This is a genomic window from Paenibacillus macquariensis (assembly GCF_900156375.1).
In the GTDB taxonomy this organism is placed as follows: Bacteria; Bacillota; Bacilli; order Paenibacillales; family Paenibacillaceae; genus Paenibacillus_AQ; species Paenibacillus_AQ macquariensis.
The window spans coordinates 115,344-216,890 of sequence record NZ_FTNK01000010.1 but is presented as its reverse complement, the minus strand read 5'-3'; the positions used below and the strand labels follow the sequence as shown (position 1 = coordinate 216,890).

Sequence of the window (101,547 nt, the reverse complement as noted above, 5' to 3'; positions counted from 1 at the left end):
GAAATCTACTCACTCGTTGTTCAGTTTTCAAAGACCAATTATTTCGTTTTGTTGTTACCAGTGTGTCCCGGTGACAACTTTTATATCATATCATGTCCGGTTCGTTTGTGCAAGCTTTTTTTCGATTTAAGTTTCATTCGATATTGGCTTGCCGATTCAATAAATGTGTTATTTACTGGCCGGAATAAGAATATATCATGTCTAGTACTATAATAACAAGTTGTAATAATTGACAAATATCCGGTCACATCCACTCTATTATCCCTACTAAGTAGTTAGCGGTTAATTATTAACTCATCCTATTTGAGGCTTCTCACTGAAATAACTGTCCATCAACCTTGTAATAGCCCTATTATAGATGCCTCTATGAATTATTACTTCATTATAGTGGACTTCACCCGAACTAAATAAGTTGTTGATGTACTATTTTTGAGGTCTAGGGCAAGACTGTTTCTCTAGACCCACACATGTCGTTTCCAGTATGATCAGTAGACCATAAAATTCGGAGGTCACGCTAATTTGGATGCTTACAACGAAATTAGAGAAGGCGAAAAAGGTGCATGGGTCAGTATCATTGCCTATGTATGTCTCTCTGCTCTTAAATTATTCATTGGTTTCACTGCTGGATCGGAAGCATTACTTGCCGATGGTCTAAACAATACAACCGACATCATTGCCTCATTCGCCGTTCTGATTGGTCTAAAGATTTCTCGCAGACCACCCGATCATGATCATAAGTATGGACATTTCCGTGCTGAGACAGTGGCTGCATTAGTAGCATCCTTCATTATGATCGCTGTTGGAGCGCAAGTATTATATCAAGCGGTACAGAAATTCTTCGAACCTACTATAAGTACTCCAAATATGATTGCAGCATGGACGGCATTGTTCAGTGCTCTCGTTATGATGTTTGTGTATCGATATAATATTCGTCTTGCAAGAAGAATTAACAGCCACGCCATTACAGCAGCAGCACAGGATAACCGCTCAGATGCCCTTGTCAGTATAGGTGCTTTCATTGGAATCGTTGGGTCTCAGTTCGGATTACCTTGGTTAGATCCATTGACTGCCACTCTCGTAGGACTGATTATTGTTAAAACGGCTTGGGATATTTTCAAGGATGCCTCTCATGCTTTAACTGATGGTTTTGATGAGAAAGAGCTTGTTAAAATAAAACAGACGGTCGCTGACACCCCAGGTGTGGAGTCTATAAAAGATATTAAAGCTCGAATACTAGGGAACAATGTGTTGGTTGATGTAACTATTCAGGTAAATGGTTACTTAAATGTCGTGGAAAGTCATGATATATCAGAAGAAATCGAGGACCGTATGCTGACTGAACATAAGATTTCACATATTCATGTTCATATTGAACCTATAGAAACATTAGACTGAAATGATACTTTCACAATAAATTGAATATAATGTTTGAAACCTTCATAAGATGGTTAACTATATAAAGTGAAATAAAGATAAATCCTCGTATCTTGAGGACAAACAAAACTTTAGTTCAATTTATACATAGGTTACATCTTGAGAAGGTTTTTCTTATTTTAACGTATCTTAAACCAAATTTAAGCTGCTACTAAGGTAAGAGCTTTATAATTACGATATCACGATGGATTAAAGAAGAACTGACCGCACCACAACATTAAATATTTATATCAGAATTACATATATAGAAATGAGGTACTTATGAAGAAAATCATTATTGTCGGCAGCATGGTATTTGCTATAACCGTCGGTGGAATTTCTTGGAACAGCCATGTAAGTGCAAGTCCAATTATGTTAGACCTTAATACAACCGCTCCAGTCAAAGAAGACTTACTTCACGTTCTTAAGCTTTCTTCTAATGAAGAATTATATAATGCACTATATGATGGAAGTACACTTGCTGATCTTGCAAAAGATAATAATGTTGATGTTCAAAAGGTGATTAGCTTACAGGTTGCTGAATTAACAGCTCAAATAGACTCGCGTTATGCTAGTGGTAACCTTACGGATCAACAATATAACGAACAGAAATCTGAAGTCAGAGATCTAATTACACAAAGTGTGCATGGTCTATAATATGACATCGTACAATAGGGGGCACTGTCCGTGTTAACGGGGTGCCTTAAGAGATAGGATTAACGAAAAGTGAGATACAAACTGGCCACAGTTTGTATCTCACTTTTTTCACATTTAAGAGACTTTACTTCTATTATCTTATACCATTATTTATTTCCTACCATAATCGGCTTTGATTTCTCCCCATTCTTTCGTCTCCCACTTACGTACCTGATTATCATAGTGATTCGTTTGTAACCAATGTAGCGCGCGATCCACTAGACCCCATACTTCCTTCGTTGATTCATCACGTTCTAACGTTGTCGCAACTTGCTTTTCTCTCACCCATTTCAAAGCAGTTCGAGAGTCGCTATATACCGTCTTTGTACTACCTTCCTTTTTCAAATACGCTAAGGAATGTACAATAGCTAGGAACTCCCCGAGATTATTCGTACCTTTGAGAATAGGCCCTTGAGAGAATATAACTTCTCCCGTCTGCGTATTAACACCTCGATATTCGATAGGCCCAGGATTCCCCCTAGTTCCTACATCAACTGAAATGCTGTTATAGTCAATTTCTTCGATCGACTTCTCGGCTGCAGGCTTACTTGTCCTACTTCTCGTAGGAGTGCTACCTTCTGACTTCTTCTGTCCCCAATGCTGTTTCCAGCCCTCTCGATAGGCTTGTTCCGCTTCTGATTTCGATTCATATGACTTATATTTGGCATCTTTAAATTGCGCTACTTGGGATTGGCACTCAGGCCAATTCGTGTAGATTCCAGGCGTATTTCCAACCCATACTACATAATATTTTTGTTTAGCCATGACTAATCGTCCCTTCCTCAGTCCATTCAAACCCATATATAATTATAAACGGCTAACACGCTAAGTGATAGATAGACCTTCTTTAAGTGTAGCCCTTTCCAAGTAATTTATGGATGACATTTCACGACAGGGATATAAATATTCATTACGGCACCTATTTGGCTATGGCATCTTTCATCATAGAACTCAAAATCCACTTTGTCTGGTGCAAATTCATAGCCCGAATTCGGAAACCATTCTTCAAAAATATATCTCCATGTCCCCGCAATCGCTTGTGCGAATCCATGATCTTCATAGTTCGCAGGGGGCGTGGTGAATACCGCATATGTTGCCTCCGGAACGAAGCTGGTGAACATATCTTGCGTAGCTTTTTCAAAATATTCATCTTTAACACCTATGACATATGTGAAACTACCGGCCTCCAAGTCTTTTGGTGGATAACATAAACAATACTCCCCGTGTTCCTTCGGCTTGATCTGTTCATATAAGTTCGCTTCAAGTCCTTCTACATTAAAGTAATCCCATAATGCTGGAATTCCTCGCTTCTGATAATCCTCTTCGACGGTGGTGTGCAATGGATACCCTATAATGCTAAAAGATGGTTTGGTACTAAAGGTAGGGTCTAGAATAATTCCTCCTACGTTTAGAAATTTATGATACGCCCTAAGGTTAACGTTACTCGGGATTCGTTCACTTGCATGCATACGATATTGCTCGGGGGAGCAGCCATACACTTTTCGGAATGCTTTACCGAAGCCCGCATGTGTCTCGAAGCCATAATCCATTGCAATATCGATGATACGTTTTCCTTGGAATAATTCTGCTACTGCATAGGCAAGACGCCTTTTTCTCACATAGTCCATAGGAGGCATACCTACGTATATATAGAATAAACGATAGAAGTGATATGTTGAGAATCCTGAGATTCGAGCTAACTCTTCCACAGTAATTTTTTCTTTGAGGTGTTCTTCGATATAATCAATACTCCTCTGAAAGCACATCATGTAGCTCACTCATCTTCTCCCTCCCTCACAATAAACTGTACATCCATTGTATCCCTTTCTAAAGGTACTGACTGTTCCTAAATGAACATCTTTTGCGAGCATTCAAATCAACTACAAAAAGAGCATCCGACCTTATTAGCAGCCGTTGCTCTATTGTCTTCGTTCCACTTCACTTAACAGCTAGATCTACTTGATCGGTAGTAAGATAGCAATGGTTGTCCCCTTACCTACCTCGCTTGTAATATTCACACGTCCATGATGTGAAGCAATAATATTATTCACGATCATCATACCAAGTCCATTACCATCACTTTTAGTTGTGTAAAAAGGATTGCCGATTCTACTCAATACTTCAGGGGTCATGCCCTCTCCATTATCTGTAATCCTTATCCGTTGGAAAGAACCTTCTATGTCTAATGAGATGTGGATCTCTCCCCCAAAGGGTAACGCCTCCATTGCATTTCGAAGGATGTTTAAGAATACTTGCTTCAACTGATTACGATCACACTTAACTTGTACATCTTCTATAGTTTCACTTACGATCGAAATATCACTTATATCCGCATGAATTTGAAAGATACTCAGCACTTCTTGGAGAATTGTACTACTATACTCTTCTAAGAACTGAACTTCTTTAGGTTTACCCAAAATCATAAAGTCATTAATGATAACATTCATTCGCTCTAGCTCAGACATAATAAGGTCATAATGAAGCAACTTCGAATCTTTTCCCGACAATTGAATCATACCTTTAACGGTTGTGAGGGGATTTCTAATCTCATGGGCAATACTTACGGCCACTTCACCTGCATACACTAATTTTTCCGTATTTCGCAATAATACTTCTGTTTGTTTCATCTCCGTAATATTACGTAAGGTACCGACGATACGAATTAGCTTTTGTTGATCGTAAATAGGAACGACATCCAACATGTAATAGCGAATAGCCCCCGTCACTTGCAGAGCTAACTCTACCCCAACATATGCCTTACCCTTGTCGATGACATCTTGAAAAAAATCACCTATTAGATTTACTTCAAATATAGAGCTATAGAGGTATCGCTCTTTGTCCTGATTATCCCAGTTAAGCATTTTAAGGATATTCTCATTTAATTCGACGACGCGTCCCAATGCATCTGTTACAACAACACCATAATAATTCGTCTCTAATAATACCTGATTCAAAATATGATGTTCTGTATTCTGCCTACGTAATAGAATCTCACGTTCAATAGAATCCGCCAACGTACTTATCAATGCAAGTAAACTAGGATGGGCATAGTTGGTCACTGTCATTAATGATAATGTACCTACTATTCGATTACCTCCCTCGCCATAGATAGGCGCGGTACAACACACCAACTCTTTCAATACATGGTGATAATGATCCTCGCCTACGACCTCAATAGGCTGACCATAACGAAGACTTAAAGCAATGGCATTCGTTCCCATATCTTCACTAAATTGTACTCCCGCTTTAATACCTAACTGGCTAGCCGATTCAATTATCGAAGAATCCCCACTAAATGAAATAATGTACCCCTCATGATTTGAGATTGAAATGAGATATGGATACCCCGATGTGGAGGAAAGAAACTTATCAACGAAGTAGTTTATTACCTCTAATACTTCGCTATAATTATATTTTTCTGTCTCTAACTCCTCATCAGTGAAACACCGCTTAAATACGGGTGGTATATCTGGTCTGAGACCTTGCTCTATACATCGTTGGTTAGATCTCCTAATCATTTCGTCAACCTTCATTATATCGACCTTCATTCTTTACTATTACTTCATTCTTGATTCATATGTATGCGCTATCTTCATTCTAACTCGCTAGTCCTACTTACACTATCTAAATCTTAGTGAATAGAGACATTTTGTTACATTAACTGCGAAATTATTTATTGAAAAGTAAAAATGATACACTAATATCAGACTAGAAAATAAATAATATCAGGAGGACCCAATGCAACCATTTACGCAACAAGTCATTGATATCATACAAGCGATTCCTAAAGGCAAGGTTATGACATATGGTCAGATTGCTGCATCTGCTGGAAGTCCACGGGGAGCCAGACAAGTTGTTCGAATTCTACACACGATGAGTGATAAGTATGATCTCCCTTGGCACAGAGTGATCAACGCCAAGGGTGAAATAGCTATTACGGAAGATGAGTCACGTTTTCTTCAAAAGGTATTACTTGAGGAAGAAGGTATTAAGACCAACGAGGACAGACGGATCGACCTATCCATCTATCGTTATGATGGATAGGTTCTGTAGAACCATAACGATCATTCCATCTTGTTAATAATAACTACGGTTAACGGATCTAGGCTAATCGAATGAGCTGAAAGTTCAAAACCTACTTTCTTAGACACCTCTACGGTCCCCGCTTCATCCTGATCCACTAACACTACTCCCGCCGTCAAGTCCTCTTGCAGGGTTAATTCCCTTGTTCTACTGTCTGCATTCACAAATACGTAGTAGTTCCCGGTGCCATCCGTTGCCTTATTCTTATAACCGATCACAAGGTCGCATGCTTTCATTTCAGGTGCCTCGATACGTGTAACGCTAGCATTAATTAATTCCTGATTACCCAATCGAAATGCATTTGTTGATCTCCTCAGTGACACCAATCCTGCGGTATACTCCCTAGTTATATGGTTCACAGGATACCGAAGCGCATCTGTCGCCTTCGCCCAATCAAATCTATTGATAGCATCCGATGAATCGAAGGAATCATGAATGAAATATCCGAACACCTGACCCTCTTCATCCTCAAAAGCATAGTACTTCTGTTCCGGTATACCATCCGCCATCCACTGTTTCGTTCGACCATATTCCTGTCCGCCATGGAGAAAGGCAGTTCCTTGCGAAGTTAAAATCAATGCATTACCCAGTCTGACTCGTCTATGTATTTCTATGTCGTGAGCCGGTATGGCTGGATCCTTCTTGGTCGTTTGTACAATTACATCATATAGGGTGAGATTATCATGCGCTTCTATATACTGCACGATGTCCCCCGGATTGTCCGTTGGTATATTCGAAGGTTGTGCTTTTATATTATTAAAAATGACTGATATATCTCGGGCTCCACCTGTAAGGAACCTCTGTTCACCTTCAAGACCAAATCCCGATTTCAATTCATTTCTAATCTCATCAGAGAATACGCCAACATCATTGGTCTTATCCATCCAGTCTTGGGTTGCACCTTTAGCTGCAAGCGTTGGCTCTGATAAATGTCCCTGAAAACTTCTCCAGCCTTCCCCAATGAACAATGCGTTAGCATTGAGTTCCGCTGCTGCATTATAGGCTTCTTGCACAGCCTCATAAGTTAAATCGCCCATCATATCCCAGCGCATGTCATCAATTTTGTACTCATCGAACCAGTACTTCACAGAATCAACCATCAGCTTCTTAGCCATCTTACGATTACTTGCCAGATTATTTCCAAAGCCACCAATAAACTGTCCCTCTGCATTCTGCCATGCATAATAGTTCGGAACGATATCATTCAGAAAGTCTGCTAGCGCCACATGTGTGTACACAACGTCTAATATGACGCCCATTCCCGCTTCATGAATGGCATGAATCAATGCTTTTAACTCTTTAATTCTCAGTTGCGGATCGGTAGGGTCCTCTGAATATGCACCATCGGGGGAGAAATAATGGTGTGGATCGTATCCCCAGCTATAGGTATTATCCTTAGCCGAGTATTCGAGTTGTCTCTCCTCCATTGCAGCCTCGTCTCCAAAATACCACGCCATCACAGGAAGTAGTTGCACATGTGTAACACCAAGGGATTGGATATAATCAATCTTGTCTTTAAATGCACTGAAGGTTCCCCACCTTGCATTCAAATCGCCTTCAATTGAAGGATCTGATGTAAAATCTCGTATATGTACTTCCCAGATGATTGCATCGCATCGATTGTTGTACCCTTCAATACTTGCAAAATCATACTGGTCAGGATTAGTTTCACTCAAATCAACAATCGCTGCTTTTCCAACCCTATCCCCATCAAGACCTGGCTGTCCCTTTGTATCCACTCTGCATATAGCCATTGATTTCGCATAAGGATCGAGAACTTTCCTAGTTTCCCCATTATTGGTTACTTCATATTGATAGAAATATCCCCGAAGATCGGTAACGCCCAGATCCATGGGTACTACCTCCGTTGACCATACACCCTGATCTCCGAGGTTCAAGTTAACACGGCCAATAAACTGTGATGCATCTCGTTTGTCATAGAAATTCGCTGTGACACTACTTGCAACTGGAGCCCAAATTTTAAACGTTACTCTATTTTCCCTGTATGTTGCTCCGAGGTCATCCCCCTCGTAATAGTACAATTCATCGAGTACTTTCCAATCCATAGAGATCGCTCCATTCCATCTATCACGAGTATATACTTCAATTATGAGATAGATATGAATATTCTATTCTTGGAATTAGGAGAAACATGATTCAGCTCATTACTCAATCATCAGAATTTCACGAATTTCCTGCTCCGACAGCACTGACAAATCCTGTTGACCCGGCTGAATCACTTCGTCGATCAAATTTCTCTTCTTCTGCTGTAATTCATACATCTTTTCTTCAACCGTGCCTTGTGCAACAAGGCGTATGACTTGTACAACTTTCTTTTGTCCGATGCGATGTGCACGATCAGCCGCTTGTTCCTCTACTGCAGGGTTCCACCAAAGATCATAGAGAATAACGGTATCTGCTCCCGTAAGGTTTAGTCCCGTACCTCCCGCCTTTAGGGAGATGAGGAACAAGTCGTGCTCTCCTTCATTAAATCGATTACACAACTCCACTCGATCTGACGCAGGTGTTTGTCCATCCAAGTAGAAATATGGCACGCCTTGCCGACCCATTTCTCTTCTGATCAAGCCGAGCATCTCTGTAAATTGTGAGAATACCAACATTCGCTTACCCGCACTCCGACATTCTTCAATGATCTCCATGAGTTGCTCGAATTTAGCCGAACTACCCGTATACTCTGGTACGAACAGCGCAGGATGGCAACACAACTGGCGGAGTCTCGTCAAACCAGCTAGTATCTTGATTCGATTCTTCTGAAAGCTCTTCTCCTTCAAATGTTTCACCGTTTCATGCTTCAGTTCTGCCAAATAGGCCACATAGAACTTCTTCTGCTCTGGTAGCAATTCGGATACCTGTATCGACTCAATCTTGTCCGGTAGCTCCTTCAGCACATCACTCTTAAGACGCCGCAGTAAGAACGGACGGATTCGCTTAGCCACGTTATCTCGGGATAAGTTCGCAAAGACTTTTCTACTTGTAAATAACTCTGGGAATACCACGTCGAAAATAGACCATAGCTCGTCGATCGAATTCTCCACGGGTGTTCCCGTGAGGGCAAATCGATGTCGTGCCCTAATTCTTCTCACCGTCTGTGCAGTCTGTGTCGTATGGTTCTTGAAAGTCTGTGCCTCATCCAAAATCAGTGTATGGAACGTTGATCCAGCATAATATTCGAAATCTCTACGTATCAACGGATACGAGGTAATCAGGACATCCACTCCTGATACGTTCTTCACCATACGACTGCGTTCTTCTTGCGTACCGTCAACGATATTCACGATCACTTCAGGTGCAAATTTCTTCAGCTCATTGCGCCAATTGTATACAAGAGAGGCAGGTGCAACGATTAAAGTTGGCATCTTCTCACGTCTTATCTCAGGTAATACGGAGACAATGAAGGCAATGCTTTGTAGTGTTTTACCAAGCCCCATATCATCTGCCAGAATCCCACCAAATCGATAGTTGGCAAGTGTCTTCATCCATTGATAACCGTATTGCTGATAATCGCGAAGTATCGAAGCAAGACTTTCCGGCATCGGGTAGTCCATCAGATCAGGATTACGCATGTTCTCAAGAAGACGACGAAATGATTTACTCAACCGAATCGTTTTACCTGTGTCTTGATAGTCCAGTAGCTTAAGCCCATGAATAACCGGTACACGGATGTCTGGTCCTGTCATCTTACCTGTTCCAATACCCGCTTCATTCATGAAACGCAACATCTCCTGAAACTTCTCACCCTCTAGGGGTACTAAGGCACCACTTGATAATCGATAGTACTTACTTTTCTCCTCAAGAGACTTCAATAGATGACGGATTTCTTGTTCTGGAATTCCATCGATATCGAACTTGAATTCTAGCCAATCATGTCTGGAATCCATATCTACCGTTATCTTTGGACTGGTAAGTCCATAATGGATTCTTGCTTTCACTGCTGTAGTTGCATAGACCTCGACCATCTTTTGCAATTTTGGAACGATTCGGTATAAGAAATCATACTCTGCATCTTCATCCGCTAGAAAATAGCCTGTTTCCGACTTCGCAAATGTGCTTTGTTCCATAAGATCGAGTATTCTCATTTCCAGATCGCCATCACGCATCAGAATGCGATCATCTCCACGTTGCTGGTTATTCTCTTCATCTAGAGGATTGATAATGACTCCCCCGTAGTGGAATTCGAGTCCAGCTAACAATCGATCCTTTACACGGTCCAAGTACAACTTAGCCTTCAAAGGTGTTTGCACCATACGCTCAGATACAGCCATTGCGATATGGACGTTCCCAATCTTCATCAAGCCTGGAATGACCTTTTCCATAAAAATATCAAGTTGCTCCTGTGCGATTCGGATCTGCTGTTTGTGGGAAGTCTCTACCATATGCTTCAACTCTGCAAGACGTTTGATTTCCTCATCAGGTAACTTCACAAGCTTCGCTCCGAATAAGACGATGCCATATGACTCCATGATTGTAATCGCATCTAACCCTTTGATGTCTAAATAATAGCCTTGTCCTGGATTATGATCGAACTCAAATTGAATGGGGATCGTCTCATCGGATACTGAAATTCCATCTTGTACAAAATCCCCTTGAGTCAACTTAACGACTGGTGCCTTCATTAACAATAATAGTAGATCATTCCAGTAGATCGGAGGAATCATTAACAAACGGTTCCTCTGACTCGCTTCCATGATGGCAAGTTCTTGGTATATCTCTTCACTATTATTGATCGCAATCAGATGGCGAATGACCGCATCATTTTCTTTAGAGAAGCAATGTATTTCTGGGTCATATGTGAAAAGATTGGAGAATACATATGTCTCCTCTCGGTCAATGACATCAAGGAGTTCACTTACGTTCTTCACGACGTATAACCGAGATGGACCGATTTTCATTTCTATACCGAACATGTACTTTCGATACCCGTTATATATTGGTTTGCAGGTGAACTCCATATCAAGCGGAGTTCTTGAATCGAAGTATTTGCGCTTATGAGTTGTACGAATCGTCTTCTCAGCAAATAACTCCAACATAAAGTTGGTCAATTGCGTCTCTCCTGCTGATACGCTAAGAGGTTCTTCTTCCTTATCATTTCGCTGCTGTATGTCATGAATATTTAGAAGCACCGCAGCGATATGTTGGCAGTACAGATCATACGAAGATAATGTCGGGCACGTACACTCTGCAAACACATCACCTTCGGAGTCTACCTTCACCGTAACTTGCTCGGTGCTTTTGCCTTTGACAGTCGCTGTATAGAATCCAGTATCCGAATCTGTATATGTAAAAGTTACTTTTCCCGTTTGGTAGTAAGACTCTCCTTTAACATAGGAGTTCTTTCCGCACCACAATCTAATGCTGCTTGGGGTCAACTGAACATCCATTACCTTGTATCCTCCTAATGAAAGGGCATTGTATATTTCCTATAATAACAGATAATCTCCTACTCTTCTGCCAGCCCCTTTTAGCGCGAATGATTAGAGCATTCTTCTCAACGAAAATACGGCCCTCAAGAGAGAGCCGGACTGTAGTAGCTATTAAACAAATTGTGTTAATAATTGATTGAACTTCTCGCGTTCTTCCCAGAAGCCACCGTGACCGCTGTATTGAAATGGGACAAGTTGTGAATTTCGTATTTTGGCTTTCAATACCTGAGCACTTGCAAATGGAATCACTTTGTCATGGATACCATGGATAATTAACGTTGGTACATTTATTTTATCAAAGTCATTATTCACATTCTCATCTCTGAGCATCACTATAATGGCCGCGGTCGACCAACTCGCTGCTTCTAACCCCATTTGAAAGAACCAATCGGAGAAACGGCTGGTTACATATTGAAAGAAAAACATATCCGTTACTTTTTGAAGCATGTTAGGTCGATCATTATACGTTAGTTCTAAAAACTGATTCGCTGTATCTGCCGTAAACCCAGTAGGCGCTGCAGCATCGATTAGGACAAGTTTAGATACGCCGTATCCTTGATACCGGCCCATATAACGAATGGCGATAGCTCCACCCGTCGAGTGAGCCGCTATTGTGAAGTTCTCTAATTGAAGTGCAGAGACGACAGCCCGAATATCATCCGCCAAACGGTCATAATTGTACCCATCAAAAGGTTTATCCGACTTCCCAAACCCTCTCCAGTCAATCCCAATACAGCGATATCCCATGGCAGGAAGAACATTAAATTGATACTCAAACTGCTTATGGCTTAAAGGCCAACCATGTATAAACAATATCGTCTTTTTCCCCGCCGGATTTATATCTTCAACATAATATTTCACACCCGGTTCCACATTCACATAATAGCCCATCTTGATTCCCCCGATTCGTAAAAATCTCATCAGAATCAAGATACTCATTTCGAAAGGAATAGGTGAATACCTATTTAATATTCATTTAAATGTCGAACCAATATGCCTTCTCTGTCGGGATGGTAACTTTGCAGGAGCCAGGTTTCAACAGACGGTCATCATCAACAAACATCGACTGTCCCTGAATCTCAACCATGTATCGATAATATGACCCCATGAACAAGTGATGGCGAATCTCTCCTTCCATCACCCAGCTTCCGTCTTCCTCAATTACTTCTTCATGTGCTATCGACCGCTCCAGTGTCTCAGCATTTGTTCCCCATTCATCTACAACAGGTGTCACTAAGGCGTCTCCAGAACGTAGCACAAGACGCTGCGGCTTCCCTTGATACTTAAGCGTAAGCGTATGGCTCTCCCCGAGAAACTGGGCAGTAAAGTAAGTAGACGGCTTACGGTATATTTCTTCCGGGGTTCCGGCCTGCTCTACTTTGCCATCATTCATCAGAATGACATAGTCAGCCATGGACAACGCTTCTTCTTGGTCATGCGTGACATACACCGCTGTAATCCCAAACGATTGCTGAATCGATCGAATTCCAATTCGAAGTCGTTGCCGCACCTTTGCATCTAGGTTCGAAAGCGGCTCATCAAGTAAGAGTACTTCAGGTTGAACGACGAGCGCTCGAGCTAATGCGATTCGTTGCTGCTGACCTCCAGAATAATGCTGAGGATAACGCGCTCCGATGTCTGACGTATCAATCTCAACACGCTCCAACACTTCGCGAACCCGTCTTTCTCGTTCTTTGGCGGGCACCTTCTGAAGCCTAAGGCCATAACCTACATTGTCAGCTACTGTCATGTGCGGCCAAAGTGCATAGTGCTGAAACACCATCGCGGCCTTCCGCCCTTGTGGCGATATACGTGTAACATCCCGAGACCCGAACAATATACGTCCTTCATCTGCTGTATGAAATCCAGCTAACGTTCGTAGCAATGTGGTTTTCCCGCAGCCACTCGGGCCAACTATGGCTGTCAATCCGCCCTCAGGCAGATGAATATTGATGTCTGTAATACCTCTTTTCTTACCATAGGCCTTCGTTAATCCTTCAATATAAATCCCCATGATTACACCCTCCCAAAAGCAGCCAAATATTCTGAACGCATATACTTCTGTAATAAGAACAACAGAAGAATACCCGGGATCATCAAGAGCACTGACGTGACCGAAGCTACTTGCATTTCGTAACCCCCAGCGGCATTATACATAAACACAGGCATCGTAATATGGTACGGAGCACCGATGAGCAAACTACCTGTGAATTCATCCAAAGAGTACAGAAATACTAGAAGCGTGCTAGCGATAATACCAGGCAGTGCTATCGGCAGCACCACATGAAAAAAAGTATATATTCGACTTCCCCCCAACATATATGAGGCTTCCTCCAATGGTTCGGCAATCGATTGGAACACAGATACTAACGTCCATAAAGAAAATACGAGTGCACCCACGAGATGAATCAAGATCAATCCCGTAAGTGTACCTACCAGATCCCAACGATACATAAGAACCATCACATTACTGAACACAGGAAGCTGCGGGAACGCCTGTGGTAATAGAAAGATAAGCAACACGATATGCTTCAGCGGAATCCGATTGCGCGCAATCACATATGCCAAGGGTACCGTGATAACAAGACAGATGATTGACACGACAATCGCGATACCAAAGCTTAGTCCCAGAGAAGACAACATTTTCCCTTCAAAGGCCTGTTGCCAATATTTAAATCCCCATTGTGTTGGGAATGGGTTCGGCCAGAACCACTTCTCTGCCACCGACCAGAGTAGCAAGCTCGAAAGTGGCCCAAAAATCATAAAAATGGATATTGCATAAATCGCAAAGCGTCGAGTTAAACGAAGAGTAGAAAACCAAGGTCCACGCTCTGACATCGGGGCTGATAGCAAGGCAACTTCTAGAGGTTTGCTCATTTCTTCGTTACCCCCTTCAAATAATAGATCGCAGCTCCAAGCGAAGCGATGTAAGTTAAGACCCCGATGGCGTTCGCGACCCCATAATTCTGCTGATACACAATCTGATGATACAAATCCATCATTATCATTTGCGAGCCTCCGGCATTTCCAATCATCGCTGGAATAGAGAAGGAACCTAGCATAGATGTAAAGGTTAGGACTGCCATGACTCCAACGCTTCCCTTATTCATGGGCACAAGAAAATGCCAAATGAGCTTCATCTTGCCTGCCCCCATCCCACGTGCTGCCTCTAGCATACTTTCATTCACCGAGCGGAAAGCACCTAGCATGAGAAGAAGTCCTATTCCAAGGTTCTTCCAGACAAGTGCCGCAACTAAGCCCAGTGAAGAGAAGGCAAAGGAAGGTAGTATATCGGGATTAAACATCCCGGTTATAGACAACGCCGAATTCAACGTACCGTGGGGTGCAAGGAACACCCGCATAGCGTGACCCACCACAACGAACGGAACGAAGAGAGGAATTTTAAATATAAATTCAAGCAACGGGTACACACCGAGCCGTAGCAATCCACCGATAATAGCTGTAATGATGATAAGCGCCACTAGACTTACTCCACAGATCCACAGGGTGTATAGATAGTCGCCTCCGTATATTGAAAGTGCCTCACTATAGTTATCTAACGTCCATACCCCTTCTTGCGAACGAAAGCTAGATTGCAAGGAGCGCAGAAATGGATATACAAAAAGCAGCGTAACAATAGCAAGCGCAGGGGCGGCAATCGCCGCTCCTGCGAGTTGTTGCTTTAACGTTAGTGAGAATGCATTAATTCTTCTCATAGGCACTCTTTAGGTTGCCAAAAAATTCGCTGATTGGGAAAGACTGCGATCTCTTGCTTAGATCCTCAGCCGTGATATCCTTATACAGTTTGGCTTTCACTTCTTCGCTAACCATTGGAAACACAACGCTAGCGTCGATGCCCGGATTCCAGCTATATTGGCCCACGATGATATTCGCTTGAACCTCTGGTGAACTTAAGAGATCCGCATATTGCATCGCAGCTTCTTTGTTCTTAGCATTCTTAGGAATGACAATGTACATCGGCTGTCCTGGTATACCAGGCTCAATTAATTTCATGCTGAACTTAGGGTTCATCCGGCCTTCATTAACCCATGAATTGAACATATCCACCCATACAGGGCCCATATCAATTTCACCGCGGTTAAGCATATCCAGTGTGCCGTTATTACCATTCGTATAGGTGACAGGCAATGATTTGAGTTCCTTCATAACCGCAGGCCACTTTTGCTCCAGAGCAGCATCGTATGGACCTTCACTCAACGCTTTGTAGTCACCTGTTTTCCAGTATGTATATGCTGTGGCGAAGGAAACGCCGCTCGCTCCATTCTGGATACCGTTATAGCCGAAGCGCTTCGGATTAGCTTTCATCCATGTCACCAGTGCTTCGAAGTTTTGTGGAAAATCAGTAACCTTCTCAGGATTATAAGCGAGTGCAACTTGGCTGTGGAACAACGGAACAACATACCCCGCCACATTTGTTCCCAAACTGTTCTTACTGTCGTCTGAGACAATATATTGTTTATTGGCAGACTGTTCAGTCCATTGTTCCAATAAATCGTTGTCTATCAATTGCTTCATTGCACTTTGATGTACGATGGCAAGGTCAATATCCCACTCTGTCTTCCCCGCATCTTTCTGTGCCTTTAATTTCTCAAATATCTTCTGAGATCCCGCATCCCCTGCACCCGTGTTTACCACACGTACTTCCGAGTCTGGGAACTTCCCTTGAAATTCACCCACAATATATTTTTCCTGAAGATCTGTCATGTTCGTGTCACCAGCGGTAGCCAAGTTCAGCTCGTATTTCTTAGTGGGTACTACCTTAGCAGTTGTATCGGTTGTAGTAGGCGTAGTTGCTTTGTTACTCACTGAAGTTTCTGTATTTCCTGATGACCCACATCCAGATAACACAGTCATGGTTAACGTTAAAGCGCATAATAAGTTAGTTACCTTCCTCATCTTCTCCACCCTCTATTATAAGATTTGACAATGCTGTCTAGACACCTTCAAAACCTATTATAGATATGATTTATTAACAGACTATCATTCGAGTGTTAAATTTATAAATTGCAGGTTACTAATTCCTTTCGCGATTCACCCAGAACTGAAATATATCATTTCGATAATAATCATAGGAGAACAGGATTGGTAGCTGATGCTGGTCAAAATGAGTTTGTTTCATCAAGAGGACGGTCGTATCCGGCTTAACCCGTAGCTTAAGGTATGCTGGGTCCGTATGTAGGGGTACAACAATTTCAGTGGTAGTTCCGCTAAGGCGTATCCCGCATTCATCCTCCAGAAATTGAAGGAGCGATCCATTCAGCGGTGTCCGGTTGAACGCCTCTTGTACAAGTACTAATGGCATAATATTGATGTTATAAGCAACCGGTTCTTGATTAGCAGTCCGTATTCTTTCATTTACTAATACTAACGTGCCGGGTTCGATCATCAGTCGCTCAGCCCATTCCGGTTGACACAACTCCGTTCGAATCGACTGTTCCAATTGCCCTTCCTTCAACCCGGCGGAACGTATAACTTCCCCTGTCGACATGAATTGGGTCATACTGCTTGGAATCGCAGCCAACGGACGCCGCACAAATCTTCCGATCCCAATTCTCACTTCAAGCTTTCCTTCCTGCTCGAGTTGTTTAATTGCAGCTCGCACCGTCTCCCTACTTACTTGGAAATAACGGGCCAGTTCAGGCTCGGATGGCAATTTATCATCAACCTTTAACTCCCCACTTTCCATTCTTCGAACTAACTCTTCTTTGATTCTCGTATATTGACTTACCCTTGTTTTATTGCTCATAAGTGGACTCATCCCATCCTTAACTATAGATTTGCACTCGGCTAACAAATCCTAAACACACGAACCCTATTAATGTAAGAGCATCGCAGTGTCTAGACAGCCGCAAGTCCTATTCTAGAAGAAAAACAGGAAGGACACAATCAAGAAACAGACTCCCTACCAAGCAGGAGTCTTCTCATTTAGGATCCATTATGTTTTCTGACAAACATAAATCATCTCATAACTTTCATTGGTTATAGCATTCTTATTCCAATCCTTATATATATGTATAATCTCAAATCCGTTGTTAGACAATACACGTTCCATTTCTTTCGGATATACATATCTCAGACTTATATTCGTTCGATTCCCGCTCACTAATTGCCCATCTTCGTTCTTATACTTTCTTATCGTTGTGTAGTGTTGGATCTGTTGCAGTGCGTCATACTTGCTAATGGAATCGTGACCCTTCCTGTTCCACATGCCAAATCAATGATAATACCATCAGGCTTTCTTGAAGCCCATTCGGATAGGAAAGGAACTTCCCCTATGTACGCATCATTCTCCAGGTCGTACAGAATAGGATTATCGTATTCATCTGCATTGTCTAAGATCCTTTTATCCGTCATAGAAGTCTCCTTTTTCTTCCTCTTTATATCGATTCTATCATCCCTACGATCTTCATAAATGACAATCTTTCACCTTTATTCTAGCAACCCCATCCACCCAACTCTTTAATCAAACATTCAACTACCATTCAGTTTCAATTCAGTTGACACATGTAAGATGGTTCGTAGATGTAAATCTCCCATTGATAACAACAAATGGATTGAAGAAATGGATGGAGAGTGGCGCTTATGGAGATGAACAAGAAGAAAAGGAAACGAACGTTATTTATTGTTGTAACCGTCATTGTTGTTGGCATCGGAAGCATCCTATATGCCCTTGCGAACCGATATTTGATCGAACATGTTGAAGTTGTCGTGCCGCATGAGAATAGGACATCCAGTAATGCAGGCGAGAATACGGCTAGCAACGCTAGTGATACAACTAACATCAGCACTCCTAGCAACGCCAAATATGACGACTCTAGTTATACTAGTGACGATATCCAAATCAAGATTAATGAGGTACAGACGGGTTCTGGAAATGATCAAATCACCTACTATGTCGCGGATGTCGTCCTTAAGGATACAAACACCCTACAATCAGCATTTGCTAATGATAGCTTTGGACGCAATATTATTGAGAAAACCTCTGCCATAGCTGCCAATAACGATGCGATATTTGCCATTAACGGCGATTATTACGGGTTCCGTGACGATGGTGTGATTATCCGAAATGGAACTGTTTATCGGGATACCCCCGTAAGGACTGCCCTTGCGTTATTCAAAGACGGTACGATGAAATCTTTTGATGAAAAAGAGCTTTCTTCCACCTCGTTACTCGCAAGTGGTGTAACCAACACATACTCCTTTGGACCGACGCTGATTAAAGACGGCACAGTTATCGATAATTTCGATCATTTGAAGATAGATACTAACTTTGGAAACCGCTCCATCCAGAATTCGAACCCAAGAACAGGCATCGGAATGATTGCACCTAATCATTATGTATTCATCGTCGTTGATGGTCGTATGACGGGTTACAGTAAAGGCATGACCTTATCTGAATTTGCAAAGGTGTTCGCAAACCTCGGTTGTACCGAAGCTTATAATCTAGACGGTGGTGGCTCGTCGACGATGTACTTCATGGGTCGTGTCGTGAATAGTCCCTTGGGTAAAAACAAAGAGCGTGGTGTCAGCGACATCCTTTACATCAGAGAGGCGAATTAATATGACTATACTTATTCCTTCTTATGAACCGGATGAACGACTACTACACTTGGTCGATCGCATCATGGAACTATCCGATGTAGACATCGTCGTTGTGGATGACGGTAGTGGAGAATCATACCACTATATTTTCAACGTGTTAGAAACATCTGGTTGTACCGTCTTGCATCATGACATTAATCGAGGTAAGGGCGGTGCTCTCAAAACTGGATTTCAGTATTTAAAAGATATCGGTGAGCAAGGTAACATCGTATGTGCCGATAGCGATGGGCAACATCTACCCGAGGATATTATGAGAATATCCCAAGCGCTAGACGAACCGGGGCGTCATCTTGTCCTCGGAAGTCGACAATTCAGCGGTAAAGTTCCCTTACGTAGCCGCTTTGGGAATACGCTCACACGAATGGTGTACTCCTTCACGACTGGCATCAAGATCCATGATACGCAGACCGGACTTCGTGGATTTCCCGCTCATATGCTGGACTGGTTGTGTCAGATTCCAGGAGAACGGTTCGAATATGAGATGAACATGCTGTTGAGAGCACACAAAGATGGATATGTCATCGATGAACTTTTTATCAACACCATCTATTTGGAGCATAATAAGTCCTCTCATTTCCGGCCACTCACGGATTCTATCAGTGTATATCTACCGATCCTTCTATTCAGTGCTTCATCTTTCTTGTCTGGCATCTTGGATTTCGTTCTACTTCTCCTGATCCAGTATTTCATAGGCAATCTGTTTATAGCTGTACTGTTATCAAGAATTTGTAGCTCCACCTTTAACTTTACAATGAACAGAAGGTATGTTTTTTCAACAAGTCAGGATTCAACACTCAGCACTTCATTGACCAAATACTTCACCCTTGCCCTCGTCGTGCTTCTATTAAATTATGGCGTATTATTTATGTATCATGAACAAATAGGCATGCCCCTAATTCTTGCAAAGCTACTAACCGAAGGGTCCATCTTCCTTATCAGCTATTGGGCTCAGCGCAGATATGTGTATTAAATACAGCAAAAAGGCCCCCTAATGTGCGGAGGCGAGACATGATAATTATTCACTAAATAAAGAAAGATCGCCCTCTTTCATCATAGTGATTAAAAGGATGATGAAAGAGAGCGATCATTTAATTGCCATTCACTTTGTTATCCAAACACACGCTTAATTCCTTTGGCTACTTCGTTCATGCAATCTTCCGCTTGTGGGTAAAATCCGATTTTATCCATGAACGCATGATCCATTCCATTATAGCGGATATACTGTGTATTAACGCCTGAACGTTGTAGTTTTCTAGCGTAAGCTTCACACTCAAGTGTCAGATAATCATACTGTGCGGTAATAATTAAGGTGTCAGGCATGCCGCTTAAATCTTCTACTAGTAAGGGAGAAGTATAAGCGCTTGTTGCAGGAACCTTGCCTTGCAAATAAATGTTGTCCAGCATAGCGGTCATATCACCCATACCCATTAATAGTCCCTTGATCAGCTCGTGATGATTGTTAATCGTATACTCTTCGATATTCCATTCGAAATCATCCGTTGCTGTCCCCGCCATGTTCACCGTTGGATAAAGCAATGCTTGGAATTTAATCATACCCGTTCCTAGATCTCTATCCTTCATCGCGCATACCGTTGATAAGTTCCCACCTGCGCTATCCCCACATACTGCGATTTGATTCGGATTTACATTCAGTTCTGCTGCATGCTCATATACCCAGCGAACAGCATCGAAGCAATCGTTAAATCCTGCAGGGAACGGATGCTCAGGTGCTAGGCGATAATCCACCGAAACAACAACTGCATTTGCTTTCTCTGCAATTGCTTTACAAGGATTCTCCACTACATCCAAATTGCCTCCCAAGAAACCACCACCATGGAAGAAGACTACCGCTGGGACATTCGATCCTTGAGCTGGAGAATAGATCCGAACTGGGATCGAGCCCTCTGAACCTTCTATATCTCTCGATTCTGTACGAATATCCGTTGTTGTTACATCTGTATTCGGCCAGCCCATCATTGCACGCATCCCCTGAACCATTACCATTGCGTCAAGCTCTCCCTCAGGTGGCTTGCCCATCGCAGCCATCTTCTCAGCCATTTCCATTGTTGTTTGCAAAACGCGAGCATCCATTTCTCCCTCAGCATCTGAATCTGGAAGCTTTTTAATCATGATATCGAGCCCTTTGACGTTCTTAATCACTGTTTGTTCCTCTAGTACCGTTATCAACTTCATATAGTCTTCATTCATCTTATCCTTCATCTCCCTACTAATTTTCTTAAGATTTATCAATTATAAGTTTGCTTCGCCAATCGCAGCGACCTACATATGAATCTCAGAACCACCTCTGCGAGTTGTCAAGTCATTATTCATTTGATGCTCAACTCTATCTAACTTATAGAACATCAATAATACGAGAACAATTGCATTCGATATAAGAGTTAGCCATATAAAGTTGAACTCAATCGCTAGCAATGCTGATGGCCCTTGTTTCTGATTCGGTACATAGTTCCCTATCGATAGAACCCAAGCTGCAATCGCTCCCCCGAGCCCCATTCCAAATTTAGCACCAACAGTACTTGCTGCAGATAGTAACCCTGGTGCCCGTACTCCTGATTTCCACTCTCCATAATCAATTGTGTCTGCAATCATCGCGAACATAAGACCAAATGCAATACCTCCACCGAAATTACCGATGATAACACCCGTTAACACTGTAGGAATAGACATCATCTGTGCACCTAGATAGGTAATAAGTTGACCCACCATACCAATGACCATACCCGTTAACATTGTATTGCGTTTGCCTAATTTTTTGCTTAAGAAAGGGACAAACACTATCGCAAGCAACATTATAATACCTAGACCGTTTACAAGTGGAATCAAATCTTCTCTACCCAGGTTATATTTAAAAAAGTAAATCGTTGCAGGGCCTTTCGCTGTAACTCCGATAAACACGAACAGGCCAGTAGCCAAAAGAATCCACCATGGTGTGTTCCCTTTAATTGCCTTGATTCCTTCTTTAAAAGGAACTGGGCGATTGCCGTTAACCTGAACACGTTCCCTTACATTTTTAAATGTAATCAGGAACAATACGAGCGCTACAACAGCATAGATCATCATCGTTAACATAAAACCTTTTTTTTGATCGCCATTTCCTAGCGCTTCTACAAGCGGCAATGTCGCAATGCTGACAAATAAAGCTCCTACTTGCGCCAGAATCATACGAATCGATGCCACTACCGTTCTTTCCTGTGAATCACTTGATAAGCTCGGTAAAATGGATGATAACGGTACATTAATACCTGCGTATAAAACATTCAGTAGAATATAGGTAAGATACGCGTACGCTAGTTTTCCTGTATCCCCGAAATCTGGTGATAGGAAGGCTAGGATAGCAATTATGGCGAACGGAAACGATAACCAAAGAAACCAGGGTCTAGATTTACCCCATTTGGAAGTCGTACGGTCTATCAAAACCCCAAATATCGGTCCGTCGAACGCATCAATAATCCTTGCAACAAGGAATAACGTACCTACAGCTGCGATATTCAGTCCAAATACATCCGTGTAGTAAAACATTAAATACATGGTGACCGTCTGGAAAATAAGATTGGAAGCTGTATCCCCGAGACCATAACTAATTCGTTCTTTCCATGGAACCTGATTCTTCATAACATGTCCCCCCCAGTAATGTCATATGAGTAAGATTCGATGCTGTCTGTTTATTGTAAGCACTTACATTGTTGATTATAGACACTTATTCTCTACTTAACTTTCCGTTTTTTAATGAAAAGTAGACCTAATTTTATGTTTTTTACTATTCACAAGTTAAGCACTCCTATAAAAACAGTAAAAAATAACATCTCGCCTTTACGCGGATGTTATTTTCAAGAATACTATATTTGGTACACTGGCCATAGCTCGTACAATCGAACTTCGTGCGGACTTAAATTGCATATAAAATCTAATGACCCTTGGATTTCAATCGTTTTTCGTGATTGATGTGGTACAGCCTTGCGATTCAGATAGGCCACTTCCTCTGCATCAATCGAGCTTGGAGCTCCCATCTCAAGCCACGTATCATATGCACTACCGTGTTCCTGGTTTACCTTAGTTTCCCTAACCTCGTATGAGCCACTTGGTATCCCTTGAACCACAAAACTCATCTCTAGATTATTCGTATCTCGGAATACATGATATCGATTCAACGCATCGATTCCTAGCGAATCATTCAAGCCATACAATCGATCGAAATGACAATAATGATACACGATCATTTGATAGCTTCCTTGCGACGATTGTGTGAGACAATACCCTGTGCCTTTCTCCAATAGACGATCACCGAGTTTGCCTAACAATTCATAAACATAAAAGCCTGGCTTTTGGACTCCACTACTCGTTATTAGACCTAATCCACCATGAAATGTCTCCTCTGCTGGTGGTAACTCCTCTAGTAAGTCCGTCAAGGACCAGTAAGCTAAACTCTGCACTTCATCTATATTCTCTAGCACATTCTTCGCAATGTAGGCTGCTTTATAGCAGGTATCATTCGTCAAATCGCGATGAATTGGTGTTGAATTCCATTCCGTTACATGAACATCTGGCAGTTGTGGAAGCTTTGCACTCAGTTTATCTTTTAGCAAATGAATCGTTTGCCCTAAATAATTATCGTTACTACTATGCACCAATGAAATTAACTTGTCTTTCGGATTCTGAACCGTTTGTACCGGATAACTGTGAAATGAGATGAAGTCGGGAATACAGTGATTTGTCATACAGAAATCTAAATAATGATCTAACCAAGACTCTTGATATACCGTCTCAGAAAATAGATCTGGTCCACCAATTTGGAAATTTGGGCAACTCGCTTTAACAGCTTGATACGTCTGAATATACATCTCACCGTAATCTTCCAACGTATCCTCCCAGAAAGCCAGCAAATCAGGCTCATTCCAACAAGCAAAATACCATCGCTTCATCTCTTCTTCTCCATACCGATTTTTGCAGAACAAGAGCAACTGCTCCACGAGCTTTCTCCACTTGTCTAAATCCTTCGGTTTGCTCAGATTACTCTTCTTATGGAAGAAAGAAAACTCACTACTCGCTAAATCTTTTGGCATGAACCCAAACTCAATATAAGGGCGAAGACCAATACTTCGAATGAAATCTATCAATTGTCCGACATAGAGAAAATTGAATATTGGATTGCCTTGTGCATCCTCTCGATAGACCATCATCTCATCATCAAATATCCCATGAAACCGTATATATCGAAACTTTATCTTATCCTGAGCCAGCTTCAAATGTGATTGCACTTCACTGTGTAGAATTTCCTTCGCCTTACTGATCGTACACATCTCTCTCCAATAAGGTTTGATCACTTTGCTCTTCCCAGAAAGCTGCAACCTAATTTCTTTCGTAACTGTGCCTTTAGCAAGCTTCTTACCCTGAGTTAAATGATCAGCCGAAGGCAAATACTTGAACAATGCCTTATAGGCATACTCACGATCAAAATCCAAGTAAGTCGCATAATGATTCAAAGGCTTTTGTTCATGCTCTTCATGCGTCTGCAAATCCTTGCGATATTGATTCGGTGTTACCTTATAGACATCCTTAAACACCTTATGAAATGACTTTGGACTCGAAAATCCATGGTCCATAGCGATCTGGGTAATGGAATGATCCGTGTATGTAATATCTCTGAGCGCATGCTTCAATCGAAGCTGATTGACATACTCACTGAAGGACTTCCCCATACTTTTCTGAAAAAAACTAGATAAATACGGCAACGACAAATGCTCCTGCTCTGCAATCTCGTGCAAGCTCAGTGACTTCATATAGTTACCTTGAATATAATTCACAATACTTAACATCCTATCTTTATATTTGGAACCAATCCTACTGCTGTTCTCTGTGCGACTCTCTCTAAATTTCCAGAGCAATACATAAATCAACTGAAATAGTAACGACTTTATTTTTAGCTCATAGCTAAAATTTTCTTTGTTGTATACCCACATCATTTCCGCTAGCAAAGATCGAACTTCATTGAATTTCTCTTGTTCCTCTGGTTTATATAGAAAGGATTTACAGAGGAACTTAACTTCGTCGATGTCTGCAAATTGGGTTTTAATGAAAGAAATCGGAATCTGTAAGGCTAGCAACAAATTATTCTCATCCGATTGAATCCTATGAATTTCATTGCTGTTAATAATCAGGACATCTTCTTCTTGTAGGGTAAACCTCTTCTTTTCAATATAGACATCAACTTTCCCTTTGAGAACGAACAGTAATTCAATGCTATCATGCCAATGATCCTCCACAAATTGTGCATTATGTAGAAAAATATTAATGGGTAGATCATTGTTCATTTGGATGCTTTCATAAATATAATCCACAACCATTCACCTCTTATTATCCATTCATTATGTTATTTTATTTATTATAAGCACGAATAAGGAACCCTACTATAGAAAATACCAAATAGGGTAATATTTTTAATCTAGATCCATAAATAGATTTCATATTCATACGGAACACAAGAAAATTAGCCCTAATATCGCTTAACAAACGGATATTTTTATAGATTAAATTCTAGTTATAATCTAGATGATACCGCTTTCAAAATATATAGTAAAGGGGATTTGTAAATGAAAAAGAGTGTGTCTAGACTATTTTCAGTCATGATGGCCTTCTTTGTTCTAAGTTCATTTAGTGCAGGTAGCGCATTAGGAGCAGGTGCAGAAAGCAAAGCTAAAAAGGAAGATCAGGGAATTACCTTCTATCTGGTACGCCATGGAGAAACATTATTTAATGTTCAAAAACGTATGCAAGGCTTTTCGGATGCTCCGCTCACGGAAGAAGGAATCAAGGTTGCCGAGAACCTGGGCAGAGGCTTGAAGAACATTCCGTTCGTTGCCGCGTACAGCAGTACGAGCGAACGGGCAAGCGACACGGCCGATGCCGTTCTGGAAGGCCGCGATCTCAAGCTGATCAAAGACAAGCGTTTGAGAGAAATCAATTTCGGTGACTTGGAAGGCGCTTATCAAGCAGATATTATGAAGGATAAAAACGTTGCTTCGTTCCAGAAACTCGATTACACCTCGGTGCACGGCGAGAATATGCAAGGCGTGTTCGAGCGGGCTAAAGCATCGCTGGATCAAATTGTTGAAGCAAACAAAACAAAAGGCGGGAATGTGCTTGTCGTTTCGCATGGCATCACCATTCTTGATTTGGTCATGGGTCTCGACCCGAAAGCCTGGGATATGAGCAAGGGCGGCTTGCCGAATTCGAGCGTAACGACGATTCAGTGGAAAGACGGCAAATATACGGTGCAAAAAGTCGGCGATCAGAGCTATGCGGAAAACGGCCAAAACAAGCTCACGTTCTACTTCGTTCGTCACGGCGAAACGCTGTTTAACGTGCAAAAACGGATGCAGGGCCTCTCGGATGCTCCGCTCACGGAAGAAGGCATCAAGGTTGCCGAGGACCTGGCACGAGGCTTGCATGACATTCCGTTCAGCGCAGCATACAGCAGCTCAAGCGGACGTGCGGTAGGTACGGCCGATACCATTCTGGAAGGCCGAAACATGATTCTGAAAACGGATAAGCGCTTGAGAGAATTGAACTTCGGTGACTTGGAAGGCGCTTATCAAGCAGATATTATGAAGGATAAAAACGTTGCTTCGTTCCAGAAACTCGATTACACCTCGGTGAACGGAGAAAACATGGATCAGGTTTTTGCCCGGACGAAAGCGGCAGTAGACCAGATCATTGCCGATAACCAAGAGTCGAAAAAGAATATCATTGTCGTTTCCCACGGCATCACCATTTTGGATTTGGTCATGGGGCTTGATCCTAAAGCTTGGGATATGAGCAAAGGCGGTTTGCCGAATTCCAGCGTGACGATCGTGGAATGGGAGAACGGCAAGTTTACGGTAGGAAAAGTCGGCGACACCAGCTATGTGGAAAAGGGCAAGGCACTTTCACATTAAGAAGTAGAACTTGTGCACACCTGTCTGCACAAGTGGAAACGGCTATGCCGTCTTTTTCAAAGACGGTACCCGTTTCAGCGGAAATATAAGGAATAGAGTATCAAGTGAAACTTATACTTTCTTATATTTTAAGACAGGTGTGCACCAAATTAAAGGGAGGGGGCAGCAAGACCGCCCCCTCCCTTTAACCCTTACCCACTAAATTGACTATCATACCACCCACACTAGAACCCTTGCCTCTTCAGCAAAGACTCATGGGAGATGTCCTATCATGAACCTACTGTTCGCACTTCACTTCGATGTTCCTGTCGATACTCTGTAGGTGTGACATTGAATTTCTTACGAAATAGTTGTGTAAAATGCTTCACATCTTGATAGCCTACTCGTTCCGATATATCAGCAAGCTTCAGTTGTGGATTGAGTAGTAATTGCTTCGCTTGCTCCATACGTAATTGAATCACGTATTCTTTGAATCCATAACCTGTCTTTTGTTTGAACACTTGGCTGAAATAAACCGGATTCAGATAGACAATCGAAGCTACTTTTTCTAAGGTCAAGTCCGAATTGTAATAAGTCTTTATATATTGCAACGCTACCTCAATGACTTGACTCCCACCTGTAGCATAATACTCAAATTCATGAGAGATAGAATCCTGACGCATCCGCTGGACTTCAATAGGAATAGCATTGAAATCAGACAACACATTGGTGTGAAAGATTTGAAAGGGGACCTTAACATACCTTTTCAAATAAATACGGAGCTTCTCCAACATGTCCTTCATATTACTCTCTTCATCCATCGTGACAAGACCCAACACACATTTAGCATCAAAACTTGACGCGAATCCCTGACCATACTGATCAATCAATTCGGTGAGAATATTATCAATAATAAAATGCTCTAAATGGACCACTTTGTCACTTTCCATTTTTACCATTACAATTTGAAACTCCGGATGATTAGCAATAACAGATGCCATATCCATGCCTCCAATATCTAGACCAGAAGCCCACCGCTGAAATACTGCTTCACGCAGAAATTTCAAATTCGTATTTACCAATTTAGACACTTTGACAATCTCTGCTTCACAGCCTATTTTTAGCTCAAGCCTACCCATCATCTCCAGCAATAAATCCTTACCTATCGGCTTAAGCAAATAATCCACTGCGCCTAGACGAACAGCCTCCTTCGCGTAGGCAAATTCTGAATAAGCCGAAATAATCACCCAGTGGATATGCGGATAACTTGCTTTAGTCAATTTCATCAACTCTAGACCGGTCATACCTGGCATAAGAATGTCTGTCAATACGATCTCAATCGGACGACTTCGTAGCATCTGTACAGCCTCTTCTGGATTGGCGGCCAAATAAATGCTGGACTGCGGATACGACCTTTGAATCGTTCGCTTAATACCTTCTCGAATGACAGATTCATCATCTACGATGAGGATGTTCATCTGCATGCCTCCTTTGTAACGGAATTGGTATCACAACGGTCACGGTTGTTCCTTGTCCCCTGAGACTCTCAACACGAATACCATAGGCTTCTCCAAACATCATGTTGATTCGAGCGTGAACATTATGTAATCCGATCCCTCTTCTTGGTTGATTTATGGGTTCAATTGCTATTGTTGCGTTCATTGCAAGCGATTCCCTAACCTGACGCAACGTTTCTTCTTCCATGCCCAGTCCATGGTCTGTAATACTAATATGGAGCTCATGATTGTGCTGTTGCGCAAATACTTGTAACTTGCAAGGCGTACCCAGCGGTTCCAGGCCATATTTCACTGCATTTTCGATAATCGGCTGAATGGTTACTTTCGGTAAAATCACATCCAGCCACTCTTCAGGAACGTTGATCTCCGTCTCCAGTCGGCCATCCAAACGTATCTCAATAATCGTCAGATAATGACGGATCTGCTCCAACTCTTGACCTAGTGTTGTTTGCGAAGCCTCTCCCCAATTACTGCTATACCGAAACATTTGGGATAGCGAGAGAATGACACGACTTAACCTTTCATTTTCTTTCTCATCCAACATCCAATAAATCATATCTAATGTGTTATATAAAAAATGTGGATTTACTTGCGATTGAAGCGCCTGTAACTGGGCGTTCTTCTCGCTGACCGAAGATAGAGTCATCCGTTCGATCAGTTCATCCATCCGATGCACCATTCGATTAAAGGAAGAGACTAGACTATTGATCTCATCAAATGAATTCACATTCACAGAGCCACTGAAATTCCCCAATTCAACTTTCTTCATTTCTCGAATCAATAACTTCAATGGAGATGCAATCGTCCTAGATACGATAGAAGCCAACACCGTAGATACAATAATTAATGCAATAACGACAATCACCAAATACAATCGGGTCTGGTTGATCTCAGCATTAAGATCACTCTTTGGTGTTATTCCGTAAATGGTCCAATCTGCAAGTGAGGTTTTCGCAGCCACGATTAATTGATCCGATTCATCGTCCACGATAATGTCGTGTGCCTGCGCAGGCTTCGGAAGGTTAGTAAACAGTGGTAATTCAGTCTCCTGTTGCCCCTTGGCTATCACATGATCATCTTTTCCGGTAATAAACGCTCGGGTATTGGGACTAATACTTACATTGGAAAGTGCCTCTGTAATCGGCGCCGGATCCGTCTCGATGATCATCATACCTATTGATTTGTAAGCTGTGAGATCATAGAGCTGCCTACCAAATACGAATACCTCATCTTGTTGCAGCCTGTTAACGGGTGATCCGGAATAAAACCCAAGCCAGACCATATTTCCTGAGGACGCTTTCAATTTGAGATACCATTCTTTTTTCTCGTAATTGATGTCAATGACACCGCCAAATTGTCTCTCATAACTATAGACCTTCCCCGCATTCGTAATGATATGTATCCCTACAATCTCTTTACGGGAAAAGAACGTCGCACCAATGATATTCGTAATCGATCGTTCATTAATAACCGAAACAGAAGGATTACTAGTAGTCTCTTGAAGTAGCCGCGTTAATTCATAGTTACCATTCAACGATTTCGTGACACTGTTATAACCCTCAAGCATGAGATCAAACAAACCTGCAGTTTGGGAAATATTCTTCTGAGCAATATCGCTAATCTTAGAATGAATGATATCTAGCGAACGTGAATAGTAAAGGAAACTAACGATAATAAGGATAGTGGTCATACACGTTAAAAAAAGCAGAAAAAGCCGGCTATGAATAGAACGGAATCTTCGAGCCAATCCTGTTGTCCCCCTCCACTCGATTTAATTCCATTTTATCACATCACCCGCTTACTGATCATTACTATCCTTTAACTGCGCCCGCTACCATGCCCTGCGTAATTTTATCTGCTAATAAGAAATAGACCACAATGACAGGAAGTGCACCTAGCACTAAGAATGCACCAATGGCTCCATAATTCACGGAATATTGGCCGACGAAACTATTCACACCAAATGGCAGTGTCTTTAAACTATTTGACGATATGAATATCGATGCCAGAATGTATTCGTTCCAAATGTTAATAAACGTTAGGATACATACCGTCATAATAGGTGGAACAGAAATAGGTAACATAATATTCCAATAAACTCGAAGTATACTCGCACCGTCCATGATCGCCGACTCTTCAATCTCACCTGGAATCGACTTCATAAATCCATTCAGAATAAATATAGCAATCGGCATTGAGAATGCTATATACGGCAAAATAATCGATAAATGTGTGTTCAAGATGTGCATATTCTTAAAGATAATCATTAAAGGTAACAACGTCGCTTGCATTGGAATCATCATGCCGATTAGAAAAAGCAACAGCACAACTTGCCCATAACGCCAGCGGAACCGACTTATTGCAAAGGCAGCAAGAGAGCTCAATATGATGACACACGTCATCGTCACCGTTGTAACGAAAATACTGTTCCATAAATACCGAAGGTAATCCCCGCCTGAAAATGCAGAGACGTAATTGCTCCATTGTGGAGATTGCGGTAGTGCGAAGAAGTTCCCTGAGAGAATCTCCTCATTTGTTTTGAAAGAGTACAGGAACAACCACAGCAATGGATAGACTTGCGTCACGACTAACACTGATAAGAATAGAAGAACGATTCCCTTCGTCAAAGAAAATCGTCTGCGATTGGGTACCGTCTTTACATGTCGTAAAGTCGTGACCTGTGATGTATTCATATCGATTTTCCTCCTTTAGGTGAATCGTTTCTCTAATTTATTAAAAACATAATTAATAACGACCGTGGCAATTAGACATACAACAACCAGGAATGAAGCAATCGAGCTACCATATCCATATTGCATGGACTTGAACGACATATTATACATGTGTGTGGAAATCACGTCCGTAGCATTAGCCGGTCCTCCGCCCGTCATGACCATGACCATATCGAAGGCCTGAAGTGAGCCGATAAATGCCAACACAATGGATATTTTAAAAATTGGGATAATCATAGGAAATGTAATGTAACGGTCTGCTTTGAATCCTTCCGCCCCGTCAATTCTTGCTGCTTCGTAAACTTCAGCCGGCACATTCGAAATCCCTGTAAACTGGATCAGTGTATGATAGCCTAAGTACTGCCACAATGCCACGAAGTATAAAGAATACATCGCTACCGCAGGTTCGGTTAACCATGATCTTGACCAAGACTCAAGTCCAATAGCAATCAATATTTGATTCAACATCCCACCCATAGATGCAGGGTTGTAAATCGTTTTCCATAACTGACCGATGATAACAACAGATAAAATAACAGGCAAGAAATAACTCGAAACCAAAAAGTTTGGCTTGCGAACATATCTTCGAAGTAAGATCGCTACGAACAACGCTAGCGGAATTTCAGCCATCGAGAAAACAGAAAACATTAATGTCCTCTTTACAGAAGGCCAAAAGATCGGATCATGAAAAAACAAATTTTTAAAATTGTCCAATCCTACAAATGTCGATGTACCTATACCGTTCCAATCTAATAGACCACTATATAATGATACGACAATAGGAACGAATACAATTCCGAAATAAATAAGTAAGCAAGGCAGCACAAACGCAGTAATGGTAAGGCGGGAAACCTTAAGAACGTTCACACCTTATCTCCTCCTTCTGTCTATTAAGATAAGTATGAAGGGAACAGCAAGTGTCCCCTTCATATACATAGATTGAACTAAAGAAAAACGCCCCATGTTCATAACTAACTGATTGAGCTTGGGGCGCAGTCTTTAGTTCAAACTAATATAATGATTTAACTATTTATTGTTGGCTTCAAATGCCGCTTGGTGTTCTTTGGCTACTGCAGAGGAATCTACCTTCTGCACGAACAAGTTTTGAATGCTGTTTAAATGGACTTGCGCTGTCCCAGGATTCATCGTGTTGTCAAACGCTAAATCTCCGCCTTTAACTTGTTTGAATAGTCCAAGTACTTCCATCGCCATATCAGAATAACCCGCTGCCTTAAAGTCTCCATCTACGATCTGTCCAATACCAACGGCTCCCTTAGCTGTAAAAGCTTCTTTAGGGAAGTTCAACATGAACCAATTCAAGAAATCTTTTGTTTCTTGCAAATGCTCACTATTCGCAGAAATTGCAAATGCACTACCTGGTGCTAGCATGAATTCATTCGGATCACCTTTACCAGCGATCGTTGGGAATTTAAATACTCCAACTTTTCCATTTACAGAAGATGTTTCAATACCGCCTGTTGCCCACGTTCCCATGAAGTACATCGCTGACTTCCCTGTTTTGAATAGGTTCTCCCCAGCATTATAGTCAAAGGAAGTAGCTCCTTCTTGGAATGCTCCCGCTGCGACTAAACTTTGGAATGCATCAACTGCTTCTTTAAACGCAGGATCTTCAAATGTCTTCTTCTTATCTACAACATCTTGTAAGAATCCTGGTCCATTTGTCCGAAGTAACATATTCATGAACAAGAAGGACCCTGTCCACGAATCTTTTTCACCAAGTGCCAACGGTGTAATCCCTTTTTCTTTGAGCTTAGCAACCACTTTAAGCATATCTTCAAACGTTGTTGGCACTTCTACGCCAGCTTTTTCGAAAAGCTCTTTATTATAGTAAACGACAGCGATGTTATTACCGTCTGGAAGAGCATATGTTTTGTCATCAAAGCTATACCAATTCAAAAGCCCTTCTTGAAAAGTATCTTTCAAGCCATTTTGGTCTAACATATCATTCAATGGCGCAAATAAACCGGCTTCTACGAAAGGTTTCATTTGTGCTGCAGGGTTCACAATTGTAATATCAGGAACCTCTTTCGATGCAGCCTGTGTCTTCAACTTCAATTTCTGTTGATCCGTGTTAAGTGAGTCCAGTTCAATCTTGATGTTAGGATGCTCTGTTTGGTATTGATTCACAAGCTTCTTCATCAGTATATTCTTAGGATCAGTCGTATCAGGATAGATGTTCTGGAAAGTAATTTTAACTTCTTTCTCAACAACCTTTTCTGCAACCTTCTCCGTTGGCTTTGCACCCTCCGTACTTGCAGTATCGCCTTTTTTGTCGTTCGTGCTATTTCCACACGCCGCCAAACCAAATACCATCGTCGATGCAAGAATAAAACTTAACACCTTTGAAACCTTTGCCATTTTATTCACCCCTTCTAAGTGTATAGGCTCATTATGCAGGTATTTTTTCCCTTTGGGGAGGTGCGAAATTTAGGAAAGAGGGTTAGTTTTTTCAGATTAGGTGGTTTGAGGGGTGTTTATTACTGAAGAAAAAAACCGTGCAAACAGCTAATTAGCTGTTTACACGGCATGATCCTGTATTGCGATTTAATTAAACGATTTATGTATTGATCTGAAAGAAACCTTGTGCGTTATTCGGGGTTCAATAAATGCGAATATTAAAGTTTTCCTATACCACCCTCACCAAGAGTAGTAATTTCACCCCCATTTATCAAAACTACTTGATTCGTTAGGCCTACTACAATAATAAATGCAATCAGCATACCAACCATTTTCTTTTTCATTTCAAGTTTTCACCTCTTTCACTATTCTTGAATACTCTATTTGTGCATTTGCGGATGCAACATGCCTAAATTCCTCGAATATCCTAACACATTTAATAAAACCCGTATCACTTTTTACTTTAATCGATTTATTCAAACTATGCAGGATCCATTCGAATCCAGTTTCATACCGTTGCCTCCGCAAATGATAAACAGCTAATTCAATGAGAAACCTAAGACTATAATCCATACCAAATTGCTTAGAGTAATAATCAGGAAGCCAGTTCAATTCAATATACGAGGAAATCTGCTCTTTAAATTGAGTAAATACCCAATCCACATCCACATCAGCGCTATTTGCTACTTCGGTAAGTGTAAACAGCCCCTGTAGCACTTCTTCTTCATTCTCGCTCATATAAGATACGCATTGAGGCAACACATTCCATTCGCCTTGTCGTAATCTATAGAAGTAAGTGTTAGATTCACCCCATGCCTGAAACTTAGCGATGTACGTATTCACATCTTTTTCTCGTTCTTCTGACCAATCCATATTCATATATAGTAGCGTATATTTATACGCCTTATCATAATCTTTGAATCTACCATAAGCTCCAGCTCTCATCAAATATGCATAGGCTTTATACACCACAACAGGGTACTTTATCCTTCTTTCCGTCCGTTTTACATTCTGCTTGTTTATAGCATGTTGGCAATCTGCTCTAAATACTAGTTTTTCGGAAATTTCTATGACCTTATCCATGTTGTCTAAAGGGAAATAGACATTCATAAATTCACATAGAGCATCCAACTGAATATCTTCCGGTAGACGGTCTATATAAGATTCAAATCGAACTGCTGCGCGAAGATTCTCTTGCTGGTCTTCTCCTATAGAAAGGGAAAATAATCTAAACTGACAAATAGCTAACCTCTCGGAATGTTGAAATCTTTCTCCTTCAGCTACACATTTGTACAGTAGGACCGCCGCTTTATTCAAACCTTGATTATAAAGTAATTCTGCCGTCTCGAATAATCCAGGAATAAATGAAAGATCTTCGGCAAGCCGATGCAAAATACTTTCAATACACTCATACTTCTCAAGCTCCGCACACCGTTGAATGAAAGGTCTTAACCTTCGCCAATTTGGGGGATTGGTAATGAAACATTCATCTACATATAACTCGTATAATTCCCCCTCTGGAAGTGCCATCCCAGATGTAATTAGATCCAATTGTCTGACTGCAATGGGTTTGGGTGGATTCCGATTAATAACCGCACTTAAAATCCCTTTGTTCATACCCGCAGCTTGTGACAAATCTTGAAGGTTCATACCGTTTCTTCTTATGTAATCTTCAATTTCTGAGCGAATCGTGGTGTTAGGCTTCAACTAGATCACCCCTATAATATAACAATTATCAACGAAAATCCATATATTAGCATTTTTAAATTATATATGTAATTTATACGGTGGTCAATAAACAACCTTTATTTAAAATCCATTATTTTACTATATATCAACTTGTCGGACTGGAATTACATAGATATGTTTTTACCTTCTATCTTATTTATTTCGTATAAAATGCTATGATAGATTAGAATTAAATCTATACTATACTCTCTCAGGAGACTTATCAATAATGAAACCAACCTATACTATGGATGATATGCAATGGCATATGCTTATCCAGAATGTCGCACAACATTTCAATGATCTGACGATAAAACGTGGATTCCAATATTTCAAACAAGGGTTTGTCCATCAGTTAACGATGCCTGCAGATGGGCGTATTGAGGCTGTCGTTGAAGGAAATGAGTACTACTCCGTAAGACTCAATCTAGAATCCTTTTCTGACAATCATTGCAATTGCCCTGTTCCATCTAACTGTAAGCATATGATTGCTACGTTACTTGAATATGCCAACTTACAAGAGCGGTCCGTTCATGCACTCGTGAATGCTAGCTCTGCAGCTACGTTCAAGCAAGTAGTGAAACCTTCACCACACGCCGCTTCGAGTCGCTTGGCGGTTCAGAACGCAGATATACAAAAGGCTGAAGCTTCTGCCAAGTTAAAAGCGCAAGCAAGTCAACTGACCACGTTAACCATATCGGAGTGGTATGACCTATTTGAGGAATGTATCGCTCCATTAGGTATGAAGATCCCCAATGCTCCATATGCTCAAAGTGCTTTAGCATCTATATTTACGATAAAACCTCAGCTTTCCCCAGTGATGGAGCAGCTGTTTGGATTTCATGCGCACCTATTTGTGCTCACAAAACTGGTAAAGCCATTACAACAAGGGCATCAGACCAATTTCTATATGGGTTTTCAGACACAAATCGCTGCTGACGATATCCAAGAATTGATGATTCTCAGCCTAACAAAAGAACTTCCTCTGAAGGCTGAGCCAGAACGTTTACCACATGTTACAGAGACTTTAGCCCAATTGCGTACACATATGTTGAGAGAACCGCAGAATCTCAATTATTTCTTAGATGTCTATATCCAAATTTGGCTACATTGGGTTCGACCCAATCTTACAGATACCGAGATATACAAGACGGAATTGCAATATTTACAATCAGCAAAAGATGAACTTGGCGCTTCATTGTCACGACTGTCATGGATGTTAGCTCAGAGCTGGATGCACTTCTATCTATCGGAAGATCAGCAGGCATGGGCCATGTTACACGCTGCCGATGCTGCGTTCATTGTACATGCCGATCATGTGCTTCCTTTTTTAAAGATTCTACAGAGTACGGGACAATGGTCTCGAATGAGCCCTTGGTTATACGAAATTGGCCCATTACTTAGTAGCCATCGGAACAATAACTTGCATGATTATTGGATGTACTGGGAGGAGAGCCTTCAACATCTCCCTGAAGCCGAAGTATCCATGTGGGCAACACTTGTCCGCATGCTACCTTATACTGAGAAAATTTATGAAGAGAAATTACTCGCACATAACAAGTGGCAACAGTGGATGGATTATCAGTTAAGTAGAGGTAGGGAACCGCTAGATTATCGTGTTGGTGTATTCCAACCCATTGAGAAAAATGCTCCAGAGTTGATGTTACCCTTTTATCATCAGGCTGTCGAAAGATATATTGTACAGAAAAATAGAGACAGCTATAAACAAGCCGTAAAATTACTGAAGCGTCTATCCAAGCTATATAAAAAACTGAAGCAAGAAGCACGCTTTGAACAGTTCATAACCGTATTTAGCAACCGTTATAGCCGACTGCGCGCACTCCAAGAGGAGCTTCGGAAAGGAAAGCTAATTCCATGAGCCAATATACAGAGACCATCACGCTCCACATCAGCTTAAGCGCTTATGGAGATGCCCTTATCTATGGATCCACCAATACCTATAATTACGTATCCGGACAATACTTGAAGCACCGCTTGTTCGCATGGCATGAAGATTCCTTCTATGGTACTGAACTCGAGACTCAGACCATTCAAGATATCGAACTTGTCGTTCTGCCGTCCGAGCAAGTTATTCCCTTCTTTGCAGAACAAAAGCTTCTTAAGCATATCGAGTGGACATGGGGCGAGGATGCGGTACAGTGGATTGAACTAACGCCTATATTAGCTGCTTCTATAGAAGAGAAGAAATATATCCCAAGCTATGCTGCCTTCCAGTCAGGTAAACTAGCGTGGAGCTGGGATCAAGAGACCTTTACGCCACAAGAACTAGCGCTTATAGAGCAGTTAGGCATCGATACGGATGTAGCGGATGGGTTACGTGCAGCCTTCTCAAGTACCGTGTTCCAACGCTACTATGCAACGGAGATGACCGCTTCCGATTTACGTAGAGAATACCCCTTGCTCTTTACGAGCGGCGGCACGACTGCTCCTGGTTTAGATGAACAGACCTGGTTGATTGCCATGGGTTGGAAAGCAGATACGGCTCCATTCCGACCTCTTCTCCAATTGCTGGAACCTGATGATAATGAACCCACTTGGCGTCTTCAACTCGTTCTGCAAGACAAGTTAGATCCAGCGGTTCTAGCGCCTGTTCGTCTTGCCGATGATGGTCAAGTATCTGGTGTGTGGCCTGATATATGGTCGAGTCATGTACACGAACGCTCTGCTAGTTGGCTTGAACGTTTGCGTGCAGGTCTTCCTAATGACCGATTAGTTCTTAGCGGTGAAGATGTACTGAAGAAGCCACTGACCGATGCAACGGCTTGGGAATTCTTAACGACAGACAGTCATCGTCTGCTTGAATCCGGATGGCAAGTCCTTCTTCCTGCTTGGTGGGAAGCTGCAAGCAGGAAGAAACCCAAACTACGAGCTAAAGTTCGCTCCAGTGAAGGCAGCTCAGGTGGCTCCTTATTCGGACTTGACTCGCTAGTCAACTTCGATTGGCGTATTGCCATAGGGGAGACCCAACTCACAGAGCTTGAATTTGCAGAATTAGTCGCTCGCAATGAACGATTAGTGCGATTCCGAGGACATTGGATCCCACTTGATCCGGCCTTGTTGGCGCAAATTCGTCAAGCTATGGCAGGTGTTGATAATATGCAAGGGCTCACCTTTCAAGATATACTCCAGCTACATTTACTGGGGAACGGGAGTGATTCTGATCGTCCGACATCCGAACAACCTGAGACTTCAGCACGAATCCAACTGGAAGTTGAGCTTAATGAACATCTAATGACCATTATGAATCAGCTTAGACAACAGACAGATTGGCCAACACTTGCCGTGCCCGAGGGTCTACAAGCCAACTTACGTTCTTATCAACAAGATGGATATGCTTGGCTTGCCTTCTTAAGGCAGTTTGGACTAGGTGCCTGTCTGGCGGATGACATGGGGCTCGGTAAAACGGTCCAGTTCATCGCCTATTTACTACATCTTAAAGTAAACACGGTAGAATCGAATGACAGGTTCCCATCTCTCCTCATCTGTCCAACATCGGTTCTAGGCAATTGGCAGAAAGAGATTACCCGCTTTGCACCTTCATTACGGGTTATGCTCCATTATGGAACCAAACGTTATAGCAGTGAGGAGTTTCTTGCTGAGGCGATACAAGCAGATGTCATTCTTACATCCTATGCTACTGCAACGCTGGATCAGGACATGCTTAAAGAGTTCACATGGGCATCCATTTGTTTAGACGAAGCGCAGAACATTAAGAATGCCCAGACCAAACAATCCACTGCCGTTCGTAGCTTCCCTGCGAAGCATCGTATTGCGCTTACCGGAACGCCTATCGAGAATCGACTATCAGAGCTCTGGTCTCTCTACGACTTCATCAACCCAGGATATCTTGGTAGTTCGCGCGCCTTCAATAATCGGTTCATCAATGCGATCGAGAAGGATCACAATGAACAGCGAACGAAGGATTTACAGCAGTTAGTGAAGCCATTTATGCTTCGTCGCAAGAAGAAAGATCCGGCCATCCAACTCGATCTACCTGACAAGAATGAGATGAAGACATATATTCATCTCACGACAGAGCAGGGTGCACTTTATGATCATACCGTTACCCATCTCATGGAACGTATGCAGAAGCTAGAAGGTATTGAACGAAAAGGAGCTATTCTGGCCGCTCTTACACATCTTAAACAACTCTGTGACCATCCGATGCTCTTGACGAAAGAACCGATTCCAGAGGTCTCTAATGGTAAGGATGGGACACTTGAGACCGAAACCTTGATCAGCCGGTCAGCTAAGCTTGAACGTCTTCTCGCGATGGTGAAAGAACTACGAGAAGAGGGAGAACGTTGTCTTATCTTTACGCAGTATATTGGCATGGGGCACATGCTACAGCAGGTTCTACAGCAAGAACTTCAAGAGCCTGTACTGTACTTAAATGGGAGTACATCTAAGTCTGCTCGTGATCGCATGATTGATCAGTTCCAATCTCAGACATTACCACCTGAAGAGCAACCTTCTGTGTTCATTCTTTCGATCAAAGCAGGAGGCGTAGGGCTTAATCTTACAGCCGCCAACCATGTCTTCCACTTCGATCGCTGGTGGAATCCTGCCGTTGAGAATCAGGCAACGGACCGGGCCTACCGTATCGGTCAGACCAAAGATGTACAAGTGCACAAGTTCATCTCTCTAGGCACATTGGAAGAACGTATTGATGAGATGCTTACGAATAAACAACAACTTAGCGATAATGTCATCTCAAGCACTGAAGGATGGATTACCGAACTATCGACCGATGAACTACAAGATCTCTTCTCGCTACGACGCGATTGGACCGGTTGAACCCAGTGTTAAGCATACGCGTAAATGACTTGTAATCACCTTAAAGGACACCCTCGGTGTCCTTTTTGTTATATGACAATATTCATCACCCTCGTGAAATGGGTATCATTTCAATTCCTGTATGAATAGGCTATATCATCTAATCTATATTGGAGGTTTACCCTATGTCCAATGGAAGTGAATATCCGAACAGCCAAGATCGAAATCCCATTTATACTTATAACCCCGATTCCCAGCAACCCGCTGATTCATACTACTCTTCCTATCCTTTCCGTTCTGATCAACCTTACCCTTACTCTCATTACTACCATCTTTCCTCTTCCCGACCTGAGCTTCACTCTCATCAAGCTGACAACGAACTTGGAAGAAAACAGAGTGTGAATGGTTATATCAACGGGTCTATAGAACATGGAAAAGGCCTTGTCCTTGATACTGGAGGAGAATTAGGAGGCAAACATGGTGTGGGCTTCAACGCTGACGGACATGTAGCCTACAATAGTGTCGGTACTCATGCAACTGCTCACCTTGGAGAACAATATGGCATTAACGCACATGGCGGAGCCGACCTCAACACCAGCCAAGGACTCCAGTTTAATACCGGTGGACAGGTCGGTGGTAAGCATGTACTAAATGCGCAAGCCGACGGTCATCTCGGTCTCAGCCAAGGGGTTGGGTTTAATACTGAAGCACAACTTGGCGGTAAATACGGACTCGGTGCTCAGGCTAATGGTCAGATTGGCGCCGGTCAAGGGCTTGGGTTTAATACCGGAGCACAACTCGGCGGTGAGTACGGTCTCGGTGCCCATGCCAAAGGTCAGATTGGTGGCGGCCAAGAAACTGGGTTCAGTACGGTAGCGCAATTTGGGGGCGAGCATGGTCTTAACGCGCATGCCAACAGTCACCTAGGTATCAGTCAGGGAGCCGGATTTAAGTCCGGTGCACAACTCGGGGGTGAGAACGGTCTCGGTGCTCATGCCAACGTTCACCTAGGCATCAGCCAAGGAGCCGGGTTTAATACTGGTGCGAAGCTCGGAGGCGAGAACGGTCTCGGTGCTCATGCCAAGGGCCAGTTAGGCGGGGGCCAAGGGGTGGACTTAGGGATTGGTGGTCATGTAGGCGGACATAACGGCCAGCTCGGTCTTAAGTTTGGCGGCAAGGATAAGGAATTGACCGAATTGAAGGAATCCAAGGAAGTGACAGATTTAAAAGAATGAAATAATCAAAATGGTTCCACAATTAATAGGCTATCAACCAACGGTAGCCTGTTTTAACTTATGTGATGGACACCCGCCCTAATATTTCAACAATCAGCATAGTCAATGTACGCTTCATTCGAATCCATCCGATCTTTTCTAACATCATAACTATCACACCAGCATAATCTATTGAAGTGGGAAACTTGGGTTTCAAAGGAGAATGAATCATGGGACCTTTTGCCAAAGATTTATTGAAAGACAAAGTCGTCCTCATCACAGGTGGAGCTACTGGATTGGGACGAGCCATGGGAGAACAATTCCTCGAACTTGGGGCAAAGCTAGCCATTGCTAGTCGACGTGAAGAGACATTAAGAACAGCAGCTGAAGAGTTAAGCATTCATGGGGGAGAAGTATTCTACCAAGCCACCGACGTTCGTGATCCTGTCCAAATTCATGCCCTTGTAGAAGCCGTGGAGCAACGATTCGGGCGAATTGATGTGTTGGTCAATAATGCTGCAGGCAATTTCATAAGTCCAACCGAGCGCCTCTCCCCTCGAGCGGTAGATACCGTGTTAAATATTGTACTTCATGGAACCATGTACACCACGTTGGAAGTCGGAAAAAGGTGGATCAATCAAGGCCATCAGGGTACGATGCTGAATATCGTAACCACCTATGCTTCCACCGGTTCAGCCTTTGTTGTACCCTCTGCTGCGGCTAAGGCTGGCGTATTAGCGTTAACTCGCTCCCTTGCGGTGGAATGGGCGAGATACGGGATACGACAAGTTGCCATTGCTCCGGGCCCTTTCCCCACAGAAGGCGCAACGTCTCGCCTCATGCCAACACCTGAGATAGAAGAACAGATGCTCCGTCGTATTCCCTCTCGCCGCGTAGGAAATAAAGAAGAACTCGCCCATTTGGCAGCTTACTTGATCTCAGATTATGCCGGCTATATCAATGGAGAAGTCGTTACTATCGACGGAGGAGAGTGGCTTCAAGGTGCAGGAGAATTTAATGATCTACTTAACATTACGGAAGAGCAGTGGGACGCCCTTGCTGAGAAAACACGAAAGGGCAAATAGCCCTGTCCGTAAGATTCAACCTAGGAAGAGCTATAATTGGAGACCTTAAAGGGTCTCCTTTTTGCTAGTTATAGTGCTGTGGATACCCTAACTCTTATGAAAACCCATCAATTGCTGTAAAGGGTATACATATGCGCTCCGATCCTAGCAACAATGGTGTCTTCCGTATGATGATTTCCTGGTAGCAGATGCCGACTTGTTGATAGGTTCCGTAGATATTCAAAGTCCGGATGAACAACTTCATCTGTAAGATATGCAGATGTTGTACTTCCTGGAATTCTCCTTCTATTCAGAGATGCAATGCTACCCTCCGCTGGTTTTATCCCCATTCCATGCCCATAATATAAGCCATTCCCCAAAAAGACGGCATTCTCACCTTGCCACTCTGGGGTTGCTGGATTATGATCAGGGTTTTTGAAATACACAATATCTCCAGGGAACACTTCATTGTTATGTTCTATTATTTTCAACTGTAAGTCACTGTCATAATTCCAATCTCTTAAGTACAAATCTTGAAAATACACATCAAATATATCCTTTTTCAATACTGTCAGAGTTGCTTTATACAAGGTAATAATCATGGCAGTTGCACATTCAAAAGAATATAATTGCCCATTTTTAAAAATATCATTAATCCCAATCGAAGGTCGCATACCACTAATTAATCTGAAACCTCCACTGTCTGTTCGCGTCCATAATTGTTCATTGCATCGTGAGTTTTTGAAGACGGCAAAGGTTGCATCACTAGCTTTTAAAGCTTTGCCTGCATTTATAATTGCCGATCTCATTTTCAACTCAAATTCTAAAGCCTCAAGCGATACATATCGATAGACAATTTCGCTTTTTTTCTTCTGATTCACAATATCTCGTTCGATATCCGTTAGTTGTAACGTATTAATCTGCTCTACATCCACACCCGTGATCATGATCATCGTACTTCCTCCTATGCAGTATTGAATATAGGTTATTGTACGTGTCGGGTGGAATGTTTGTGCACAGCAAATTGGCCCTTTATAAGGAAAGACCATCTGAGATTTAGTTCGTGTGGTTAGAAATTGCAAGCGCCACTCCTTATCTACTTATTATTACTCTCGAAGTGTTTGCAGATATTTTCATAAACAAGACATTTCATTTGATATAATTACTCTGAATTGCTAGAGTTAGATAAAATAATGTCGATTTAAGGGAGACTCATATGAATTATTTAGGAAATGTTTGGAATTGGTTGATATCTATACCCTATTTAGGGGGATTTCTACTTACAGTTGCGATGATTGTAGGACTAAATGAGATAATAGACAAAATATCAGGTCACAATCTCTTGAAACTTCTTACTACCTATTTGACTAAGTTATTTTATTCCAGGACTGATGTCGAACGAAGAAAGTATTATACTGAGTTGGCCTCTGTAGAATTTCAATCGTGGCAAATGAGTGTACTAAGAAAAATATACGGTGAACAAAATATTATCGATCTCTTTGGTGTTTCCTATGCATCTACTGTCTATTATGCAAGTGAAAATTTGTCCTATCCCTATAAGGATTTGGGTGAACTGGAGAGTCCTGAAATTACAGAAAATATGATACTAAGAGGTATTAGTAAAAAGTATTACAAACTAATGGGAAAAACAATCAGAAGACCAAATTTAGCTGGATTTGTTTTAGAATCTTTAAACCTTAATGAATCTGGTCAAATCAGTGGGTTTAAAGCCAAAATAGCTACATATAAACTTAATGTTGCGACAAGTCACGTTTTGGAATATGAATTATATCTTGTCTATAAAAAATATAAAAATGAATTTTTAAGCTGTTCAAAAGATCAAATGATTAAGCAATTGAAATTAAGGAATAACATACATAACGATCAGCTCGAGGAGGAGGTTTTAATAACTGGTAAAGGGAGGTATTCCTTATTAGGCGTTCAAATGTTAGTAATATTTATCACCGAAGATAATGAATACCGTGCATTGGTTATTAAACGATCGGAAGATGTTGCGGTCAGACCAGGTTATTATCAGTTTGTACCTTCAGGAGGATTTGAATTTTATGAAAAAGAAATTAATGAAATAAACACACAAAAGAATTTCGATGTAGAACTAGCTTTATACAGAGAAATGGTTGAGGAAATATTTGGAGAAGTTGAGTTTGAACATAATGATAAGGGAAATCCTGTTGATAATATTTATAAGCATGAAAAGGTTGTTAGTGTGCGTTCATGGCTGAAAGAGGGTCAGGCAAAAATGGAGTTTTTGGGCACAACCATTGATCTCGTAAGTTTAAGACATGAGTTATCTTTCTTATTGCTTATTAATGATAAGCAATTCTCTATGAACAATTTTTATCGTAATCATGAGGCTGATATTATGGAAGAGATAGATATTAGGGAACTAGAGAATCACTTCAAATTAGGAAAGGAACACCTTAACCCCACAAGCGCGAGTTTATTGAAGCTTGCATTGGCTAGTCAAACCTTCAAAGAAATAAACAATACTTCTTCAGTAAGTAATACAGGCTAAGATATTCTCATATGGAACTGTTCAGGTAACATTAAACCTGTAGTACATCAATATAATCCTGATTTGACAATACTTTCTGCCGAGGTTCACTACGTAGCCTTTGTTCTCTTAGAGTCATTTGATAGTTAGAGACATTAATATTAATTAGTACATAATTAAAAATATAAAAGGAGTTATCCTCTTTGGTTAACTCCTTTTGTATAGAAACGATGGGAGTCACCCCTCCTGCAATAAATGGTGCAACTCCATCTCTATTACATGGTGGAGGCCACCCGTATTAATAATCTATCAGTTGTCATTTTATTGTTGGCCGTTGATCTAAGTCTGTTCCCTATAGAGAACTCCAAGACATCGACTTATTCTAACCCAAGCCCACTCTCAACTCTTCGTCCAACCGTTCAAATGCGTTCTTCACCTTATCTTTAGGCACTTCCGCATACAGATCTCCAATACTCACTTCGCTATAACAGGTTGATTCGCTAGTGTTATTCAAATATGGAACTAACCCTACACCTGTTGTCTCATAAATACGGGTCAATATAGGTTCAAGTTGGTCCTTAGGCATCTCAAAATGAACATGAAACATATTAGATACCGGCTCTGCTGGTATTGTTTTAACACCATGGCACTTGTTATATAACGTTGCTAATTCCTTCGCTTCTTCATAATACTGTCCCATCTTATTCACGCGTTGCTTGAAATAATACTCAGAACTAATGATATAAGGATACAGACTAATTAGATCTCCGCCGTGACGTCTTTTCCATACCTTGGATTCTTCCGTGAAATCCTTGTCCCCTACGAGGATCGCTCCTGCAATCCCACCAATCCCCTTGTAAAAGGATACATAAACACTATCAAAGAGTGCACAAATTTCCGCTGCAGTCTTTTGATAAAAGGGTAGAATTTCAAAAAGTCTCGCTCCATCCAGATGCAACTTGATCCCTTGTTCACGGCAATAAGCAGAAATCGCTTCAAGTTCAGCGTAATCCGGTAATTGACCACCAATCTCACGTTGAGGTAATTCAAGTAATAAACAAGCGATATCCTTTGGCATGTTCTGAACATCTTCAAGATTAATTAACCTGTTCTTGTCCGCGAGTAAGGTGGGTTCGATGTGATGCAATTCTTTCAGACCATCTTGTTCATGGATCTCCAAATGGCATAAAGGATGGTAGGCGACGCGCTTCACTCCCTTACGATCACACCATATTCTTAAAGCAATCTGTTGTGCCATCGTTCCACTGGGGAAAAATACCGCGGTTTCCTTCCCTAAATAATCCGCCATTTGATCTTGGAAATCTTCGATTAATTTACCCCTACCATAGATATCACTTGCAAGATTTCCATCAATATTTGCTAAAGCTTCTATTAATACTTGAATGTTTCGTTTGCCATTGCCTCCAAGTTTATAAGCTGTGTCATTAAATGCTTCTACTAAAGACTTCGTGTTCATCCTAAATACAACTCCTTTTCGTATCAACCCTTTATATAAAAAGTATATCCTTTTCTACTTGAGCTGGCGACACTATCCTAAAAAAGCCGACCTCAGGTGGTCGGCTTGGAATTGGCGGAGCAATAAGTGGTGTAAGTTCACCGCCATCTACATATGATGATCAAGGAAATCTATAGTCTTTGAGCATTCAAATCCCCACGACTTCCCACCATGTCTTTTCTTCGATAAATGCCTAATACCATACCCATCACAGCCATTTCAATCATAAGATGACTACCTCCGAAACTCAGGAATGGAAATGGCATTCCCACCATAGGGACAAGCCCAAGTGACATCAACAAACTATATCCCAGCTGGAAGCTAATCATTCCTGCCAACCCCATTCCAAGCGCTCTACCATAAGGCTCCCTTACAGCTCGATTCGACTGAAGAAGCCGCCCAACAAAATACACTAAGCTAAGTAAAATAACAATCCCAAATGCCCAACCAAAACTAGAAATTAGAAAGACAGCAATATTATCGGTCGGAATTTTTGGAATTGCCCTCGTTATTTCTTCCGATATCCCATGACCCCACCAACCTGCCGAGCGAATACTCTCTTCCGCTACACGATACAAATAGCCTGACCCTTGAGGGTCCCTCTCGGGATTTAAAAATGCAAATAAAGCTTCCATTGGATAATCCTTTTTTATTATACCTAGAAACATTAATAGTCCCATCCCTATGCCATGTATCCCTATTACCCACCAATTTCTTGTCATGAACAAGAGAAGTAGAAGGTAACCCGCTAAATATAGCATCAAATTACTCAACGTTGAAAAAGATAGAAATAGAACCGCGGGGACAACTAACAAGGTAGTGGTCGTTAGCAACCAGAACCACTTATGATTCTTCCAATTCATGATCATGCCCGGTGCTGCAACCATCAACAAATAGGGGCTACTACCAAACCAGTCAATGGAGATGAAGTAAAACCGCCAATAACTGCTTCCGTTCACAGTAATCCCTAACAGTTCGGTTAATATCATGCCTACGATAATGACAGCGTATAAAGCAAAGGAAACAGATCTTATCTTCAGGTAATTAAAAAAATAGAAGAAACCCATGAGTACCATACCCAAACATATGGCCACTAATTTTGAATTAGCATACTGCCAACCACTGCCTCCTATCATGGCTTGTCCTACCGCAAACATCGCAATAATCCCTAATATCACAAACATCAAGACACCCACTAACAATCCCCAATGCATCCTTGGACGATGTACTGAATGCAGTCCATCTCCCACTTCTGTAGGACTTCCCATCTGGCGAATAGCCCAAAGTACGGCTTCATCTCGTTCCATTCCATCTTCTTCTCGTTCCAACACAAGCTCTTCTAGGTGATTCTCCAACTCATGCCGAATATCCCGATGGGCTGCTTGTGAACGGACTCGGGAGCATACGTCATTGAGGTATGCTCGAATCGCTTCATGTTTGCGAATCATAGGGTTCCCTCCCCGATCACGTTATCGACAGCATTTCGGAATAATGCCCACTCTGCCTTCTTCTTACTTAACTGTCCTCTGCCCGTCTCGGTAAGACGATAATATTTACGTTTGCGGCCTTCAACTTGAGACCAATAAGCCTCTACCCAATTTTCTGTCTCCATCGCGTGTAGAATCGGGTATAACGTTCCTTCTTTAAGTACAAATACGCCATCAGAACAACGTTCTAATTCCTTAATTAACTCATAGCCATATAGATCTTGACGCGCTAGTAGCGTAAGCACTAAGGTGCCTGTACTACCTTTCAGCATTTCTTTTGGAACACTCATTCTTATGAACTCCTCCCGCCACTCCATACCTTGGATCACTATGCATATGTATTCTAGGTATAGAATAACGTAAGTGCAGTGGATTGTCCACTGTGGATCAATTAACAATTTATTCTAATTAAAAGCAATGGACTTATACAGCCACAGTCCCATGTACAGCAAACCTCATAGAAAAACTCTAAAAATCGATATAGATTGCATAAAAACTGGTCAAGTATTCCATATTACCTTTATCTCATAAAAGTTCTGTACATTATTTTGTCACGTTATTGCGTTAATTGTTAGATCGTGCCTTACCGAGGTGAAAATTTGTTAACGCTGTGCTACAATATTGGAATTGCGCAACGGCAATCATTAAGGGAGGTTTATTGAATCGCCATGCTAATTATCGGTATCGCAGGCGGCACCGGCTCCGGAAAGACTACGGTAGCTCGCTCCGTCATTGAACGTCTTGGATCAGATAAAATAACTTTTATATCTCAAGATAACTATTATAAGGACCATTCACATCTCAGCATGGCTGAACGCGAATCGATTAATTACGATCATCCGCTCGCTTTCGACAATGAACTGCTCATTAAGCACCTTAGTTGTGTGAAAAGTGGCCAAACCGCACACGCTCCAGTATATGACTTCACGGTTCATGCTCGTTCCGTAACCGAAACGGTAGAGCTTAAGCCTAACAATATCTTCATTCTCGAAGGGCTTCATCTACTATCTGATGAGAACCTCCGAAACATGATCGATATCAAGGTATTCGTCGATACAGATCCTGACGTTCGTATCCTTCGTCGAGTGCTTCGAGATATCGAAGAACGCGGTCGTACGATACGATCGATCCACAATCAATATTTGAATACGGTTAAGCCGATGCACGAAGCGTTCATCGAGCCATCTAAGAAATATGCAGACTTGATCATCCCCCAAGGTGGACATAATGAAGTTGGCATTCAAATGTTGTCTATTCTGACTGAGAAATACTTAACGGGCGACCGAGTATAGGTCACATTTCATGGCAACATATTTCTCAGGTTCGAGCGGATTCCACCGGCCCCAAGATGCTATATCGTAGCGAGAACTCCCATATTTACAATGAAATAGGTAGATCCGTTGATCTACCGCAGTTACAGGCTGTCGAGAACACACTCGACAGTCTTTTTTATTATTTTCACACGGTTACATACGCCAGACTGAACTTACCCAAAATGACTGTAATGTGAATGATTACAGTAGAACTTGCACATTTCCTATCCTATACCATAAGATTAAGACATTAACGCTGTAACGGATTATAAGAGAATACATATCAGGAGGTGTGCGATGACATACCATGTGGACATACAATTTCATCCAATTCACGAGTTGATGAATAGCCTACATTCTTTTATTTGCAAGAAATCCTATAAAAAAACCGAATTAGGTTCCTCATGGGCTAAAGAAACAGAAAGTCAGTTATCAGCGGAACTTACCTCTCGCTTAGAGGCTACAGAATTAAACAATGATTGGAAAGCAATGTATTTGCTCATTCATTTATGTCCACATAAGGAAAGTGTAGTAAGCGTTCTTAAATGGATTGACGGACTATCCATAGGCCAAATCTATGAAGCTCTTTCTGAATATGTTAATACCTTTCCGAGTAATATGAACGATTACCGCAACCAGATCATGTATCTGCTATCTGAATGGAATCTTCAGTATTTCAGTCGATGTAGTCCCACCATCTTGGAAGCTTTACAACAACACTCCGATGATAAAAAGCTTGAATTAGCGCAAAGTCAGAATACCTCAGAAGTTGTGAATACAACAACAAATGGTTTTTATTTCGTTCCTGTAGAAGGCTTAGAAACCGTGGTACTTGTGCCCCAGTATCATTTCCAACCTGCTAATATTATCTACTCTTATGGGAAATTGACGTTATGCCAGTATGCATCCAGGATATCACTTGGAGAAGAGAATGATATATCGGCATATATGTATCGGACGATCAGAAGTTTAGGGGAAAAAAGTAGATTAAAGATATTGCAATCTCTACACGGTGAACGTAAAACCTTTACAGAAATCGTAAAAAGTGCAGGGTTATCCAAGGGTATTGTTCATGATCATATATTTAACCTTCGCAGTTCAGGTTTACTCCATGCTTATATCGAAGGGGAGAATGTAACTGATTATAGTCTACGACTTGAAGGAATTCGTCATATGAATAACCAAATACTCGATTTTTTGCAACCATAACCACATACATATACATTGATTGAAAGACTAAGTCCTCTCACTGCAAGAAGTAAATTTCCCTTTACAAGGGGTACACTTCAAAGCGTGATTAGGCTTCTTTTTTTCGTTAAAATTTCACAAGCTTCTCTTCGTAGAGAAATATTTAACAGTTCTCTATTTACAGAACTTAATTTAGTTTCTATAATATACCTTATCGAGCGTTAATCACACTTAACGGATCGGAATTATTATTTAAAGATGTACATAAAATTTATAGGGATATGGGGATGAAATCATGAAAAGAGGTATTTTTTTATTAACGTCATTACTGATTGCTAGTTCATTGTTGGTGTCAGCTTGCTCGAATAACAATAGCAGTAGTAATTCTGCTAGCAATACGAAATCAACAACAGTACCGGCGACTACAACTCAGGAGACTCCTGCTAGTACTGTTGTTGGGCTTACAGAACCTTTCACAGCGACTGACTTATCCAAGCTTCCTGCTGTCGCACAAAAACGTACAGATACCATCATTGTTGGATTAACGGATCCAAGTGGCGCATTCACTCCTTATTTCCAACAAAGTGGATATGACGGAAATGTATCCTCCTTACTATACGCATCCCTTATAAATGTAGATGATAAGGGACTCCCTGTTCCTGAACTTGCAGAAAGTTGGGATATATCTGACGATGCGCTCACCTACACCTTCCACCTAAAGAGTGACTTGAAATTCAGCGATGGATCACCACTAACGGCAGATGATGTAGCCTTTACATGGACGATTCTTCACGATAAGGCGTATGACGGAGATTCCCAAGTGCTTACTCTAAATGTTGTAGGCGGTGCAGCGTATAAAGCGGGTACAGCTACAACCATTACAGGCATAAAAGTCACTGATCCGAAGACGATTTCCGTTACGTTAGAGAAGCCTAATGCCACAGCCTTAGTAACACTTGGTTCGAATGTGTTATCTAAAGCCTATTATGGTAAGGATTATAAATTCGGTCAGTTAGATTACATCAAGAAACTTCATGAGAAACCAGTAGGTAACGGTCCTTACACGTTAGAGAAGTTCATTCCTGGTCAAGAAGTTCGATTCGTAGCCAATGAATATTATTACAAAGGAAAACCCGCGACTGAACATTTCATATATAAAACGACGGAAGGTGACGTGTGGCAGTTCGTTGAGACTGGAGAAGTGGACTACGCTTCCTTTAGTGCAACACAAGAAAACATCGACAAGCTAAAAGGATTAGGCTACCTAAACGTTATTCCTTATACACCAAGTTCGTACGGTTATTTACAAGCGAACTTAGAGCATGAACAGCTTAAAGATAAAGCGGTAAGACAAGCGATTACATATGGTCTTGATCGCAAAAGTATTTATGTTGATGCTAGCCAAGGGGCAGGTTCTGTGGCAAATATCCCAGCTTCACCGATATCATGGTCCTATACGGAAGAAGGCATTAATCCATACAACTATGATCCCGAGAAAGCGAAGGAATTGCTTGATGGAGCAGGTTGGACCGTTGGAGCTGGTGGCATTCGTGAGAAAGATGGTAAACCATTGTCCATTCACTTCCTAGGTTCCAAGAGTAAGAATACAGATATATTTATCGCTGTAGCGAAGGAAAATTTCGAAGCACTGGGCATAAAGTTCGAACCTGAAGTGTTCGCAGACTTTAACTCCCTAGTGTCCAAAGTTGAAGGTGGAGATTACGACCTCGTATCCTTCTCTACACCAATGCTGACTGATCCATCGGATGGTCTCCTACAATTCCTAAATGGAGAAATTAAAGGCTATGACAATCCGAAATTCAAAGAGTTATATGACAAAGGACTCGCTACAACAGATATCGAAGAACGCAAAAAAATATACACCGAACTATACCAACTTCTAAATGATGAGCTGCCTGTCATTTTTACAAGTTATAAGAAAACCGTTTATGCATACAATGGCCGAATTGAGAATGTTACTGTGAGTCCTTTCATTGGTCTTGCAGGCAGTCTACCTAATTGGTCCCTGAAGTAGAAAATAGGTAGCCCTTGTCTTGATGGCAGGGGCTGCCAACATAAGGAGTCGATCATGAGCACTTATTTATCGAAAAGGTTGATCTATATGTTCGTTATTTTATTTGCTGCTTCATTACTCATATTTTGCCTATATGCACTGACACCCGGAGACTTCATTAGCGGGAATATTAAATTATCACCAGAACGTAAAGCTGAGCTTAGAGATATCTATGGCTTAAATAAACCTCTACTCGAACGTTATGGAATATGGATGTCTAATGCATTTCGTGGTGATTTCGGATTTTCTCTAGCACAACAAAAACCGGTTCTTCAGCTATTTAACGAGTATATATGGAATTCCTTTTTGCTAGCTGTCGTATCCACGTTTCTGACATGGGTCATTGCAGTTATCGTAGGGGTTATTTCTGCGTATAAGCAATATTCTTGGTTCGATACACTCGTTATGGTGGCTATCTTCGCAGCGATGTCTATTCCATCTTTCTTTATCGGCTTATTTCTTATTAAAATTCTGGCTGTTGATTTGAAATGGTTACCTCCAGGTGGCATGCTTACGACCGGAAGTAACGCTACAGGTATTGCTTATTTGAAGGAAGTCATCCATCATATGACGCTTCCTGTCATTGTCATGACGCTACTTGGTGTAGGGTCATTAACCCGTTATTTCCGCAGTAACATGATCGACGTCATTAAACAAGATTATATACGTACTGCTCGAGCGAAAGGCCTTACAGAGCGTAAAGTGTTATTTACACATGCGCTTCGCAACGCGCTTCTGCCAGCTATCACACTCGTTGGATTCGAACTTCCAGCACTCTTTGGAGGATCACTTATTATTGAGAAAATATTTAATTGGCCGGGAATCGGACAGCTCTATATGCAATCTTTCGGATTGAGGGATTATCCCTTGCTCATGGGATTTACGATGTTTATTGCTATTCTAACCGTCCTCGGAACGCTTATATCGGACATTTTGTACCATGTCGCCGATCCGCGTGTCCGATTACAGTGAGGAGGCTTGAGTTATGATAACGACCCCAAATAAATTAGTGAACGTTAAGAGAACCAAGGATTCACCTGTGAAATCTTCATTGTTCAAACAATCGATACGTAAATTAAGCAAAAATAAGTTAGCTGTATCTGGCTTTGTCGTCGTGATCTTTATGTTTGTGGCTTGCTTCATCGGACCCTTATTCTCTCCGTACACAGATAACAAAATCAACATGGCTATGATGAATAAAGCACCTCATTTAAAGCATTGGCTTGGTACAGATGCACTAGGTAGAGATGTGTTGACGCGCGTGTTACAGGCTGGACGAATCTCTCTGACTGTAGGTCTAGCATCGATGATGCTCTCGGTATTTATCGGTTCTTTGCTTGGTGCACTAGCTGGATATTATCGTGGCATTGTCGATCAGATTATTATGCGTATTGCAGATTTGCTGTTAACTATTCCGAGTCTTCCGCTCCTATTCATATTCGGTGCATTGTTATCCGAATGGAAAATCCCAACGGATTATCGCATGTACATCGTTATGCTGATGTTAAGCTTCGTGGGTTGGCCGGGACTCGCTCGAATGGTACGAGGACAGATGCTTAGTCTTCGTGAACGTGAATTCATGCAGGCCGCTGTAGTCCTTGGTTTACGTGACCGGCGCAAGTTATTCAATCATTTATTACCGAATATCGTGCCCTTATTAATCGTAATTGCGACCCTCAACATCGGGGGGTCGATTCTTAGTGAATCTGTCCTTAGCTTCTTTGGTCTCGGCGTAATGCCTCCAACCCCAACATGGGGAAATATGATTGATGCTGCTAACAATATGATCGATTTCCAAGAGCGTCCATGGCTGTGGATTCCACCAGGATTCTCAATATTTGCTACGGTTATAGCCATTAACATATTCGGCGACGGACTTAGAGATGTACTCGATCCTAAACAGAAGAGGTAGGTGAATACAGCCCATGGACAATTCAATTCAGATAGATCACCTCAGTACGTACTTTTATACCGAAGAAGGTGCTGTCAAAGCCGTTGATGATGTTAGTTTTCGTGTACCTCTTGGACAGACCGTATGCATTGTAGGGGAATCAGGCTGTGGTAAAAGTGTTACCGCAATGTCTATTATGGGACTGGTAGAGGAACCCGGAGGTAAGGTTATCTCCGGTAAGATCGATTTCGTTGGCGAAGATTTGCTGAAGTTGGATAAACATAGTTTACGAAGTATTCGTGGAAATGAAATCGCCATGATTTTTCAAGAACCGATGTCCTCGCTGAATCCAGTCATGAAGATTGGTGAGCAAATAATGGAGCCACTGATTATCCATCTGAAGATGAATAAGAAGATAGCCCGTGCACGAGCTATAGAATTAATAGAACAAGTGGGCATTTCCCGTCCGGAGCAAATTGCTGATTCTTATCCGCACGAACTCAGTGGAGGCATGCTACAACGGATTATGATTGCAATCGCAATCTCCTGTAATCCTAAGCTATTGATTGCAGATGAACCTACCACAGCACTTGATGTGACGATACAAGCTCAAATACTAGATATGCTACGTGAAATTAAAACAGATTCTAATATGTCCACTTTGCTCATTACACATGATCTTGGTGTCGTGGCTGAAATGGCTGATTACGTAATCGTAATGTATTCTGGCAAAATCGTTGAAGAGGGTGAAGTTGTCGAACTATTCGAACGACCTAAACATCCCTACACGAAGGGGCTTCTGAAATCTAAACCTATTATTAATCAACGATTAGAAGAATTATATTCGATCCCTGGTCAGGTGCCCAATCCGCTTGATTTACAAGAATCTTGCTATTTCCATGATCGCTGTGAGCACTGTATGTCGATTTGTCAGACGAAACAGCCGCAGTTACAAGAAGTTGGCAATCAACAAAAGGTTGCTTGCTGGCTCTATGAGGAGGCGGTTTCTCATGTCTGAACCTTTACTAGAAGTCAGTCATTTGAAGAAATATTTCCCAATCACCAAAGGTTTGCTCAACCGTACCGTAGGTCATGTTAAAGCAGTAGATGATATCAGTATTACGCTTCAGCCTGGCGAAACCTTTGGTCTGGTTGGTGAATCCGGTAGCGGTAAGAGTACCGTAGGCCGTACCATTCTACGTCTTACGGATAAAACCGCTGGAGAAATTAAGTTTAAAGGATTAGATATTCACTCTCTTAGTCCCTCTGAACTTCGTGCAATCCGGCCCAAAATGCAATTGATCTTTCAGGATCCTTATAGCTCGCTTAACCCGAGAGTTCGTGTCGGCGATGCTATCGGTGAGGCTTTATTGGACCACGGATTCGCGTCAAAGGGAGAAGTTCGTGATCGGGTATTGGACGCTCTTGTCTCGTGTGGCTTGTCCTCGTACCATATTGATCGATTCCCACACGAATTCTCGGGCGGACAACGTCAACGGATTGGTATAGCTCGTGCGCTCGTTCTTAATCCCGAGCTCATTATTGCTGACGAACCTGTATCAGCACTAGATGTTTCCATTCAAGCACAAATCATTAACTTGTTTAGCAAGTTACAAGAGACACGAGGGTTAGCCTATTTATTCATATCCCATGATCTAAGTGTTGTGGAGCATTTGTGCTCCAGAATTGGTGTGATGTATTTAGGTTCTATGGTAGAGACAGCCTCCAGAGATGAGCTATTTCGTAACCCGCTTCATCCTTATACTAAGGCCCTTCTGTCAGCTGTACCCGTTCCAATTCCGAAGTTTAAGAGAGATCGGATTGTCCTTAAGGGTGATATTCCGAGTCCTGCTAATCCACCATCTGGCTGTAAATTTCACACTCGGTGTCCTTATGCAGTGGACATTTGTAAGGAACAGATACCAGAGTTCCGTGAAGTAGGCAGTCAGCATTATGTTGCTTGTCATTTAGTATAGAAAAAAGGAGTTTACACCCACGTGTAAACTCCTTTTTCATTATTCAAATGACAGGATGAAGTTCGAAGATTACCGTCATTCGGAGAGATCTGAGGATTCCTCACTTATTGTTAAGGCATCGTTACTAAGAACGGCTTAACGGTATTGGCGAAATTATAATTGCTCGTCTTATCCCAGTTAATGGACCACGTCATTGCACCACGAATATCCGGATATTTGGCTACTGGTTTGTAAGTTCCACAACCATTACCCGTTGCCAAGCAGTTCAATGCATTGTTCACGACACTAGGTGTGACATACCCACCTCCAGCTGCAGAAGTTACGGCAGGAACACCCAATCCCAATTTTGAAGGTGCAATCCACTGTAATGTCAGATCAGAAAGTGCTGTCAAGAAATTGATTGTACCTTGGGAATAACACTGTCCATCGCGACCTAACATACAACCTGAATTGTAATACTGAATATTCACAACGGTAGTGATATCCTTCAGATTATTGTAGAGCTGCATATAGGACGTACTCGCAGATTGCATGTCGATCGTTTGCGGAGCCATGGTTAGGATGAATCCCGAACCAAATTGTTGCTGAATCTGACGAACCGCAGTTGTTAGATTCGCCACATTCATGCCACTCTCCAGATCGATATCAATACCATCCAGCCCGTACTGAGTAATCAGACCCGACATACTGGTAACAAAATTGGATACATTCGGTGAGGCACTACCTAGATTGATATTACCTTCCGCTCCACCTATGGAAAGAATAACTTTCTTCCCTTGTGCTCGCTTCGCCTGAATATCGCTATTCAAATTAGCATTCGTATACCCACCAAGGGCAGTAGATAGTTTAGAATCTACATTAAAGGTAACACCACCCGGTTTCGCTGTATCCATATCTGCAAAGGACAGAACGATAATATCATATTGGCTTGGTACGTCGCTTAATTTCAAGTCGGTAGAGCCATTAGTGAAATTATGCCAGTATCCTGTAAGTGTATGTTTAGGTAGCGTGCTCCCACCACCTCCACCTGTACCTTGCGTTGTTGCATTAACTGCTGCACTTGCAGCGGATAGATTACCTGCAGCATCCTTAGCTACGATTGAGAAAGAATATGCCGTGCTGACGGCAAGCCCTGTTACCGTAGCCGTTGTCCCTGTTACCGTTTGTACAAACGTTGTGCCTTTGTATACGTCATACCCCGTAACACCTACATTATCTGTGGATGCCGTCCAAGACAATGAAACGCTCGATGAAGTGGTCTCCGTGACAGACACATTCGTTGGAACCGTTGGTGCTTGGGTATCTCCACCGACGACAACAGCTGTTGTCGCACTAACTTGGTTACTGAATGCAGACACGTTACCTGCGGCATCTTTCGCTTTTATTTTATACGTATACGTTGTATTTGCGCTGAGTCCTGTATTGGTATATGTGAGCGTGCTACCCGAAACGTTGCCAAGTAATGTGGAACCCTGATATACATCGTAACCCGTTACGCCGACATTATCCGTTGAAGTATTCCAAGCCAGTGTTACGCTAGATGTTGTCGTGCCCGTCGCTTGTAGGTTAGTAGGAGCCGAAGGTGCTTGGGTATCACCGCCGCCTCCACCCGGAACGAGCTGCCAAAGAGCAGGGACAACAGGCGGTTCCCAACCGCTCAGAGACGTATGCGGTTGAATATCCTTGTACGTATTTCCGGCATACGTAACCGTATCATTTAGAGCGTAAGATACATTAGGTGCCCAAGCCCCCCGATCAGCAGCAAAAGCCATAGACGGCAACAGTCCAACAAATACAACTAAAATAATCATAAGCGGAAGTGCTCTTCTGAATCCTTTTACTCTTCCTATGAATACTTTTCTCATATCATCGCCTCCTACAATTTGGTTCTTACCGTTTCTTAAGCCCAAGTGGGCAATAGCAAATACACCTCCCCATTCACAAGAAATACATCATGTAAGCGTAGAAGTTAAGCAAGTAACTGGCAGTGCCCTAGACGCAGCGTATATTAAAAATGCAGCATGCACAGGAGTAGCAGGGATACGATCAAATAGTAGAAAGTATAGGAGTTGTTCTAAGACGAATCCGTGGTGTAATCATGAAGAGAAAGGAGATAGAGTGGATTGAACAACTACGAAACTTAGTGGAGAATGAATTAGACAGCGCTTACATGAAGTGGGGGTAAGAACTCGCTTTATTCTGCTTGACCCTTGTATGGCGTTACCCCATTTATCTAAAATCTTAGATGTTCAAAAGTTGGACAAACTTACAACATACAGTAATTGTAATTCACTGGAAGTATTTGGTCTATAGATCTATAGTTGCGATTTATTTACATTTATTTAAATTGTAATAGGCTATAAGCATGATGAAATAACGAATCATCCTGCTTATAGCCTCCTAGTACGTACGTTTCTTATTCTCTTACCACCGTATTGTTCGGATCACATCCGTCATGATCTGCTGATGATTGGAATGCGTTGACCATTGCTCTATTTCATTGATGATGCGTTCTAGACTCGTGTATCCCTTAGCCAGTCCATTTAATCGAGCGACTAATGTTGCATTCACAAGGTCATCATGAGAAGAATAGAGCATACCTAACTTCTCGAGGGCATCCGGGTATCTCTTCAAATGGTACTTTTGATGCTTATCCTCAGCTAGATGGAACCCGGAATAAGGCGCAATCGATGTTAATGTCTCTCCCTTGCCCTCTTCGGTCACCCGCTGTATGATACTTCTCTGCTCCTCATCATGATACAACAATAGCGACATATACTGACGCCCTTTATAATCATTAATATTCACTGGGTTATGATGATTCCAGAACACATTCAAGATGTCTTCCAAAGAGATCTTATCCGGTTCAAAGTCCATTTCAACGATCTCCGTATGATCACCCATTTGACGATAGGTCGGGTGAGATGTGGTGCCACCAGCATATCCAACACGCGTCCTAATCACACCGGGTAGATGCCCAAATAAAGCATCAGGACCCCAAAAGCAGCCCATTCCAAGCGATATCGTGTGGAACGAATTATCCATTTTGGAAGGTTCCGTGATGTTATGTTGTGATCCTTGATTCACGTCATTACCTCCTTCGTGCACAAGTTAGGGAACCGATATCAAAAAACCTATTCTTGTATGACCATGTCAAAAAGGGCATGAAAAGCAAAAAAGGATAGAGTCTCAGATGTCATCTGATAACTCTATCCTTTTCTAGACCCATATTCAACTTGCGGATTAGCCCTTAATGGAGCCAGCAACCATACCCTTCATAATCTGATCTTGCAAAATCAGATACACAACAATGGTTGGGATGACAGCGATTGCCATTGCTCCCATCGTTAGAGCGTAGTCGGTTCCGAATCCATCTGAGAATAAAGCTAGACTTAACGGAAGTGTCTTTAACGCCTGCGTGTTAATGAATACGAGGGCGAAAGAGAAATCATTCCAGAATCGTAGAAACGCTAGAATTGTAATCGTAGCAATGATTGGTGTACACAGCGGGAATATAATTCGGCCAAAAATTCCCCACCAACCGTTTCCATCGATCATAGCCGCTTCCTCAATTTCTTTAGGAATCGAGGCCATGTAACCCATGCTTAAGAATATAGCGATCGGAAGTTCAAATGCCGTATACGGTAAAATAAGTGCACCATACGTATCTAGCAAGCCGACCTCTTTCATCATAAGAAATAACGGTACAAGCGTACTATGAATCGGTATCATAAGTCCTGCTAAAAACAAGGATACAACAATCTTCTTAAACCGGAATTGAAATCTTGACAGCACATAACCTGCCAGAAGACCAAGCACTAGTGTTAGAATGACTGATGTTAACGTCACGAACGTTGAATTGAGCATTCCTCTTCCCATATCGCCAAGATCCCAAGCTCTAAAGATATTGTCTATCTTCCACTCTTTCGGTAAGGCGTACGGATTATTGAAGAAATCTTCATTCGTCTTAAATGCACTAATAAACAGCCAATACAAAGGGTATAACGTACCTACGGCATAACCGAGTAATATCAACTTTCCAAATAGGGATAACCCTTTTTCGGCAATTTTCTTACCCGGAGAAGCCGTGGCCGTTCTGGTCGTCCTAGTTGTTCCTAATTCCACGCCCCTTCCTCCTTCTCGTTAATCCGCTTTCTTACGGGTCAGGATATAGTTAATCCCAATCAGTAAGGCGCTTATGATCATGATGATGGTGGACACGGCGGAACCGTACCCATACCGGTAAACACGAAACGTGTTGTTGTACATATAAGTAGCAAGCAATTCTGTCGATTGTGCCGGTCCTCCGTGGGTCATCACCATAACGTGATCGAACGCCTTCAAGCTTCCCGAGATACAAAGTACTAGGGTAACAACTACCGTGCTCCAGATCATAGGCAATGTTACATAGAACAACTTTTTACCCTTTTGAGCTCCATCGATATTAGCAGCATCATCAATTTCTGGCGATATATTCTGCAGAGCTGCAATAAAGATGATCATATAGGGGCCGATATTACTCCAGTTAATCGGAATTGTAATAGCGAACATATTGACTTTGACATCTGATAGCCAAGCCCGAGACCAAGACTCAAGCCCAACTGCCTCCAAAATGGTATTAACCAGTCCGAACTGCGGATTGTAGATATATCCCCAGATGAGTCCAACAACAACCGTTGAAAGCACCATTGGCATAAATACAGCAGAACGTACAAATCGACTAAAGAAAGAGTTCTTAAGCAGTACTATCGCTAAAATAAGTGCGATCGGAACCTGCCCAACAATCGCCGATACAATTAGAATCATGTTATTCTTGAGCGCTCTCCAAAAAATGTGATCTTGTAGAATTTCTCGGTAGTTATCGAGGCCAATAAACTTCGTTGCTCCGATACCCTTCCATTCAAAGAAGCCATAGTAAGCGGACCAAATAATAGGAACTATGACAAAAACCACAAAGAGAATAAGTGCCGGAAGTAGAGCTAGTGCAATAAATCCTTTACTACGTACAGCAGTAGGCATGGTAACTCTCCCTTTCAAATATCGATTCAGGACTTACTTATTATGGTGTAACTGCTCTAGCTTGTGCGTCCTGAAGTTTCTGTGCGACACTTTCAAGTGTGCCACCCGTCATAATTTCTTGGAGTCCGTTGTTAATTACCTCTCCCGATTCCGCAGATAGATATGCATCGTAGACCGGTGTAATATTCGTCTTCTTGACCAAGTTAAATGCTTTATAGTAAAGCGAACTTACTTTAGATTGATCAATATCTGTATCGTACATTACCATAGAGTTGCTCTCTGCTATCGCTTTCTGAGCATCTGGACCGCTAACTGCATAGATAAGTTTAAGTGCCGCTTCTTTCGTTGCACCTTCAGTACGTTTGCTTAATGCTAGACCTGCTCCTGCACCACCAGTAATACTGTTCGCATCACCTTTACCACCTGGAATAGATGGAAGTACAGTAACATCAATATCCTTCATCTGTTCTTCACTTGCAGAAGCTGCCAAGTTCGTAAGACTCCAAGCACCACTGATCATCATAGCTGCTTTTCCTTGAATGAAGTATTGCTCTGCTTGCGTATTATCGATACTGTTTGCACCCTCTTGGAATGCATTATTATCGACAAGTTGCTTAAAGTAACCCAATGTATCAATAAATTCAGGATCTGTGAATTTTGCACCCTTTTGAGCTGAAGCATTCTTGAACCATTCTGTTCCAGTTACACGTTCGCCAATCGCACCGATGATAGTTGACTGAGCAACCCATGGCGCTTTGTTTCCAAGTGCAATTGGTGTCATTTTGTTATCGTTAAATACTTTAATAGCTGTCATTAATTCATCCCAAGTTGTAGGTACTTTGACCTTGTATTGCTCGAATATAGCTGTGTTGTAGTAAAGGAAAGAGGTTGCTGACATTCCCATTGGAGCTGTGTAAATCTGACCCTCTTCAAATTGGTAAGGATCAAAAGCACCTGGAAGGAACTTAGCTTTCCAATCTGGATTCTGATCTGCAAGTTCTGTAATCGGTTGCAACAATCCCGCTTTATATAATTCAGCAGAATGACTTCCTGCATATACGAAGAATAAGTCTGGTAGTTCATTACCTGCGGCAACTGTACTTAAGCGTTGGCGGTAACCATCCGGCGGAATAGCCTGCGCATCAAGTTCAATATTGGGATTGTCTTGTTGGAACTTCTCGATAAGTGATCTTACTGCTTTGGCACGTAAGTCATCCCCAGCAAAGTTATGCCAAACCGTTAGCTTAACTTTATCGTCTTTTTTGGTGACTTCGCCTTCAGCCTTTTTATTATCTCCGCTATTTCCGCAAGCTGAAATAATAAACATCATGATCAATAACATTAGACTCATTTTCTGCATCTTTTTCATAGTCAATCCCCCTTAGTAGTTATACCTGATGAACCAATAGATACCTCAGTTCACCCTATTCAAAATGAATATCTTAAGTATAAAGAGGAGGGCAATCGATACATAGGGGATATAATTCAGTTAATAGAGGTACAATTCTCAGCTCTTCCCCCGGTACTCCGAAGGGGTCTGTCCTGTGAATTTTTTGAATATCCGATTAAAATGTTTAATATCTTCATATCCGATTCGATTTGCCACTTCGCTGATTTTAGCGGGTGTCTCACTTAACATAACCATCGCATTACGTAGTTTGGCCTGCGTCACGAATTCAATATAGTTCTGTCCGGTCTCCCGTTTGAATACTTCACTGAAATAATTAGGGTTCATATGGACATGTTTAGCCACTTGGCTCAATGAAGGGCTTTGCTCCAAATTCTCGTTAATATATTCAAGGGCACGTTGAACCGGACTTATTCCGGAGACCATACGACTGTATTGCTTCATGATCTCCTCAAAGTGGTACATGAGTGTCTGCTCTGGCCTTTTCGCAAGCTCTACCTTGTTCACATCCTCACCAGGAAGTAGTACATTTGAATATCCGATTGAAGATGCTGCGCGTTCCAACCACCGATAACCCGCCATTATCAAAGAATGTAGGTATGCCTGAACTGAATTAGGTGTCGCCTGATCATCTTGTTTGCTCCGCGCTAATATACTTCCAATCCCTATACGTAAGTCTTCCGTACTTCCTGCCCGTAATAAGGTATACAGCATGGTTTCTTCTTCTGTCTTGCAGACCATCCGAAGCCCTTTGCGATCTTCAATTTGTTCATAACGTACACTCTGCTCATGACTGAGTAGCCAGAGGTAGGAGCTCGCTTCCACAGCAGTGTCCATCGCTTCACGTAACTGGTATGCATCTTCTACACTCCGACCACAAGCCGCAAATATTTGAAAGTGTAATGCTTGCTCTGCTTTTCGAATAGCCCACTCTACGGGGTCCCAGCCGTTATTCTCCGATTCTATCTTCACTAATAGTAGCAAGGATTGATTCCATTGAAGCCACTCACATGGGAGCAGTCCCGTTAACATTTCACCAACTGCAGCATGAAGTACATCAGAATCGTGATTCTTTTCTAGATCTTCCCCTTTTGCTGTAATGATCCAGATTTGTAGGAGCTGTCTACCTTTCTTCACACATAATTCTGGATATCTTCTCCACAATTCCGTTACCATCTGCTCATTTGGATTAGAAGAAGAAGTGAACAGTTGTCTTAGGAAACTTCGGTTCACTACGATTTCCTTCGCTTTAACTTGTTCGTGCTCATGTTTTCGATACTCGAGTCGTTGCTTTGCCCGCAGTGCAGCTTGAATAATCTCATCCGGCCGACTTGTTTTGAGCAGATAATCGCTAGCGCCTTCCCGCAGGGCCTGTTGGGCATATGCAAACTCATCAAACCCTGAGATAATGATCATTTCCATGTCTGGGTATTCTTTCTTAACTTCATGAACCATCTGTAGGCCACTTTTTCCACCCATCCGAATGTCCGTAAAGATAATCTCCGGGCGTTCATTAGGAATGCGTAAGAGTGCCTCCTCAGCTGAAGCAGCTGGTTCAAGTACCGTAAAGCCACTTTCTTCCCAATTGATTACTGTACTTAATCCGGTGCGGATAATCACTTCATCATCAACAATAAGAACCTTCACTCTCATCATCTCCCCTTCTATTAGTTGTTTCCGTACTCTGTGTAGGGAATGGTGAACATGATGCGTGTTCCTTCTCCCTCTTTACTTTCTACATGAAGCCCTGATTCTTTACCGTAATGAAGTAAGAGTCGGTTATTCACGTTACGCAACCAATACCCCCCTTTTGTAGAAATCCGCTTCTCATGGACCGGGGGTTCCGACAGCTGCGTTCGAAGCCAATCTAGACGTTCTAGCGCAATTCCAATACCATCATCTACTACGGTAAAATGGATGCCTTCTTCATCACAATCCGCATAGATCGTAATACTTCCTAATCCATCACGTTTCAATATGCCATGCAACATCGCATTTTCGACTAACGGTTGCAACAGAAGTTTCAACATGAAATGCTGCTCCTGTATACCCGGATCCACGTTCACTTGAAATGTAAATTTATCTGGATAGCGAATGGATTGAATATTCACATAATTGTTGACATGGGCAATCTCTTGTTCAATCGAACAATATTCTTGTCCATTATTTAGGCTAAATCTTAGAAATTCGCTCAATGAGCCTACCATTTCAGCAATCTTACCGTCGCCATTCATAAGCGCTAACCAATGAATGGAGGACAATGTATTGTACAAGAAATGTGGATTGATCTGAATTTGCAACGCCTGCATATCCGCCTCTTTTTTAAGCGATTCATTCCATTTGACTTCATCTGTCAGCTTGACAATACGGGAGCTTAATTTGTTATAGCTGACAATAAGCTGCCCTACTTCATCTATGGACTTCACAGGAATGGCAGGCAAAGGCTCTTCTGGGCTTGAGTTCTTAAGAAAGTTAGTTAATGCCGACAAGGGCTTGGTTATTTTTTGGATGAGAACAAGAACGAAAATAATGACGAAAAGAATTGCAACCGAGACAGCTACTGCTGTAAGTGTAAGGAAATATCGGTTTTGTGAACGGTATTCTTCAGAGGGTATGATACCAACTAACTTCCAATTGACACTCTCCATCGTTTTATAGAGGATGGTTTTCTTGGCGGATCCTTCTCCATAATCCATAAATCCACTTGGACCTTCAAATGGTTCGATATTCGGATAATAACTTGAGAGCAGGTAACCCGTCTCCATTTCAGGAGGACCCGCGAGAATTCGATTCCGATCATCAAGGAGTAGAACAAACCCGCTTTCTTCCAAAACAGATTCTCTAATTTGTTGTGCAATAATGCCTTGATCCAGATTGATTTGTTCTTTTCCGATAGGCTTGAATTTGTCTGTACTGCGAATGGGTCTGGCGAGCGTAATCACCTTACGTACACCATCGAAAGTCCACTGTCGGTGGACGGAAGACCACCATTTCGGATATTCATCATAATATTTGGGGTACATTTGCGTAATATCTGTGAAGTCAGACCCCACTAATGATTTATGTGAAATGGGCGGCTTAGCAGTCAGTGGTTCTATAATAATGTTCGCGATATATTCTTTGGAAAAAGCTAGATTCGTTAAGAAATTGATGATTGATGTTTGCTGAACGAAATCCCCCTCAGGCGACTTCAAATAATTCTGTACACCCGTATTACCGATTAGAAATAAAGACATATTCTCTACATCTTGAACCATCGTAGCCAAATAGGCCTCAAGCTGGCGTAGCGTATTCATCCCTGATATTTTTGCCTTTTCCTCCGTGAGTGCTGCCGTTGTTCTATATGCAAAGAACCCCAGAAACAAAAGCGGAACAAGTGTAGCTACAATGATTAACAGCGATAATCTGTGCTTAAGAGATTTCCCTAGCCAATTCTTCATGTTCGCACCTCGATCTTAGCTACACACTAGCAAAATAAGTGCCTTTTTAGTAAACGCTTCCAATATAATTTGTGGACATATAACGGACACACCTTTCACTTGTCGTTAATGGTAACATATTCCTCGAACATGGTATACAACCTATGTGGCTTCAATTCAAAAAAAATTAGCTTGATACTCCAGCAAGAAAAAACCGCTCCGACCTTACTCCCGTGTAAGGTTTGAGCGGCTTCTCCTTTCATTAAGTTACAGTTCCAATAGGTACTTTGATCAGCTTACATTCTCTGAATACTGTCTATTCCGTATACCACACACTTACCGCTCGCGCTATATATTCGTCCAATAAATTCCAATATCTTCTGGAAGATAGGCGTCAGAAGATAACGTAAGCGGGATATCGTACTGATGAAAATGCATATCAAATTTCACAGGTTAGTCTCCTGTCTATCCGAATGTAATCCAATCTCTTCTATTACTGGTTCACCAAGGTCCTTCATTTCACTAGAAGGTGTAAGTCCGAGGTAATGACACATTAATGGGGCAAGAATGAGCTGCGACAAAGACTGTCCATTATTATTTATATGCGAGATTGGGGATTCTCCCCAAATATAGAGAGGAACATGCCGCTCTCAGGTTCCGTGCCTCCATGTTGTCTAGTGGCGTTCATCCCGTGGTCGGAAGTGACGATGATTTGATAACCCAGAGATAACCAAAGTGGAACCACAGTCGCAAGCATACCATCGACCGCTCGAACAGAAGCCTCGTATTCTTTACTTTCTCCTCCGAACTTGTGTCCCGCATCATCTATGTTCATGGAATGAATATATAAGAAATCTGGGTCGTACGTCGTACGCAAATATTCAGCGTCCACGAACAAATGACTATCTGGATAATGATCCTCGAAGTAGAATATACCATGCTGAATAGGTTTCTCCTCATCATGCTGATGACGATCTGTTATGAGGTTAAAGGGCGCAGCATTATACAACTCACTCACCCAATGATACGCTGCTGCAGCCGTTCTTAATCCTGCCTTTGCAGCAATATGGAACACGCTCTGTTCCTGACTTAATCTCACGATATGATTAGCTGTTATGCCATTCTTTACGACAGGAGTTCCGGTAAGTATAACTTCGTAGAGCGGGCGAGAGAGGCTCGGCAGTTCGGATCTAACCTGATAACAAGTGACTTCTCCTTGTTCTACAAGGTGCTCCATGTAACCTAAATACTTGCGTGCCGAATCATATCTCAGTCCATCCAAGACAACAACGATAAGCTTACCTGCTGTTTCCGTCATTCCAACGTCCCCCTTTGTTTCATTTCGCTTCCGTCCATTGAAGATGATTGTTCCTGATCATCTGCGCCCATTCCCTCGGAGGAGCAACGTTACTCACGACAATATGAACTCTCCGCAGGGGCATGATTTCAATAAATGCTTCCTTATCAAACTTGGAATCGTCGGCCAATACAATCGTCTGGCTAGCTGCCTCCACCATTCTCCGAGAAATAACCGTCTCACCCAAGTCATAGTCACTCATTCCCCGACTCAGTGAAATGCCTCCAACAGAGATAAATGCTTTATCTACACGGAACTGCGACATCATACTTTCACCAAGCGACCCTGACATCGATTGCTGCTCCGGATTCAATTCACCTCCGATAACGATGATCTTACCGGTGAATTTCCCGCTGTTCAGGGATTCCATCAAGTGATAGGCAACCGCAAGAGAATGAGTTAATATGGTAAGCCGTTCCCGTCCTACGATCGCTTTGGCTAACTCAAGTGTCGTAGTGCCAACATCAATAGCAATGGTGTCACCGGATTCGATGAGATTAGCCGCTGCTCGACCGATTCGCGCTTTCTCTTCTGCCTTCACCATCTGGCGTTGTAAATAAGGAGGCTCATAGTTAGACGGCTTCGTGAGCACAGCTCCACCGTATACTCGTTTCACCAAACCTTCCCTCTCCAATAACACAAGATCGCGACGAACTGTTTCCTCAGAGACCGTAAAACGCAAACATAATTCGGGCACTTTCACTTGCCCTTCCAGCTTTAATTGCTCCACGATGACTCGTTTGCGTTCTTCCGAAGATATGGACATGCCTTACGCTCCTTCCTTCTCGAGATGTAACAGTTGAGAATCATCTAATGCTAAACTTACAGCGCCTCGATCTCCTATTCGATGCGATCGACCATCATTCAATACATCAATCGTCAGCCTTACACCAGCAGCATCTATCTCGTAACGGATGATATTACCTAGTATGGATACGGCATGGACGTTTCCGTCCACGATGCGTTTATCAGCATATAACGCCTCGTTACGACCTTCCTCATTCAGAAGAATGAACGATTCAGGACGAATGGCGAAGCTTTCCGCTGTACTATCTACCCGTTCGAACAGCCTTAATACCTCGGGCTTGGTCAGCACATTGTAGCTCCCCATGAACCGAGCGACAAACTCTGTTCGAGGCGTCGTGTATAACTCTTCCGGGGTTCCCTGTTGAACAATACTTCCCTTATTCATGAGACATACCCGATCAGATAGAATTAAGGCTTCCTCCTGATCATGGGTTACGAATATCGTCGTCATGTTAAACTTTTTCTGAATATCTCGTATTTCTGTCCGCAGGTTCTTCCGAATCTTAGCATCTAATGCACTAAGCGGTTCATCAAGTAAGAGAACCTTAGGCTGAACAGCAAGCGAACGGGCAAGTGCCACACGTTGTTGTTGACCACCCGAGAGATGTTGGGGATACGCATCACGTTTGTCTTCAAGATCGATTAGCGCAAGCAATTCTTCAGAACGATTGCGTCTTTCTCCTTTGGATGCCCCTCTCATTTTCATGCCATATTGGATATTCTCAGCTACGGTTAAATTAGGGAACAAGGCATAGGATTGAAATACCATTCCGATTTCTCGGTTACGAGGAGCAAGATTCACGATATCTTTCTGTTCTAAAAGAATCTGTCCGCCATCTATTTCCGTAAGGCCTGCTATGCAGCGTAGTAGCGTACTTTTCCCACAACCAGAAGGCCCTAGCAACGTGACAAGCTCACCTTCACGGATTTGTAAATCCACATGATTCAGCACGTTGGTATTCCCGAATTGCTTACGAATTCCCTGTAACTCCAAATATGCACTCATCCTTCGATCCCCCTGTTCATTCTCTTACCAAGTTTCATTAGAATCATGGACAGCACTAGAATAAATATGAAGTAGGATATTGCTATAGCGCTTGCCAAATGCCCGCTTTCCCCCACCCTTTGGTAAAGGTAGACCTGAATGGTCTGTATATGCCCTCCGACTAACATATTGGTTAATACGAATTCACCGAATAACACCGAGAAAGATAACAACGTTGAGGTCATAACACCAGGCCATATATTCGGTAAAATGACGCTCACGAATGCTTTTATTCGAGTAGCGCCTAACAGTTCTGCCGAGCCTAGTAACTCAACTGCCGAGACGGTAAGCAGACTGTTTCGAATTCCCTGATACATGTAGGGTAGAATGACTATGAAATAAGCTCCTATTAAAATATAAGCCGTTCCTGCAATTTCAATGGGTCCTGAAGAATACGCCCGAATAAGTCCAACCGCTGCTACCACACCAGGTACGGCATACGGCAGAACGACAATACCCTTCATGAATGACTCCCACTTCGGCAAGTAGACTGTAATGATAAATACTGCAGGTAACATGATAACTAGACTCAGAGCAACGCTTATCGAGCATAAATACAGCGAAGTCCACAACGCATCCAGAAAGCGAATATCTTGAAACATTTCGCTGAACCATCCCACCGTCCATCGCTCTGGAAGCACGGTCGTCTGCCATTCTTTTGCGAACGCATAGAGAAAGGTAGCCAATAAGGGAATCAGCAAATAAATCATAAGCACAAACATAAGTAATTTATGTGTTAAGCCCGTCTTCTTCACTCTGGTCTCCATCACAATTCCTCCTTCACAGTCGTAGCCCAAGGTCGCAGTAATGTCCGACGTTTGCGGACTTGTCTAGAAGCTGAATTGGAATTAAACATCTGTGAACGCTGTGTCATCTTATGATTAAGAAACACGGCTAGTAGTGTGGAAAGCGCAAGGATAACTGCAAGCACATTACCAAGTTGTGGCTCATTCACCACGTCTCCCGACACTAGGGAGCCAATCTGAACCGCAAGCAAATTATAGTTGCCGCCAACTAACGCGTAGGCTGTCGCATAAGCACCCATCGCATTTGCGAATAGAATGCCAAGCGTCCCGAACACCGCTGGCGTCAGAACAGGTATGCCTATCGTTGTCCAGAATTGCCACTTGTTTGCACCCAGAAGCGACGCCGCTTCTTTCCATTGATCACGAATCCCATAGAAAGAGGGATACAACAATAACAAAGCGAGTGGAATCTGAAAGTAAACATAGACCAAAATGAGTCCTGTCCAACTATACAAATTAAAGTCGCCGAATACGTTCCATCCCCACTGTTTAAACAACAGCGTGAACACACCGTTATTACCTAACAAAATGATATACGAGAAGGCAAGTGGAACACCCGAGAAATTCGAAGTCATATTGGAAAGCATGAGAAGTCGATTACGTATCCTTGGTGAGAATCGCGTGATCGAATAAGCACAAATAAGTCCCACGATAATACCAATGATGCTCGATGATACGGAAATGAGTAGACTGTTCTTAATCGCTTTTAAATAGAACGCACTTTGAAGTACTCTTGCGTAGTAACTCAACGTAAAGCCCGTACCATCTTCCGGCCTTACACTTCCGGTTATCATGGACAAGATCGGAGCGAATTGAAATGCTACAACCATTAGTACAAAGGGGACTAACCCTAGAAAAATCCATCGATTTCTCCACTTCATGCCTATCACTTATCCTCCCTGTAAATAAAAGGGGCGTCTTCGGCAAGAAGACGAAGACGCTCCACTATTTAGATATAGTTCACGATTGTAAGCTTACATACTGACATACTGATTAGTTCATGTGTACAAGAACACGATCTTGCCACATCTGAGGAATGGCCTTAGCCGTTGCTTCCCACACCTTGTAATCACCAACCGGTTTAACTTTCGCATAGGCTTCATTTGGTAGGAGCTTTGCCGCTACGTCAGCAGGTAACTTCACGCTATCACGGATCGGTCTGGCATACCCTTTAGCTAAGTTAATCTGACCTGCATCGCTCAAAATATATTCACGAGTAAGTTTCGCTGCATATGGATGTGGAGCATACTTGTTGATGATTGTCGCATATCCACTCACAACACTACCTTCTTTAGGAATAGCTACATCAAATTTATCTTTACCAAGCTGATCGCTATAGTTGAGAGCATTGAAATCCCATAACATCGTCACTTCAACTTCACCTTTTTCAATATTCGCTATACTAGCTTCTGCATTGGATAAACGACCCTTTTTCGCAAGATCCTCGAAGAATGCAATCCCTGGCTCAATGTTCGATTCGTCTCCGCCAAAAGCAATCGCTGCGGCCAGAACGGCCATTTGAGCTTGTGCAGCTTTCGTTACGTCACCAACAATGATTTTGTAATTACCATTCTTAAGATCTTCCCAGCTTTGGGGTGGTGTTTGTACAAGCGTCTTATTCGTCAGGAATGAGATCGAACCTTGGTAACCTACGACCCAATGTCCGTCCTTGTCTTTGGCCCAATCTGGAATCTCATCCCAATGGGACGTCTTATACGCTTGTGTTACGCCTTTATCAATCGCCACAGGTCCGAATGCGATACCAACATCCCCGATATCCGCCGTTGGCTTGTCTTTCTCAGCATCGAACTTGGCTACTTCCTCAGCACTCGACATATCCGTGTCCGTGTGCGTTAATGTATATTTAGTCTGCAGATCCGCCCATGTATCTTTCCAGTTCGCCCAGGTATCCGGCATTCCGACGCTTACGACAGAACCCTCTTCCTTCGCTTTCTTCTCAAGATCTGCTACAGAAATGACTTCAACCTCACTACTCGCTTTCACTTCCTTGTTGGTATTTCCCCCACATGCAGCAAGCATTAGAACCGACATAGATAGAACAAGACCGACAGCTAACTCCCTCTTAAACCAATGTTTCATGATTTCTACTTCACTCCCGCGTGGATTAATGTGGGTTCTCTATGTGTTCTTGTTGCTTCTACCCTACTACAGTATAGTTCGTGTTTATTTCCGCTATATTTCCTCAATTGATTATATTTGTTAAAATATCCAATTCATTTAGATGGCGATGTGATCGTAGGACCGGCGACGCTGTATACGTTAATCAAGAAAATGGTCAAGAACGAATATATACAGGCGGGAAGTTCCGATGATGAACGGCGTAAACCTTATATGGTAACAGATAAAGGGAGAGACATCGTGCTGAATGAAATCGAGCGACGTTCACGGATGGCAGAGCAAGGAAGGAAAGCGATTGAATCGTCCAAGGAGGAAAATAATTATGAGTAAGACTAAAAATCATCATTATATAGCGTCTTACGAGAAATATAGTAGAGTTGCCAAAAAAATCGGAATAGCCACCCTTATTTCCTCGGTAATAATCGTGATAAGTTTGGGGCTGTTTGCCTATACAGAGAACACAGATAGTTATGTTGGTACTGTATCTGCTCTCTTTGCCATTTGTGCTTCCGCCATAGCTGTACCGACATTGATGACCTATCTCGGTCTAATCATAAGAAGAAGCATCGCGAAGAAAATATAAATAAACTAAAAAAAGTCCGCCACTGTATCAGTAGCGGACTTCCTCCAGTAGGTTAGCGGATTTTGCGGTATTTCTCAGTCCGATTATCTTCAATCTCCCCGCTCCAATTAAGGCCAAACGCGAAGTCGTAGGTATGATTCTCGGAATCTACATGGCACTCCATATCATGCGCCACATCCTCGAACTGTTCTTCAACCGTTCTCATGTTGGCAGGCATCTGCATCGGTAGCAACCCAGAAGGCTCCACAACCCCTGTCAGCACCTCCATAATTGCTTGATCTTGTACACCGAAGTTCACGATGATAGCATCTACCTCGAACTCGAACTCCTCAACGATTGTTGGGTTGGACAAGAGCATCGACACGATAACAGGCTTGCCTTTCATCATGGCCTTGGTCTCCAGAACTGTATTCAAATCCACCTTGTTGTGCGGAGTGACCGATTTACCCTTGTAAGACCGATTAAGCACATCATTTTCTCTTCCATCACCGGCAAGACTGACCTCACGGGCATGTTCGGCTGTATAAGTGTTGTACTGAAGACTAAGCGGTACATAACCATTCCCGCCTTGGTCTGCATCTTCCTGACTGAATCCAAACCCTGAATTAGGACTGCTGATGAAGACCAACCCGAAATCTGCCTCATCTGGGTTATCCGTTACATTGAAGTATTTCGCTACAACATTCAGATTGACTGGATGTTCAAACGATTCCGGTGTTGGATTGCCGAACCAGTCCTTCCCGATCGGAGTGAATCTCTTCGGAATGTAGACAGTGCTCTTCGGCTGCAGCGGCAGTACCTGATTCTTATTCTTAAGAAGTACGATTGACTTCAGCTGAGCTTCATAGCCCTCTTTCATGAATTCCGGGCTTCCAACAATTCGCACACTTTCTTTGATCTCAAGATAAGGATTCTCGAACAAACCTACACGGAAAATATTGTTCAGCAGACGCACCGCTGACTGCTCAAAACGGCTACGCATGTAAGACTCCCCATGTTCAGCCACACCCATTTGATAAGCTTCCAGAACCGGTTCCACTTCATTATTTCCACCAAACTGATCGACGCCTGCCATAAGAAGTTTATAATGCCGCTCTGCCACACTGAGGCCTTCAACCCCCCACGGCTTACCGCTCAAAAAGGTATCTTTACTAGCTGTTTCATCTGCTGTAATCAGCCAATCCGTACATACTACTCCGTCATAACCGTATTTGCCACGCAACAGATCCTGAATGAGATACGTATTATAGGAGTTACCGACATTCTCCCCATTCACCGTATCCTGATCCACGGAAACGGTATAGTAAGGCATCACCGCTGAAGCCTTGCCTGTCTTCCCTGACAGATTGAATGCACCGTCGACGAAAGGAATTAGATGCTCTTCAAAATTATTCCCTGGGTAAACCGCATACTTTCCACAACCGAAATGCGCATCTCTTCCGCCTTCACCCGAACCTCCGCCCGGCCAGTGTTTAACCATCGCGTTGACGCTGTCATAGCCCCAGCCATCCGTAATTTCTTTCTCACCTTCCGAAGTTTGGAAACCATCCACATAACTACGAGCCATATCCGCTGAGAGCTTGGAATCCTCCCCGAAGGTACCGTTGAATCGGAACCAGCGTGGGTCCGTAGCAATATCAATCTGTGGGGACAAAGCGGTTGCAATACCCAGTGCCCGGTACTCCTTCGCAGCAATCTCGCCAAATTTCTGCGTAATTGAGGGTTCAAAGGTAGCCGCAAGCCCTAGCGTTTCTGGCCACATTGAAATCTGGCTTCCTGAACCGGCATTGAATTCAGAGCTCGAATCAGACCCATGACGCGGATCAGAACTGTTGTTGGCGGGAATACCAAGGCCAGCACCTTCAGCGAATGCCTGTACTTGATTGTTCCAACGCGCCGCAACCTCTGGACTCTCAACCACGGTCATAAGGATATGTCTTAAATGATCTTTGGCCAGAAAAGCAAGCTGTTCATCCGTCAGGTCCCAAGGCTTCGCCCCGCTCTCTTCATAAGACTTCCCGCCATACGTACTGGGGAACCAGCCGTGGCTCAATCCAGGAATTGATTGATGTCTGCTATAGAGCATTAGACCCGCTATTTGTTCGATGGTCATTTTGGATGCTAAGTCTTTTGCCCGTTCCTCCGGTGACAAGCGCCAATCTTCATATCTATCCAACGTGCCGTTCTGATTCAAGTCTTTGAAGAACAGCCCATCCTGCTCCAGAATCGTAACCCCTGATGTTGTGGAATACCCAAGTGTAGGACCTCCCAGGTTGCTCACGTATCGTACATTCTCTTCTATATCGATGTTTTGTGTATCAAGCATGTCGTTTTCCCCCGATATCCAATTATTTAAGCCCCAACTTGGCGTTCATCTCATCTATGATCTGTTCCAGCTTCGCTTCCGTCATTCCGCTTCCCATCATGCCTGACAATGATCGCAAACCATCGTATTTCTTCCATTCCAACATAGCCTCGAACAGTTGAGCGATTCCCCCATCATCCATACTTTCTGCAAACATTGCACCCATATGTTTGAGACCTTCAATACTACTATCCATCGCTTCCTGAGCGAAGACAGCCGTCTCTGGGATCGCAAGCAATTCGTAGAACTTCGTATTCCGGGTGACCTTTTTAAATGGAATCTGGGTAGAGACCACATGGACAGTGCTGCTCAGCGGTGTATCCACGGATGATGGGCCGACAACAATCTCATATGAGCCAGTCTCTGCGAACCAGTCATGAATTTCAGTATTATAGTAGGCAAAGGCACGTTTATCTAAAGTAAAACTAATTGTAGTCGCTTCCCCTGGTTGCAGACTCACCTTTGTGAACCCTTTTAGCTCTTTCAGCGGTCTGACGACCGTACTTTCGATCGGTCTAACATACAGCTGCACAACTTCCTTGCCGGCACGTGTCCCGGTGTTGCGAACCGTCATCGTTACCGTGGTCGTCTCAGTATCCTTCAGATGCGTCTTATCTACTAGAATATCTTCGTAAGCGAATGTCGTATAACTTAGGCCATAACCGAAAGGGAACAATGGTTGCTCCTTCTTCGCTTCATAATAGCGGTATCCGACGAACAATCCTTCGCCGTAATACACTTCACTCTTGCCTCCAGGGAAATTCAGATACGCCGGAGTCTGCTCCAGTCTTACCGGGAATGTCTCTGCAAGTTTACCGCTCGGGTTCACTTCACCGTACAAGACATCTGCCACAGCGCTACCTGTTGCTTGACCGCCGAGGTAGCCTTCAAGTACGGCTTTCACATCCACCAACCATGGCATCGCCACAGGCGAACCATTGGATAAGACGACGACCGTATTCGGCTGTACAGCCGCTACTTGCTGAATCAGTTGGATTTGGGAAGATGGTATATCCAGATGTGTACGATCCAATCCTTCCGTTTCAAAAGAATCCGGTAATCCTGCGAAGATCACCGCCACATGCTTGCTTGCCGCAAGCGCTACGGCTTCTTCGATCAACGCTTCATCGATAGTATCTTCATCGATCCGATATCCTTCTGCGAAGGATACGTCACCTTCTGCGAACACCGATATAACTTCAAGCGGTGCATCAAGTCGAGTTGGTGAAATATGCGAGCTACCGCCACCCTGAAAGCGCGGATTTTTTGCGAAAGCCCCGATGACAGCAACGGATTGGCTTTTATTTAGCGGCAGTAGGTTCTCATCGTTCTTGAGTAATACCATACATTCCGCAGCCGTACGGCGCGCCAGCTGATGATGGATATCTTTATCGTAATTGAATCCTTCCTTCCGAGCGTCTGACGCTTTAAAAATCACGGTTAGCAGTCTTGCTACTGCACTATCTAGTACCGCTTCATCCAGTTCACCTGATCTGACTGCGTCTACAATCATTTGATCATGTTCTGGACCGACAAATGGCATTTCCAGCTCAAGTCCCGCCTTAAGTCCTTTCACACGCTCATTAATTGCGCCCCAATCCGTCATGACAATACCGTTATGACCCCATCTCTCTTTCAAAACTTCTGTTAACAGATACTCATTCTCAGAGCAGAAGTCTCCGTTCACGAGGTTATATGCACACATCACTGTCCACGCATCAGCTGCGGTAATCGGACCTTCAAAGCAGCGCAGGTAGATCTCGTTCAGAGTCCGCTCGTCCACAATCGAATTGATGGAGTTACGTAGGGTCTCCTGGTTGTTCGCTGCATAATGCTTAACCGAAGTTCCTACTCCTTCTCCCTGTACACCGAGTACATGGTGTGTACCCATCTCCGAAGATAGATACGGATCCTCCGAGAAGTACTCAAAGTTCCTACCGCACAATGGCGACCGCTTGATGTTCACGGCTGGCCCCAGGATAATCTGCACATCCTCGGCCTGACACTCTTCACCAAGGGCCTTGCCGACTTCTTGGATTAATTCGCGATCCCACGAGGATGCTAGTCCCGCTCCACTTGGGAAGCAGGTCGCTGGTACCGTCTTGCTCGACATGTCCGCTGGATTCCCTTGCTTGCGAAGACCATGCGGACCATCCGTCATAACGATAGAAGGGATACCTAGGCGCTCCACCGGTTTAGTCTGCCACATATTAAGCCCTGAACAGAGGCTTGCTTTCTCCTCTACCGTCATTTGTGAGATCACTTCTTGTATATTTCTAGTCATTGTTTCTCTCCCCCTAATTATGATTGTTATGTCTGTAACTCTATGAATTTAGAACTACACAGCGATTTCAGGTGTCGTTAATTCAACTTCGGCTGTATGTGTGCTATCCAACTCCGGTAACGGTCTAAGCGCCATCATCCCAAGCACCACACATGCCGCCAAAGCGATATAGAAGAAGGACCATCCCCCAATACCCAGCAAGAGCGGAGCAATAGCAGGCACGATGGATTGCGGAAGGCAGTTTGCCACGTTCATAAGGCCAAAGTCTTTCGCCGCATCTTCTTTGCGCGGCAGAATCCGTGCCACGAGCGCCATATCTACGGCAGTGAAGCAGCCGGCGCCAAGTCCCAAGATGATAGACGCAATGATATATGCCGTGTAATTAGGCACGAACGCGAAGATCAGAATACCTACCACCATCAAAACTGCAGAGCCGTATAAGAATGGCTTTTGCTTGCGGAATTTATCCGCCAATATGCCGCCAATAATGCTAGTAAAGGCCATAGCGGCCAATGAAATAATATTAATGGTTGCGACGCTGGAAGTAACCTGTCCCTCAGTATATCCCATGCGGCTCACTAACATCACTGTAAGATACAAGCTACTGCAGAAACCCATCATCATCAGGAACTTGGAAAGAATAGCCCATGAGAACATAGGAAACTTACGCGGACTTGGGTACACTCTGCTCATTTTCTCACTAAATGAGATCTGTTCTTTCGCAACTTTCGGCATTTCAACTTTTCCATCGCGAATGAAGAATAAGCTGATCAGTGGCCCCACAATACTGACAACGGCTACGAATATCCATTTCATATCAGATGAGACACCTGACATCAACATCATAATCGCCATCCCTAAAGACATGGCTAACGGTAAAATCAAGCCCAGAATGCCAGACACCATTCCTTGTTTCTCTTCTTTGACCTGATCAGGGATCAGTGCGGTATAGGCCGCCATTCCAAAGTTGAAGAACAATTGGGCCAAAGACCAGCCAACTACGATTTGCCATAACTCAGTAGCAAATCCTATCCACAGAAGCATTGCAGCTCCTAACAATGGTCCAATCAGAATCCACGTCCGACGACGTCCGAACGAGTTGTTCGTACGGTCACTTAATGCGCCCCCGAGTGGATTCCCGATTAATGCGAAGATAGCCGCTATACCAGCAGTAAGTCCAAACGAGGAAGTATAGCCATTTGGATCAACTTCAATCAATTTGAAAATTAATAAAAGTGCACCGGGCACCAAAAAACCCATCATCATAAAGCCGTAGCCGAACATGATACCAAATAACAACCTACGTAACGGCGTAATTTTTTGCCCTTTAATCAATGATTCAGTCATTGTAATGACACCCCCGTAATATTTGAAAACGTTTACAATATGATTATAAAATAAACCGCCCCTCATCAGATAGGCGGTTGCTTATAGAGTTTTGGGTTCATTCTTAACATGTTTGTGTAAGCGCTTTATGTTTGTGTATTCAATCTGAATAAAAATTGACTCAACTATTCATACACAGGTGTCAGCTCGATGAGCTCAACCCCATGTGGCTCTAAGATAGATATCAGGATCACGCCATCCTCGACGTCCAGGAACTGAACATGTCTTCGAGGGTGGGAACTCTCCTTAAGATAGGTGGTATCCTCTGCTGTTAACGATTCTGGTGCTCCCATCTCCACCCACTTATCATAACTACTACCATGCTGGCGATCGATCGTGTGGGTGACCAATTTATATTTTCCAATTGGTAGACCTTTCAGGTCCAGCTCAAGCCTGAGCGTCTTCTCGCCTTTGAATCCGTTATAACGGCTCGTCGCATTAATGAAGGACGTATCTCCAAGTGCATACAGATCATCGAAGTGACAATAGTTATAAGTCATAACTTGATAGCTCTCGCCACCCTCCGTCACCGTGTACCCATCTCCCTTGGTGATCAGCCGATCCCCAAGTTTTGCGAGAAGGTGGTATGCATACATGGCGGCTTTCGGAATGCCGTACTGAGCAATCAAGCCCAGCCCCCCGTGGAATAACTGCGGTGACGCTGCAGTCTCCTCGATATTGTCGCTGAGGACCCAGTATCCGAACCCGTGGATACGATCTAGATTTTCTACAATATTTTTAACAATATAGGCAGCTTTATAAAGGGTATCATTCGTTAGTTCACGGTGGTACGCGGTCGAGTTCCACTCCGTAAGATATACTTCCCGCCCGGAAAGGCCTTGTTCGTCCAGTTTCCTTAGTTCTTGCTCCAACATTTCTTTGAGATAGTCTGGATTCGGGGAGATTCCCTGAAATTCCTCTAGTAGCTTCCGGTATGGCCCCAGCTTGAAGAACTGTTCAATATGATCCGTGCGGACAATGTCCTCCAGATTCTCATGCGGATAGAAATGAAGTGGGATAAAGTCCGGCAGACAGTTTCTTTCCCTGCAGAATGCAAAGAATGTCTCGCTGAACGCTCGCGAACGAAACGTAATAATACAACCCGGAGCTCCGATTTGCAGCTTGGTAGAAATACTCTTCATTGTCTCATAGGTCCTCAAATACAAATCCATGTAATCCATATCCGATCCGGGCCAGAACACTTTAAGTTCAGGCTCATTCCAGAACTCAAACTTCCAGCTCTCCACTTCAGATTTCCCATAACGACTCTGGCAGTGGAGAATGAACGATTTTACCAGCTGGCACCAATGATCGATCGATTTAGGTGGACTTGTATAGCTAGCCTTATAGAAGATGGTCTTGCTTGGATCAGCTGCTAATTCCCCGGGCATAAACCCTAGTTCCACGAACGGCTTAAGTCCAATCGACAGCAAGAAATCGAACAATTGATCTACAAATCTAAAATTAAATACGGGATGACCGTTCTCATCTTCCTGATAGACCATCATCGCATCATCAAAGATGCCATGAAAGCGCAAATAACGGAACGGGCAGTGCTGCTGAACATACCTTAAGTGCTGTTGAACATCGGCATGTAGACCTTCTTTGGCCTTCCCAATTGTAATCAAATTCTTCCAAGTGTGCCTAAGTGGACTGCCATCTACACCTACATTAACCGCAATAGATGTTGCCTCTAAAGATCGTACTTGTTCCATATCGTTCGATTGGCTACGCTGTAAATAACTATTGATGATCCCGAGTGCACTGGACTGGCTAAAAGCAAGATAGTTCGATGACGCCTTCTCTTTCTGCTCATGCAAGTCTGGCCTGTACTGACTGCGATATTCATTAGGTGTCATATGATACCTATTCTTGAATGCAACATAGAACGACTTAACATTCGGAAAGCCATGAGCCAAGGCAATGTCTGAAATCGTATCTTCTTGATGTAGCAGTACTTCCACCGTATTTTTCAAGCGAATACTTGTGAGATAAGACTGAAAGTTCAGCCCGATGTTCTCACTGAAGAACTTTGACAGATACGGCACAGACAAATATTCACGCTCAGCAATATTGTGTAGGGAAATTTCTTCCCTATAGTTGTCGTCGATATAGGTAATGATTCGCATCATGCGCTCCATATATTTCTCATTCATCGCACCACTAATTACCGGTGTCTTGAACTGTTTCATCAGAGCAGAAAAGACTCCTAGCATGCGAACCTGCATTTCCAGCTCGTAGGCCTCACCCTTCTTATGCATCAGCTGTACCATATCTGCCAGCAGTTGACGGATATGATTGAGCGCTGATTTCTTATCCTGTCTAATAGAACCGGAGTAACACTCGAAGTTAATACTCTCCATGCCTTTGATACGTTCTTTCAAATAAGAGATCGGGATGAGATATGTAGCAATAATATTCATGTCTAGTCCAATAACTTCATGCACGTGGCACTGATTAATCAGCAGGACATCGCCCTCCATCAGCGTATGCTTCTGGCTGCCCATCGTTACTTCAAGATGACCACGTAGTACAAAGATAATCTCAACACTATTATGCCAATGACTCGGCACATAATTGACACTATGCAGCGATACATCAAACGGAAGCGTATCCTTTATCTCTATTAGCTCGTAAATGGAATTTGCCAAACCCTGACCCCCTTGACACTTCATACGTTCGGTTATAATAAACACAATTCATTATAATCTATAATGGCAGAAACACGTCGATCGCACTATATATATCTATTTTCCCTTCATGTTTACAATAGATCTGTATATTCAGTGCCTTTCAATAAACAACAAACTTCACACCCATAATTGGATGTGAAGTTTATAATAGAATCGTGATGTGATAAATCCGTAGTTCGTATTCGTGTGATAATTAGAAGCCAAAAAGTTACTAATAACTTTACTCCGAAGGAGACGGCATAATTTGTGAAGTGGAGCTTTCTAGTATACGGTTAGCGCGTCGCTGGAAGAACGGTATGCTTACCAAGCAAACAAGGGTCACTCCAATAACCAGCGCGAACCCCGTCCCTCCCATTCCTTTCAAAGGTAAAGTCAGCGTGAGCAAGATACATCTCGTGGCTACCATCAAGGATTCTCTCCATACAAGGAAGGAAGCTTGACTGACGGGACTCGCATGTTGGATGAACCGGAATTGTTGAGCATTCCAGACCGTCATGAAGAAAAACATACCGACTGCAGTGATCAAATTGGAGATAATCAGAGCTGCTGGACGCTCAAATAATACGATTAGAAATCCAACTGCTAAAAGTGTCATTCCAATCCACAGCCACCGCATCTCGTCGATTTTTATTTTGCGATACACCCATAACCCCAGCAAAGAGCAAATGGTATACACCATGTTCAACAAAGCGATTAGAAGCTTATCCTGTGTAACAGAGAACGTAAAGAGCAATGAAAATAAATTCTGAAATTGCATGAATACACCAGCGGCAAGAAAAGAAAGTATGATCCACTTAGATCCTGGACGGTCAAAGGCCATACGGATACTAAAACGACTACTTGTAGACGTATTATCCTGGACGTCGGTAGTAGATAATGTAATTCTCGGCATAAAGAATGAGAAGATAAGCATCATCGCAACAAAGATAAGCATCAAGATGAAAGAACCTGAATACCCATACCCATCGATAACTTTCGCCGCTACAAATGGAACGCAAACAGATATCACCTGAGAGATGACCATAAGTGTGGCGAAATAAGGGGCATATTCACTTCCCTTTCCTCTTAATGCGATGCTGAGATTCTGTGAAGCTTGCGAGAACCCAAACATGGCACCCACAGGTATCCCTAATAGTACTATCCACAGATACCGATTATCGAATTCAACCATAACTAAGTACATGAAAGCAGCGGTTCCGCACAACGCAGAAACCGCCAAGGTCAAACGTATTGTAAACTGATTCAACAGCTTTGCTGCAACAGTGAAAGAAATTCCCCAACTGATGAACATAGACATGTTGTAGAGAGAGACTTCCGCAATAGAATGATCATATTCCCATATGAATAAATTGACAAATATCCCGATATAACTCGCGATAATTGTGCTGATCGTAGTCATGATCAGCAGCTTGCGCATATCTTTAGACATATGCCACACCCTTCCACGTAAGCGCTTGGTTACTATTTTATACTTGTTTACCTGAATACTCGGTATCGTGCTACATCATTTCACGAAATTCTAACCACTTCATCTCATTGGATAAGTGGGCAACCCTTGATCACTATATGTAATTATCAATTTTAACCACTTCTATATTCTTACTGCAATCACGTAATTACGTCTTTGAATTTCACACCTGTAATACTGATGGTCGTTTCAATATGGGGTTATAACCATCAGCATTTACAGGTGCTTTTTCATTTCCATCCTTGATTACACAGCACTAACTCTTAATAAAAGTAAGCATCGGTGCATACTTTTATTTACCATTCTATTTAACTGCACCAGCTGTAATCCCACTTGCGATTTGACGTTGAAAGATGATATAGACAATGAGTATCGGAACAATCGTAATCAGAAGTGCCGCGAATAACGGCCCCCACTCTGTGCGATATTGCATCTCAGCTTGCATAATTCCTATTTCAACAGGAAGCGTATATTGCGCAGGATCGTTAATCAGTATCGTTCCCACGATATATTCGTTCCAAATGTTCAAGACGTTAATAATGCCTAATGTAATCAGCCCCGGCTGAGATAATGGAAGCATGACCTTAAAGAACGTCCCATAATAAGAAGCTCCATCAACAATCGCAGCCTCTTCTAGCTCCTTCGGTAAAGACTTGAAGAATCCTACTAGAATGAATATTCCAAACGCAAGCAAACTCGATGTATAAACAAAGATCAATCCAATTTTGGTATTAATTAAGCCCATTGAATTCATTAAGAAGAATAGAGGTATTAATGCCAATACAAAAGGAACCATCATTGATGAGATATAGAGAAGAAATAAAACATTGCTTCCTCTAAATTTATATCTCGCCAGCACGTAAGCTGTCATTGCAGACAACAATACTCCTAAAAATGTCGAGCCCACTGTTATAATAAGTGAATTCATAAAATAGGTGCTGAAATTATATTTACTCCATACATAAGAGAAGTTCGACCATAGTAGCGGAAAATCAGGTAACGCCCATGGTGCATTAAAGAAAAACTGTTGATTATCCTTTACAGAATCCAGTACGGTCCATACGAGCGGATATATGACCGATATGCTCCATAAGATCAATATAGCATATAGGATAAACTTTACGACTGGATTTTTAATGTGCCTCATCTCGTTATCCTCCCCTTAGCTCATCTCAACGGATTCATGACGCATTAACCGTTGAAGTACGATTGTCGTGATTAACGACAGGACTAGGATAACAAACCCTATCGCAGCACCATAACCGAAGTGAAATTGTCTAAATGCCATTTGATATAAATATGAACCCATAACCTGCGTGCTATTATCCGGTCCACCCTCAGTCATGATCCATACAATAACGAAGGAACCATTCAGCGTGGTCATCATGATGTTTATAATGGATACTTTCATTTGCTCCCATATGAGTGGAAGTGTAATGCTCCAAAATTGATGCCATTCACCCGCGCCTTCAATATTTGCTGCTTCGTAATACGATTCCGGAATGCCTTGGATTGCTGCGATCAGAAGAATCATATAAAATCCGATACCCGCCCAAATGGACGGCGGCAAGAGCATCCATATTGTATGCGCCGGAAACCCCAGCCATGTTATCGTGACTTTGTCCTCCGTAAATAACGACAGAAATGCATTCAAGAAGCCTATTTGCGGATTATATATGAAGTTCCACAATACGCCGATAACAACGACGGAAATCACATTTGGAATGAAGAAGATCGATCTGAAAAATCCTGATAGTTTAAAACCGAAACGTGTAAGTGCTACCGCAAAGAAAGTCGCGAGAACCATGATGCCGACTATTTTGCCCGCAACAAGGAAATAATCGTTGCCGATCGCCCGCCACACAATGGGGTCGTGGAACATGTCCTTGAAATTATCAAACCCAACAAAGGTCTTATGTTCCGACATGCCTGACCAATCGAAGAAAGAATAATACAAACCTTGTACTACCGGATAAATCGTGAATATGCCAAAAAATATAAGTGTAGGAATGATGAATGATGCGATAAATACGTTTCTCTGCCATTTGGCCGTCCCTGAGTTCATACTTCCATCCCTCCGAGTAAATCGCAGAAGGTGATCGGGGCGTTATGCCCCGATCACCCTCCACTTTAATTTTGTTAAGGATTCATTATTTGCTTACTTTTTTCACTACATCCGTAACACGTTTAACCCACTCTTCAGGAGTAATTGTGCTAATAGTCAACGCATCTGTTGCATCCATCATCGCCTTATCAACGTCAGCATTGTAAGTGATTGTTGGGATAACTACAGTGTTAGGATCTGTTAAATATTTCGCTGCATCTTTAACATGACTCGGAGCGTTGGAAGCACTGATGTCACCTTTAATGTTCGAAGGTGCACCACTGAGCTCAGCCCATTGGGACGCTTGCCCTTTGGAGAATATGAATTGTAAGAATGCTTTAGCTGCATCTTTGTTCTTAGCCTTCTTAGCGATGGCTACTGTAGCTGTGGAAGTGTTAGCAACCACTTTACCGCCCGCGCTTTGTGTTACAGAAGGAATAAATCCAAATTCGAAGCCAGCTGGAACATCTTTGGACATTTCGTTAGGTAACCAAAGTCCGTTCGGGATGAAGGCATCTTTGTTTTGCAGGAACAACATTTGTGAATCTGTGTGGTTAATTTGAATGGAAGCCTTATCAATGAAACCTTTATCGCGTAATGCAACAATTTTGTTCAAAGCAGTAAGAACAGCAGGGCTCTCAAATGCTTCTACTTTATTTGCAGCCATGTCTTGAAGAATGCTGAAATCATCATTGTTAGCCGATACGATTGCAGGATACAAGACTGATCCATTGATATAGTACGGATATTTACCCGTATGAATGAAAGGTGTAACTCCGTCTGCTTTGATCTTCTCACTTACAGCAAGGAAAGAATCGAAGTCAGTTGGTTCAGCCCATCCTTTTTCTTTGAAGAGAGCTTTATTCCAGAACATACCCCAAGAATTTAGAACCAATGGGATATTGTAAACTTTACCGTCAAATTCTTGTGCTGGTTGAGCTAGAATATCTTTGATCAGATCGCCATCAATGTTCTTGGCATCTTTCAACCAGTCAGTCAAATCTTCAAGTTGATCGTCCTCTACCATTTGACGATCATTTAACCCAGCTCCATCGATATATACGAAATCTGGTGGAGTTCCACCGATCCAGCGAGGTTTCATCTGATCATTTATTTTCGGACCGCCAGATTCCTTAACTTTCAAGTCAGGATTTGCAGCTTGGAACTCGGCAATAACTTTTTTCCACCATTTGTCGCCGTAACCACCGACAAAGTACTGGATTTCAAAGTCACCCGTTAATTTTGTAGCTTCTGGCTCAGTAGGTGTAGATGTAGGTGTAGCTACTTCTTCTTTAACCGGTTCTTTTACTTCCTCTTTAGGTGCTGCATTATTACTTCCACCACATCCAACTAGCGATACAGCCATTAGTGCAGCGATACTTACCGCAGCCATTTTTTTATTAATCATTAAAGCAGACCCTCCCAAGAATGATATTTTACGCCTTTTTTATGAGTTCAGATGAACTCTGTTAGCGCTTAACTTCATCATAGATTGGGAGGGCCCAAATCTCTATCTAAAATCTTCCATGAATTCTTTGCTATCTTCTTTTTACATAAAAAGTAAAGAAAATAATCATGTTATTCCTTCATCATGACCGGTTACTCATGGCTACGACTTTTAGTCTCAGCAAAATGTTGTAGTTGGTCAAGTGCCGCTTGTGGGGTAACACCCTCGTACAGAATCGCATCTCCCATCTTGCGAGAATAATCCAAGACAGCTTGCCATGCAGGTTCCTGTACAGGATAGAACTTCGCTTTACTCAGCGCTTCCAGATCGCTCTTCATGACTTCATTCTGCTTGGATAATCGACTACCTACTGACGTAGTAACCGGAAGAAAGCCTTCTCGCTTGATCATTTCTTCATATGCCGGATCGTCATACAGAAAGTCCAGGAAATTAGATAACGCTTTCTTATTTGTGTGATCTGTCTTAAAAGACACAAGAACATCATGTACTCCAAAAGTAATTGGCGGCATACCATCCTTCACTGGAATCGGACCTTTACCCCATTTCAGCGTAGGAAATTCATTAGGGACGACGGAGGAGAAATAATTACCTGAAATCATCATAGCAAGTTGCCCCTCCCCCAGAATCCGTTGCTTCTCGTCGCGAGTCGTGATACTTGGCTCAGGATCCGTCAGTCCTTTATCGAACAACTCTTTGAAAAAGGTTAATCCCTCTACATTCGCCGGCGAGTTAATCGTCCACTTCCCATCCTTTATCCACGATCCACCCGAGCCGTAGAAAATATATGACAAAGACGCCTGTGTCTCGTTATCCGTCAGGTCAAGACCAAATCCTTCCGCCGCACCACCAAGTGCTTTGATCCTACTTGCGGCGTGCTCAAGCTCTGACCACGTCCTTGGAGAAGAGGTCACACCTGCCTTCTGAAGCAACTCCTTGTTATAATATAAATTCCGCGTGCTTGCTACGTATGGAATGGCATACTGAATTCCTTTCATCTGATCCATCTCAACTAAATTTGGGCACAGTTTGCTCGCCAATTCAGGAGATATAATCTCATCCATATTATTCAGTAAATTATCCTGAGCAAAATGTGCATACACATTCGTATTCAGTAGATCAGGTGGCTGATTCTTGCTAATCATTGTCGTATAGATGCCGTCGAGAATATCCCAGTTGGCTACTTGAAGTTCCACATCAATCAGAGGATTCTTTATCTCGAACTCTTTAACAAGCTTCTCCAACAAAGGCTTTGTCTCTGTACTATACTCAGAGGCAACAAAGCGGATTAACGCCCGCTCCTCCTTAGGTGCTGATACAGGACCTGGGCTTGATTTCACACATGATGAAAGAACAAAGGGCATAAGACTAACCATAAAGACCACAATAAAAGGCTGCACTTGTAGCGATTTTTTTTGCATAAGGTTATCTAATCCGCCTTCCCAAGAGGGATTTACTTGCTATTGATGAACGGAAACAGTAGCTTCTGGTTCTCAGCTGTAAACATATTGCCTTTTGTAATCACATTTGAATCGATATAGGTGATCGGCTCGGTTGTATCACCATCGATGAGGTTTAACGCTGTTTTCACACCAAGGTACCCCATGTTAAAGGGTTTCTGTACGATGGAAGATTTCATAATTCCAGACTCAAGCAACTGTACCTCATCGCTGGAGCTATCAAACCCAATTAAATTAATATCATCTACGCGGTCCTGCTCCTTCAATGCTCTCGCAACGCCTTGTGATGCTGACTCATTCAACGTAATGAACGTATTAAACCTGGTATTACTCTGGATTAATTTATTGGCGATTTGGTAAGCCCGATCTTCTGAATTATCAGCATAATAAACGCCCAGTAAGCTGCTATCCTTATAGCCAGCAAGTTCGCTCTGCATTCCTTGCAACCTTTCCTCCGAGACGATCGAATTCGCATTATCACTAATCATTGCAATGACAGCATAACCAGCGGTTTGCTCAACTGAGGTTTGAGCCGCTAAGCGTCCTCCCTCAATGTGATCGCTAGAGACAACTACGTGAGATGGCAACTTATCCGGCGACATATTAATAATGACCAGTTTAATACCAAGCTCATTAGCTTTGAAAAGCGTTGATCGCATCCGATCATTCATAATAGGAGCTATGACAATAGCTTGCGGCTTCCTTTCAATCGCTTCTTCTAATAGTTGAATCTGAGTATCAGAATCACTTTCTGAAAGCGGGCCAACAACCTTGATCGTAAACCCCATCTCTTTAGCCGCTGCTTCTGCTCCCATGTTCACAGCTTGCCAGAAGTCAATACGAACATTTGAGGATCTAAGAATAACCGTAATATTTCTCTCTTCATGGCTAGGACCTGAGAGTATCTTGAAATAGAATACAGAGTTTGTCGCAATGACCAGCATGGCTAGGAGCAGCCAGAGGGTCAATCGTTGGTTACGCATCAGCCTGCACCTCTTAATCGAGTTTAGGTATCGTTATCGTAATGCAGGTACCTTCTTCGATCTCACTTTTGATTTGAATACCATATTCATGCCCGAAATATAGTTTGATCCGCTCGTTAACATTACGAATACCGATACCTTGAGTACGGCTATCTCCCGTGTTACTGAGGAGAAGTCTTCCCTGTTGCTCCGGTGTCATTCCATGTCCATTATCCTCAACCTCAAATACGACTTGATCCCCTGATTGTCTTCCACGTATCGTAATCATCCCATCCTCCATGCCATACATATTACGAATACCATGATAAATTGCATTCTCGACGAGAGGTTGAAGGAGTATCTTAAGTGTCTTATAGCTGTGAATAGCATCATCGATATCAATCACATAATTAAGTTCATCGTTATAACGCATCTTCTGGATAAGCAGATAATTGGTAATATGCTCAATCTCCACCTGAATGGGCACCAACTCTTGATCCTTCGTAATACTGGCGCGGAACAACTTGGCAAGAGCCGAAGTCATGAGAACAACCTCTTCATGCTGTTTCTGTTCAGCCATCCAGACGATAGAATCAAGCGTGTTGTATAGAAAGTGTGGATTGATCTGGGATTGAAGAAGCAATAACTCGCTTTTACGCTTATTTTCTTGGTTCGCAATCGTCTCCTCCATCAGAAATTTAGTTCTGCTGACCATTAGATTAAACGATCGACCGAGTTGTCCGATTTCATTCATTTGACGGATTTCAGTCTGAATATTGAAATTACCTTTCTCAACTTGCTTCATATCCGACTGCAGTTCTTTGATCGGCATCAATAATCGATGAGACAGCCATATCGAGATCAGTACGGGGATAACTAAACCATATAAAGAATATAAGATAATAGAATTGCGTAGATCACTTTTACTTGTAATTAGATCATCCGTATTGGCAACGCCTACAATTCTCCATCCAAAGTTCGTATCCTGTACGGAGTAGATACGTTTGCCTTCTTCATTGTCAACAATGAAAGAATCACCACTTGAAGCCTGAAGGACTTTCGTGATTTGTTCTGTTCTCAAGTGACTGTCGATAAGCTGTTGCTGCGGATGATAGACGATGTTTCCATTCTTATCTACGATGAAGACGTAACCTTTTTTACCCAGATTGATGTTGCTGCAAATATCATTAATGACGTTTAGGTTTAGATCAACGAGGAATACGCCCTCTGCTGTAATTCCATCTGTGCTCTTTAATTCTCGGCTCAATGAAACGACCCAGCGGTATTCATTCTTAATCAAACTCTGTACATGAGGAGAAGTGACGACCGATTTACCACCTGCCGCTCTTGCCATTTGATACCATTCTTGCTCCTGTAGCTTCGTATTCGGATTTAAACTTGTGATTCTGCGGTCAGAAACAAATCGCCCGTTGTATCCGAATACCATAATAGATGCGATATCCTTGCGGGTATATAGAATCGCTTGGAACAAATCAGAAATTTGCTTTTCATATGTACGGCGATCCTCTGCGCTAATGAAGCTATTATCAGATATGTAATATTTTACGTCCTTATTCGTCAACGCAAGCAACGAAATATTCTCCATATTATCGACATAAGACTGGATGTTTAAGTTGACCTGCTTGATGATCTCTTCAATATACCCTTTCGAATTCTTCTCGACTGTCGTTACGGATACCTGAAAGCTCACTAGACTTGTCAAGACGATCGCAGCTAGAATCAATAACGAAAACGCCAAGGATATATTCGATTGAATGCTCTTCAGTGGGAATAAAGGTATGGGGAAACGTTTCTTGAGCATCTTAGGCTCCGCTCCCCTTGATTTGATTATCTCGGTAGTCCTTCGGGGTGATTCCAGTATGCTTTTTGAATAAAATACTCAAATAATTCGGGTCCTTGTATCCAACTTGCTCTGCAATTTCATACAATTTCAACTTTGAATTATGAAGAAGTTCCTTCGCCTTAGAAATCCTCACTCTGGTCAAATATTCAATAAATGTCTCTCCTGTATGTTGCTTAAATACAAGGCTGAAATAACTTGTACTCATCAGGACATGGCGACATAAGTCTTGTAGGGACATTTTTTCATTCGCATAATTCTGATCGATATACTCTACCCCACGATGGATTTGCATGTTCGTCAGATGATTACGGTTATCTGCAATCGTGGAGATAATAGAGCCCACTACGTCTCTTAACCAGATTTCAACTTCATCTAGCGTCTTAAACTTATACACATCCATTAGTTTTATCTGTCGATCGAAGGATAACTCAGCATCATGAATGACAAGCTCCTGAATCGAGTTCATTAGCGTCAGAACAACCTTCTGCATTTGTAGTAAGCATGCTTCCACAGGAACCAACGAAGTCTTAAGCTCCGCCACCCCCATTTCGATTAACTCGTAGGCTTCTTGAAGATCTCCTGTTTTCACGGCGGTAGCAAGCTTTCGATCCCAGTCCAAGACCAGCGGCAACTGAATTGACGGCTTGCCCTCAATATCCATAATACTAAGCACCCGATTTTTCCCTAGGAGAAAACGGTAGTCTAGTGCAGATAATGCGCTTTTGTATGAATTTGGAAGTTGTTCAATATGTGCACACGTTCTGCCAATCCCTACGGTAACCGTAAAATTTAAATATTTCTCAACATGATAGCGGACTTCTTCTGCAAGAGAAAATACTTGCTCATACAAGAGAATCTCATTGGCTTGTCCGAAAATAATAGCGACCATCCGTTCCTCACGCGTACGGAAGTTAAGCACATTATCCCGATTTAGCGTCTCTTGGAAAATATCAAATGCTGCAAATCTTAGAAATTCTGCATCGTGCTCATAAGAAATAAGCTCTCGATCTCCGAAATCATCGATATCTACCACCATTACTAAATAAAAGGGTGATACCGGAGGAAGATTGAAATAAGTGAACCCCTCTGAGATTTCTTCCTTACCTAGTCCTACAGCAACTAATCGTTCAAGGAACCGCTCCTTGAGTAACGGAAGACTCTGTTTCAACTGATTATTCAACCTGCTAAGATCCTCTCGACGTTGCTTTTCCTCATCCATCTCCGCTCTAACACGGTCGAGAAGCATTCGTATTTCTTGTGCTGTGATCGGCTTCAGAATGAAGTCGGATACTTTCAATCGGATCGCTGCTTGCGCATATTCAAATTCGTCAAAACCTGTTAATATAATAATCTTTATGTAAGGGAATTGTGCTGAGATCAATCCGGCTAACTCTAATCCATCCATGAATGGCATGCTAATGTCCGAAATGACCAAGTCAGGTCTGTCTAGTTCTACCGCGTCCCACGCCTCTCGGCCGTTGGCATAAGCGCCAATCAATTCGAATCCGTGCTCATTCCAGTTAATCGTATTTTTCAATCCGATCCGGACTACCGCTTCATCATCGACAATAATCACTTTGTACATCGGATCGTCTCCAGTCTGTTGGAATAAGTTCACGTATACATGGGGTTATAAGAAAAGTCATAATCCGTATAGGGCTTCAAGCCTATTTTATTTATATACTACAATATAAGGTAACTTTTTCCTATAAAAAGAATTAATATACTATAATCGTGATCTATCATGATATTCATATGAAACTATCGATCCATATAACCACAATAAAGAAGGACACCACAGCGGTGCCCTTCTTTATGTTCTATGCTTAAATTAACTCACTAACCTTTAACCACACGCAACTTGTTATTCCGTAATCTTGTTATAAAACTTACAATTCAAATATCGACTGCCTATCAAAAAACCAAACAACATATGGAGATGAACATTAATAAAGACGACTTGCATTCAGAATAGAATGGGAAGTCGCCTTTATCAATTAAATATGCGAACTGGTACACTTTATTTAAACGCTGCGTTTTCTAAGAAAGACTTGATCCATAGATAATGGTGTAGATGCCGCAACTGTCAAATAAAGCGTCACTAACATAAAAGACAACTCCATCTCATATCCTACCATCTGATCGTGTCCGAGTAACCCTGCAGAGAGTTTCGTTGTCACAATCGCTCCGATCAGCATGATCGTAAATAAAGCTGATACATATCTCGTAAAGAGGCCAATAATAAGCATAATGCCTCCAACAAGTTCAAGGATAGCCACCCCGTACGCCAACAATCCAGGTAAGCCCAAAGATCCAAACCAAGCTTCCACATTCCCTAGACCCATCTGCAATTTACTAATTCCATGAGCTAGAAATAAAATACCCATCACTACACGCATGATCGTTGATACTACTGCTATTCTTGTCATTATTTATTCTCCCCTTATTATCTTACTTGTGTTGATTATGCTGCAATAGCTGATTTGATTAGGTTGCCCTCCCTCTTCCTTCAATATTAATAATTAATAAAAATATAATATTTATATTAGAAATATAACGCACAACAAAAAGATATGTCAACAAAAAGATATTTTAAATGCGTATTTTTGTTTTCTATTATAAATATATTTAGGGCCTTTTTTATCTGCTGCACCCTTATATCATTCGCTATGGTACATGCTGATGTATTCTGCTTATTTAATCAGTTCCCTCAGTAGTCTAGATGCTGCGGGTAAGCGTGGACGTTTAAGATGCTCCTGTACATAACGGTAGTCCGTTAAGATCACTCCTGCATCTCGTATCGCATAGGTAAAATCATCGTCGAAGGGCAAGCGAAACTCCCATACCCGCTTCTCCCAGTCTGGGATATTCGCTAGCATCCACGAATCTTCCAAGCCTGCATGGATATACGTTTCACTTACACCCTCAGGAAGCTTATACAACTTGTCGATAATCGACTGCTTAAAGCTATCATAGGTCTCCCCCTCTTGGATATGAAAAGGATGGGACAATAGGTAGTCAGGAATTTGGACCCCTAATGTATCAGCCAGTGCCGATGCAAGCGCGACCGGACGTTCAATATTCTTAAGCGACCCAAGGAGTGGATCCTCTGCATAAATGTAACGAAATAACCTTGAAGGCAATCTCCAACGCGAAGTCTTCCAAAGTGTCTGTGGAATTAGGCTACGACCCATTTCCATGCCGTATAAACTTCCCATATGGTTATCCACATGACTAATCACAATGCCTGATTTCTTAACTCGCTGATACTGTGCGTCGATCTCTTTCAATATAGCCTTGGTCTGTGCACCCAATTCGAATTCCTTCACCGTCTTATATTGATGTCCACTTTCATCATGCAGTGATGGATCGCCCGTCAAGCTACTCCATTGTAAAGCATCAAATTCACTAGTCATCGTCAGATGAATCCCCACATTGGGTTGGCGCCGACGAGCACTCCAAGCCGCAGCCTCCTCAAATGCTGGAGCGACGGCCATAATCGTTGCTGATGATACTTTGCCCTCTTCTAATAGATGCATGATCGCTTGATTCATAGGGAGGCTTTGGCCGAAATCATCACAATTGATGATTAATCTTCTGCTCATGGTCATAGTCACCTCTCAACGATTTTCGTAAATTTAAATTTGATTACGAACGATATGATCACGGATATCGCAAGTAGGCATAACGGAACAACACTAATCAAATACCGGAATGTCGATTCAGGGTCCGACCCTGGATTATCGCCACTTTGATAGCCGAATATCATACCTACAACGAAAAAGGCTAGCGCCGAAATGAGTCCACTTGAACGGGTTATGAATCCACTGACAGCCGTATAGATCCCTTCTCTTCGAAGCCCTGTGTTATCCGCATCCTCATCGATAATTCTGCCTCCAACGATCGCAGGAGTCACTAGGAATCCTGCCAGACCGAAGCCAACAGCAATACCTGCCGCCACACCACTTATAAGATCATAGCCGAACCAAAGCGGAATCACGGATAAACCATATACGATAAGAGATAAGCGCCATGCTTTGACTCCATCCATGGTCCGAATAATCCAGTACCACACGAACACTAACGGAATGACCGAGACGAAGACAGATGCCATCAATATCGCCACTTGTGCTTCTGAGATATGTAGTACATATTTTGCGTAAAAAGGAATCATCGAGCTAATAAGTCCATTCACTGTTTGGGCGAATGAGTTCGAAATATTAAACACCCAAAACTTCTTATTGCGAATCGTCTCTCGGAAGGCTGGAATCAACTTCAATGGTTCGCCTACATTAGCCTCTTTCTTCTCTTGAACGTTCATCATACAAATGTACATAAAAATACCAAAGACACATGCGTACACGATAGCCATATTTGAAAAGTTGATCGCAGCATAAATCATTGGGGATAATGCGGTAGCAATTAACAAGGCAACAACTTGATAACCCTGCTGAATGGCAGAAGCCTTCGCACGAATTCGATCTCCCCGAAAGAGCTCAGGAAGTAACGCCCCATAGTTCACCCAGAGTACCGTAGCGACAGCCTCATAGAGAATAAGTGTCACAAGAAACCAAGCAAATAGTCCATTCTCCGATAAACCTCCTGGAGGCGAGAACACCAGTACGAAGGCCAGCATAAATAGCGGGATCGAACCGAATACCCAAGGCCTGCGGCGTCCGTAACGAGTATTGGTACGATCCGACCAATAACCGAATAATGGATTATTCACAGCATCCCATATGAGGAAGATCGTTCGTGCTAGTGTCGCGAGCCCAATCCCAAGTCCTAGCTTTTCAACATAGAAGTAGCTGTAAAATGAACTAAATGCCTGACTAGGAACCATCATTGCAAACATCCCTAATGCGAACGTATAAGGTGAATTGATCCATTTACCTTTCATGAACATACCTCCTCCAAGTGTGGTAAGAAACCCTACTCTATTATATTCAATTAGTGGAATTATTCGCCATATTTATTTACTACACCTGAAAATATTACCTATTCCTACTCATCATACTCAAGCATCTATCCCTACCATCTCTCTCACCACATACAAAATAAGACAATCCCTCTCAACCAGATGGTTGAAACAGGGATTGCCTCATTAATATTCAATATCTCCTTGAATGTACTTCTGATGTACTCTTCTCTCTATATCTATCTATTTCATTACTTCGTTGTTGTGAACTCTGCGATCTGCTGCTTGTACTCTACCAGTAGCTTAGCTAACGCTTCCTTAATTGCAGCGGCATCTTTGGATTTCGCTGCGTCATCTAGCGCAAATTGTGCTTTGAAAAAGGCTTGATCTGCTTCGCTGATCGGTAGTGCCATCGTACTATCTAAAGCGGTCGTTCCAGAAATATTTATCTCAAAAGCTTCATCAAACTTAATACCTGCCTTATCCATATCGATGGTGTACTGCATATTGTTCGTGTCTCCAGCTACCGCTGGTGTGGCTGAAATTATTTTTACAGCCGCTGGATCTAAATTAGCTATTTCAAAGGCTTTATCAAACTTAATACCTGCCTTATCCATATCGATGGAATCGATGGAATACTGTACATTGCTCGTCTCTCCAACTACCTTCTTATATTGCTCTAGTGTCTTCTTCCAGTCTTCTAGCGTAGTAGGTGCATAAGTTTTAGCTAGATCAAGGGGATTAGCCCAGCTACTGGCAACGGTTGTAGTTGTTGCTAATACATTAGTCACTGCTGGAGCAGTAGTGATCGTCTTGGATAAGACTTTCGGACTCACTTCCTTAGGTTCGCTAGCTGCGTTCGTTACCGTTGGGACGGCAACTGCGGACACTAACAGGGCTGATAAAGCTACCTTTTTAAATATCATAGACTGATTCATAAATGTAACACTCCTATTCTCGTTCAAGTCTTCTTACAAGTCCAATCTTACAAGGAGGGTGTGGCAGAACATTGGTTAATTTGTGGAAAAACGATGGCAGAGCCCTATACCCTCCTACGGCTTGGTATACTTATGAGAGAAATCATTTGGAGGTATCATTAATGAATAAAGACTATCTCATCGCCGTAGTCGATGATGATCAACATATACGTAATCTTGTAGAAGCCTATTTAATCAAGGAAAATTACCAAACCATTGGCCTCGGTAGTGCCGAAGAGGCTTGGACTTTGTGGCAGACCAATCCGCCGGACATGTGGGTGCTCGATATCATGCTTCCTGGCATGGACGGGTACGAATTTTGTAGACGAATCCGCCATGAGGCAGAAGTGCCTATCATTATGATTTCTGCGAGAGACAATGAAGTGGATAAAATATTAGGTCTGGAGCTTGGCAGCGACGATTATATGGTCAAGCCCTTCAGCCCCCGTGAATTGGTAGCCCGCATTAAACGGCAGCTCCAGCGGACATATAAAATGAATGCCCCAACGGAAGGTGTAACTCTTCCAACCGCCCCTGCCAGCCTCGAAGTTGGTCGACTTCAACTACTACTAGAGGAACGACGTGTGTTCTGGTGTAGAGAAGAAGTGGACCTAACCAGTAAAGAATTTACTATGCTTAAAGTGTTTGCGGACTCTCCTAACCGTGCTTTTACGAGAGACGAACTTCTAACATTCGTATGGGGAGACGATTACTTCGGAAGTGATCGTGCTGTCGATCACTTGATTAAGCGGATGCGCAAAAAGTTAGAACATGTGCCGATCGAAGCGGTATGGGGACATGGCTATCGCATGAGAGCAGAGGAGGGCGAGCAGACGGATGAAGCTAGTACATCAAATTAATTTAGCCTTTGGCATTGCACTGGTACTTGTGCTCTCCGTTACGGCTGTTGTGATCCATCATGTGCTGTTAGACCATTTTATCGGAGCACAGAAGGAAGATTTAAAGACTATGAGCGCCGCAATGACAGCCTCATTAAGTCAGGAAAACATGAACAATATGATCGTCTTAGATAAAGTCGTCTCATTACCAAAGGTCATATATCCTGCAGCCGCAAGTGTAGAGGCTATTCTTACCGATGAAACAGGAAGGGTTGTGTCTACATCGGTACCTATGAATTATATTAACATTGAAATAAATGCCGGACCTTTAGCTACAGCAAGTGAAACTTCAAGTCTGCAAAACATTTGGAACGGGACAGATAGACGATACATTACTGAAGTGAAAGCAACGCCTCAAGGAACATTGACTCTCCTTACGCCTGTGAGTAAAGTCAAAACGATTGAACAAGCTCTGCTTAAGAGACTACTTATCGTTTTCTGTGTGGCGGGTATACTGATGTTCCTGTTTAGTCTATTTATCACGAAAAAGCTGATCCAACCTCTGCTGAGACTACGGGAGGAACTCAAAAAGGTGAAAGAGCGTCACTTTGAAGACGTTAAGCTGATCAAGGCTGGCGGAGAAATTGGCTCTGTCGCTCAATCGGTCTATGATATGGCTGGTGAATTGAAACGATATAATCACGTACAGAAACAGTTCTTCCAGAATGCCTCTCATGAATTAAAGACTCCCTTAATGTCCATCTCTGGATATGCCGAAGGGATCAAGGACGGTGTGTTTGAAGGGGAGAGCGTCCATAAAGGTCTCGATATTATTATGAGTGAGAGCAGTCGGTTGAAGAAAATCGTTACGGAAATGACCCTACTTGCGAAGCTCGACAGTGAAGAGGATATATTTAAGCCTACGGAGATTTGTCTGAAGGACCTGCTAATAGAAACGATTGAGCGTATGAATCCTCTTTTGATAAAAAAAGGACTGACTCTTTATACGTCATACGATGATGATGAACCGCTCGCGATCCGAGCCGATCGCGATAAGCTATTACAGGCACTCATCAATGTGGTCTCTAATGCAACCCGGTATGCGAATCAGCAGATTTATATCCATGCCGCAATCAAGAATGGACGCGTTGAAATCTCCATTAGCGATGATGGCCCTGGAATATCGGAAGATTTGCTTCCTTATCTATTCCACCGGTTTGTAAAAGGGAAAGATGGTGAATCTGGACTTGGATTAGCTATATCCCGTGCGATCGTTGAACGCTGCGGAGGTCTGATCACCGCAGACAACCGTCGGGAGGGTGGTGCGGTGATCTCGATTGGGTTCCCTAGCATAGACTCCGTATAGCAACTAACTTCAGATTAAAGTTTGAAGACGAACCATCGCTTGGGCCCGGTCAACGACCTCCAATTTCCCATAGAGGTTACTAATATAGTTGCGAGCTGTACCTTCAGCGATATGCAGCTCATCAGCAATTTCTCGGTTGTTCAGCCCACGGATAATAAGCTGTGCCAGCTCCTCTTCCCGCTCGGTTAGCTTGATGAGATCTAGTCTGGGGCATTGCCGATGTTCATAATCTTCCGTAAATCGATTCATCCTCGCAGCCAATTTGGCTGCGACCGCACCTGGAAGTATGAATTGGCCAGATACCGTATCTCGGATCGAAGCGATCATTTTATCTGCATCCATATCCTTCAACATATAGCCACTTGCTCCATGTGCCATTCCTTCTACGATGTAATCTGCATCTATGAAGGTTGTTAATATTAAGACAAATATGTTAGGACAGCTCCGTTTGATTCGCTTCAACGCACTAATTCCGTCCATGACGGGCATTTGAATATCAAGCAACATGAGATCGGGCAGAAGCGATTCTGCTAACTCGCATGCCTCCTCTCCGTTCTTAGCAACGCCAATCACCTCGAAATCATCTTCCAATTCTAGAATCGTACGAAGTCCTTCACGCGTCAGCATCTGATCGTCAGCAACTACAATTGTTATCATTCCCTATCCCCCATCCATCGCATTGGAACGAGTTACACTAGCACTTAAAGTTAATTAGATTACATAAGCAAACAGACCACCCTTGGGCGGTCTACTGAATCAGTCAACTTTACTCTTTTGTATATACTTGAATCATGTAAATGATCGAGATCATCTTAGAATCCTCTATTCTGTAATCAACCCATATGCAGATATCCGCTTGATCCTCCGCGCTACTAACATCGATACGAGATAGGACAACACAATAATTGAGATACAAAGCATGACGATAAGTGGAATATTAATAATGAATTGCACGTTATGAATGCCCGCTCCAGAGAGCAGTAACGTAAGCATGGAATTGGTGTACAAACACCCTAGGACACCCCCAATAATGACCCCCAAGATAACAATTGGAACAAAACTAAGTGCGATCTGAGTCATAAGCTGAATCGTAGTATACCCTGTCGCTTTTAATATCCCAAACTCCCTTTTACGCTTAAGAATCATCGTTTTTATGACTAAATATAGGATCATTAGGACGACCACAACCGTTATTGCAAGAATCATCACCATAACAGCAAACACGGACGAAACATAAATACTGCTTTGGCTGTTTATCGTCTCATCTACGTTGATTATATCCGTTGTCATATTCCCGTATTGCGCTTTAATGTTCTGGATAAAGCTAGTATTATCTATCCCATCCAGATAAACATTAATTAAAGTGCCTGTATAGTCTGGAATCAAATGCTGTATTCCAGGCAAAGTTAAATAGGTCATTTGCCCCATATTGCTAATTGACTGACTTAACCCCGTAATTAAGTAGGGATGGGATACAGTACCTACCTCCACCTCTACGGTATCGCCGATGCCTTTAGCAAGCAGCTTTGACACTGCCCAAGAGACCGCAATTTCGTTATCATACTCCGGAAATCGCCCTTCATAGACCGTCTGGTTCTCCAGTTTACTGAAATCATCTGAAATATTCATATAAGTGAATTGCCCGTCAACCCTTGTAGAAATGAAGTCTAGAATAGCTGTCTTTGCTACAACATCCATTTGTTCAATAGCTGGACGTATCTTATTACTATCCGCTGCAGATTTAGACTGAATCATAACATTCGACGTCTCCGCACCAACGAGATGAATAAACGCCTGTTTATCTGACGCAACATTATAATACAACACAATGGAGAAGACGGAAGCAAAAGTAATAGCGGCAATAATAAAAGCAATCATGATATTTTGTTTACTATTCATAATCATAGTCTTACAAGCAAGCACGAACTGAAGCCCACCTTTAGCCTTTTCAAGCGGGAACGGATTCTTTTTGAAACTGTGTGTCATAATACCACCCCGAAGTGCAGCGACAGGATGAAGTTTCCTGATACGTATAGAGGAGAGCAACGTCACAAGTAGCACCAATACAGCAACAATAAGAATACTGAGCACATTAGCCGCAATATCGAAACCTTGAGTCCACAGTAGCCCCGTTAAAGATGAGACGATGCCACCAAATATGGGAACTACAGCATAAGAGACCCCAATACCCACTAT

Annotated in this window: 77 protein-coding genes and 2 pseudogenes (1 of these 79 cut by a window edge); 22 read left to right on the top strand and 57 right to left on the bottom strand. The window is 42.5% G+C overall.

Annotated features, from left to right (window positions below; genetic code table 11):
- The first annotated feature begins 519 nt into the window (after nucleotides 1-519).
- The gene (locus tag BW961_RS18440; RefSeq protein ID WP_068580043.1) at nucleotides 520-1,395 is read left to right on the top strand and encodes a cation diffusion facilitator family transporter; all 876 of its coding nucleotides are present in this window, start codon (nucleotides 520-522) and stop codon (nucleotides 1,393-1,395) included.
- A 300-nt stretch (nucleotides 1,396-1,695) separates the two neighbouring features.
- The gene (locus tag BW961_RS18435) at nucleotides 1,696-2,070 is read left to right on the top strand and encodes a hypothetical protein (protein WP_068580040.1); all 375 of its coding nucleotides are present in this window, start codon (nucleotides 1,696-1,698) and stop codon (nucleotides 2,068-2,070) included.
- Nucleotides 2,071-2,220: 150 nt separating this feature from the next.
- On the opposite strand, the gene rnhA is transcribed toward BW961_RS18435, so the two are convergent.
- From rnhA to BW961_RS18420, 3 genes are all read right to left on the bottom strand, one after another.
- Entirely contained in the window at nucleotides 2,221-2,874 is a 654-nt protein-coding gene (gene rnhA, locus BW961_RS18430) for a ribonuclease H (RefSeq protein ID WP_068580038.1), read from the bottom strand.
- Nucleotides 2,875-2,981: 107 nt separating this feature from the next.
- Nucleotides 2,982-3,878: an AraC family transcriptional regulator gene (locus BW961_RS18425; RefSeq protein ID WP_244555993.1), complete on the bottom strand. Its 897-nt coding sequence runs from the start codon at nucleotides 3,876-3,878 to the stop codon at nucleotides 2,982-2,984.
- A 186-nt stretch (nucleotides 3,879-4,064) separates the two neighbouring features.
- Complete coding sequence (locus BW961_RS18420; protein ID WP_244555991.1) at nucleotides 4,065-5,642, bottom strand: ATP-binding protein; 1,578 nt, start codon at nucleotides 5,640-5,642, stop codon at nucleotides 4,065-4,067.
- Nucleotides 5,643-5,847: 205 nt separating this feature from the next.
- Between BW961_RS18420 and BW961_RS18415 the strand changes: the two genes are divergently transcribed.
- Nucleotides 5,848-6,153: an MGMT family protein gene (locus BW961_RS18415; protein ID WP_068580031.1), complete on the top strand. Its 306-nt coding sequence runs from the start codon at nucleotides 5,848-5,850 to the stop codon at nucleotides 6,151-6,153.
- A gap of 20 nt (nucleotides 6,154-6,173) precedes the next feature.
- Here the strand turns inward: BW961_RS18415 and BW961_RS18410 are convergent.
- The 9 genes and pseudogenes from BW961_RS18410 to BW961_RS31955 form a co-directional block, all read right to left on the bottom strand.
- Nucleotides 6,174-8,261, bottom strand: a pseudogene (locus BW961_RS18410) (alpha-amylase family glycosyl hydrolase); the annotation flags it as partial.
- Nucleotides 8,262-8,357: 96 nt separating this feature from the next.
- The gene (locus tag BW961_RS18405) at nucleotides 8,358-11,591 is read right to left on the bottom strand and encodes a DEAD/DEAH box helicase (RefSeq protein ID WP_068580028.1); all 3,234 of its coding nucleotides are present in this window, start codon (nucleotides 11,589-11,591) and stop codon (nucleotides 8,358-8,360) included.
- Between the two features lie 153 nt (nucleotides 11,592-11,744).
- Nucleotides 11,745-12,524: an alpha/beta fold hydrolase gene (locus BW961_RS18400; RefSeq protein ID WP_068580026.1), complete on the bottom strand. Its 780-nt coding sequence runs from the start codon at nucleotides 12,522-12,524 to the stop codon at nucleotides 11,745-11,747.
- A gap of 85 nt (nucleotides 12,525-12,609) precedes the next feature.
- On the bottom strand, nucleotides 12,610-13,647 hold the full coding sequence (locus BW961_RS18395) for an ABC transporter ATP-binding protein (RefSeq protein WP_068580024.1): 1,038 nt from the start codon (nucleotides 13,645-13,647) through the stop codon (nucleotides 12,610-12,612).
- Nucleotides 13,648-13,649: 2 nt separating this feature from the next.
- On the bottom strand, nucleotides 13,650-14,510 hold the full coding sequence (locus BW961_RS18390) for an ABC transporter permease (RefSeq protein ID WP_082867309.1): 861 nt from the start codon (nucleotides 14,508-14,510) through the stop codon (nucleotides 13,650-13,652).
- Nucleotides 14,507-15,349 (bottom strand): ABC transporter permease, encoded by an 843-nt coding sequence (locus tag BW961_RS18385; RefSeq protein WP_068580022.1) that lies wholly within the window; start codon nucleotides 15,347-15,349, stop codon nucleotides 14,507-14,509. The genes BW961_RS18390 and BW961_RS18385 overlap by 4 nt, the downstream gene beginning before the upstream one ends.
- Complete coding sequence (locus tag BW961_RS18380; RefSeq protein WP_082867308.1) at nucleotides 15,336-16,550, bottom strand: extracellular solute-binding protein; 1,215 nt, start codon at nucleotides 16,548-16,550, stop codon at nucleotides 15,336-15,338. Before BW961_RS18380 ends, BW961_RS18385 begins: the two co-directional genes overlap by 14 nt.
- 118 nt (nucleotides 16,551-16,668) lie before the next feature.
- Entirely contained in the window at nucleotides 16,669-17,400 is a 732-nt protein-coding gene (locus tag BW961_RS18375; RefSeq protein ID WP_068580020.1) for a GntR family transcriptional regulator, read from the bottom strand.
- Nucleotides 17,401-17,786: 386 nt separating this feature from the next.
- Nucleotides 17,787-18,008 (bottom strand): class I SAM-dependent methyltransferase, encoded by a 222-nt coding sequence (locus BW961_RS31955; protein WP_068580018.1) that lies wholly within the window; start codon nucleotides 18,006-18,008, stop codon nucleotides 17,787-17,789.
- Nucleotides 18,009-18,236: 228 nt separating this feature from the next.
- Between BW961_RS31955 and BW961_RS18365 the strand changes: the two genes are divergently transcribed.
- Nucleotides 18,237-19,214, top strand: a complete 978-nt coding sequence (locus BW961_RS18365; protein ID WP_068580015.1) for a phosphodiester glycosidase family protein — start codon at nucleotides 18,237-18,239, stop codon at nucleotides 19,212-19,214.
- A 1-nt stretch (nucleotide 19,215) separates the two neighbouring features.
- The gene (locus tag BW961_RS18360) at nucleotides 19,216-20,226 is read left to right on the top strand and encodes a bifunctional glycosyltransferase family 2/GtrA family protein (protein WP_068580012.1); all 1,011 of its coding nucleotides are present in this window, start codon (nucleotides 19,216-19,218) and stop codon (nucleotides 20,224-20,226) included.
- A gap of 137 nt (nucleotides 20,227-20,363) precedes the next feature.
- On the opposite strand, the gene BW961_RS18355 is transcribed toward BW961_RS18360, so the two are convergent.
- From BW961_RS18355 to BW961_RS18345, 3 genes are all read right to left on the bottom strand, one after another.
- Nucleotides 20,364-21,464 (bottom strand): alpha/beta hydrolase, encoded by a 1,101-nt coding sequence (locus tag BW961_RS18355; protein WP_068580011.1) that lies wholly within the window; start codon nucleotides 21,462-21,464, stop codon nucleotides 20,364-20,366.
- 72 nt (nucleotides 21,465-21,536) lie between these two features.
- Nucleotides 21,537-22,889, bottom strand: coding sequence for a glycoside-pentoside-hexuronide (GPH):cation symporter (locus BW961_RS18350; protein ID WP_068580009.1), 1,353 nt, complete (start codon nucleotides 22,887-22,889; stop codon nucleotides 21,537-21,539).
- Between the two features lie 224 nt (nucleotides 22,890-23,113).
- Nucleotides 23,114-25,612 carry a GH39 family glycosyl hydrolase gene (locus tag BW961_RS18345; RefSeq protein ID WP_068580066.1) on the bottom strand — a complete coding sequence of 833 codons (2,499 nt, stop codon included), beginning with the start codon at nucleotides 25,610-25,612 and terminating at the stop codon, nucleotides 23,114-23,116.
- A 252-nt stretch (nucleotides 25,613-25,864) separates the two neighbouring features.
- Between BW961_RS18345 and BW961_RS18340 the strand changes: the two genes are divergently transcribed.
- A complete protein-coding gene (locus BW961_RS18340; protein ID WP_068580007.1) occupies nucleotides 25,865-27,208 on the top strand; it encodes a histidine phosphatase family protein in 1,344 nt (447 codons plus the stop codon).
- A gap of 269 nt (nucleotides 27,209-27,477) precedes the next feature.
- On the opposite strand, the gene BW961_RS18335 is transcribed toward BW961_RS18340, so the two are convergent.
- The 7 genes from BW961_RS18335 to BW961_RS18310 form a co-directional block, all read right to left on the bottom strand.
- The gene (locus BW961_RS18335; protein ID WP_068580005.1) at nucleotides 27,478-28,665 is read right to left on the bottom strand and encodes a response regulator transcription factor; all 1,188 of its coding nucleotides are present in this window, start codon (nucleotides 28,663-28,665) and stop codon (nucleotides 27,478-27,480) included.
- Nucleotides 28,643-30,451 carry a cache domain-containing sensor histidine kinase gene (locus BW961_RS18330; RefSeq protein WP_068580004.1) on the bottom strand — a complete coding sequence of 603 codons (1,809 nt, stop codon included), beginning with the start codon at nucleotides 30,449-30,451 and terminating at the stop codon, nucleotides 28,643-28,645. The genes BW961_RS18335 and BW961_RS18330 overlap by 23 nt, the downstream gene beginning before the upstream one ends.
- A 64-nt stretch (nucleotides 30,452-30,515) precedes the next feature.
- Nucleotides 30,516-31,397 carry a carbohydrate ABC transporter permease gene (locus tag BW961_RS18325; protein WP_082867305.1) on the bottom strand — a complete coding sequence of 294 codons (882 nt, stop codon included), beginning with the start codon at nucleotides 31,395-31,397 and terminating at the stop codon, nucleotides 30,516-30,518.
- 15 nt (nucleotides 31,398-31,412) lie between these two features.
- Nucleotides 31,413-32,303 carry a carbohydrate ABC transporter permease gene (locus tag BW961_RS18320; RefSeq protein WP_068579998.1) on the bottom strand — a complete coding sequence of 297 codons (891 nt, stop codon included), beginning with the start codon at nucleotides 32,301-32,303 and terminating at the stop codon, nucleotides 31,413-31,415.
- Nucleotides 32,304-32,462: 159 nt separating this feature from the next.
- Nucleotides 32,463-33,815: an extracellular solute-binding protein gene (locus tag BW961_RS18315; protein WP_068579996.1), complete on the bottom strand. Its 1,353-nt coding sequence runs from the start codon at nucleotides 33,813-33,815 to the stop codon at nucleotides 32,463-32,465.
- 257 nt (nucleotides 33,816-34,072) lie between these two features.
- Nucleotides 34,073-34,198 (bottom strand): hypothetical protein, encoded by a 126-nt coding sequence (locus BW961_RS31595; protein ID WP_280175211.1) that lies wholly within the window; start codon nucleotides 34,196-34,198, stop codon nucleotides 34,073-34,075.
- 1 nt (nucleotide 34,199) lies between these two features.
- Nucleotides 34,200-35,561, bottom strand: a complete 1,362-nt coding sequence (locus tag BW961_RS18310; RefSeq protein ID WP_068579994.1) for a hypothetical protein — start codon at nucleotides 35,559-35,561, stop codon at nucleotides 34,200-34,202.
- A 250-nt stretch (nucleotides 35,562-35,811) separates the two neighbouring features.
- Here BW961_RS18310 and BW961_RS18305 point away from each other — a divergent pair, with 250 nt between their 5' ends.
- From BW961_RS18305 to BW961_RS18290, 4 genes are all read left to right on the top strand, one after another.
- A complete protein-coding gene (locus BW961_RS18305; protein WP_068579992.1) occupies nucleotides 35,812-37,461 on the top strand; it encodes an SWIM zinc finger family protein in 1,650 nt (549 codons plus the stop codon).
- Nucleotides 37,458-40,400: a DEAD/DEAH box helicase gene (locus BW961_RS18300; protein ID WP_068579991.1), complete on the top strand. Its 2,943-nt coding sequence runs from the start codon at nucleotides 37,458-37,460 to the stop codon at nucleotides 40,398-40,400. Before BW961_RS18305 ends, BW961_RS18300 begins: the two co-directional genes overlap by 4 nt.
- Before the next feature lie 164 nt (nucleotides 40,401-40,564).
- Nucleotides 40,565-41,614 (top strand): hypothetical protein, encoded by a 1,050-nt coding sequence (locus BW961_RS18295; protein ID WP_068579989.1) that lies wholly within the window; start codon nucleotides 40,565-40,567, stop codon nucleotides 41,612-41,614.
- 209 nt (nucleotides 41,615-41,823) lie between these two features.
- The gene (locus BW961_RS18290) at nucleotides 41,824-42,678 is read left to right on the top strand and encodes an SDR family oxidoreductase (RefSeq protein WP_068579987.1); all 855 of its coding nucleotides are present in this window, start codon (nucleotides 41,824-41,826) and stop codon (nucleotides 42,676-42,678) included.
- 107 nt (nucleotides 42,679-42,785) lie between these two features.
- On the opposite strand, the gene BW961_RS18285 is transcribed toward BW961_RS18290, so the two are convergent.
- Nucleotides 42,786-43,610, bottom strand: coding sequence for a protein-glutamine gamma-glutamyltransferase (locus tag BW961_RS18285; protein ID WP_068579984.1), 825 nt, complete (start codon nucleotides 43,608-43,610; stop codon nucleotides 42,786-42,788).
- 263 nt (nucleotides 43,611-43,873) lie between these two features.
- Here BW961_RS18285 and BW961_RS18280 point away from each other — a divergent pair, with 263 nt between their 5' ends.
- Nucleotides 43,874-45,193, top strand: a complete 1,320-nt coding sequence (locus BW961_RS18280; protein ID WP_068579982.1) for a hypothetical protein — start codon at nucleotides 43,874-43,876, stop codon at nucleotides 45,191-45,193.
- Nucleotides 45,194-45,554: 361 nt separating this feature from the next.
- Here BW961_RS18280 and BW961_RS18270 read toward each other — a convergent pair whose 3' ends face one another.
- The 3 genes from BW961_RS18270 to BW961_RS18260 all read right to left on the bottom strand — a co-directional run bounded on the left by BW961_RS18270 (nucleotide 45,555) and on the right by BW961_RS18260 (nucleotide 48,465).
- Nucleotides 45,555-46,649, bottom strand: coding sequence for a threonine aldolase family protein (locus tag BW961_RS18270; protein ID WP_068579978.1), 1,095 nt, complete (start codon nucleotides 46,647-46,649; stop codon nucleotides 45,555-45,557).
- A gap of 170 nt (nucleotides 46,650-46,819) precedes the next feature.
- The gene (locus BW961_RS18265; RefSeq protein WP_068579976.1) at nucleotides 46,820-48,136 is read right to left on the bottom strand and encodes an FtsW/RodA/SpoVE family cell cycle protein; all 1,317 of its coding nucleotides are present in this window, start codon (nucleotides 48,134-48,136) and stop codon (nucleotides 46,820-46,822) included.
- Nucleotides 48,133-48,465 (bottom strand): PadR family transcriptional regulator, encoded by a 333-nt coding sequence (locus BW961_RS18260; RefSeq protein WP_068579974.1) that lies wholly within the window; start codon nucleotides 48,463-48,465, stop codon nucleotides 48,133-48,135. The genes BW961_RS18265 and BW961_RS18260 overlap by 4 nt, the downstream gene beginning before the upstream one ends.
- Before the next feature lie 378 nt (nucleotides 48,466-48,843).
- On the opposite strand from BW961_RS18260, the gene udk reads away from it, so the two are divergent.
- The 7 genes from udk (at nucleotide 48,844) to BW961_RS18225 (ending at nucleotide 56,617) form a co-directional block, all read left to right on the top strand.
- Nucleotides 48,844-49,467: a uridine kinase gene (udk, locus tag BW961_RS18255; RefSeq protein WP_068579972.1), complete on the top strand. Its 624-nt coding sequence runs from the start codon at nucleotides 48,844-48,846 to the stop codon at nucleotides 49,465-49,467.
- 318 nt (nucleotides 49,468-49,785) lie between these two features.
- Nucleotides 49,786-50,697 (top strand): ArsR/SmtB family transcription factor, encoded by a 912-nt coding sequence (locus BW961_RS18250; protein WP_068579970.1) that lies wholly within the window; start codon nucleotides 49,786-49,788, stop codon nucleotides 50,695-50,697.
- A 274-nt stretch (nucleotides 50,698-50,971) separates the two neighbouring features.
- Complete coding sequence (locus BW961_RS18245; protein WP_068579969.1) at nucleotides 50,972-52,711, top strand: ABC transporter substrate-binding protein; 1,740 nt, start codon at nucleotides 50,972-50,974, stop codon at nucleotides 52,709-52,711.
- 54 nt (nucleotides 52,712-52,765) lie between these two features.
- Nucleotides 52,766-53,722: an ABC transporter permease gene (locus BW961_RS18240; RefSeq protein ID WP_068579967.1), complete on the top strand. Its 957-nt coding sequence runs from the start codon at nucleotides 52,766-52,768 to the stop codon at nucleotides 53,720-53,722.
- 13 nt (nucleotides 53,723-53,735) lie between these two features.
- Nucleotides 53,736-54,662 carry an oligopeptide ABC transporter permease gene (opp4C, locus tag BW961_RS18235; RefSeq protein ID WP_068579966.1) on the top strand — a complete coding sequence of 309 codons (927 nt, stop codon included), beginning with the start codon at nucleotides 53,736-53,738 and terminating at the stop codon, nucleotides 54,660-54,662.
- Nucleotides 54,663-54,675: 13 nt separating this feature from the next.
- Nucleotides 54,676-55,659, top strand: a complete 984-nt coding sequence (locus BW961_RS18230) for an ABC transporter ATP-binding protein (protein ID WP_068579965.1) — start codon at nucleotides 54,676-54,678, stop codon at nucleotides 55,657-55,659.
- Complete coding sequence (locus BW961_RS18225) at nucleotides 55,652-56,617, top strand: ABC transporter ATP-binding protein (RefSeq protein WP_068579964.1); 966 nt, start codon at nucleotides 55,652-55,654, stop codon at nucleotides 56,615-56,617. Before BW961_RS18230 ends, BW961_RS18225 begins: the two co-directional genes overlap by 8 nt.
- A 110-nt stretch (nucleotides 56,618-56,727) precedes the next feature.
- Here the strand turns inward: BW961_RS18225 and BW961_RS18220 are convergent, their stop codons facing one another.
- From BW961_RS18220 to BW961_RS18160, 13 genes and pseudogenes are all read right to left on the bottom strand, one after another.
- Nucleotides 56,728-58,482: a fibronectin type III domain-containing protein gene (locus BW961_RS18220; protein ID WP_068579962.1), complete on the bottom strand. Its 1,755-nt coding sequence runs from the start codon at nucleotides 58,480-58,482 to the stop codon at nucleotides 56,728-56,730.
- A gap of 559 nt (nucleotides 58,483-59,041) precedes the next feature.
- Nucleotides 59,042-59,662, bottom strand: a complete 621-nt coding sequence (locus tag BW961_RS18215) for a peptide-methionine (S)-S-oxide reductase MsrA (protein WP_068580062.1) — start codon at nucleotides 59,660-59,662, stop codon at nucleotides 59,042-59,044.
- 198 nt (nucleotides 59,663-59,860) lie between these two features.
- Entirely contained in the window at nucleotides 59,861-60,742 is an 882-nt protein-coding gene (locus tag BW961_RS18210; RefSeq protein ID WP_068579960.1) for a carbohydrate ABC transporter permease, read from the bottom strand.
- Between the two features lie 18 nt (nucleotides 60,743-60,760).
- On the bottom strand, nucleotides 60,761-61,636 hold the full coding sequence (locus BW961_RS18205) for a carbohydrate ABC transporter permease (protein ID WP_068579958.1): 876 nt from the start codon (nucleotides 61,634-61,636) through the stop codon (nucleotides 60,761-60,763).
- Nucleotides 61,637-61,676: 40 nt separating this feature from the next.
- Nucleotides 61,677-63,005 (bottom strand): extracellular solute-binding protein, encoded by a 1,329-nt coding sequence (locus BW961_RS18200; RefSeq protein WP_068579957.1) that lies wholly within the window; start codon nucleotides 63,003-63,005, stop codon nucleotides 61,677-61,679.
- Nucleotides 63,006-63,143: 138 nt separating this feature from the next.
- The gene (locus tag BW961_RS18195; protein WP_244555992.1) at nucleotides 63,144-64,697 is read right to left on the bottom strand and encodes a response regulator transcription factor; all 1,554 of its coding nucleotides are present in this window, start codon (nucleotides 64,695-64,697) and stop codon (nucleotides 63,144-63,146) included.
- A gap of 14 nt (nucleotides 64,698-64,711) precedes the next feature.
- Nucleotides 64,712-66,484 (bottom strand): cache domain-containing sensor histidine kinase, encoded by a 1,773-nt coding sequence (locus BW961_RS18190; RefSeq protein ID WP_068579954.1) that lies wholly within the window; start codon nucleotides 66,482-66,484, stop codon nucleotides 64,712-64,714.
- A gap of 425 nt (nucleotides 66,485-66,909) precedes the next feature.
- Nucleotides 66,910-67,781, bottom strand: a pseudogene (locus tag BW961_RS18185) (alkaline phosphatase family protein).
- A 19-nt stretch (nucleotides 67,782-67,800) separates the two neighbouring features.
- Nucleotides 67,801-68,586 (bottom strand): DeoR/GlpR family DNA-binding transcription regulator, encoded by a 786-nt coding sequence (locus BW961_RS18180; RefSeq protein ID WP_068579952.1) that lies wholly within the window; start codon nucleotides 68,584-68,586, stop codon nucleotides 67,801-67,803.
- Nucleotides 68,587-68,589: 3 nt separating this feature from the next.
- On the bottom strand, nucleotides 68,590-69,633 hold the full coding sequence (locus BW961_RS18175) for an ABC transporter ATP-binding protein (protein WP_068579950.1): 1,044 nt from the start codon (nucleotides 69,631-69,633) through the stop codon (nucleotides 68,590-68,592).
- On the bottom strand, nucleotides 69,630-70,439 hold the full coding sequence (locus tag BW961_RS18170) for an ABC transporter permease (RefSeq protein WP_068579948.1): 810 nt from the start codon (nucleotides 70,437-70,439) through the stop codon (nucleotides 69,630-69,632). Before BW961_RS18170 ends, BW961_RS18175 begins: the two co-directional genes overlap by 4 nt.
- Nucleotides 70,439-71,359: an ABC transporter permease gene (locus BW961_RS18165; protein ID WP_068579946.1), complete on the bottom strand. Its 921-nt coding sequence runs from the start codon at nucleotides 71,357-71,359 to the stop codon at nucleotides 70,439-70,441. Before BW961_RS18165 ends, BW961_RS18170 begins: the two co-directional genes overlap by 1 nt.
- Before the next feature lie 112 nt (nucleotides 71,360-71,471).
- On the bottom strand, nucleotides 71,472-72,578 hold the full coding sequence (locus BW961_RS18160) for an ABC transporter substrate-binding protein (RefSeq protein ID WP_068579944.1): 1,107 nt from the start codon (nucleotides 72,576-72,578) through the stop codon (nucleotides 71,472-71,474).
- A 150-nt stretch (nucleotides 72,579-72,728) separates the two neighbouring features.
- Between BW961_RS18160 and BW961_RS18155 the strand changes: the two genes are divergently transcribed.
- Complete coding sequence (locus BW961_RS18155; RefSeq protein WP_068579942.1) at nucleotides 72,729-72,947, top strand: helix-turn-helix transcriptional regulator; 219 nt, start codon at nucleotides 72,729-72,731, stop codon at nucleotides 72,945-72,947.
- Entirely contained in the window at nucleotides 72,940-73,200 is a 261-nt protein-coding gene (locus BW961_RS18150) for a hypothetical protein (protein ID WP_068579940.1), read from the top strand. Before BW961_RS18155 ends, BW961_RS18150 begins: the two co-directional genes overlap by 8 nt.
- A gap of 52 nt (nucleotides 73,201-73,252) precedes the next feature.
- Here the strand turns inward: BW961_RS18150 and BW961_RS18145 are convergent, their stop codons facing one another.
- The 16 genes from BW961_RS18145 to BW961_RS18070 all read right to left on the bottom strand — a co-directional run bounded on the left by BW961_RS18145 (nucleotide 73,253) and on the right by BW961_RS18070 (nucleotide 97,107).
- Entirely contained in the window at nucleotides 73,253-75,526 is a 2,274-nt protein-coding gene (locus tag BW961_RS18145) for a glycoside hydrolase family 3 protein (protein ID WP_068579938.1), read from the bottom strand.
- Between the two features lie 22 nt (nucleotides 75,527-75,548).
- The gene (locus BW961_RS18140; protein WP_068579935.1) at nucleotides 75,549-77,849 is read right to left on the bottom strand and encodes a beta-glucosidase family protein; all 2,301 of its coding nucleotides are present in this window, start codon (nucleotides 77,847-77,849) and stop codon (nucleotides 75,549-75,551) included.
- Nucleotides 77,850-77,903: 54 nt separating this feature from the next.
- A complete protein-coding gene (locus BW961_RS18135) occupies nucleotides 77,904-79,196 on the bottom strand; it encodes an MFS transporter (protein ID WP_068579933.1) in 1,293 nt (430 codons plus the stop codon).
- Nucleotides 79,197-79,360: 164 nt separating this feature from the next.
- The gene (locus BW961_RS18130; RefSeq protein ID WP_139331685.1) at nucleotides 79,361-81,886 is read right to left on the bottom strand and encodes a GH39 family glycosyl hydrolase; all 2,526 of its coding nucleotides are present in this window, start codon (nucleotides 81,884-81,886) and stop codon (nucleotides 79,361-79,363) included.
- A 262-nt stretch (nucleotides 81,887-82,148) separates the two neighbouring features.
- Nucleotides 82,149-83,357, bottom strand: coding sequence for an MFS transporter (locus tag BW961_RS18125; RefSeq protein ID WP_068579931.1), 1,209 nt, complete (start codon nucleotides 83,355-83,357; stop codon nucleotides 82,149-82,151).
- Between the two features lie 343 nt (nucleotides 83,358-83,700).
- Nucleotides 83,701-84,543, bottom strand: a complete 843-nt coding sequence (locus tag BW961_RS18120; RefSeq protein ID WP_068579929.1) for a carbohydrate ABC transporter permease — start codon at nucleotides 84,541-84,543, stop codon at nucleotides 83,701-83,703.
- A 15-nt stretch (nucleotides 84,544-84,558) separates the two neighbouring features.
- On the bottom strand, nucleotides 84,559-85,461 hold the full coding sequence (locus BW961_RS18115; RefSeq protein WP_068579928.1) for a carbohydrate ABC transporter permease: 903 nt from the start codon (nucleotides 85,459-85,461) through the stop codon (nucleotides 84,559-84,561).
- Nucleotides 85,462-85,546: 85 nt separating this feature from the next.
- Nucleotides 85,547-86,908 (bottom strand): ABC transporter substrate-binding protein, encoded by a 1,362-nt coding sequence (locus BW961_RS18110; RefSeq protein ID WP_068579926.1) that lies wholly within the window; start codon nucleotides 86,906-86,908, stop codon nucleotides 85,547-85,549.
- Nucleotides 86,909-87,099: 191 nt separating this feature from the next.
- Entirely contained in the window at nucleotides 87,100-88,386 is a 1,287-nt protein-coding gene (locus tag BW961_RS18105) for an extracellular solute-binding protein (protein ID WP_068579924.1), read from the bottom strand.
- Nucleotides 88,387-88,418: 32 nt separating this feature from the next.
- Nucleotides 88,419-89,408, bottom strand: a complete 990-nt coding sequence (locus tag BW961_RS18100) for a substrate-binding domain-containing protein (RefSeq protein ID WP_068579921.1) — start codon at nucleotides 89,406-89,408, stop codon at nucleotides 88,419-88,421.
- Between the two features lie 13 nt (nucleotides 89,409-89,421).
- Nucleotides 89,422-91,209, bottom strand: a complete 1,788-nt coding sequence (locus BW961_RS18095) for a cache domain-containing sensor histidine kinase (RefSeq protein ID WP_068579920.1) — start codon at nucleotides 91,207-91,209, stop codon at nucleotides 89,422-89,424.
- Between the two features lies 1 nt (nucleotide 91,210).
- Complete coding sequence (locus BW961_RS18090; protein ID WP_068579918.1) at nucleotides 91,211-92,836, bottom strand: response regulator transcription factor; 1,626 nt, start codon at nucleotides 92,834-92,836, stop codon at nucleotides 91,211-91,213.
- A gap of 439 nt (nucleotides 92,837-93,275) precedes the next feature.
- Nucleotides 93,276-93,680, bottom strand: coding sequence for a DoxX family protein (locus BW961_RS18085; RefSeq protein ID WP_068579916.1), 405 nt, complete (start codon nucleotides 93,678-93,680; stop codon nucleotides 93,276-93,278).
- Between the two features lie 264 nt (nucleotides 93,681-93,944).
- Complete coding sequence (locus BW961_RS18080) at nucleotides 93,945-94,856, bottom strand: polysaccharide deacetylase family protein (RefSeq protein WP_082867311.1); 912 nt, start codon at nucleotides 94,854-94,856, stop codon at nucleotides 93,945-93,947.
- A gap of 8 nt (nucleotides 94,857-94,864) precedes the next feature.
- Nucleotides 94,865-96,151, bottom strand: a complete 1,287-nt coding sequence (locus BW961_RS18075) for an MFS transporter (RefSeq protein ID WP_076576936.1) — start codon at nucleotides 96,149-96,151, stop codon at nucleotides 94,865-94,867.
- A 269-nt stretch (nucleotides 96,152-96,420) separates the two neighbouring features.
- Nucleotides 96,421-97,107: a hypothetical protein gene (locus tag BW961_RS18070; protein WP_068579909.1), complete on the bottom strand. Its 687-nt coding sequence runs from the start codon at nucleotides 97,105-97,107 to the stop codon at nucleotides 96,421-96,423.
- Nucleotides 97,108-97,268: 161 nt separating this feature from the next.
- Between BW961_RS18070 and BW961_RS18065 the strand changes: the two genes are divergently transcribed.
- Complete coding sequence (locus BW961_RS18065) at nucleotides 97,269-98,006, top strand: response regulator transcription factor (RefSeq protein ID WP_068580057.1); 738 nt, start codon at nucleotides 97,269-97,271, stop codon at nucleotides 98,004-98,006.
- Entirely contained in the window at nucleotides 97,984-99,351 is a 1,368-nt protein-coding gene (locus tag BW961_RS18060; protein ID WP_068579905.1) for a sensor histidine kinase, read from the top strand. Before BW961_RS18065 ends, BW961_RS18060 begins: the two co-directional genes overlap by 23 nt.
- A gap of 9 nt (nucleotides 99,352-99,360) precedes the next feature.
- Here BW961_RS18060 and BW961_RS18055 read toward each other — a convergent pair whose 3' ends face one another.
- Nucleotides 99,361-100,008, bottom strand: a complete 648-nt coding sequence (locus tag BW961_RS18055) for a response regulator (RefSeq protein WP_068579904.1) — start codon at nucleotides 100,006-100,008, stop codon at nucleotides 99,361-99,363.
- A gap of 165 nt (nucleotides 100,009-100,173) precedes the next feature.
- Nucleotides 100,174-101,547 carry the 3' portion of an ABC transporter permease gene (locus BW961_RS18050; protein WP_068579902.1) on the bottom strand. 972 nt of this gene lie beyond the right edge of the window, so only the last 1,374 of its 2,346 coding nucleotides appear in the window; its start codon lies beyond the right edge, outside the window — the gene reads right to left on this strand; its stop codon occupies nucleotides 100,174-100,176.

What these genes read in the sequence shown, in the direction of transcription:
- opp4C (WP_068579966.1), top strand. Translation starts at nt 53,736, where the DNA reads ATGATAACGACCCCAAATAAATTAGTGAACGTTAAGAGAACCAAGGAT.
- BW961_RS18170 (WP_068579948.1), bottom strand. Translation starts at nt 70,439, where the DNA reads ATGGAGACCAGAGTGAAGAAGACGGGCTTAACACATAAATTACTTATG.
- BW961_RS18270 (WP_068579978.1), bottom strand. Translation starts at nt 46,649, where the DNA reads ATGAACACGAAGTCTTTAGTAGAAGCATTTAATGACACAGCTTATAAA.
- BW961_RS18065 (WP_068580057.1), top strand. Translation starts at nt 97,269, where the DNA reads ATGAATAAAGACTATCTCATCGCCGTAGTCGATGATGATCAACATATA.
- BW961_RS18215 (WP_068580062.1), bottom strand. Translation starts at nt 59,662, where the DNA reads ATGGATAATTCGTTCCACACGATATCGCTTGGAATGGGCTGCTTTTGG.
- BW961_RS18200 (WP_068579957.1), bottom strand. Translation starts at nt 63,005, where the DNA reads ATGAAAAAGATGCAGAAAATGAGTCTAATGTTATTGATCATGATGTTT.
- BW961_RS18190 (WP_068579954.1), bottom strand. Translation starts at nt 66,484, where the DNA reads ATGAAGAATTGGCTAGGGAAATCTCTTAAGCACAGATTATCGCTGTTA.
- BW961_RS18360 (WP_068580012.1), top strand. Translation starts at nt 19,216, where the DNA reads ATGACTATACTTATTCCTTCTTATGAACCGGATGAACGACTACTACAC.
- BW961_RS18365 (WP_068580015.1), top strand. Translation starts at nt 18,237, where the DNA reads ATGGAGATGAACAAGAAGAAAAGGAAACGAACGTTATTTATTGTTGTA.
- BW961_RS18245 (WP_068579969.1), top strand. Translation starts at nt 50,972, where the DNA reads ATGAAAAGAGGTATTTTTTTATTAACGTCATTACTGATTGCTAGTTCA.
- BW961_RS18165 (WP_068579946.1), bottom strand. Translation starts at nt 71,359, where the DNA reads ATGAAGTGGAGAAATCGATGGATTTTTCTAGGGTTAGTCCCCTTTGTA.
- BW961_RS18405 (WP_068580028.1), bottom strand. Translation starts at nt 11,591, where the DNA reads ATGGATGTTCAGTTGACCCCAAGCAGCATTAGATTGTGGTGCGGAAAG.
- BW961_RS18355 (WP_068580011.1), bottom strand. Translation starts at nt 21,464, where the DNA reads ATGAATGAAGACTATATGAAGTTGATAACGGTACTAGAGGAACAAACA.
- BW961_RS18265 (WP_068579976.1), bottom strand. Translation starts at nt 48,136, where the DNA reads ATGATTCGCAAACATGAAGCGATTCGAGCATACCTCAATGACGTATGC.
- BW961_RS18340 (WP_068580007.1), top strand. Translation starts at nt 25,865, where the DNA reads ATGAAAAAGAGTGTGTCTAGACTATTTTCAGTCATGATGGCCTTCTTT.
- BW961_RS18260 (WP_068579974.1), bottom strand. Translation starts at nt 48,465, where the DNA reads ATGAGTGTTCCAAAAGAAATGCTGAAAGGTAGTACAGGCACCTTAGTG.
- BW961_RS18280 (WP_068579982.1), top strand. Translation starts at nt 43,874, where the DNA reads ATGAATTATTTAGGAAATGTTTGGAATTGGTTGATATCTATACCCTAT.
- BW961_RS18180 (WP_068579952.1), bottom strand. Translation starts at nt 68,586, where the DNA reads ATGTCCATATCTTCGGAAGAACGCAAACGAGTCATCGTGGAGCAATTA.
- BW961_RS31955 (WP_068580018.1), bottom strand. Translation starts at nt 18,008, where the DNA reads ATGACGGATAAAAGGATCTTAGACAATGCAGATGAATACGATAATCCT.
- BW961_RS18095 (WP_068579920.1), bottom strand. Translation starts at nt 91,209, where the DNA reads ATGCTCAAGAAACGTTTCCCCATACCTTTATTCCCACTGAAGAGCATT.
- BW961_RS18205 (WP_068579958.1), bottom strand. Translation starts at nt 61,636, where the DNA reads ATGCCTACTGCTGTACGTAGTAAAGGATTTATTGCACTAGCTCTACTT.
- BW961_RS18145 (WP_068579938.1), bottom strand. Translation starts at nt 75,526, where the DNA reads ATGCTTGATACACAAAACATCGATATAGAAGAGAATGTACGATACGTG.
- BW961_RS18325 (WP_082867305.1), bottom strand. Translation starts at nt 31,397, where the DNA reads ATGAATACATCACAGGTCACGACTTTACGACATGTAAAGACGGTACCC.
- BW961_RS18295 (WP_068579989.1), top strand. Translation starts at nt 40,565, where the DNA reads ATGTCCAATGGAAGTGAATATCCGAACAGCCAAGATCGAAATCCCATT.
- BW961_RS18395 (WP_068580024.1), bottom strand. Translation starts at nt 13,647, where the DNA reads ATGGGGATTTATATTGAAGGATTAACGAAGGCCTATGGTAAGAAAAGA.
- BW961_RS18195 (WP_244555992.1), bottom strand. Translation starts at nt 64,697, where the DNA reads ATGAGAGTGAAGGTTCTTATTGTTGATGATGAAGTGATTATCCGCACC.
- BW961_RS18290 (WP_068579987.1), top strand. Translation starts at nt 41,824, where the DNA reads ATGGGACCTTTTGCCAAAGATTTATTGAAAGACAAAGTCGTCCTCATC.
- BW961_RS18090 (WP_068579918.1), bottom strand. Translation starts at nt 92,836, where the DNA reads ATGTACAAAGTGATTATTGTCGATGATGAAGCGGTAGTCCGGATCGGA.
- BW961_RS18085 (WP_068579916.1), bottom strand. Translation starts at nt 93,680, where the DNA reads ATGACAAGAATAGCAGTAGTATCAACGATCATGCGTGTAGTGATGGGT.
- BW961_RS18140 (WP_068579935.1), bottom strand. Translation starts at nt 77,849, where the DNA reads ATGACTAGAAATATACAAGAAGTGATCTCACAAATGACGGTAGAGGAG.
- rnhA (WP_068580038.1), bottom strand. Translation starts at nt 2,874, where the DNA reads ATGGCTAAACAAAAATATTATGTAGTATGGGTTGGAAATACGCCTGGA.
- BW961_RS18160 (WP_068579944.1), bottom strand. Translation starts at nt 72,578, where the DNA reads ATGAAACATTGGTTTAAGAGGGAGTTAGCTGTCGGTCTTGTTCTATCT.
- BW961_RS18435 (WP_068580040.1), top strand. Translation starts at nt 1,696, where the DNA reads ATGAAGAAAATCATTATTGTCGGCAGCATGGTATTTGCTATAACCGTC.
- BW961_RS18225 (WP_068579964.1), top strand. Translation starts at nt 55,652, where the DNA reads ATGTCTGAACCTTTACTAGAAGTCAGTCATTTGAAGAAATATTTCCCA.
- BW961_RS18110 (WP_068579926.1), bottom strand. Translation starts at nt 86,908, where the DNA reads ATGATTAATAAAAAAATGGCTGCGGTAAGTATCGCTGCACTAATGGCT.
- BW961_RS18385 (WP_068580022.1), bottom strand. Translation starts at nt 15,349, where the DNA reads ATGAGAAGAATTAATGCATTCTCACTAACGTTAAAGCAACAACTCGCA.
- BW961_RS18415 (WP_068580031.1), top strand. Translation starts at nt 5,848, where the DNA reads ATGCAACCATTTACGCAACAAGTCATTGATATCATACAAGCGATTCCT.
- BW961_RS18300 (WP_068579991.1), top strand. Translation starts at nt 37,458, where the DNA reads ATGAGCCAATATACAGAGACCATCACGCTCCACATCAGCTTAAGCGCT.
- BW961_RS18125 (WP_068579931.1), bottom strand. Translation starts at nt 83,357, where the DNA reads ATGTCTAAAGATATGCGCAAGCTGCTGATCATGACTACGATCAGCACA.
- BW961_RS18055 (WP_068579904.1), bottom strand. Translation starts at nt 100,008, where the DNA reads ATGATAACAATTGTAGTTGCTGACGATCAGATGCTGACGCGTGAAGGA.
- BW961_RS18305 (WP_068579992.1), top strand. Translation starts at nt 35,812, where the DNA reads ATGAAACCAACCTATACTATGGATGATATGCAATGGCATATGCTTATC.
- BW961_RS18375 (WP_068580020.1), bottom strand. Translation starts at nt 17,400, where the DNA reads ATGAGCAATAAAACAAGGGTAAGTCAATATACGAGAATCAAAGAAGAG.
- BW961_RS18075 (WP_076576936.1), bottom strand. Translation starts at nt 96,151, where the DNA reads ATGAAAGGTAAATGGATCAATTCACCTTATACGTTCGCATTAGGGATG.
- BW961_RS18070 (WP_068579909.1), bottom strand. Translation starts at nt 97,107, where the DNA reads ATGAATCAGTCTATGATATTTAAAAAGGTAGCTTTATCAGCCCTGTTA.
- BW961_RS18150 (WP_068579940.1), top strand. Translation starts at nt 72,940, where the DNA reads ATGAGTAAGACTAAAAATCATCATTATATAGCGTCTTACGAGAAATAT.
- BW961_RS18350 (WP_068580009.1), bottom strand. Translation starts at nt 22,889, where the DNA reads ATGAAGAATCAGGTTCCATGGAAAGAACGAATTAGTTATGGTCTCGGG.
- BW961_RS18420 (WP_244555991.1), bottom strand. Translation starts at nt 5,642, where the DNA reads ATGAAGGTTGACGAAATGATTAGGAGATCTAACCAACGATGTATAGAG.
- BW961_RS18425 (WP_244555993.1), bottom strand. Translation starts at nt 3,878, where the DNA reads ATGATGTGCTTTCAGAGGAGTATTGATTATATCGAAGAACACCTCAAA.
- udk (WP_068579972.1), top strand. Translation starts at nt 48,844, where the DNA reads ATGCTAATTATCGGTATCGCAGGCGGCACCGGCTCCGGAAAGACTACG.
- BW961_RS31595 (WP_280175211.1), bottom strand. Translation starts at nt 34,198, where the DNA reads ATGAAAAAGAAAATGGTTGGTATGCTGATTGCATTTATTATTGTAGTA.
- BW961_RS18335 (WP_068580005.1), bottom strand. Translation starts at nt 28,665, where the DNA reads ATGAACATCCTCATCGTAGATGATGAATCTGTCATTCGAGAAGGTATT.
- BW961_RS18230 (WP_068579965.1), top strand. Translation starts at nt 54,676, where the DNA reads ATGGACAATTCAATTCAGATAGATCACCTCAGTACGTACTTTTATACC.
- BW961_RS18120 (WP_068579929.1), bottom strand. Translation starts at nt 84,543, where the DNA reads ATGAGGCACATTAAAAATCCAGTCGTAAAGTTTATCCTATATGCTATA.
- BW961_RS18080 (WP_082867311.1), bottom strand. Translation starts at nt 94,856, where the DNA reads ATGAGCAGAAGATTAATCATCAATTGTGATGATTTCGGCCAAAGCCTC.
- BW961_RS18250 (WP_068579970.1), top strand. Translation starts at nt 49,786, where the DNA reads ATGACATACCATGTGGACATACAATTTCATCCAATTCACGAGTTGATG.
- BW961_RS18315 (WP_068579996.1), bottom strand. Translation starts at nt 33,815, where the DNA reads ATGGCAAAGGTTTCAAAGGTGTTAAGTTTTATTCTTGCATCGACGATG.
- BW961_RS18175 (WP_068579950.1), bottom strand. Translation starts at nt 69,633, where the DNA reads ATGAGTGCATATTTGGAGTTACAGGGAATTCGTAAGCAATTCGGGAAT.
- BW961_RS18220 (WP_068579962.1), bottom strand. Translation starts at nt 58,482, where the DNA reads ATGAGAAAAGTATTCATAGGAAGAGTAAAAGGATTCAGAAGAGCACTT.
- BW961_RS18060 (WP_068579905.1), top strand. Translation starts at nt 97,984, where the DNA reads ATGAAGCTAGTACATCAAATTAATTTAGCCTTTGGCATTGCACTGGTA.
- BW961_RS18400 (WP_068580026.1), bottom strand. Translation starts at nt 12,524, where the DNA reads ATGGGCTATTATGTGAATGTGGAACCGGGTGTGAAATATTATGTTGAA.
- BW961_RS18390 (WP_082867309.1), bottom strand. Translation starts at nt 14,510, where the DNA reads ATGAGCAAACCTCTAGAAGTTGCCTTGCTATCAGCCCCGATGTCAGAG.
- BW961_RS18240 (WP_068579967.1), top strand. Translation starts at nt 52,766, where the DNA reads ATGAGCACTTATTTATCGAAAAGGTTGATCTATATGTTCGTTATTTTA.
- BW961_RS18285 (WP_068579984.1), bottom strand. Translation starts at nt 43,610, where the DNA reads ATGATCATGATCACGGGTGTGGATGTAGAGCAGATTAATACGTTACAA.
- BW961_RS18100 (WP_068579921.1), bottom strand. Translation starts at nt 89,408, where the DNA reads ATGCGTAACCAACGATTGACCCTCTGGCTGCTCCTAGCCATGCTGGTC.
- BW961_RS18380 (WP_082867308.1), bottom strand. Translation starts at nt 16,550, where the DNA reads ATGAGGAAGGTAACTAACTTATTATGCGCTTTAACGTTAACCATGACT.
- BW961_RS18135 (WP_068579933.1), bottom strand. Translation starts at nt 79,196, where the DNA reads ATGACTGAATCATTGATTAAAGGGCAAAAAATTACGCCGTTACGTAGG.
- BW961_RS18105 (WP_068579924.1), bottom strand. Translation starts at nt 88,386, where the DNA reads ATGCAAAAAAAATCGCTACAAGTGCAGCCTTTTATTGTGGTCTTTATG.
- BW961_RS18115 (WP_068579928.1), bottom strand. Translation starts at nt 85,461, where the DNA reads ATGAACTCAGGGACGGCCAAATGGCAGAGAAACGTATTTATCGCATCA.